Origin of the sequence: Mycolicibacterium komossense (genome assembly GCF_025822605.1) — a bacterium.
GTDB lineage: Bacteria > Actinomycetota > Actinomycetes > Mycobacteriales > Mycobacteriaceae > Mycobacterium > Mycobacterium komossense.
In genome coordinates this window covers 286191-398497 of record NZ_JACKTY010000049.1, presented here as the reverse complement: position 1 = coordinate 398497, position 112307 = coordinate 286191, and the positions used below count along the sequence as shown (strand labels likewise).

121 protein-coding genes and 1 tRNA gene (1 of these 122 only partly in view) are annotated in these 112307 nt (G+C 66.9%); 42 read left to right on the top strand and 80 right to left on the bottom strand.

The window, feature by feature from the left end:
- Positions 1 to 112: 112 nt before the first annotated feature.
- Positions 113 to 301, bottom strand: coding sequence for a HigA family addiction module antitoxin (locus H7J73_RS31020; RefSeq protein WP_264071645.1), 189 nt, complete (start codon positions 299 to 301; stop codon positions 113 to 115).
- Positions 302 to 524: 223 nt separating this feature from the next.
- Here H7J73_RS31020 and H7J73_RS33900 point away from each other — a divergent pair, with 223 nt between their 5' ends.
- Both H7J73_RS33900 and H7J73_RS31015 read left to right on the top strand, forming a co-directional pair.
- Positions 525 to 782: a helix-turn-helix domain-containing protein gene (locus H7J73_RS33900; protein ID WP_353962013.1), complete on the top strand. Its 258-nt coding sequence runs from the start codon at positions 525 to 527 to the stop codon at positions 780 to 782.
- Positions 775 to 1965: a tyrosine-type recombinase/integrase gene (locus tag H7J73_RS31015; RefSeq protein WP_264071644.1), complete on the top strand. Its 1191-nt coding sequence runs from the start codon at positions 775 to 777 to the stop codon at positions 1963 to 1965. The genes H7J73_RS33900 and H7J73_RS31015 overlap by 8 nt, the downstream gene beginning before the upstream one ends.
- Positions 1966 to 2013: 48 nt before the next feature.
- On the opposite strand, the gene H7J73_RS31010 is transcribed toward H7J73_RS31015, so the two are convergent.
- The 3 genes from H7J73_RS31010 to H7J73_RS31000 all read right to left on the bottom strand — a co-directional run bounded on the left by H7J73_RS31010 (position 2014) and on the right by H7J73_RS31000 (position 3311).
- Positions 2014 to 2643: a Fic family protein gene (locus H7J73_RS31010; RefSeq protein WP_264071643.1), complete on the bottom strand. Its 630-nt coding sequence runs from the start codon at positions 2641 to 2643 to the stop codon at positions 2014 to 2016.
- Positions 2643 to 2816: a hypothetical protein gene (locus tag H7J73_RS31005; RefSeq protein ID WP_264071642.1), complete on the bottom strand. Its 174-nt coding sequence runs from the start codon at positions 2814 to 2816 to the stop codon at positions 2643 to 2645. The genes H7J73_RS31010 and H7J73_RS31005 overlap by 1 nt, the downstream gene beginning before the upstream one ends.
- 412 nt (positions 2817 to 3228) lie before the next feature.
- Positions 3229 to 3311 (bottom strand) — tRNA-Tyr (locus H7J73_RS31000).
- Positions 3312 to 3430: 119 nt separating this feature from the next.
- Between H7J73_RS31000 and H7J73_RS30995 the strand changes: the two genes are divergently transcribed.
- On the top strand, positions 3431 to 3922 hold the full coding sequence (locus tag H7J73_RS30995) for a YajQ family cyclic di-GMP-binding protein (protein ID WP_264071641.1): 492 nt from the start codon (positions 3431 to 3433) through the stop codon (positions 3920 to 3922).
- Positions 3923 to 3999: 77 nt separating this feature from the next.
- Positions 4000 to 5517: a flavin-containing monooxygenase gene (locus H7J73_RS30990; RefSeq protein ID WP_264071640.1), complete on the top strand. Its 1518-nt coding sequence runs from the start codon at positions 4000 to 4002 to the stop codon at positions 5515 to 5517.
- Between the two features lie 21 nt (positions 5518 to 5538).
- Here H7J73_RS30990 and ilvD read toward each other — a convergent pair whose 3' ends face one another.
- A complete protein-coding gene (gene ilvD / locus H7J73_RS30985; protein ID WP_435405608.1) occupies positions 5539 to 7398 on the bottom strand; it encodes a dihydroxy-acid dehydratase in 1860 nt (619 codons plus the stop codon).
- A 76-nt stretch (positions 7399 to 7474) separates the two neighbouring features.
- Here ilvD and H7J73_RS30980 point away from each other — a divergent pair, with 76 nt between their 5' ends.
- Positions 7475 to 8284 (top strand): helix-turn-helix transcriptional regulator, encoded by an 810-nt coding sequence (locus H7J73_RS30980; protein ID WP_264071639.1) that lies wholly within the window; start codon positions 7475 to 7477, stop codon positions 8282 to 8284.
- A 29-nt stretch (positions 8285 to 8313) separates the two neighbouring features.
- On the opposite strand, the gene H7J73_RS30975 is transcribed toward H7J73_RS30980, so the two are convergent.
- Complete coding sequence (locus tag H7J73_RS30975; protein ID WP_264071638.1) at positions 8314 to 8649, bottom strand: ArsR/SmtB family transcription factor; 336 nt, start codon at positions 8647 to 8649, stop codon at positions 8314 to 8316.
- Positions 8650 to 8679: 30 nt separating this feature from the next.
- On the opposite strand from H7J73_RS30975, the gene H7J73_RS30970 reads away from it, so the two are divergent.
- Both H7J73_RS30970 and H7J73_RS30965 read left to right on the top strand, forming a co-directional pair.
- On the top strand, positions 8680 to 9897 hold the full coding sequence (locus H7J73_RS30970) for an MFS transporter (RefSeq protein ID WP_264071636.1): 1218 nt from the start codon (positions 8680 to 8682) through the stop codon (positions 9895 to 9897).
- A gap of 33 nt (positions 9898 to 9930) precedes the next feature.
- Positions 9931 to 10956: an NAD(P)H-dependent glycerol-3-phosphate dehydrogenase gene (locus H7J73_RS30965; protein WP_264071635.1), complete on the top strand. Its 1026-nt coding sequence runs from the start codon at positions 9931 to 9933 to the stop codon at positions 10954 to 10956.
- Between the two features lie 74 nt (positions 10957 to 11030).
- Here H7J73_RS30965 and H7J73_RS30960 read toward each other — a convergent pair whose 3' ends face one another.
- The 3 genes from H7J73_RS30960 to grcC1 all read right to left on the bottom strand — a co-directional run bounded on the left by H7J73_RS30960 (position 11031) and on the right by grcC1 (position 13615).
- Positions 11031 to 11573 carry a hypothetical protein gene (locus H7J73_RS30960; RefSeq protein ID WP_264071634.1) on the bottom strand — a complete coding sequence of 181 codons (543 nt, stop codon included), beginning with the start codon at positions 11571 to 11573 and terminating at the stop codon, positions 11031 to 11033.
- A 48-nt stretch (positions 11574 to 11621) separates the two neighbouring features.
- Positions 11622 to 12521, bottom strand: a complete 900-nt coding sequence (gene htpX / locus H7J73_RS30955; RefSeq protein ID WP_264071633.1) for a zinc metalloprotease HtpX — start codon at positions 12519 to 12521, stop codon at positions 11622 to 11624.
- 86 nt (positions 12522 to 12607) lie between these two features.
- Positions 12608 to 13615: a nonaprenyl/(2E,6E)-farnesyl/geranylgeranyl diphosphat synthase gene (gene grcC1 / locus H7J73_RS30950; RefSeq protein WP_264071632.1), complete on the bottom strand. Its 1008-nt coding sequence runs from the start codon at positions 13613 to 13615 to the stop codon at positions 12608 to 12610.
- A gap of 42 nt (positions 13616 to 13657) precedes the next feature.
- Between grcC1 and menJ the strand changes: the two genes are divergently transcribed.
- Entirely contained in the window at positions 13658 to 14896 is a 1239-nt protein-coding gene (menJ, locus tag H7J73_RS30945; protein WP_264071694.1) for a menaquinone reductase MenJ, read from the top strand.
- A 77-nt stretch (positions 14897 to 14973) separates the two neighbouring features.
- Positions 14974 to 15567, top strand: coding sequence for a hypothetical protein (locus H7J73_RS30940; protein WP_264071631.1), 594 nt, complete (start codon positions 14974 to 14976; stop codon positions 15565 to 15567).
- A gap of 79 nt (positions 15568 to 15646) precedes the next feature.
- Here H7J73_RS30940 and H7J73_RS30935 read toward each other — a convergent pair whose 3' ends face one another.
- Positions 15647 to 16339 (bottom strand): demethylmenaquinone methyltransferase, encoded by a 693-nt coding sequence (locus tag H7J73_RS30935; protein WP_264071630.1) that lies wholly within the window; start codon positions 16337 to 16339, stop codon positions 15647 to 15649.
- A gap of 69 nt (positions 16340 to 16408) precedes the next feature.
- Here H7J73_RS30935 and H7J73_RS30930 point away from each other — a divergent pair, with 69 nt between their 5' ends.
- Positions 16409 to 17233, top strand: coding sequence for an SDR family oxidoreductase (locus H7J73_RS30930; protein ID WP_264071629.1), 825 nt, complete (start codon positions 16409 to 16411; stop codon positions 17231 to 17233).
- A 74-nt stretch (positions 17234 to 17307) separates the two neighbouring features.
- Here the strand turns inward: H7J73_RS30930 and H7J73_RS30925 are convergent, their stop codons facing one another.
- The gene (locus tag H7J73_RS30925; RefSeq protein WP_264071628.1) at positions 17308 to 18165 is read right to left on the bottom strand and encodes an endonuclease domain-containing protein; all 858 of its coding nucleotides are present in this window, start codon (positions 18163 to 18165) and stop codon (positions 17308 to 17310) included.
- 119 nt (positions 18166 to 18284) lie between these two features.
- The gene (locus H7J73_RS30920; RefSeq protein WP_264071627.1) at positions 18285 to 19415 is read right to left on the bottom strand and encodes a glycosyltransferase family 4 protein; all 1131 of its coding nucleotides are present in this window, start codon (positions 19413 to 19415) and stop codon (positions 18285 to 18287) included.
- Positions 19416 to 19570: 155 nt separating this feature from the next.
- On the opposite strand from H7J73_RS30920, the gene H7J73_RS30915 reads away from it, so the two are divergent.
- A complete protein-coding gene (locus tag H7J73_RS30915) occupies positions 19571 to 20248 on the top strand; it encodes a DsbA family protein (RefSeq protein WP_264071626.1) in 678 nt (225 codons plus the stop codon).
- On the opposite strand, the gene H7J73_RS30910 is transcribed toward H7J73_RS30915, so the two are convergent.
- The 6 genes from H7J73_RS30910 to H7J73_RS30885 are packed head-to-tail and all read right to left on the bottom strand — an operon-like array spanning position 20249 to position 25988.
- Complete coding sequence (locus tag H7J73_RS30910; protein ID WP_264071625.1) at positions 20249 to 20773, bottom strand: DUF3592 domain-containing protein; 525 nt, start codon at positions 20771 to 20773, stop codon at positions 20249 to 20251.
- 3 nt (positions 20774 to 20776) lie between these two features.
- Positions 20777 to 22417: a 2-succinyl-5-enolpyruvyl-6-hydroxy-3-cyclohexene-1-carboxylic-acid synthase gene (gene menD / locus H7J73_RS30905; RefSeq protein WP_264071624.1), complete on the bottom strand. Its 1641-nt coding sequence runs from the start codon at positions 22415 to 22417 to the stop codon at positions 20777 to 20779.
- A 12-nt stretch (positions 22418 to 22429) separates the two neighbouring features.
- On the bottom strand, positions 22430 to 23218 hold the full coding sequence (locus H7J73_RS30900; protein ID WP_264071623.1) for an alpha/beta fold hydrolase: 789 nt from the start codon (positions 23216 to 23218) through the stop codon (positions 22430 to 22432).
- A 47-nt stretch (positions 23219 to 23265) separates the two neighbouring features.
- Positions 23266 to 23997, bottom strand: a complete 732-nt coding sequence (locus tag H7J73_RS30895) for a DJ-1/PfpI family protein (protein WP_264071622.1) — start codon at positions 23995 to 23997, stop codon at positions 23266 to 23268.
- 8 nt (positions 23998 to 24005) lie between these two features.
- Entirely contained in the window at positions 24006 to 24974 is a 969-nt protein-coding gene (locus tag H7J73_RS30890; protein WP_264071621.1) for a GlxA family transcriptional regulator, read from the bottom strand.
- Between the two features lie 54 nt (positions 24975 to 25028).
- A complete protein-coding gene (locus tag H7J73_RS30885; RefSeq protein ID WP_264071620.1) occupies positions 25029 to 25988 on the bottom strand; it encodes an o-succinylbenzoate synthase in 960 nt (319 codons plus the stop codon).
- A 329-nt stretch (positions 25989 to 26317) separates the two neighbouring features.
- Here H7J73_RS30885 and H7J73_RS30880 point away from each other — a divergent pair, with 329 nt between their 5' ends.
- The 8 genes from H7J73_RS30880 to fadD8 all read left to right on the top strand — a co-directional run bounded on the left by H7J73_RS30880 (position 26318) and on the right by fadD8 (position 35197).
- Positions 26318 to 27070, top strand: a complete 753-nt coding sequence (locus H7J73_RS30880; protein ID WP_264071619.1) for a GntR family transcriptional regulator — start codon at positions 26318 to 26320, stop codon at positions 27068 to 27070.
- Entirely contained in the window at positions 27067 to 27294 is a 228-nt protein-coding gene (locus tag H7J73_RS30875; RefSeq protein WP_264071618.1) for a 4Fe-4S dicluster domain-containing protein, read from the top strand. The genes H7J73_RS30880 and H7J73_RS30875 overlap by 4 nt, the downstream gene beginning before the upstream one ends.
- Positions 27295 to 27319: 25 nt before the next feature.
- A complete protein-coding gene (locus tag H7J73_RS30870; protein ID WP_264071617.1) occupies positions 27320 to 28750 on the top strand; it encodes an ABC transporter substrate-binding protein in 1431 nt (476 codons plus the stop codon).
- On the top strand, positions 28747 to 29613 hold the full coding sequence (locus H7J73_RS30865) for an ABC transporter permease (RefSeq protein ID WP_264071616.1): 867 nt from the start codon (positions 28747 to 28749) through the stop codon (positions 29611 to 29613). Before H7J73_RS30870 ends, H7J73_RS30865 begins: the two co-directional genes overlap by 4 nt.
- A complete protein-coding gene (locus tag H7J73_RS30860; protein ID WP_264071615.1) occupies positions 29610 to 30356 on the top strand; it encodes an ABC transporter ATP-binding protein in 747 nt (248 codons plus the stop codon). The genes H7J73_RS30865 and H7J73_RS30860 overlap by 4 nt, the downstream gene beginning before the upstream one ends.
- Entirely contained in the window at positions 30356 to 33040 is a 2685-nt protein-coding gene (locus H7J73_RS30855; RefSeq protein WP_264071614.1) for a fumarate reductase/succinate dehydrogenase flavoprotein subunit, read from the top strand. Before H7J73_RS30860 ends, H7J73_RS30855 begins: the two co-directional genes overlap by 1 nt.
- Positions 33041 to 33094: 54 nt before the next feature.
- Positions 33095 to 33511, top strand: a complete 417-nt coding sequence (locus tag H7J73_RS30850) for a YciI family protein (RefSeq protein WP_264071693.1) — start codon at positions 33095 to 33097, stop codon at positions 33509 to 33511.
- A 63-nt stretch (positions 33512 to 33574) separates the two neighbouring features.
- The gene (gene fadD8, locus H7J73_RS30845; protein ID WP_264071613.1) at positions 33575 to 35197 is read left to right on the top strand and encodes a fatty-acid--CoA ligase FadD8; all 1623 of its coding nucleotides are present in this window, start codon (positions 33575 to 33577) and stop codon (positions 35195 to 35197) included.
- A gap of 281 nt (positions 35198 to 35478) precedes the next feature.
- Here the strand turns inward: fadD8 and H7J73_RS30840 are convergent, their stop codons facing one another.
- The 4 genes from H7J73_RS30840 to H7J73_RS30825 are packed head-to-tail and all read right to left on the bottom strand — an operon-like array spanning position 35479 to position 38535.
- A complete protein-coding gene (locus H7J73_RS30840; protein WP_264071612.1) occupies positions 35479 to 36099 on the bottom strand; it encodes an SAM-dependent methyltransferase in 621 nt (206 codons plus the stop codon).
- The gene (locus tag H7J73_RS30835; protein ID WP_435405607.1) at positions 36096 to 36857 is read right to left on the bottom strand and encodes a PIG-L deacetylase family protein; all 762 of its coding nucleotides are present in this window, start codon (positions 36855 to 36857) and stop codon (positions 36096 to 36098) included. The genes H7J73_RS30840 and H7J73_RS30835 overlap by 4 nt, the downstream gene beginning before the upstream one ends.
- Complete coding sequence (locus H7J73_RS30830; RefSeq protein WP_264071610.1) at positions 36854 to 37795, bottom strand: acyl-CoA dehydrogenase family protein; 942 nt, start codon at positions 37793 to 37795, stop codon at positions 36854 to 36856. The genes H7J73_RS30835 and H7J73_RS30830 overlap by 4 nt, the downstream gene beginning before the upstream one ends.
- Complete coding sequence (locus H7J73_RS30825; RefSeq protein WP_264071609.1) at positions 37792 to 38535, bottom strand: glycosyltransferase family 2 protein; 744 nt, start codon at positions 38533 to 38535, stop codon at positions 37792 to 37794. Before H7J73_RS30825 ends, H7J73_RS30830 begins: the two co-directional genes overlap by 4 nt.
- A gap of 72 nt (positions 38536 to 38607) precedes the next feature.
- Between H7J73_RS30825 and H7J73_RS30820 the strand changes: the two genes are divergently transcribed.
- From H7J73_RS30820 to H7J73_RS30805, 4 genes are all read left to right on the top strand, one after another.
- Positions 38608 to 39318, top strand: coding sequence for an HAD family hydrolase (locus H7J73_RS30820; protein WP_264071608.1), 711 nt, complete (start codon positions 38608 to 38610; stop codon positions 39316 to 39318).
- Positions 39319 to 39375: 57 nt separating this feature from the next.
- Complete coding sequence (locus tag H7J73_RS30815; protein ID WP_264071607.1) at positions 39376 to 40296, top strand: 1,4-dihydroxy-2-naphthoyl-CoA synthase; 921 nt, start codon at positions 39376 to 39378, stop codon at positions 40294 to 40296.
- Positions 40297 to 40367: 71 nt separating this feature from the next.
- Positions 40368 to 41225: an SDR family oxidoreductase gene (locus H7J73_RS30810; protein WP_264071606.1), complete on the top strand. Its 858-nt coding sequence runs from the start codon at positions 40368 to 40370 to the stop codon at positions 41223 to 41225.
- Between the two features lie 90 nt (positions 41226 to 41315).
- Positions 41316 to 41687, top strand: a complete 372-nt coding sequence (locus H7J73_RS30805; RefSeq protein ID WP_264071605.1) for a VOC family protein — start codon at positions 41316 to 41318, stop codon at positions 41685 to 41687.
- 14 nt (positions 41688 to 41701) lie between these two features.
- Here the strand turns inward: H7J73_RS30805 and H7J73_RS30800 are convergent, their stop codons facing one another.
- From H7J73_RS30800 to H7J73_RS30790, 3 genes are read right to left on the bottom strand one after another with little or no spacing between them, the layout of a single operon-like run.
- The gene (locus tag H7J73_RS30800) at positions 41702 to 42025 is read right to left on the bottom strand and encodes a DUF3349 domain-containing protein (RefSeq protein ID WP_264071604.1); all 324 of its coding nucleotides are present in this window, start codon (positions 42023 to 42025) and stop codon (positions 41702 to 41704) included.
- A gap of 15 nt (positions 42026 to 42040) precedes the next feature.
- Positions 42041 to 42319, bottom strand: coding sequence for a hypothetical protein (locus H7J73_RS30795; protein ID WP_264071603.1), 279 nt, complete (start codon positions 42317 to 42319; stop codon positions 42041 to 42043).
- A 42-nt stretch (positions 42320 to 42361) separates the two neighbouring features.
- Positions 42362 to 43606: an inorganic phosphate transporter gene (locus tag H7J73_RS30790; protein WP_264071602.1), complete on the bottom strand. Its 1245-nt coding sequence runs from the start codon at positions 43604 to 43606 to the stop codon at positions 42362 to 42364.
- 257 nt (positions 43607 to 43863) lie between these two features.
- Here H7J73_RS30790 and H7J73_RS30785 point away from each other — a divergent pair, with 257 nt between their 5' ends.
- The 4 genes from H7J73_RS30785 to H7J73_RS30770 all read left to right on the top strand — a co-directional run bounded on the left by H7J73_RS30785 (position 43864) and on the right by H7J73_RS30770 (position 47534).
- On the top strand, positions 43864 to 44184 hold the full coding sequence (locus H7J73_RS30785; RefSeq protein WP_264071601.1) for a DUF3349 domain-containing protein: 321 nt from the start codon (positions 43864 to 43866) through the stop codon (positions 44182 to 44184).
- A gap of 47 nt (positions 44185 to 44231) precedes the next feature.
- The gene (gene menE / locus H7J73_RS30780; RefSeq protein ID WP_264071600.1) at positions 44232 to 45335 is read left to right on the top strand and encodes an o-succinylbenzoate--CoA ligase; all 1104 of its coding nucleotides are present in this window, start codon (positions 44232 to 44234) and stop codon (positions 45333 to 45335) included.
- A gap of 43 nt (positions 45336 to 45378) precedes the next feature.
- Complete coding sequence (locus tag H7J73_RS30775; RefSeq protein WP_264071599.1) at positions 45379 to 46053, top strand: DsbA family protein; 675 nt, start codon at positions 45379 to 45381, stop codon at positions 46051 to 46053.
- Between the two features lie 116 nt (positions 46054 to 46169).
- The gene (locus H7J73_RS30770; protein WP_264071598.1) at positions 46170 to 47534 is read left to right on the top strand and encodes a hypothetical protein; all 1365 of its coding nucleotides are present in this window, start codon (positions 46170 to 46172) and stop codon (positions 47532 to 47534) included.
- On the opposite strand, the gene H7J73_RS30765 is transcribed toward H7J73_RS30770, so the two are convergent.
- The 6 genes from H7J73_RS30765 to H7J73_RS30740 all read right to left on the bottom strand — a co-directional run bounded on the left by H7J73_RS30765 (position 47460) and on the right by H7J73_RS30740 (position 51939).
- Positions 47460 to 47927, bottom strand: a complete 468-nt coding sequence (locus H7J73_RS30765) for a hypothetical protein (RefSeq protein ID WP_264071597.1) — start codon at positions 47925 to 47927, stop codon at positions 47460 to 47462. The genes H7J73_RS30770 and H7J73_RS30765 overlap by 75 nt on opposite strands.
- Positions 47924 to 49045 (bottom strand): molybdopterin-dependent oxidoreductase, encoded by a 1122-nt coding sequence (locus H7J73_RS30760; RefSeq protein ID WP_435405606.1) that lies wholly within the window; start codon positions 49043 to 49045, stop codon positions 47924 to 47926. The genes H7J73_RS30765 and H7J73_RS30760 overlap by 4 nt, the downstream gene beginning before the upstream one ends.
- A gap of 223 nt (positions 49046 to 49268) precedes the next feature.
- Positions 49269 to 49907, bottom strand: coding sequence for a TetR/AcrR family transcriptional regulator (locus tag H7J73_RS30755; protein ID WP_264071596.1), 639 nt, complete (start codon positions 49905 to 49907; stop codon positions 49269 to 49271).
- Positions 49908 to 49985: 78 nt separating this feature from the next.
- Complete coding sequence (locus tag H7J73_RS30750) at positions 49986 to 50615, bottom strand: methyltransferase domain-containing protein (RefSeq protein ID WP_264071595.1); 630 nt, start codon at positions 50613 to 50615, stop codon at positions 49986 to 49988.
- 2 nt (positions 50616 to 50617) lie between these two features.
- Positions 50618 to 51289 carry a TIGR04282 family arsenosugar biosynthesis glycosyltransferase gene (locus H7J73_RS30745; RefSeq protein ID WP_264071594.1) on the bottom strand — a complete coding sequence of 224 codons (672 nt, stop codon included), beginning with the start codon at positions 51287 to 51289 and terminating at the stop codon, positions 50618 to 50620.
- A complete protein-coding gene (locus H7J73_RS30740) occupies positions 51286 to 51939 on the bottom strand; it encodes a glycosyltransferase family 2 protein (RefSeq protein ID WP_264071593.1) in 654 nt (217 codons plus the stop codon). Before H7J73_RS30740 ends, H7J73_RS30745 begins: the two co-directional genes overlap by 4 nt.
- Before the next feature lie 106 nt (positions 51940 to 52045).
- On the opposite strand from H7J73_RS30740, the gene H7J73_RS30735 reads away from it, so the two are divergent.
- Together H7J73_RS30735 and H7J73_RS30730 are read left to right on the top strand one after the other, a co-directional pair.
- Positions 52046 to 52750 (top strand): response regulator transcription factor, encoded by a 705-nt coding sequence (locus H7J73_RS30735; RefSeq protein WP_264071592.1) that lies wholly within the window; start codon positions 52046 to 52048, stop codon positions 52748 to 52750.
- Entirely contained in the window at positions 52731 to 53765 is a 1035-nt protein-coding gene (locus H7J73_RS30730) for a sensor histidine kinase (RefSeq protein ID WP_264071591.1), read from the top strand. Before H7J73_RS30735 ends, H7J73_RS30730 begins: the two co-directional genes overlap by 20 nt.
- A gap of 32 nt (positions 53766 to 53797) precedes the next feature.
- On the opposite strand, the gene H7J73_RS30725 is transcribed toward H7J73_RS30730, so the two are convergent.
- Entirely contained in the window at positions 53798 to 55117 is a 1320-nt protein-coding gene (locus tag H7J73_RS30725; RefSeq protein WP_264071590.1) for an aspartate aminotransferase family protein, read from the bottom strand.
- Positions 55118 to 55183: 66 nt separating this feature from the next.
- Between H7J73_RS30725 and H7J73_RS30720 the strand changes: the two genes are divergently transcribed.
- Both H7J73_RS30720 and H7J73_RS30715 read left to right on the top strand, forming a co-directional pair.
- Positions 55184 to 56209 (top strand): phosphotransferase enzyme family protein, encoded by a 1026-nt coding sequence (locus tag H7J73_RS30720; RefSeq protein WP_264071589.1) that lies wholly within the window; start codon positions 55184 to 55186, stop codon positions 56207 to 56209.
- Positions 56210 to 56298: 89 nt separating this feature from the next.
- A complete protein-coding gene (locus H7J73_RS30715) occupies positions 56299 to 58014 on the top strand; it encodes an FUSC family protein (RefSeq protein WP_264071588.1) in 1716 nt (571 codons plus the stop codon).
- On the opposite strand, the gene H7J73_RS30710 is transcribed toward H7J73_RS30715, so the two are convergent.
- From H7J73_RS30710 to H7J73_RS30700, 3 genes are read right to left on the bottom strand one after another with little or no spacing between them, the layout of a single operon-like run.
- The gene (locus H7J73_RS30710; protein ID WP_264071587.1) at positions 57959 to 59077 is read right to left on the bottom strand and encodes an NAD(P)H-dependent flavin oxidoreductase; all 1119 of its coding nucleotides are present in this window, start codon (positions 59075 to 59077) and stop codon (positions 57959 to 57961) included. The genes H7J73_RS30715 and H7J73_RS30710 overlap by 56 nt on opposite strands.
- Positions 59078 to 59116: 39 nt before the next feature.
- A complete protein-coding gene (locus tag H7J73_RS30705; protein WP_264071586.1) occupies positions 59117 to 60151 on the bottom strand; it encodes an NAD-dependent epimerase/dehydratase family protein in 1035 nt (344 codons plus the stop codon).
- Positions 60148 to 60927 (bottom strand): S-methyl-5'-thioadenosine phosphorylase, encoded by a 780-nt coding sequence (locus tag H7J73_RS30700; protein WP_264071691.1) that lies wholly within the window; start codon positions 60925 to 60927, stop codon positions 60148 to 60150. The genes H7J73_RS30705 and H7J73_RS30700 overlap by 4 nt, the downstream gene beginning before the upstream one ends.
- A 331-nt stretch (positions 60928 to 61258) precedes the next feature.
- Between H7J73_RS30700 and H7J73_RS30695 the strand changes: the two genes are divergently transcribed.
- Together H7J73_RS30695 and H7J73_RS30690 are read left to right on the top strand one after the other, a co-directional pair.
- Entirely contained in the window at positions 61259 to 61915 is a 657-nt protein-coding gene (locus H7J73_RS30695; RefSeq protein ID WP_264071585.1) for a DUF1345 domain-containing protein, read from the top strand.
- Between the two features lie 36 nt (positions 61916 to 61951).
- Positions 61952 to 62821: a 1,4-dihydroxy-2-naphthoate polyprenyltransferase gene (locus H7J73_RS30690; protein WP_264071584.1), complete on the top strand. Its 870-nt coding sequence runs from the start codon at positions 61952 to 61954 to the stop codon at positions 62819 to 62821.
- Between the two features lie 60 nt (positions 62822 to 62881).
- On the opposite strand, the gene H7J73_RS30685 is transcribed toward H7J73_RS30690, so the two are convergent.
- Complete coding sequence (locus H7J73_RS30685) at positions 62882 to 63160, bottom strand: DUF4229 domain-containing protein (RefSeq protein WP_264071690.1); 279 nt, start codon at positions 63158 to 63160, stop codon at positions 62882 to 62884.
- A 75-nt stretch (positions 63161 to 63235) separates the two neighbouring features.
- On the opposite strand from H7J73_RS30685, the gene H7J73_RS30680 reads away from it, so the two are divergent.
- The gene (locus tag H7J73_RS30680) at positions 63236 to 63397 is read left to right on the top strand and encodes a hypothetical protein (protein WP_264071583.1); all 162 of its coding nucleotides are present in this window, start codon (positions 63236 to 63238) and stop codon (positions 63395 to 63397) included.
- A gap of 7 nt (positions 63398 to 63404) precedes the next feature.
- Here the strand turns inward: H7J73_RS30680 and H7J73_RS30675 are convergent, their stop codons facing one another.
- The 8 genes from H7J73_RS30675 to hemL all read right to left on the bottom strand — a co-directional run bounded on the left by H7J73_RS30675 (position 63405) and on the right by hemL (position 72425).
- Positions 63405 to 64520, bottom strand: a complete 1116-nt coding sequence (locus H7J73_RS30675; protein WP_276031985.1) for a MinD/ParA family ATP-binding protein — start codon at positions 64518 to 64520, stop codon at positions 63405 to 63407.
- 392 nt (positions 64521 to 64912) lie between these two features.
- Entirely contained in the window at positions 64913 to 66049 is a 1137-nt protein-coding gene (locus tag H7J73_RS30670) for a L,D-transpeptidase (RefSeq protein WP_264071688.1), read from the bottom strand.
- 331 nt (positions 66050 to 66380) lie between these two features.
- Positions 66381 to 67364, bottom strand: coding sequence for a c-type cytochrome biogenesis protein CcsB (gene ccsB / locus H7J73_RS30665; protein ID WP_264071582.1), 984 nt, complete (start codon positions 67362 to 67364; stop codon positions 66381 to 66383).
- Entirely contained in the window at positions 67364 to 68932 is a 1569-nt protein-coding gene (gene resB / locus H7J73_RS30660) for a cytochrome c biogenesis protein ResB (protein ID WP_264071687.1), read from the bottom strand. Before resB ends, ccsB begins: the two co-directional genes overlap by 1 nt.
- Positions 68933 to 69042: 110 nt before the next feature.
- Positions 69043 to 69819 (bottom strand): cytochrome c biogenesis CcdA family protein, encoded by a 777-nt coding sequence (locus tag H7J73_RS30655; protein WP_264071581.1) that lies wholly within the window; start codon positions 69817 to 69819, stop codon positions 69043 to 69045.
- Positions 69816 to 70424, bottom strand: coding sequence for a TlpA disulfide reductase family protein (locus H7J73_RS30650; RefSeq protein WP_264071580.1), 609 nt, complete (start codon positions 70422 to 70424; stop codon positions 69816 to 69818). The genes H7J73_RS30655 and H7J73_RS30650 overlap by 4 nt, the downstream gene beginning before the upstream one ends.
- A 3-nt stretch (positions 70425 to 70427) precedes the next feature.
- Positions 70428 to 71009, bottom strand: coding sequence for a histidine phosphatase family protein (locus tag H7J73_RS30645; RefSeq protein WP_264071686.1), 582 nt, complete (start codon positions 71007 to 71009; stop codon positions 70428 to 70430).
- Between the two features lie 48 nt (positions 71010 to 71057).
- Complete coding sequence (gene hemL / locus H7J73_RS30640) at positions 71058 to 72425, bottom strand: glutamate-1-semialdehyde 2,1-aminomutase (protein WP_435405611.1); 1368 nt, start codon at positions 72423 to 72425, stop codon at positions 71058 to 71060.
- 38 nt (positions 72426 to 72463) lie between these two features.
- Here hemL and H7J73_RS30635 point away from each other — a divergent pair, with 38 nt between their 5' ends.
- Complete coding sequence (locus H7J73_RS30635; RefSeq protein ID WP_264071578.1) at positions 72464 to 72832, top strand: SpoIIAA family protein; 369 nt, start codon at positions 72464 to 72466, stop codon at positions 72830 to 72832.
- Between the two features lie 72 nt (positions 72833 to 72904).
- On the opposite strand, the gene H7J73_RS30630 is transcribed toward H7J73_RS30635, so the two are convergent.
- Positions 72905 to 73297, bottom strand: coding sequence for a nitroreductase/quinone reductase family protein (locus H7J73_RS30630; protein ID WP_264071577.1), 393 nt, complete (start codon positions 73295 to 73297; stop codon positions 72905 to 72907).
- 160 nt (positions 73298 to 73457) lie between these two features.
- On the opposite strand from H7J73_RS30630, the gene H7J73_RS30625 reads away from it, so the two are divergent.
- Positions 73458 to 73625: a hypothetical protein gene (locus H7J73_RS30625; protein ID WP_264071576.1), complete on the top strand. Its 168-nt coding sequence runs from the start codon at positions 73458 to 73460 to the stop codon at positions 73623 to 73625.
- 2 nt (positions 73626 to 73627) lie between these two features.
- Here the strand turns inward: H7J73_RS30625 and H7J73_RS30620 are convergent, their stop codons facing one another.
- On the bottom strand, positions 73628 to 74233 hold the full coding sequence (locus H7J73_RS30620; RefSeq protein WP_264071575.1) for a TetR/AcrR family transcriptional regulator: 606 nt from the start codon (positions 74231 to 74233) through the stop codon (positions 73628 to 73630).
- Complete coding sequence (locus H7J73_RS30615) at positions 74220 to 75086, bottom strand: oxygenase MpaB family protein (protein ID WP_264071574.1); 867 nt, start codon at positions 75084 to 75086, stop codon at positions 74220 to 74222. Before H7J73_RS30615 ends, H7J73_RS30620 begins: the two co-directional genes overlap by 14 nt.
- Positions 75087 to 75211: 125 nt before the next feature.
- Between H7J73_RS30615 and H7J73_RS30610 the strand changes: the two genes are divergently transcribed.
- Complete coding sequence (locus H7J73_RS30610; RefSeq protein ID WP_264071573.1) at positions 75212 to 76492, top strand: PucR family transcriptional regulator; 1281 nt, start codon at positions 75212 to 75214, stop codon at positions 76490 to 76492.
- Here the strand turns inward: H7J73_RS30610 and H7J73_RS30605 are convergent.
- From H7J73_RS30605 to H7J73_RS30555, 11 genes are all read right to left on the bottom strand, one after another.
- On the bottom strand, positions 76489 to 77931 hold the full coding sequence (locus tag H7J73_RS30605; protein WP_264071572.1) for a carotenoid oxygenase family protein: 1443 nt from the start codon (positions 77929 to 77931) through the stop codon (positions 76489 to 76491). The genes H7J73_RS30610 and H7J73_RS30605 overlap by 4 nt on opposite strands.
- Positions 77932 to 78089: 158 nt before the next feature.
- Positions 78090 to 80261, bottom strand: coding sequence for a heavy metal translocating P-type ATPase (locus H7J73_RS30600; RefSeq protein ID WP_264071571.1), 2172 nt, complete (start codon positions 80259 to 80261; stop codon positions 78090 to 78092).
- A 49-nt stretch (positions 80262 to 80310) separates the two neighbouring features.
- Positions 80311 to 80583 carry a hypothetical protein gene (locus H7J73_RS30595; protein ID WP_264071570.1) on the bottom strand — a complete coding sequence of 91 codons (273 nt, stop codon included), beginning with the start codon at positions 80581 to 80583 and terminating at the stop codon, positions 80311 to 80313.
- Positions 80580 to 81173, bottom strand: a complete 594-nt coding sequence (gene mce1N, locus H7J73_RS30590) for a transport-regulating membrane protein Mce1N (RefSeq protein WP_264071569.1) — start codon at positions 81171 to 81173, stop codon at positions 80580 to 80582. The genes H7J73_RS30595 and mce1N overlap by 4 nt, the downstream gene beginning before the upstream one ends.
- Complete coding sequence (locus H7J73_RS30585) at positions 81166 to 81576, bottom strand: hypothetical protein (protein ID WP_264071568.1); 411 nt, start codon at positions 81574 to 81576, stop codon at positions 81166 to 81168. Before H7J73_RS30585 ends, mce1N begins: the two co-directional genes overlap by 8 nt.
- Positions 81577 to 81596: 20 nt before the next feature.
- Positions 81597 to 82043: a hypothetical protein gene (locus tag H7J73_RS30580; RefSeq protein ID WP_264071567.1), complete on the bottom strand. Its 447-nt coding sequence runs from the start codon at positions 82041 to 82043 to the stop codon at positions 81597 to 81599.
- Complete coding sequence (gene hemB / locus H7J73_RS30575) at positions 82040 to 83020, bottom strand: porphobilinogen synthase (RefSeq protein ID WP_264071566.1); 981 nt, start codon at positions 83018 to 83020, stop codon at positions 82040 to 82042. The genes H7J73_RS30580 and hemB overlap by 4 nt, the downstream gene beginning before the upstream one ends.
- Before the next feature lie 14 nt (positions 83021 to 83034).
- Positions 83035 to 84741, bottom strand: coding sequence for a bifunctional uroporphyrinogen-III C-methyltransferase/uroporphyrinogen-III synthase (locus H7J73_RS30570; RefSeq protein WP_264071565.1), 1707 nt, complete (start codon positions 84739 to 84741; stop codon positions 83035 to 83037).
- 16 nt (positions 84742 to 84757) lie between these two features.
- Entirely contained in the window at positions 84758 to 85708 is a 951-nt protein-coding gene (gene hemC, locus H7J73_RS30565) for a hydroxymethylbilane synthase (protein ID WP_264071564.1), read from the bottom strand.
- Between the two features lie 3 nt (positions 85709 to 85711).
- Positions 85712 to 87079 (bottom strand): glutamyl-tRNA reductase, encoded by a 1368-nt coding sequence (locus H7J73_RS30560; RefSeq protein WP_264071563.1) that lies wholly within the window; start codon positions 87077 to 87079, stop codon positions 85712 to 85714.
- Positions 87080 to 87198: 119 nt separating this feature from the next.
- On the bottom strand, positions 87199 to 87471 hold the full coding sequence (locus tag H7J73_RS30555) for a glutaredoxin family protein (RefSeq protein ID WP_264071561.1): 273 nt from the start codon (positions 87469 to 87471) through the stop codon (positions 87199 to 87201).
- Between the two features lie 105 nt (positions 87472 to 87576).
- On the opposite strand from H7J73_RS30555, the gene H7J73_RS30550 reads away from it, so the two are divergent.
- The 3 genes from H7J73_RS30550 to H7J73_RS30540 all read left to right on the top strand — a co-directional run bounded on the left by H7J73_RS30550 (position 87577) and on the right by H7J73_RS30540 (position 89994).
- Entirely contained in the window at positions 87577 to 88467 is an 891-nt protein-coding gene (locus tag H7J73_RS30550; protein WP_435405610.1) for an HAD family hydrolase, read from the top strand.
- 112 nt (positions 88468 to 88579) lie between these two features.
- Complete coding sequence (locus H7J73_RS30545) at positions 88580 to 89080, top strand: FAS1-like dehydratase domain-containing protein (RefSeq protein ID WP_264071559.1); 501 nt, start codon at positions 88580 to 88582, stop codon at positions 89078 to 89080.
- An 11-nt stretch (positions 89081 to 89091) separates the two neighbouring features.
- Positions 89092 to 89994: a cyclopropane mycolic acid synthase family methyltransferase gene (locus tag H7J73_RS30540; RefSeq protein WP_264071558.1), complete on the top strand. Its 903-nt coding sequence runs from the start codon at positions 89092 to 89094 to the stop codon at positions 89992 to 89994.
- 73 nt (positions 89995 to 90067) lie between these two features.
- Here H7J73_RS30540 and H7J73_RS30535 read toward each other — a convergent pair whose 3' ends face one another.
- From H7J73_RS30535 to H7J73_RS30495, 9 genes are all read right to left on the bottom strand, one after another.
- On the bottom strand, positions 90068 to 91135 hold the full coding sequence (locus H7J73_RS30535) for a lysophospholipid acyltransferase family protein (protein ID WP_264071557.1): 1068 nt from the start codon (positions 91133 to 91135) through the stop codon (positions 90068 to 90070).
- Between the two features lie 35 nt (positions 91136 to 91170).
- The gene (locus H7J73_RS30530) at positions 91171 to 92259 is read right to left on the bottom strand and encodes an SDR family oxidoreductase (RefSeq protein WP_264071556.1); all 1089 of its coding nucleotides are present in this window, start codon (positions 92257 to 92259) and stop codon (positions 91171 to 91173) included.
- A 158-nt stretch (positions 92260 to 92417) separates the two neighbouring features.
- Complete coding sequence (locus H7J73_RS30525) at positions 92418 to 92519, bottom strand: 30S ribosomal protein bS22 (protein WP_003402602.1); 102 nt, start codon at positions 92517 to 92519, stop codon at positions 92418 to 92420.
- Between the two features lie 235 nt (positions 92520 to 92754).
- On the bottom strand, positions 92755 to 93018 hold the full coding sequence (locus tag H7J73_RS30520; protein WP_264071555.1) for a helix-turn-helix domain-containing protein: 264 nt from the start codon (positions 93016 to 93018) through the stop codon (positions 92755 to 92757).
- 139 nt (positions 93019 to 93157) lie between these two features.
- Positions 93158 to 94036 (bottom strand): pyrroline-5-carboxylate reductase, encoded by an 879-nt coding sequence (proC, locus tag H7J73_RS30515; protein WP_264071554.1) that lies wholly within the window; start codon positions 94034 to 94036, stop codon positions 93158 to 93160.
- Between the two features lie 29 nt (positions 94037 to 94065).
- Positions 94066 to 94914: a thioesterase family protein gene (locus tag H7J73_RS30510; RefSeq protein WP_435405605.1), complete on the bottom strand. Its 849-nt coding sequence runs from the start codon at positions 94912 to 94914 to the stop codon at positions 94066 to 94068.
- An 8-nt stretch (positions 94915 to 94922) separates the two neighbouring features.
- On the bottom strand, positions 94923 to 95768 hold the full coding sequence (locus H7J73_RS30505) for a sugar phosphate isomerase/epimerase family protein (protein WP_264071553.1): 846 nt from the start codon (positions 95766 to 95768) through the stop codon (positions 94923 to 94925).
- 18 nt (positions 95769 to 95786) lie between these two features.
- Complete coding sequence (locus H7J73_RS30500) at positions 95787 to 96908, bottom strand: Rv0497 family membrane protein (protein WP_264071552.1); 1122 nt, start codon at positions 96906 to 96908, stop codon at positions 95787 to 95789.
- Positions 96905 to 97921: a Ppx/GppA family phosphatase gene (locus H7J73_RS30495; RefSeq protein ID WP_264071551.1), complete on the bottom strand. Its 1017-nt coding sequence runs from the start codon at positions 97919 to 97921 to the stop codon at positions 96905 to 96907. The genes H7J73_RS30500 and H7J73_RS30495 overlap by 4 nt, the downstream gene beginning before the upstream one ends.
- A 140-nt stretch (positions 97922 to 98061) precedes the next feature.
- Here H7J73_RS30495 and H7J73_RS30490 point away from each other — a divergent pair, with 140 nt between their 5' ends.
- The gene (locus tag H7J73_RS30490; RefSeq protein ID WP_264071550.1) at positions 98062 to 98838 is read left to right on the top strand and encodes a DUF3109 family protein; all 777 of its coding nucleotides are present in this window, start codon (positions 98062 to 98064) and stop codon (positions 98836 to 98838) included.
- 3 nt (positions 98839 to 98841) lie between these two features.
- Here H7J73_RS30490 and H7J73_RS30485 read toward each other — a convergent pair whose 3' ends face one another.
- Genes H7J73_RS30485 through H7J73_RS30475 form a run of 3 tightly spaced genes read right to left on the bottom strand, consistent with a single transcriptional unit; the run spans position 98842 to position 102190 of the window.
- Positions 98842 to 100191 carry a glutamate-1-semialdehyde 2,1-aminomutase gene (locus H7J73_RS30485; RefSeq protein WP_264071549.1) on the bottom strand — a complete coding sequence of 450 codons (1350 nt, stop codon included), beginning with the start codon at positions 100189 to 100191 and terminating at the stop codon, positions 98842 to 98844.
- The gene (locus H7J73_RS30480; RefSeq protein ID WP_264071548.1) at positions 100188 to 101069 is read right to left on the bottom strand and encodes a phytanoyl-CoA dioxygenase family protein; all 882 of its coding nucleotides are present in this window, start codon (positions 101067 to 101069) and stop codon (positions 100188 to 100190) included. The genes H7J73_RS30485 and H7J73_RS30480 overlap by 4 nt, the downstream gene beginning before the upstream one ends.
- Positions 101066 to 102190 (bottom strand): methyltransferase domain-containing protein, encoded by a 1125-nt coding sequence (locus H7J73_RS30475; RefSeq protein WP_264071547.1) that lies wholly within the window; start codon positions 102188 to 102190, stop codon positions 101066 to 101068. The genes H7J73_RS30480 and H7J73_RS30475 overlap by 4 nt, the downstream gene beginning before the upstream one ends.
- Before the next feature lie 14 nt (positions 102191 to 102204).
- Here H7J73_RS30475 and rfbC point away from each other — a divergent pair, with 14 nt between their 5' ends.
- Positions 102205 to 102759 (top strand): dTDP-4-dehydrorhamnose 3,5-epimerase, encoded by a 555-nt coding sequence (rfbC, locus tag H7J73_RS30470; protein ID WP_264071546.1) that lies wholly within the window; start codon positions 102205 to 102207, stop codon positions 102757 to 102759.
- Here the strand turns inward: rfbC and H7J73_RS30465 are convergent.
- From H7J73_RS30465 to H7J73_RS30420, 10 genes are all read right to left on the bottom strand, one after another.
- The gene (locus tag H7J73_RS30465; RefSeq protein ID WP_264071684.1) at positions 102743 to 103771 is read right to left on the bottom strand and encodes an NAD-dependent epimerase/dehydratase family protein; all 1029 of its coding nucleotides are present in this window, start codon (positions 103769 to 103771) and stop codon (positions 102743 to 102745) included. The genes rfbC and H7J73_RS30465 overlap by 17 nt on opposite strands.
- 16 nt (positions 103772 to 103787) lie before the next feature.
- The gene (locus H7J73_RS30460; protein ID WP_264071545.1) at positions 103788 to 104450 is read right to left on the bottom strand and encodes a PIG-L deacetylase family protein; all 663 of its coding nucleotides are present in this window, start codon (positions 104448 to 104450) and stop codon (positions 103788 to 103790) included.
- Positions 104447 to 105274, bottom strand: coding sequence for a sugar phosphate nucleotidyltransferase (locus tag H7J73_RS30455; protein ID WP_264071544.1), 828 nt, complete (start codon positions 105272 to 105274; stop codon positions 104447 to 104449). Before H7J73_RS30455 ends, H7J73_RS30460 begins: the two co-directional genes overlap by 4 nt.
- Entirely contained in the window at positions 105271 to 106533 is a 1263-nt protein-coding gene (locus H7J73_RS30450; protein ID WP_264071543.1) for a class I SAM-dependent methyltransferase, read from the bottom strand. The genes H7J73_RS30455 and H7J73_RS30450 overlap by 4 nt, the downstream gene beginning before the upstream one ends.
- A gap of 164 nt (positions 106534 to 106697) precedes the next feature.
- On the bottom strand, positions 106698 to 107384 hold the full coding sequence (gene regX, locus H7J73_RS30445; protein WP_264071542.1) for a two-component sensory transduction protein RegX: 687 nt from the start codon (positions 107382 to 107384) through the stop codon (positions 106698 to 106700).
- Positions 107385 to 108566 (bottom strand): sensor histidine kinase, encoded by a 1182-nt coding sequence (locus tag H7J73_RS30440; protein ID WP_264071541.1) that lies wholly within the window; start codon positions 108564 to 108566, stop codon positions 107385 to 107387.
- 140 nt (positions 108567 to 108706) lie between these two features.
- Positions 108707 to 109453: a phosphoglyceromutase gene (locus H7J73_RS30435; RefSeq protein ID WP_264071540.1), complete on the bottom strand. Its 747-nt coding sequence runs from the start codon at positions 109451 to 109453 to the stop codon at positions 108707 to 108709.
- Positions 109454 to 109484: 31 nt separating this feature from the next.
- Complete coding sequence (locus H7J73_RS30430) at positions 109485 to 110000, bottom strand: type III secretion system chaperone family protein (protein ID WP_264071539.1); 516 nt, start codon at positions 109998 to 110000, stop codon at positions 109485 to 109487.
- On the bottom strand, positions 109997 to 111295 hold the full coding sequence (gene mshA / locus H7J73_RS30425) for a D-inositol-3-phosphate glycosyltransferase (protein ID WP_264071538.1): 1299 nt from the start codon (positions 111293 to 111295) through the stop codon (positions 109997 to 109999). Before mshA ends, H7J73_RS30430 begins: the two co-directional genes overlap by 4 nt.
- 57 nt (positions 111296 to 111352) lie before the next feature.
- Positions 111353 to 112307, bottom strand: partial view of an ROK family protein gene (locus H7J73_RS30420; protein ID WP_264071537.1) — the 3' portion only. Its footprint extends 371 nt past the window's final position; the window shows 955 of its 1326 coding nt (coding positions 372–1326); its start codon lies off the right edge, out of view; its stop codon occupies positions 111353 to 111355.

The following is a 112307-nucleotide window of genomic DNA, read 5'->3' as shown; positions in this document are numbered from 1 at the left end:
GTGAGATGAGTGCAGGACTGTAGTCATGGTGCAGAGCTCGGAGATGTCCGTTAGGTAGGGCAAGTGGGAACGGGCAAACACTCTTGCGGGCAATGGAATTCGCGCGAGCGGCCTAACAGATGCGTTCGATAGCGTCGAGGTGTGCCGCTAGGCGCTCACGGGCAACCTCCGCGTCGTAACGGGCCTGCATGTTGATCAAGTACATGTCACTCATGCCGAGGGCACGAGAAAGCCGGAGTGCGATGTCTGCGCTTATCGCCCGCTTGCCGTGCACAATTTCGTTAATGCGGCGGGCTGACACGTTGATCGTCTGAGCAGTCCGATTCTGTGAGATCCCGTTCAGCTCCCGGAACTCAGTCGTCGGATCTAACCCGGGTGGGTCGGAGCAAAATCTCCCATCGGTTCCTCCTGCTAGGCGTTGTCTTGAAAATTGTGCACAGAGCAGTCAGTGGGCGGAATTACTCTGGTGGAATCCCTATAACACGAGGCGGAGCACATGATTCGCACCTATTACAGAGCACACGATGGCCGGCAACGACGCGGGTGAGGCCCGGGGCCGACCTGCTAAGCGGCTGCTAACGATTGTGGAAGCGGCTGAGGCACTAAGTGTCTCACGCTCCTCGATCTATCGGCTGTTCGATGCAGGCCAGCTTGCATGGGTCCAGATCGGCAGTTGTCGACGAGTGACGGCTACAGAGATTGACCGATTCATCGCAGCCCACACCGAGGGCTTCCCGACCGACGTGTCACGGCCGGTCGCAGTCGGGTACGGCAATGGCTGAGCGCCGCCAACTGCCCCCGCAGATCAAGCGGATCGAACTGGCGGACCGTGCCAGTGGTCGCCCGGTCATCCGCTATCAGCTGACCGTCGACGTGGGCCTGGTCGACGGGAAGCGCAAGCAACTCCGTAAGCGATTTGCCACCGAGCGAGAGGCACGGGATGCACTTGATGCTGTCCGTGGCGACGTAGCCAAAGGCACGTACGTGCACCCGTCCAAGGTCACCCTCGCCGACGCCTGCGAGAGCTGGCTTGCCGCTAAGCATGGCCTCAAACCTTCTACGCTGCATGGACATCGAGTGAACTTGGCTGCAGCCGTGGCGAAGCTTGGCGAAGTTGAAGTGCAGAAATTGACCAAGCGGCACATTGATGACCTCGTCATCGCGCTGCGCACCGGCGGCTTGCCGTCTCCGACTGGCAAGAGCCGCAAACCGTGGTCACCGCGATCGGTGAACTACATGCTGGGTCTACTGACCGCGGTCCTCCGCGATCAGATGCGACAGGGCCACGTTGTCCGCAACGTCGCAGAACTCGTCGATCGGATACCCGCAGACGCCAAACCGGCGGAGACGTTCACCCCAGCCGAACTACAGAGGGTCCTCACGCACATCGACGGTGATCGGTATGCAATTGCCTGGCAGCTCGCACTTACCGGGCTGCGTCGCGGTGAGGTGGCGGGCTTGCGGTGGCGCGATATAGATCTCGACGCACGGACGTTGCAAATCTCATCGACGCGACTCCGATTCGGCAAGCATCTGATCGAGGACACCCCGAAGTCGCGGGCCGGTCGTCGAACCCTGCCGATTCCAGACCACCTCGCTGCCACGCTGCGGACCACGCGGGCGATCCAAGCCGCCGATCGACTGGCGCTTGGCGAAGATTACGAGGCGTCCGGCTTCGTGGTTGTCGATGAAGCAGGTGCTGAGCTGAGCCCGCACGCATTGACGTCGCGGTGGGCGCGAATGCTCAAAGCGGCTGGTGTCCGGCACATCCGGTTTCACGATGCGCGGCATACGTGCGGAACGTTGATGCATCTGCAGGCCGTTCCTATCGCGGTGATCTCTGCTTGGCTTGGGCACGCATCGAAGGCGTTCACGATGGCAACGTATGTGCACTCGCAACCCGACGCATTGAGCATTGCAGCACAGAGCTTTAACACATCCATGACTGAATCAGGGCGTTCGTGAGAGTGCCTGTTCTGCAGACGAATTGGCGGTGATCAGCCCCACCGTGTCTCAGTCAATGGCTTCGATCGGCACCCTCTTGACGAACGCTGCAAGCGCGGTGACATCTCGTTGCCCGTCGTAGGCGCGGAGCAACTCAATGTATCGAGGCTTGTCCAGATCCCAGTCGTACCGTGACTCGGTCGGATCCTGAGCCGCGGCGAAAACCAGGTCGGCGAGAAACCTTGTTGTACGACCATTTCCGTCGACGAACGGATGGATCCGCACCGTCTCTGCGTGCGTCGCAATCCCCAACTCGTGCGCCGACCAATCATCGGTGTGCTCCCACCGATAGGCGATGGTGTCCAGCGATTCCTGAATTTCGACAGCGATCCTCTCCGGCGCGATCCCGATGTTGAGTTCCAACCGGCGCCATCTCCCTGCCCAGTCCCAGATTGGGCCGTACAAGCGAGTGTGAAGGTCGCGGAGGAAGTGGTCAGTCAACAACTCGGCAAGTGGCAGCGCCCCTTCGATCGCCGCGGGCATCAACTCGTCTTCCAACTGGCCTTGTAAGGCCTGCTCCAAGTCGTAGACGTCCGCACGCATCACCGGCTCACCCAGGACCTCGACAACCTCGGGCAGCAGCGCAGTCAGTTCGTCATGTGGAAGTGGTGTCTGACCGTAACCAGGGTTAAGCGGCATCAGCGCTTCGGTGGCTGCTGCTTCGCAAGGTAGGCCTTCACCGCGGCGGACCGCTTGTGGCCCGCGGGAACGACTCGACCTTCCAACCTGGCCGACGCCTTCACCGCGAGCAGCCCGGAGCGCTTCACCGCAGCCTTCGACACCACGACCTTCTTGGGCGTTTTGCGTTCCACGGCGACACCTCCTCAACGACTAGACCAGCGGGTTCGATGCTACCGCTCCTGCGGCGGCGTGGTCGCCCCCCGCGGAATGTTCCCGCGACAGGCCAACGACGACGAGCTTCTGCGAACAAAGGATGTGGGATCAGCAATCCAGGTGAAGGCGGTCATCATCAGCGAGGCGACGGATTTGCTAGTGGCGCCGATGAGAAAGAGGAGGCGCCCCTGCGCCTCCCTTGACGTCTGGCCTACCCCGGCCATGCGGCCGGCTGAGCCAGCAAGTCGATTATCTCACGCCCTAATCACAGCGACGACATTCCTTTACTTGCACGCCTGTGCGACGAGTTTCACGCGACTTGTGACAATCCGTGACAATTCGAGGTCGCCAAACGCAAGCAGGCCCCCTCGAAAGGGGGCCTGACCAGCGTGGCAGGTACAGGATTCGAACCTGTGTAGGCGTTAGCCGACGGATTTACAGTCCGCTCCCATTGGCCGCTCGGGCAACCTGCCGGATCGCTCCTCACCCGGGACCCGGGTTTGGTGCGAAGAGAAGGGTACAACGAGGATGTACCGAAGACGAAAACGGCCAAGTGGCCCCAGTGGGCCCGAGATCAGGAGAGGCGGATCCAATGGCGGATTCATCATTCGACGTTGTGAGCAAGGCCGACCGCCAGGAGGTCGACAATGCGCTCAACCAGGCGGCCAAGGAGTTGAGCACCCGGTTCGACTTTCGCGGCACCGACACCACTATCGAGTGGAAGGGCGAAGAGACCATCGAGCTGGTCAGCTCCACCGAGGAGCGGCTCAAGGCCGCGGTCGACGTGTTCAAGGAGAAGCTGATCCGGCGCGACATCTCCATGAAGGCCTTCGATGCCGGCGAGCCGCAGGCCAGCGGCAAGACGTACCGCCTGACGGGCACCATCAAGCAGGGTATCGACAGCGAGAACGCCAAGAAGATCACCAAGATCATCCGCGACGAGGGCCCCAAGGGCGTCAAGGCCCAGGTCCAGGGCGAGGAGATCCGCGTCAGCTCCAAGAAGCGTGACGACCTGCAGGCGGTCCAGGCACTGCTGCGCGGCGCCGACCTCGACGTCGCGCTGCAGTTCGTGAACTACCGGTAGGGCGAACCGCCCCAACCAACCGGTGGATGCCTAGGCTGGAGTGACAAGCACCACACCCGCGACGAAGCGAGCAACACATGAGCGTCAGTCCCCAGGCCCCCGAGTTGCTCGACGTCGTCATCGTCGGGGCCGGGATCTCGGGGATCGGCGCGGCCTATCGGCTCCGGGAACGTAACCCGCGGTCGACCTACGCGATCCTCGAACAGCGCGCCCGCATCGGCGGCACCTGGGACCTGTTCCGCTATCCAGGCGTTCGCTCCGACAGCGACATCTTCAGCCTCAGCTTCCCGTGGGCGCCCTGGCCGCGGGAGGAGACCATTGCCGAGGGCGCTGACATCCGTCAATACGTCACCGACGCCGCACACAAGTACGGCATCGACCGCCATATCCGGTTCAACACCCACGTGAATTCAGCGGACTGGGATTCGACCACCAGCTGCTGGACTGTCACCGTCACGGACAACGGCATCGAGCGCACGGTCCGCGCCCGCTTCCTGTTCTTCGGCTCCGGCTACTACAACTACGCCGAGCCCTACAACCCTGAGATCCCCGGTATCGCCCACTTCGGCGGAACCGTGATCCATCCGCAGTTCTGGCCCGAGGATCTCGACTACGCGGATAAGAACGTCGTCGTCATCGGCAGCGGCGCCACCGCGATCAGCCTCATCCCGGCGCTGGCACAGACCGCCGCGAAAGTCACCATGCTGCAGCGCTCCCCCACCTACGTCGGCTCGGTGCCCCGCGCGCATCGCAGCACCAAGATGCTGCGCCGGCTGCTGCCGTTCGGAACCGCCCACACCGTGGCCCGCTGGTATCACGCGCTCTACACGGCCGCGATGGTCCATCTGTCACGGAAGGCGCCGGCGTTGGTCAAGCGGATGGTGCGCAAGATGGCCGAAGACAATCTGCCCGCGGGATACGACATCGACACCCACTTCACGCCGAGCTACAACCCGTGGGACCAGCGGATGTGCGCCATCCCCGAGGCCGACCTGTTCGTCGCGATCAGCGAGAACCGCGCCGACGTCGTCACCGACCACATCGATCACGTCGATGCCACCGGGATCGCGCTGGCTTCTGGGGCGCACCTCGACGCCGACATCATCGTGACCGCGACAGGGCTGCAGCTGCAGGCGCTCGGCGGTGTGACGATCAGCCTCGACGGCGCCGAGATCAAGCCCCAGGACCGATTCGCGTACAAGGCCTTCCTCCTCGAGGACGTACCCAATTTGGCCTGGTGCGTCGGCTATACCAACGCGTCGTGGACGTTGCGCGCCGACATGACGGCCCGATCAGTGGCAAAACTGTTGCAGTACATGGATTCTCGTGGTTACACCTACGCCTATCCGCATCTCGGCGGCAGGCCGATGCCGGAGAAGCCGGCGTGGGATCTGCAAGCCGGCTACGTGCTGCGCGCGCCACATGCGCTCCCCCGCTCGGGCACCAAACGGCCGTGGAATGTCCGCCAGAATTTCGTCGCCGACGCCATCGATCACCGCTTCGACGACGTCGACGAGTGCATGGTGTTCGGCCGCACGGCGGGCGGTGTTCCCGCCCGCTCCACGCTGGGAGCCGTTGCCGCGCGGGACCACTAACCGGGTCGCCCGCCGAGAACGCTAGCCGGCAGCGCCGACGTCACGGACCGCTCCGCGATCCGCGGAGGTCACCAACAGCGCGTAAGCACGCAATGCCGCCGAGACCGGCCGGTAGCGCTCGCGCGGCCGGTACCCGCCATGGGTCTCCAACTCGGTGCGCCGCCGGGCGAGTTCGTCGTCCCTGACGTCGAGAGTGACTGTACGCGAAGGGATGTCGATGACGATCCGGTCCCCGTCGCGCACCAGCGCGATGGGGCCACCGGCTGCCGCCTCCGGTGACACGTGCCCGATCGACAGTCCGGAGGTACCACCGGAGAACCGGCCGTCGGTGATCAACGCGCATGCCTTACCCAGCCCCCGGCCCTTCAAAAATGAAGTGGGGTAGAGCATTTCCTGCATCCCCGGCCCACCGCGCGGTCCTTCGTAACGGACCACCACGACATCGCCGGCCGTGACGCGGCCACCGAGAATGGCGTCGACGGCCTGCTCCTGCGACTCGACCACGACGGCCGGACCGGAGAAGGTCAGCAGGTTCTCGTCGACACCGGCGGTCTTGACGACGCCGCCGTCGGGCGCGAGGTTTCCGGTCAGGACAGCCAGCCCGCCGTCGGCCGAATAAGCATGGTCGACATCGCGGATACACCCCTGCGCCGCATCGAGATCCAGGCTCTCCCACCGTTCGGACTGCGAGAACGCGGTGGCGCTGCGCCGTCCGCCGGGGGCGGCATGAAACAACTCGACAGCTTCTGCTGACGGGTCAAGGCCGCGGACATCCCAAGCGGCCAGCCAATCATCGAGATTCGGTGCGTGGATGGCGTGCACATCCTTGGCGAGCAGCCCAGCCCGGTGCAGTTCGCCGAGGATCGCGGGGATACCGCCGGCGCGGTGCACATCCTCCATCAGATACGCGCCGTTGGGAGCGACCTTGCACAGGCACGGGACCCGTCGGGAGATCTCGTCGATCTCACCGAGCACGAAGTCCAGTTCGGCCTCATGGGCGGCGGCCATCAAGTGCAGGATCGTGTTGGTGGACCCACCCATCGCGACGTCCATCGCCATGGCGTTCTCGAATGCCGCCCGGGAGGCGATGGCTCGCGGCAGCACCGAGACCTCACCCCGGCCGTAGTAGCGGGTGGCCAGCTCGACGACGGCGGCCCCGGCGTTCTCATACAGCGCGCGCCGGGCGGTGTGGGTGGCCAGCACCGACCCGTTACCCGGCAGAGCCAGGCCGAGCGCCTCGACCAGGCAGTTCATCGAGTTGGCGGTGAACATGCCCGAGCAGGAGCCGCACGTCGGACACGCTGCCTCCTCGATCCGGGCCAGGTCCTCGTCCGAGATGTTCGGATCGGCGGCCCCGGCCATCGGGTCGATCAGGTGCAGTCCGGTACGCACCCGGCCGTCGACCAACGTGGCGCGGCCACCCTCCATCGGGCCGCCGGAGACGAACACCGTCGGGATGTTCAGCCGCAGCGCGGCCATCAGCATGCCCGGAGTGATCTTGTCGCAGTTGGAGATACACACCAGCGCGTCGGCTTTGTGCGCCTCGACCATGTATTCCACCGAGTCGGCGATCAGGTCCCGCGACGGCAGCGAGTAGAGCATGCCGGAGTGCCCCATCGCGATACCGTCGTCGACGGCGATGGTGTTGAACTCGCGCGGGATGCCGCCGGCGCCCTGGATGGCCTCGGAGACGATCCGGCCGACGGGCTGCAAGTGGGTGTGCCCCGGCACGAACTCGGTGAAGCTGTTGGCCACCGCGATGATGGGCTTGCCGAAGTCCTCGCGGGCGACTCCGGCGGCGCGCAGCAGGGCACGGGCGCCGGCCATGTTCCGGCCGTGGGTGACGGTGCGGGACCGCAAGGGGATCTCAGAGGTAGCCACCCCATCACTGTCGTTCTTCGCTACCATCTGCGGAAGACGCCGTCACTACTAGTAGTGGCAGTACTAGTCTTGGCGGGTGGCCACCGACGAGGACCGCCGGGCCGAACTCGGCGCCTTCCTGCGCTCCAGCCGTGAACGGCTGGTCCGCACGGACTTCGGCCTGCCGCCTGCCGGGCGCGGCCGCACTGTCGGGCTGCGCCGCGAGGAAGTCTCCTATCTGTCCGGGGTGAGCGTCACCTGGTACACGTGGCTGGAGCAGGGCCGCGATATCAACCCGTCGCGCCAGGTGCTCGACGCTGTCAGCCGCACGCTGCGCCTCGGGGTCCCCGAACATCGCTACGTCTTAGGCCTGGCCGGTTTCGCTCCATTGCCTGCGGCCTCAGCCGACGAGGTGACGACCGTGCCGCCGCACCTGCAACGCTTCCTCGACGCCATCGGCGACAACCCCGCCTATGCACTGACCCCGGAGTGGGGTATCGCCGGCTGGAACACCGCCTACCAACGGCTCTACCCCAATGTCGCGACCACCCCGGCCACCCAGCGCAACCTGCTGTGGATGGTGTTCACCGACCCGGCGGTGCGTTCGCTGCTCGACGACTGGCAGGTCACAAGTTCGCGGTTCCTCGCCGAGTTCCGGGCCGAAATCGGTTCGCGCCTGGGCGATCCCGCGCTGCTGGACCTGGTCGCGCGCCTGTCCGAGGCCAGCCCGGAATTCCGAACAGGGTGGGAGCGCCACGATATCCGCGGCTTCGAATCGCGCGAGCGGATCTTCCATCACCCGGAGTTCGGCACCGTCCGCTACGAGCACCATCAACTGCGACCGTCGGATCAACCCGAGTTCCAGGTCGTCGTATACACACCCGCAGACACACCCGCGGAAGGGTGACGACCGAAAGAAGGCCGGGCCGACCCGCTCTACTCCTGCCCGACCTCGCGGTTGGCAACGCCGACAATCGAATCCAACAGACCTGGCATCGCGGCGTCGACCTCAAGGGCTCGCAGCCGCTGGAACGTCAGTCCGTCGGCGATGATCCGTTCGGTCAGACCCGCTTCGCGCAGGATCTTGAAGTGATGCGTGGCCGTCGACTTGTTGATGCCGTCATACAGGGCGGAACACTTCAGGGGTGCGCCGTTGTTCTTGAGGCGTCGAACCATCTCGAGCCGGACCGGATCATGCAGCGCCGCCAGCACCTGCTGAACCGACCCCACTGGGAACACGGAGCTTGACGTAAGCTCAGTCCGGTACGACATCCATCAAACTTACCTGATGAGGAGCATGCCTTGACGCTCGCCGCGGCCGGGACCTCGACCGGCCAGGACACCCAGCGTTGGGCCTATCCGCTACTGCTCGTCCTCAGCGGTGTCGCCCTGGGTGTCTCCGGGCTGCCGGCCCCGCTGTACGGCATCTACGAGAGGACGTGGCACCTCACACCCCTGTCGACCACCATCGTCTTCGCCGTCTACGCCGTCGCCGCACTGGCCGCCGTCCTGGTTTCGGGGCGCGTCTCCGACGTCGTGGGCCGCAAACCGGTGCTGATCGGAGCGCTGATTGCACTGCTCGTCGGGCTCGGCGTCTTCCTACTCGCCGACAACATGGCCATGCTGCTGGTGGCTCGCACGATCCACGGCGCGGCGGTCGGCTCGATCGTCGTCGCCAGCGCAGCAGCGCTACTGGACCTGCGCCCCCTGCACGGCACGCGCTCCGGGCAGCACAGCGGGATCGCCTTCAACATCGGCATGACAGTGGCGATCGTCGGTTCGGCACTGCTGGCGCAATACGCCCCGCACCCGCTGCGCACTCCCTACGCGGTGGTGGCCGTGGTCTGTGTCGTCGTCGGCGTCGCGGTGCTGGCGCTCCGCGAGCCGCACACCGCCCGGTCCGCGGGCCCCATCCGGATCTCCAAACCCGCCGTCCCCGCCGAGATCCGCTCTGAATTCTGGTTCGCGGCACTAGGAGCCATGGCCTCCTGGTCGGTGCTGGGCGTGCTGCTGTCGCTGTACCCGTCGCTGGCCGCGCATGAGACTCATATCGACAACCTGGTGTTCGCCGGCGGCGTCGTCGGCGTCACCGCTTTCGCTGCGGCGATGGCACAACTGGCCGCCACCCGAGTGCCCGCCCGCACCGCCGCGATCGTCGGCGACATCGGGATGGCGATCGCACTGGCGGTGACGGTGCCGTTCCTGATGACACATTCGTGGCCGCTGGTGTTCGTGGCCGCGGCACTGCTCGGGGCCACTTTCGGGCTCGGATTCGGCGGCTCGCTGCGACACTTGTCGACGATCGTGCCCGCGGGGCGACGCGGCGAGACGATGTCGGCGTTCTATCTGCTCGCCTACACCGCCATGGCAGTCCCGACGATCGCCGCCGGATGGGCCGCCACCCGCTGGCCGCTCGACGTGGTCTTCCCGTGGTTTGCCGCGTCCGTCGCGCTGGCGTGCCTGACGGCCGCGGCCGTCGGGCTGATCACCACCCGCCGGCGAGTTCACCGAGTTCACTGAAATCGAGCCACCCCCGGCAATACGCTGGGCGGCATGGCACCTGCTCAACGCGAACCCAAAGTCGTTGTCCTCGGTGGTGGCTCCTGGGGCACCACCGTCGCATCCATCTGCGCCCGCCGAAGCCCGACGCTGCAATGGGTCCGCTCCGAGGACACCGCCGCGGATATCAACGACAACCACCGCAACAGCCAGTACCTGGGCAACGATGTCGCCCTGCCCGATTCGCTGCGCGCCACCAACGATTTCTCAGAGGCCGCCAACTGCGCCGATGTCATCGTCATGGGCGTGCCGTCGCACGGATTCCGCGGTGTACTCACCGAACTGGCGAAGGAACTACGTCCCTGGGTACCGGTGGTATCCCTGGTGAAGGGCTTGGAGCAGGGCACCAACTACCGGATGTCGCAGATCGTCGACGAGGTACTGCCCGGACACCCCGCCGGGATCCTGGCCGGGCCGAACATCGCGCGTGAGGTCGCCGACGGCTACGCCGCCGCCGCGGTGCTGGCGATGCCGGATCAGCATCTGGCCGCCAACCTCGGTGATCTGTTTCGCACCAAGCGTTTCCGCACCTACACCACCGACGACGTGGTCGGCGTCGAGATGGCCGGCGCGCTGAAGAACGTCTACGCGATCGCGGTCGGCATGGGGTACTCGCTGGGCATCGGAGAGAACACCCGCGCGATGGTGATGGCGCGTGCGCTGCGCGAGATGTCCAAGCTGGGCGAGGCGATGGGCGGGCACCGCGACACCTTTGCCGGGGTGGCAGGTATGGGCGATCTGATCGTCACCTGCACCAGCCAGCGCAGCCGCAATCGCCACGTCGGCGAGCAGTTGGGGGCGGGCAAGCCGATCGACGAGATCATCGCGTCGATGAATCAGGTGGCCGAGGGTGTCAAGGCCGCGAGCGTCATCATGGAATTCGCCAAGACCTACAACCTGAACATGCCGATCGCCCGCGAGGTCGACAGCGTCGTCAATCACGGCGCCACCGTCGAGCAGGCCTACCAGGGTCTGATGGCCGAGAAGCCGGGCCACGAAGTGCACGGCTCAGGCTTCTGAATCTCGCCGAGCAGACGCATAGTGGTACCCGAACGGCCTAAATGTGTACCCCTTTGCGTCTGCTCGCGGGGAGATCAGTTGGCGAACGGATTGGTGCCCTGCGGGCGGTCCACCAACGGGTTGACCGCGCCGAAGGTGTAGCTGCCGGCCGGAGTCAGCACAAATCCGGACTGATCGGCGGAGTTGGCACAGGTAGTGGTCCCGGCGCCGTCGACGCCACAGCTGACGTTGCGATAGCTCAGCCGAGAGTTGGGCGGCAGCGGCTTGACAGGCCCCAGCGACCCGAAGATCGGCGTCGCGGCGCTGGCGAAACCGGGTTCACCCCACGGTCCGCCACTGACCACGTTCGCGCCGTTGGGCGCGGCAGGGATGGGTCCACTGCAGCCGTACCCACCGTTGGCCCGCTCGAAGGCGCAGGTCAGGCCGTCAGGCGTACTGAAAGCGTAGTAGCGGTCACCCAACACCGAATAGTCCACCGGACTGATCGGAGGCAGCGCGTTGACGTTCGGGGGCGGAGGTGGCGGCGCCGGTTCAGGATCGGCCCAGGCTGCACCCGGGAATCCGATCGTCGCTGCCCCCGCAACGCTGACCGCGCCGATCAGAATTCTGTTCAGCACGGCAACAGACTAGGGGCTGTCCCCGCTTCGCGCATCAAGTACCTGCGCTCAGTAGTGACCGGGACCCCGGCCGGCCATATCCTCCAGCCGCGCGATCCGCTCGGCGATCGGCGGGTGCGTCGAGAACAACTTGCCGATCTTCTCGCCGGCGCGGAACGGGCTGGCGATCATCAGGTGCGCCTGATCGGCGAGCTTGGGATCCGGCGGCAGCGGAGCCGCCTCGACTCCGCCGGAGATCTTGCGCAGCGCCGACGCCAAAGCCAAAGGATCACCGGACAATTCGGCCCCGGACTGGTCGGCCTGGTACTCCCGGGACCGCGAGACGGCGAGTCGCACCACAGTCGCGGCGATCGGCCCCAGCATCTGGATCAACAGCAGCGCGAAGACGTTGCCGCCACCGCCCTCACGGTTGTTGCCCCCGAACATGCTCGCGAAAAACGCGATGTTGGCCAGCGCGGTGATCACCGACGCCATCGCCCCGGCCACACAAGAGATCAGGATGTCGCGGTTGTAGACATGGGAAAGTTCGTGCGCCAGCACCGCCCGCAGTTCGCGCTCACTGAGGATGTTGAGGATCCCGGTGGTGCAGCACACCGCGGCGTTGCGGGGATTTCGGCCGGTGGCAAACGCGTTCGGATTGGCGGTATCAGAGATGTAGAGCCGCGGCATCGGCTGGTGTGCGGTGGTGGCCAACTCGCGGACGATCCGATACATCACCGGCGCCTGGACCTCGGTGACGGGCTGCGCGTGCATGGCGCGCAGGGCCAGCTTGTCGCTGTTGAAGTAGGTGTAGAAGTTCATGCCCAGCGCGAAGATCAGCGCGCCCCAGATCCAGAACGTCCGGCCCGTCGCCTGCGCGAACAGCGCGCCGATGAACATGATCAGCCCGGTGAAAGCGATCAGCAGAACGAAGGTCTTGATCCGGTTACCCGCCGGGTGCCAGGTCATCAGGTTCCTCCTACGAAGTACATGTGTCAGCTAATTTAACGACACAGCACCACGATTCGGTTCCGCAACCTCGATTGGTCACCGCGCTAGCCGTGGCGGTTCACCGTGTAGTCAACCAATGACGCCATCGCCCGCCGGCCGGCCACGTCGGGTAACTGGTCCAGCTCCTGGCGCGCCTGCTCGGCATATCCGCGCACCGTCTCCTTGGCCCTGACCATGCCTGGAGAGGCCCGGAGCAGGGCCAACGCCTCCGCAACGAGGTCGTCATCCTCGACCGGACCGGCCAGCAGCACACGCAGCCGGTCGGCGTCGCTGCCCGTCTCGCGCAGTGCGTACAGCACCGGCAGGGTGTGCACGCCCTCCCGTAGATCGGTGCCGGGCAGCTTGCCGGACTCGTCGGGATCGCTGTCGATATCGATGATGTCGTCGGAAATCTGGAACGCTGTCCCGACGATGCCGCCGAGACGCGAGAGGCGCTCGATCTGGGCTTCGTCCGCCCCGGAGAACGTTGCGCCGAATCGGCCGGAGGCCGCGATCAGGCACGCCGTCTTCTCGTAGACGACCTTGAGGTAGTGCTCGATGGAATCGACACCCTCGGCACCGCCACGGGTCTCGCGCATCTGCCCCGTCACCAGTTGGGCGAAGGTGTCCGCGATCACCAGAACCGCTTCCGGCCCCAGCCGGGACACCAGCCGCGACGCAGTCGCAAACAGGTAGTCACCGGCGAGGATGGCGATGTTGTTGCTCCACCGCGCGTTCGCGCTCGGCGCACCGCGGCGCACCTGGGCCTCGTCCATCACGTCGTCGTGATACAGCGTCGCCAGATGCACCATCTCGATGACGGCGCCGGCGACGGAGACCTGCCAGGCGTCCGGCTCGGGCCCCATGGACGCCGACAGCACCGTGAACAGCGGCCGGAAACGCTTGCCACCGGCCAGGAACAGGTGCTGCACCGCCTCGGCCATCAGCTCATCGGCCTTGCCCAGCTCGTCTTCCATCAACGCTTCGATACGCGCCACCCCGTCGCGAACGTTCTGGGCCAATTCGGCATCACCGAAATCCACCCCCGCGACCACGCTCGCCGGTGTCCTCATTGGTCCAACATACTGGGAGCCGTGACAAGCGACTCCACGACCATGGGCGGGCGACTGGAGGGGCCCAGCACCGACATCGTCGTCGTCGGGGCCGGCCCTGCCGGATCGGCCGCGGCGGCGTGGGCTGCCCGCGCGGGTCGCGAGGTGCTGGTCATCGACTCGGCCGCCTTCCCGCGAGACAAAGCGTGCGGCGATGGGCTGACTCCGCGCGCGATCGCCGAACTGCAGTTGCTCGGCCTCGGGCCCTGGCTCGACGGTCACATCCGCCACCACGGGCTGCGGATGACCGGGTTCGGCTCTGCGGTCGAGGTGCCCTGGCCAGGGCCGTCATTCCCCGCCACCAGCTCCGCGGTACCGCGCACCGAGCTCGACGACCGCATCCGCCAGGTCGCCGAGGACTCCGGGGCCGTCATGCGACTGGGCATCAAAGCTGTTGGCGTCGAACATGATTCACGAGGACGTGTGGCAGCGGTACTGCTCGCCGACGGAACCCGGGTGTCGTGCCGGGCGCTGATCGTAGCCGACGGTGCCCGCTCCCCGCTGGGCCGCGAGCTCGGCAGACAGTGGCACCAGGAGACGGTGTACGGCGTGGCCGCCCGGGCATACCTGGCCTCCCCCCGCAGTGCCGAGCCGTGGATCAGCTCGGACCTGGAATTGCGGTCGGTCGACGGTGCGGTGTTACCCGGCTACGGCTGGATCTTCCCGCTCGGCAACGGCGAGGTGAACATCGGCGTCGGCGCGCTCGCGACGGCCAAGCGGCCCGCCGATGCCGCGCTGCGCCCGCTGATCAGGCACTACACCGATCTGCGCCGCGCGGACTGGGAGTTCGAGGGCGAGCCGCGGGCCGTGTCTTCGGCCCTGCTGCCGATGGGTGGCGCCGTCTCGGGAGTCGCCGGGCCGAACTGGATGCTGATCGGCGACGCCGCGGCCTGCGTCAATCCGCTCAACGGTGAGGGCATCGATTACGGGCTGGAAACCGGCCGGCTGGCTGCGGAGCTGCTGGGCAGTGACGCTGATTTGTCTCAGGCCTGGCCGTTATTGCTCCAAACGCACTACGCCCGCGGCTTCTCGGTGGCCCGTCGGCTGGCGCTGTTGCTGACCATCCCGCGGTTCCTGCCCGCGACCGGTCCGCTGGCGATGCGCTCACATCTGTTGATGGGCATCGCGGTTCGGGTGATGGGCAATCTGGTCACCGACGACGACGCCGACTGGATCGCCAGGGTCTGGCGCAGCGCCGGAGCCGGCTCACGATTGATTGACCGACGCAAACCGTTCCAGTGACGTACGCTGCTTTCCGCGCGCGGGCAGCAAGTGGGCAGGATGCGGCCAAATTCGTCGTGCGGGCTTACAGTCAAGGAATGACCTCGACCGAAACGAAGACTCCCGTTGTTGTTAAACCTGCCGCATGGACGGCGGATGGCACGGAAGTCTCGTTCGCGGACGCCAGGGTCGAATGGGCGAAAGCGGCCTACGACGTGCTCCGCGAGACGGCCGGGCGCTATGGCGACTACATCACCTACAGCGCGCTTGCGGAGAAGGTCCAGGCACAATCCGGGATCTCGACGCGCCTGCTGACCCGCAACTGGGTCGGCAAGGTGCTCGACACCGTCGCCGAGCGCTGCCAGGCCGAGGACGAGCGTCAGCTGACCTCGCTGTGCGTCAAGACCGCCGACGAGACGGTCGGCGACGGGTACGGCTACGTCTTCGAGCTGGCCGGCACGCCGGTTCCCGAAGATCTCCAGCTGCACGCCGCCCAGGCACGGCTCGAGTGCTACGAGTTCTACGGCGCGACGCTGCCGCGTGGCGGCGGGCGCCCCGCGCTGACCAAGAAGGTCGCCCGGGTGCGCGATGTCGCCGCCGCCAAGCGCCGCGAAGAGATCCCGCCGGTGCTGTGTGTGACCTGCAATGTCCAGGTGCCCAAGAGCGGGCGCTGCGACGAGTGCGAGAACTGATTCTTTTCCGTCGCTGCTGGTAGCGGCGTTCGACTCTGGGGCGTCATCACATGATGACGGCCCAGATTTGTGTCTGGCTTCAGCCAGCTTTCTTCGTTGCCGCGTGGAGCGCGACGATCCCGCCGGTCAAGTTGCGCCAGCGCACTTCCGACCAGCCCGCGGCGCCGATCTGGCGGGCCAGCGTCGGCTGGTCCGGCCAGGCCCGAATGGACTCGGCCAAATAGACGTAGGCCTCGGGGTCGCTGGACACGGCGCGCGCCACGGTCGGTAGCGCCCGCATCAGGTACTCCTTGTAGACGGTTCTGAACACCGGCACCGTCGGCGTGGAGAACTCGCACACCACCAACCTGCCACCGGGTTTCGTCACCCGGGCCATCTCTCGCAGGCCCTCGCTGTGGTCGACGACATTGCGTAGCCCGAAGCTGATCGTGACCGCGTCGAACACCTCGTCGTCGAATGGCAGCTTCGTAGCGTCACCGGCCACCTTGGGAACCGGCCGGTCGGCACCCGCGGACAACATCCCCACCGAGAAATCGCAGGCCACACACCACGCACCGGATCGACCGAGTTCAACGGTCGAGACGGCGGTACCGGCGGCCAGGTCGAGCACTGCGTCGCCGGACTTGATCTGCAACGCCGCCCGCGTGGCTCGGCGCCAGGACCGGTCCTGGCCCAACGACAGCACGGTGTTGCTCAGGTCGTAGCGGCGGGCGACGGCGTCGAACATCGACGCCACCTCATGGGGGTCCTTGTCCAGCGTCGCGCGACTCACGGTTGCGACGGTACCTGTGAAGTTGGGCAATCCGGGAATGTGCAGCACCTGACGACGTTGCTTAGGCCCATGACTGAAAAAGTGTGGTTCATCACCGGCGCCTCCCGAGGTTTCGGTCGCGAGTGGACGATCGCGGCTCTGGAACGTGGCGACAAGGTGGCCGCCACCGCACGGGATACCTCCACGCTGGACGACCTGGCGGCCAAATACGGGGACGCCCTGCTCCCGCTGCAACTCGACGTCAACGACCGCGCGGCAGACTTCGCTGCCGTTCAGGCCGCTCACGATCAATTCGGGCGCCTGGACGTCGTAGTGAACAACGCGGGCTACGGCCAGTTCGGCTTCATCGAGGAGCTGTCCGAGGCCGAGGCCAGGGGTCAGATCGAAACCAACGTCTTCGGGGCGCTCTGGGTCACTCAGGCCGCGTTGCCGTACCTGCGTGAGCAGCTCAGCGGCCACATCATCCAGGTGTCGTCGATCGGCGGCATCAGCGCGTTCGCGAACGTCGGCATCTACAACGCCTCCAAGTGGGCGCTCGAAGGCTTCTCTCAGGCGCTGGCCACCGAGGTCGAATCCTTCGGTATCCACGTGACGCTGGTCGAACCGGGCGGCTTCTCGACCGACTGGAGCGGCTCATCAGCCAAGCGCGCCACCGAATTGCCCGCCTACGCCGATGCGAAGGCAGCAGCGGCCGAGGCCCGTAACCAACGCTTCTCGAAGCCGGGTGATCCGCAGGCGTCGGCGTCAGCTCTGCTGAAGGTGGTCGACGCCGAGAAGCCCCCGCTGCGGGTGTTCTTCGGTGAACTACCGCTGAAGATCGCCAAGGCCGACTACGAACGCCGGCTGGCGACGTGGGAAGAGTGGCAGCCGGTCGCGCTGGAAGCCCAGGGCTGACTCTGCGATCGGCGAGTGTGCAGGTTGTCGTTGACGGATCGCCGAAATCTCGACGTCTTCCTACACAGTCGGTGTCAGATCGGGCAGCCCACAGCCCGCAGCTTGGCCCGTACTCGCTCGACGATGGCGAGTGGCCGCGACATCATCCGGGCACTCACCCGGATGACGACCCATCCCATCGCCTCGAGCAGGGTGATCCGCTCGATGTCCCACGCTCGCTGCTGGGGATCGGCCCAATGCTGGATGCCGTCGTACTCAACGGCCACCTGCCACTGTCGCCAGCCCATATCGACCCGGATGAACGCCTCCCCGAAGTCGTCGAAGAACTCGATCTGGGTCTCTGGTTTCGGCAACCCCGCACCGACCAGCAGAAGACGTAACCGGCTCTCCTGCGGTGACTCCGCTCCACCGTCCACCAACTCGAGCGCATCGCGCAGCCGTCGCACGCCCCGAACGCCCCGCTTGGTCGACGCCACGGCCATCACGTCCGAAGGCTTGATACCGGTGGCCTGGACCAGCGCGTCCAGAATCGGAATGCCTTGACGCGCAGGCAGTGTCCTGCCGATATCGAACGCGGTGCGCGGCGGTGTGGTCACGTGCATACCGCGGCGGCGGCACGTTTCGTCAGCGGTGAGGCCATAGGAGCGCACGACGATGCCCGGCGGGCTGTGGCGGTTGACCCGGACCAACTCGGCGGGACGATCATCGTCGAGCCATTTCGTCCCGAGCACGGCGGCGGCCGAAATCCCGGTCAGTATGCAGTCGCCGGCCGCCCACAGCCACGCTGCCCTGGCGCGATCAGCCGCGGTGAGCTTCGCATCGTTGGGTACGTACACGTCCCGGTACACCGCCCGGTAGCGGTTTCGCAGCTGGTAGTTGGTGAGTACACCAGCGCGCAGCGCCTGTCCGCCGCGGAAAGGGTGGTTGTCCACAACCGAACAGTGCCAACGCCGGCGCGCTGGCCGCTTCCGTCATCCACAGCCACGCCGACTGTGCAGGTTCTCGTCGCCGTTTCGCCGATTCTTCGACAACTTCCTGCACAGTCGGCGAACTAGGCAGCCCGGAATTGGGCGTAGCGGGGCAGGACGGCGTCATAATGCCCCAGGAGCTCCTGGCAGATCGACGGCCAGGTGCGGGTCAAGACGCTGCGACGGGCCAGCTGGGCGTAACGGGGCCGTTCGGCGAGCAGATGATCGACGGCCGCACCGAGGCGCGTCTCGAATTCGGGGACATCGAGCAGCAGACCGGTACGCCACGGCACCACCAGGTCACGCGGTCCACCAGCGTTCGGCGCAATGACCGGAACGCCCGAGGCCATCGCCTCCTGCACCGTCTGACAGAACGTCTCGTGCTCACCGGGATGGACGAACACATCCATGCTGGCGTAGGCGGCGGCCAGCTCGGCACCGTAGAGCGCACCGGTGAAAACCGCCGAGGGAAGCGCACTCTGGAGCTTCTGGCGGTCCACACCGTCACCGACGATGACGAGTTGCAGATCATCTCGCGCGGCCAGCGCAGCGAACCGCTCGACGTGCTTCTCCGGTGCCAGCCGGCCGACGAATCCGATGATCGGCTTGCCCGTCGGCGACCACCGACTGCGCAGCCCCGCACTGCGGGCTGACGGCACGAAACCGGCGACATCCACCCCGCGCGCCCATTTGTGTACGCGGGGAATGCGATGCGCGGCTAGGTCTTCCATAGCCGCTGACGACGGGGCCAGGGTTCGATCGGCACGGGAGTGCAGGTGTCGGGTCCACGCCCACGCAGCGCGGGATGCCATGCCCATCCCGTAGCTGGCCGCGAAACCGGCGACATCGGTCTGGAAGACGGCCACCGTCGGCACATTCAGAACACGGGCCGCCTGCAGTCCGCCGTAGCCGAGCAGAGCAGGCGACGCCAGATGGACCACATCGGGATCGAACCCGCGGAGCACACCCACGATTCGCGGCATCGGCAGCCCCAAAGGTAGTGACGTGACCTTCGGGAAGAGGTGCGAGGGCACCCGGTGCACCCGGATCCCGTCATGCACCCGGACCGCGGCAGGTTCACCGCGCGGCGTATCGGGGGCGATCACCAACGCTTCATGACCGGTGCAGCGAAGATGCTCCAGCACCCGCAGCACCGAGTTGGTGACTCCGTTGACATTGGGCAGGAAGCTCTCTGCGACGACTGCAACGCGCACGCCACCAGGTTGTCAGCAACGCCTTTCCGACAGGTTGCGAGAATGCAGATGACACGCGAAAAGCCGGTGGGTTCTTTCAGCCGGGCGACTGCAGCACAGCCGGATTGCCATAGCCGGATTGCAGAGTACCGTTCTCACAATCGAAGGGGGCTGCCATGCGGTACTTGAGGAAGGCCATTGCACTCACGGCCGCGGCGGCATTGACCCTGACCGGTTGCTCACGCGAGGTCGACGGCGTCGCCCGACCCGATCCCCATCAGCCCGGGGTCGCGGCAACCTCTGACGGGTTCGGGATCGTCGCCGGGTTCGCCGATGCGCCGGTGCAGTTGGAGATCTTCACCGAACCACAGTGCTCGCACTGCGCCCACCTGCAGGCCACTTTCGGCGAAGACATCAAGCGCCACATCGAATCCGGCGAGCTCTCGGTGACCTATCGGCCGATGACGTTCCTCGACGACCAGTACGAAATCGACTACTCCGCCGTCGTCACCAATGCCCTGTTCCTGGCGGTCGAGCCGTCGACCACGGCAGCGACCTTCCAGAACTTCGTCGAGGACCTATGGGCGAATCAGCAGCTGTCGTCCGTGGACTACACCAATGAGGACTTCGCCGGCATCGCGCGCGAGAGCGGACTGTCCGACCACGTCGTAGCCCGCATCGGCGACGGCGACTCGGCCGTGGACACCGACGAGCTGGCGGCGCAGAACGAAACCCTGTTGTCCGACGAGAGCCCGGAAAGCCCTGGCACCCCAGTGGTTTACAACCTCAAGCAGCACCAAACCGTCGATATCAGCGACGACGCCTGGCTGGATCATCTGCTACAGACCACGTGATCAGCGTGGGCGCTCCAGGCGCTTCTCCAGGAGCGCCAACCCGATCAGGGCCGCGGCCGCAATCAGCCACCCGACCACCGCGATCGACCCCGCGGGCACGATGGCCAGGGCGGCGTTGCGGTGCTGCACCCGGACCAGGTCCGGGTTGGTGGTGTCGTACTCGACGTAGATCCGCATGCCGGTGGCCAATTCGGACGGGTACAGCACCCCGAGTTCGGGCCGGTAGGTCACCCGGTCCGGCGTGACGAACTCGACGGTCGAACGCCGCGGGCCCGCACTGAGCACCTCCGCCGGGGCCACCCCCATGTTGGCTTCGATGGCCAGGTCGTTGCGCCAGGCGCCGGCGACCAGCAGCACCGACTGCAGCGTGACCAGTGTGACCAGAATCAGCACCCCGATGCGGGCCCAGCGGATCAGCCGGCCGGCCTTGGTATGCGAGGTTTCTCCGCCCGGCCCGTGAATCAGCGTGCGCCACAATGCTTTCAGTGAGACAAGCAGGGGTTTCTTCGGTGCGACAGTAGCCATGCGTCAGAGGGCGGCTTTGATCGACGCGTGCAGCCGCCGCAGCGTGGAGCGGTCGGCCTTGACCTCGAGCACCCGCATACCGGTGAACGGTTCGTCAAGCGCCGCCACCAGATCGGCGGCCTCGATCTGCCTGCTTTCGACGTGATAGGCCCGGCACAGGGCGCCGACATCGACGTCGTGCGGAGTGCCGAACACCCGCGCCGAAACATCGGAGAACCGCGGATCGCCCTGCTCGAGCAGTTCGAAGATGCCTCCACCGTTGTCGTTGGACACCACGATCGTCAACTGCTGCGGAATCGGTTCCGTCGGCCCGATCAGCAGACCGGAACTGTCGTGCACGAACGTCATATCCCCGATCAGCGCCACCGTCCGCCCGCCGGACCGCTCATGCGCCAGTGCCGCCCCGATGATCGTGGATACCGTGCCGTCGATACCGGCCACACCGCGGTTGGAGCGGACCTTCACACCAGGCGGCGTCAGGCCCACCAGCGCGATATCGCGGACGGGGTTGGACGCGCCGAGCACCAGCTGATCGCCGTCGCGCAGCGCCCCGGCCACCGCCGCCGCGACGTGCAACCCGGTGGTCAACGGGTGGGCATCGAGTTGGGTGTGCACCGCACGCAGCGCCGCCCGGTTGACCTCGGCGCAGCGGTGCAGCCACGCCGCGTCGGGTGTGCCTGTCGTCACCGCTCTGGTACCGGTGGCCTGGGAGTTACCCGACACATCGGGCCAGCGCGGCCCGGTCGTCAACGCCAGCACCGGCACCGACGGGTCGGCCAGCAGCGCCGACACCGGCCGGTGCAACGTCGGCCTGCCGACCATGATCACCTGCTGCGGATGCAACAACGGCAACGCCAGCGGGTGCAGCGGGTTGGCGGCCACCGGCGCCGTCGGCTCGGCGACGGTGGGCAGCGCGGCCAGGTTCGGGTGCACGCCGGCGCCATGGCCGGCCACGACGACGGTGTCCGGTGTCAGGTCGATATCGACGGGCTGGTCGAAGGTCACCGGCGGAGTGAAGGTCCACGGCCGCTCATTCGGGCGTCCCGGCGGCAGCGAGTTGTCGTGGTTCTGGTCGCGATCGGGTACCAGCGGCTCGCGCAGCGGGATGTCGAACTGCACCGGCCCGGCGTTCGCGGTGCGGGCACCCGTCGCGGCGACCAGAACCCGGCACGTCGCCGACCGCCACTGCGCGGCCAGGGCGTCCATCCGCTCCGGTGATCCCTCGGCCAACCCGAGGCTGATCGTCTCGCGGACCTGGGTGCCGAAAAAGCCGAGCTGTTCCATCGTCTGGTTGGCGCCGGTGCCGAGCAGCTCATACGGCCGGTTGGCGCTGAGCACGATCAACGGCACGCGGGCGTAGTTCGCTTCCACGACCGCGGGCCCGAGGTTCGCCACGGCGGTGCCCGAGGTCATCGCGATGCAGACCGGGCGCATGTCGTCCCCGGTGGACAGGCCGATGGCCAGGTAGCCGGCGGTGCGCTCGTCGATCCGCACATGCAGGCGCACCCGGCCGGCGCGGTCGGCATCGGCCAGCGCGAACGCCAGCGGCGCGTTACGCGAGCCGGGGCACAGGACGACGTCGTGGACGCCGCCACGGATCAGTTCGTCGACGACGATGCGTGCCTGTGCCGTCGATGGGTTCATGTTTCCAGGGTGTCATACCGCAGGAGCACGGAAGAATTTCACGATCTCGGCGTTGACGACATCGGGCCGCTCGATGAAACCGAGGTGTCCGGTATCGGGAATCTCCAGGTAGCGCGCGTTCGGGATGGCTTTGGCGACCTCGGCACCCAGATACGGCGGCGTCACCACGTCGTCGGCGAACCCGATCACCAGCACGTCGGTGGTGATGCGCCGGTAAGCGGCCAGCCGGTCGGTGAACGGGGCGACGCCAAGTTGTGCGCGCGCCCCGGGGGTGGTCTTGATCGGGAACATGGTGAACATCTCCAGCCACTCCCCCGCGACGCGGTCGTCGTTGAGGGTCTTCGGTGAAAAGCTCTCCAACATGCGGACCTTGGCGTGGTACTCCGGCGGCAACTGCACCCCTGAGTCGAGCCGGACGGAGTCGGCCTGGTTGAAGAACGCGCGAGTGCGGTCGAGGCGGCCCCGGGTAGCCAATAGCACCGCCTGACTGACCAATTCGGGTCGGGCGAGCATCAACTCCTGGGCGATGAAGGAGCCCATCGACACCGACACCAGACGCACCGGCCCGCCGACGAGTTCCTCGATCAGGGTGGCAGTGTCGGCGACCATCGTCGCGGTGTCGAAACCGGTTTCGTTCTCGGTGGCGCCGATACCGCGGTTGTCGAAGGTGATCACCCGGTAGCCGGCCTTCTGCAGCGCCGGGACCTGGTGTAGTTGCCAGGTGCGGCCGGCCCCTCCGGCGCCCGCGATGAACAGGATTGGGGCGCCACGGCCACGGTCGTCATAGGCCAGATCTGTCACCCAAAGAAGGTACTTCACGCTTTGGGCGTGCCCGGTCGCGCTGAGCGCTACTTCACACGCCGAAGTCGCGACTTGGTGATGGCCTGGTCCCACAGCAGCAGGGTGGTGGCCTTCAGCGCCATCGCTGTCAACTGTTCCTTGCCGAGCAGCGCGGTGGCGGCCGCCTTGGTCGCGACGGACGCCTTCGACAGATGCCCGGAATCGAACGGCGGCTGGGGGTCGTATTCGATGACGAGCTGGATGACTTTCGCCTTGGCCTCGCCGCCGATCTGCCCGGCCAACCACAACCCCAGGTCGATACCGGCCGACACCCCTGCCGCTGTCACCAGCCCGTTCGGCGGGTGCTCGGCGACGACGATGCGTTCGTCGCCGACCGGTGTGACGCCAAAGGCCTTGAGCGTGGGCACGGCCATCCAGTGCGAGGTCGCGCGCTTGCCCTTGAGCAGGCCGGCGGCGGCCAGGATCACCGAGCCCGAGCAGACCGACGCCGTCCACAGCGCGCTCTCGTGGGCCGCGCACACCCAGTCGAGCAGGGTCTCGTCGCGGGCATGCTCGAAGGTGGTCATCCCACCGGGCACCAGCAGTAGATCCGGGTCGGGCGTCTCGTCGAACGAATGGGTGGCGCCGACGATCAGTGCACCGGAATCGGCGGTGATCGGGCCGGGTTCATGCCAGACGAATCGGATTTCGGTGTTGGGGAGGTTGCGTAGCACCTCGTAGGGCCCGATGAAGTCGAGCGCGGTGAATCCCGGATACACGACGATGGCGATCTGGGTCATGTGGGCTCCTAAGCAAAAGCGGTGCGGTAGCGGTCGGGCGGGACCCCGACCCGACGAATAAAGTTGCGGCGCATGGTTTCCGCGGTCCCGAACCCGCAGCGGGCGGCTATCGCCGCGACGGTGTCGTCGGTCTCTTCGAGTTGCCTGCGCGCGGCCTCGGTGCGGATGCGTTCGACGTACGCCCCCGGTGCCTCGCCGACCTCTTCGGTGAAGACCCGGGTGAAATGTCGCGGGCTCATTGCCGCGCGGCTGGCCAGGTCCGAAATACAGTGCGCGGCACCGGGTTCGGCTTCGATCGCTTCCTGCACCTGACGGATCGGGGCGCGTTTGGCCCGCGGCATCCAGACCGGGGCAGCGAACTGTGTCTGACCGCCGGGCCTGCGCAGGTACAGCACCAGCCAGCGGGCGACGGACTGGGCGAGCTCGTGGCCGTGGTCATCCTCGACGAGCGCCAGCGACACATCGATACCGGAGGTGACACCGGCGGCGGTCCACACGTGTTCCGAACTGCGCAGGAAGATCGGATCGGGATCGACGTCTACTGCCGGGTACTCGCGGGCCAGCCGATCGGTGTAGGCCCAGTGCGTGGTGGCGCGGCAGCCGTCGAGCAGCCCCGCCTCGGCGGCGAGGAAGGCGCCGGTGCACACGCTGACCACCCGTCGCGCATTCGCGCTCATGGTCCGGATCCAGGCCATCAGGTCGGCGTCGGCTCGGACGTCGTCCTGCCCGCGGCCACCCGGTAGCACGAGGGTGTCGACCGGCACGGTCGGAGCAGGCAGCGGTTGCGCGGCGAACGCCAGGCCAGTGCCCGTATCGAACGGCGCGCCGCCCGACGAGACGACGATGACGTCGTAGCCGGATTCGTCCTTACCTTCGGCTGCCAACTTCAGCGTCGCGGCCGCGAACACCTCCGCCGGACCGACCAGGTCGAGCGCCTGGATTCCCGGGAACCCCAGCAGCAGCACGGAGCGCTTCATGCCTGTCATCGTGGTCCCTGAAGCGGGTGTCGTCTACGCCGCGTACCCCACAGATCAGGACAGGACGGCGTAGCAGGCGCGGATGCGGTCGATCCACCAGTCGCGGCGGTCTGAGGGTGCCCGCAACGCCGCCAGCCGCGCCGGGTCGGGGACGACGGGTCCGACCGGGAGGTGGCCGTCGACTGGGGTGGCCCGCTCGGCGACGTCCTCGACGAACAGCCCACCCGTGCCGAGCCCGCAGGCGTGCCGCAGCGTCGGGAGCGCGCCGGCGGCCGTCAGCCCGACGCCGATGCCGACCGCAGAATCCAGCGCGCTGGATACCACGATCGGCAGATCGATCTGGGCGGCGATCGCCAGCATCTTCGAAATTCCACCCAGTGGTGCAACTTTCAGCACCGCAACGTCGGCGGCCCCGGCCTTCACCACACGCAGCGGATCTTCGGCCTTGCGGATGCTCTCGTCGGCGGCAACCGGGACGTCGACGCGGCGCCGTACCTCGGCGAGCTCGGCCACTGTCGCGCATGGCTGTTCCAGGTATTCCAGCCGGCCGTCGGCGGTCAGCGCACGCGCGGCCGCGACGGCCTCGTCCACGCTCCAGCCGCCGTTGGCATCGACGCGGACGGTCGGGATCAGGGCGCGCACGGCCCCCACACGCGCGACGTCGTCGGTCAGGCTCTGCCCGGGCTCGGCAACCTTCACTTTGGCGGTACGGGTGCCGGGGAAGCGGGCCAGCACGTCGGGCACCTGGTCCGCGCGGACGGCGGGCACGGTCGCGTTGATCGGAACGCTGTTGCGCAGCGTCGGTGGCGCTGGCGCATAAGCGGATTCGAGGGCCGACGCGAGCCAGTGCGCGGCTTCGGTGTGGTCGTACTCCAGGAAGGCGCCGAACTCACCCCAGCCGGCGGGACCGTCGATCAGGGCGACCTCGCGGACGGTGATCCCGCGGAACCGCACCCGCATCGGCAGTGAGACGACGTGGACACGGTCCAGGATGTCGTCGAGCGAGGGCCGCATGGCCCCAATGGTAGGCGCACGACCGATGCAGAACGAGGAACGAGCGATGAGGAGGAGTGCGCCAAATCCCGATAGCGCACGACCGATGCAGAACGAGGAACGAGCGATGAGGAGGAGTGCTGCGGCGACCGGGGCCGCCCGCATTTCGGCTCACCGGGATCGCAATTCGCGACGGCGTCCTGGTGGTGGCGCAATAACACACTCCGCGCCGGTTTGGGCAGGTACATCGCCGGTGTGCGGCGGTGGCCGGCGGCGCAATCCCCGACGTCGTGCACGACGGTTTTCCACGCTTCTGGAACGCCGCCAACCAGCCTTTAGCGTGATTGACCGTGGAGTTAGAGAACCTCGCCGAGCCGACTCCTATTCGGCGCGCACGTGCCGATCAGGCCCGTCTGGTCGCCGATGTGCTGCGCCATCAGATCCACGCCGGTGGATATCCCGACGGCCTGCCACCCGAGGCGACGCTGGCCGCCGACTTCTTCGTCTCCCGCAACACCGTCCGTGAGGCACTGACGACGCTCAAAGACGAGGGCATCATCGAGCGCGGCACCAAGGTGGGCACCCACGTCGCGATCCGCAAATACGACCACGGCCTCGACGCGCTCGTCGGGCTGAAGGAAACCTTCAAGGGTTACGGCGATATCCGCAACGAAGTGCGCGCCGCGATGACGGTGGCCGCGCCGCCCTCGGTCGCCAGCCGCCTGCAGCTGCCCGCCGGTGAGCGCGTTGTCTTCGTCGAGCGCCTGCGTTATCTCGGCGATCTGCCGCTGAGCCTCGACATGACCTACCTGGCCCGCGATATCGGCGAGGCGGTGCTGGAGCATTCGCTGGAAACCAATGACATCTTCGCGCTGATCGAGCGGGTGATCGGCGGTCCGCTGGGGTCGGCATCGCTGGCGGTAGAGGCGGTCCCGGCCGACGCGCATTCCGCGGCCATCCTGGCTGTGCCCGACGGTGCCGCCACGCTGCTGCTTGAGCGCCTGACCCACCTGGACGGCGGCCGGCCCGTCGACCTCGAATACATCCGCATGCGTGGTGACCGAATCACTCTGCGGGGCAATCTATTAAGGGGAAGTACATGACCTTGGTCAACCAACGGACCGACGTTCCGGTGACGATCGACGAGTCACTGTGTATCGACGGCTGCACGTTGTGTGTGGATATCTGTCCGCTCGACTCGTTGGCGATCAATCCCGAAAACGGCAAGGCGTTCATGCACGTCGACGAGTGCTGGTACTGCGGCCCGTGCGCCGCCCGCTGCCCCACCGGCGCCGTCACCGTCAACATGCCCTACCTCATTCGCTGACTTCCTTTACGCAGAAGGACCTTTCATGAAACGTATCGTTGCGATGCTCGCTGCCCTGACGACGGTGCTCGCCGGCTGCTCCCTGGACTCCGCGACACCATCGGCAGACGAGGTCACCGTGGTCATCGGCTACCAGTCCAAGACCATCAACACGGTCACCGCCGGCGCCCTGTTGCGCGCCAAGGGCTTTCTGGAGAAACGCCTGGACGACATCGCCAAACGCACAAACGTCAAGTACACCGTGCAATGGCAGGACTACGACACCGGCGCCCCGATCACCGCCCAGATGCTGGCCGAGAAGATCGATATCGGGTCGATGGGTGACTACCCGCTGCTGATCAACGGCTCCAAGACCCAGGCAGGAGAGCGCGCCAAGACCGAACTGGTATCGGTCACCGGCTATAACGCCAAGGGCGCGCTGAACATGGTTGTGGTCGACCCGACTTCACCCGCCAAGACGCTGACCGATCTGCGCGGTCAGAAGGTCTCGGCCAGCGTCGGCTCCGCCGGCCACGGCACGTTGGTGCGGGCGCTGACCAAGGCGGGCATCGATCCGAAGACCGGCGTGGAGGTGCTGAACCAGCAGCCACAGGTCGGCGCGTCGGCACTGGAATCCGGTCAGGTCGCCGCCCTTGCGCAGTTCGTCGCGTGGCCGGGGCTGCTGGCCTTCCAGAACAAGGCCCGGTTGCTGTTCGACGGCGCCGAGCTGGGTGTGCCCACCTTCCACGGCGTGGTGGTCCGACGCGATTACGCCGCCCAGCATCCCGAGGTACTCGACGCGTTCCTGCAGGCGCAGCTCGACGCCACCGAGTTCCTGCACGACAAGCCGCTGGAATCGGCCCAACTCGTCGCACAGGGCAGCGGGTTGCCGCAGGAAGTGGTGTATCTCTACAACGGGCCAGGGGGCGCGGTGTCGTTCGACGCCACCCTCAAGCCGTCACTGATCGACGCGCTGAAAAGCGATGTGCCGTACCTGAAGTCGATCGGGGACTTCGCTGACCTGGATATCGACAAGTTCGTCGTCGACGGCCCGCTGCGCAAGGCGTTCGCCGACCGCAACCAGAACTACGACACCGCACTGGCGGACACGGCCAATCCGACGCCGATCACCGGCCAGGATCCGGTCTGCAACGTCCCCGTCACCGACCCGGCGCTGGCCGGGGAGCTGTGGATCGACGGACACGACACCACCCAGCCCGCCGCGAACCCAGGCTGCCTGCTCAAGGCGGTCCGCGACGCGAACGCCAAGGGCGAGAAGGTGATCGCCGCGTACGTCCCCGACACCGAGTTGGGCACCCGGTGGTTCGCCGACCGCTCGGTCTGGGTGCAGAGCCCCGACAAGAGCACCGGGGCCTACCTTCCGTTCGATACCGATGCGGGCGCCCAGCGCTATATCGCGACCCACCCGGGTACCGCGGTCGTCGACTACCAACAGGCGTTGGCAGGCGCGGTATGACCACGCAACCGGCGGTTCTCGCCGGCCCGGTCGCCGCCGGGGTCGCCACTTCGAGGGTGGCAGCGGGACCGCGGGGGCGGTGGCGGCCGTGGCGCGCCTGGACGGTGCGGCTCACGTCCGTCGCGGCGGCCATCGCGTTGTGGCAGGTGCTGACCGCAAACCATGTCCGGCTGTGGCTGCGATTCGACACGCTGCCGACGGTGACCGAGATCGCGGGTGCGTTCGGTAGACGTGTTGGCGCCCAGGAGTATTGGCTCGACCTCGGGCAGTCGCTGATCCGGATCCTGACCGGCTTCGCGCTGGCGGCGGTCATCGGGGTGGTGACAGGCATCCTGCTCGGCCGCTCGACAGCGTTCGCCACTGTGCTCGGCCCGCTGACCGAGCTGACGCGGCCCATCCCGGCGATCGCCATCGTCCCGGTGGCGATCCTGCTGTTCCCCAGCGACGAAGCGGGCATCGTCTTCATCACGTTCCTGGCCGCGTACTTCCCGATCATGGTCAGCACTCGCCACGCCGTGCGCGCGCTGCCCACCATCTGGGAGGACTCGGTGCGCACGCTCGGCGGCTCACGCTGGGACGTCCTGATCCGCGTGGTGCTGCCCGGAATTCAGCCCGGTGTGTTCGGCGGGTTGTCGGTGGGGATCGGGGTGGCGTGGATCTGCGTGATCTCCGCCGAGATGATCTCGGGCCGCTTGGGCGTCGGCTACCGCACCTGGCAGGCCTACACCGTGCTGGCCTACCCGGAGGTGTTCGTCGGCATCATCACCATCGGGGTGCTGGGTTTCGCGACGTCGGCGGCCGTCGAAGTCATCGGCAGACGCGCGACCCGCTGGCTGCCCCGCGGTGGGGAGAACGCCCGATGACCGCCGGAATGAGTCTGACCGTCAGCGATCTGGTGCTCAGTTATGGCGGTGCACCGGTGGTGAACCGGCTCGACCTCACGGTGCGGCCCGGCGAAATCATGGTGCTCACCGGGCCGTCAGGCTGCGGAAAGTCGACGGTGCTGCGAGCGCTGGCCGGACTGCTGCGCCAGGATTCCGGGCAGATCCTGGCCGACGGTGATCCGGTCACGACGACCTCGCGCGACCGCGCCATGGTGTTCCAGGACAGCGCGCTGTTGCCCTGGCGCACAGTGCGTTCCAATGTGGAATTGGCCCTGAAGCTGGCCGGTCTGCCGCGAGCGGGCCGGCGCGCCGAGGCGCTGCGCTGGATCGCCGATGTCGGGCTGACCGGGTTTGAGGACTATCTGCCCAAGAGCCTGTCCGGCGGGATGCGGCAGCGCGTGCAACTAGCCCGGGGGCTGGCGGGTAATCCCCGCGCGGTGATGATGGACGAACCGTTCGGGGCCCTGGACGCCCAGACCCGCACCAGCATGCAGCGCCTGCTCATCGAGACCTGGCGCACCCATCCGACGACGATCGTGTTCGTCACCCACGACGTCGACGAGGCGCTGCGGCTCGGCGACCGCGTGGCGGTCCTCGGCCGGGCCGGGCAGCCGCTGCGGGCCCTCGTCGACGTGCCCACCCCGCGCTCCCCCGATAGCGAGCGCACCGCACTGCGGGCAGAAATCCTTGCTGCCCTTGATAATACGGAGCTGATCAGCTGATGGAGATTCCCGAACGCGGCGCCGCGATCCGGCTGGACTGCGACGTGCTGGTGATCGGCGGAGGCACCGCGGGGACGATGGCCGCGCTGTCCGCGGCCGAACAGGGCGCCCAGGTGCTGCTGCTGGAGAAGGCCCACGTGCGGCACTCCGGCGCACTGGCAATGGGTATGGACGGTGTCAACAATGCCGTCATCCCCGGTAAGGCCGAACCCGAGGATTACGTCGCCGAGATCACCCGCGCCAACGACGGAATCGTCAACCAGCGCACCATCTATCAGACCGCCACTCGCGGCTTCGCGATGGTGCAGCGGTTGGAGCGTTACGGCGTCAAGTTCGAAAAGGACGAGCACGGCGACTACGCGGTGCGCCGGGTGCACCGTTCGGGTTCCTATGTGCTGCCCATGCCCGAGGGCAAGGACGTCAAGAAGGCGCTCTACCGGGTGCTGCGCCAGCGCTCGATGCGCGAGAAGATCCAGATCGAGAACCGGCTGATGCCGGTGCGCGTCCTCACCGAAGACGGCCGGGCGGTCGGAGCGGCCGCGCTCAACAGCCGCACCGGGGAGTTCGTCGTCGTCGGGGCGAAGGCCGTGATCCTCGCCACCGGGCCGTGCGGCCGCCTCGGTCTGCCCGCATCCGGCTACCTGTACGGCACCTACGAAAACCCGACCAATGCCGGTGACGGCTATTCGATGGCCTATCACGCAGGCGCCGAACTGTCCGGTATCGAATGCTTCCAGATCAACCCGCTGATCAAGGACTACAACGGGCCGGCCTGCGCCTATGTGGCCAACCCCTTTGGTGGATACCAGGTCAACGCCAAGGGCGAACGCTTCGTCGACTCCGACTACTGGTCGGGTGCGATGATGACCGAGGTCAAGAACGAGATCGAATCGGCCCGCGGACCCATCTACCTCAAGGTCAGCCATCTGCCCGACGAGACGCTGACCGCGTTGGAGAACATCCTGCACACCACCGAGCGCCCGACCCGCGGCACCTTCCATGCCAACCGCGGGCACGACTACCGGACTCACGATATCGAGATGCACATCTCCGAAATCGGTTTGTGTAGTGGGCATTCCGCGTCCGGTGTCTGGGTCGACGAGAACGCCCGCACGACGGTGCCCGGGTTGTACGCCGCCGGCGATCTGGCCTGCGTGCCGCACAACTACATGATCGGCGCGTTCGTCTACGGTGATCTCGCAGGTAGCCACGCTGCCTCCACTTTGGCCGAAGTCACAGCCCCGCAACATCTTCCCGAGGATCAGATCGCGGAGGCCCACGAGCTCATCTACCGTCCGCTGCGTCAGCCGGATGGCCCGCCGCAACCGCAGGTCGAGTACAAGCTGCGCAGGTTCGTCAACGACTACGTGGCGCCACCGAAGACCGCGGCCAAGTTGTCGCTGGCGGTCCAGACCTTCGAGCGGATGCGTGACGAGGTCGCCGGGATCGGTGCCCGCACACCACATGAGTTGATGCGTGCACTCGAGGTGACGTTCATCCGGGACTGCGCCGAGATGGCGGCACGGTCGTCGCTCACCCGCACCGAATCACGGTGGGGGCTCTACCACGAACGGTCCGATCTGCCCCAGCGCGACGACGTGAACTGGCGCTATCACCTCAACCTGCGCAAGACCTCAGCCGGCGGCATGGAATTCCTGAAGCGCCCGGTCGCACCGTATTTCGTGCCGGTGCCGGGGCTCGACGACCTGCCGTCGGCCGATGACACCGTCATCCCGGTGACGGAACCCGCCGCGGTCGCCGGAAAGGCGCCGGCCACCGCCTCATCGCGCGTCACGGCGGCCGCGGTCACCGAACCGCCGTCCCCCCGGATCGCGGCCGTCTTGGCGCTCGAGGCGCCCACTATCGAGCAGCTCGCCGAGTTTCTGTCCGACCCGAATGCCGGGGTGCGGCGCACCGCAGTCGATGCCCTCACCGAATCACTCTGCGACGGTTGGGGTCCCGCTCTGATCGCGGCGCTGTCCGATGAGGACGGCTCGGTGCGGCGGGTCGCGGCCGACGGTATCCGGGAACTCGTCGAAGTGCTGCCCGACCCCGCGTCGGCGACCGCGCTGCTCGAGTCCCCCGATCCCGTGGTGCGCGGGGGCGTCGTCTACCTCCTCAGCGCGCGCAAGGTGGGTGAGGCCGGGCTGTACCGGACCGCGCTGCGCGACCGCGACCATCGGGTGCGGATCGAGGCCGTGCGGGCGCTGGTCTCAGTCGATGACGGCGTCGGTGTTGCGGCCGCGGTGTCCGACGACAACCGGGAGGTCCGGATCGCCGTGGCCAACGGGCTCGGCACCCTGCGCGACGGGATCGAGGTGGTCCGCAAGCTGGTCGCCGATCCGGATCCGCTGGTACGCGCGGCCGCCCTGGCGGCGCTGGGCGACGTCGGCTGCGGTGAGCCCGACCTCGGTGCCGTCGAGCAGGCGTTGACCGAGTCGGCGTGGCAGGTACGCCAGGGCGCCGTTCGCGCCCTGGCCGGTGCGACGCCGTCGGCCGCAGTGCCGTCGCTGTCACGTGCATTGGCCGATCCGCACCTGGACGTCCGCAAGGCCGCGGTACTGACGTTGACCCGGTGGGCGGCATCGGAGAGCGCCGCCCGCGACACGCTGACCGGCGCGCTGGACGACGGTGACGCCGATGTCCGCGCCTATGCCCGACGAGCGTTGAGCAGCCAGCGATGAGTTAACGGCCGGCCCGGTGTCTGTATGAGCGAGACCCGACCTGAGGAGACACCGATGCGCTACATGATGATCATGCGGACCACCGACGCAGCCGAGGAAGCGTCCAAGGACATCCCGTTCGACGAGATGCTCACCACGATGGGCCGCTACAACGACGAGCTGATCGCCGCCGGCGCAATGGTCTCCGGCGAGGGTCTGGCGCCGCCCGAGGACGGCGGCTTCGTCCTCGATTTCGACACCGACCCGCCGACCGTGACCGACGGCGCCTACGGCGAGAAGGCCGCACTGTTCAACGGGTTCTGGATCATCGACGTCGCCTCCAGGGAAGACGCCGCGAGGTGGGCCACGAAGTGCCCACTCGGCCCCGGCGTGAAGCTCGAAGTGCGCCGGATCCCGACGATCGAGGAGTTTCCGCAGGACAACGAGTATGTGCAGAAGGAGAGGAAGTGGCGTAACGAGCAGGAGAAGTAACCGTCGCCGCTGAGTTTGGGCCGCTTGCTGACTAAAACTGCAACACGTTCTAGTGTGGCTGTCATGAGTGATGACCTGCTGCGCCACCCCGTCCACTCCGGCCACCTGCTGATCGGTGCTCTCAAACGGCACAAGGACAAGCCGGTCCTGCATCTGGGCGAGACGACGCTGACCGGCGGACAGCTGGCCGCCAAGATCAGCCAGTACATCCAGGCCTTCGAGGGGCTCGGAGCCGGTTCGGGCGAGACGTCGGGGTTACTCTCGCTCAACCGACCCGAGGTGCTGATGATCACCAGCGCCGGCCAGACCCAGGGTTACCGCCGACTGGCGCTGCACCCACTGGGCTCGCTGGACGATCACGCGTATGTGCTGTCGGACTCGGGGTCGACCACGCTGATCATCGATCCCAATCCGATGTTCGTCGAGCGGGCCATCGGCTTGCTGGACAAGGTGGACACCCTCAAGCAGGTGCTCACGATCGGACCGGTTCCTGCCGAACTCGCCAGCGCGGCAGCGGCCGCGGGATCAGAGGTCGTCGACCTGACCGCCGAGGCGGAGAAGTACGAGCCGAAGCCGTTGACCGCGGCCAATCTCTCGCCCGACCACGTCAACGGGCTGTCCTACACCGGGGGCACCACCGGCAAGCCCAAGGGCGTCATGATGACGAGCCAGGCCACCACCACCATGACGACGATCCAGCTCGCCGAATGGGAGTGGCCCGAGAGCCCGAAGTTCCTGATGCTCACCCCGCTCTCGCACGCGGGCGCCGCCTACTTCCTCCCCACCCTGATCAAGGGCGGCGAGATGCACGTGATGGCGAAGTTCGACCCGGGCGCCGCGCTGGCCTACATCGAGGAGAACAAGATCACCGCGACGTTCGTGGTGCCCGCGATGCTGTACGCCCTGATGGATCACCCGGATTCGCGGACCCGGGACCTGTCGTCGCTGGAGACGGTCTACTACGGGGCCTCCGCAATCAACCCGGTGCGGCTGGCCGAGGCCATCGACCGGTTCGGCCAGATCTTCGCGCAGAACTACGGCCAGTCCGAGGCGCCGATGGCGATCTCGTACCTGGGCAAGAAGGACCACGACGAGAAACGGTTGACCTCGTGTGGGCGTCCGACGCTGTTCGCCCGTTGCGAACTGCTCGATGCCGAGGGCAACGCCGTGCCGCAGGGTGAGGTCGGCGAGGTGTGCGTCTCGGGCCCCTTGCTCTCCGGCGGCTACTGGCAGTTGCCGCAACAGACCGCCGAGACGTTCAAAGACGGGTGGCTGCGGACCGGGGATATGGCCCGCGAGGACGAGGACGGCTACTGGTTCATCGTCGACCGGGTCAAGGACATGATCGTCACCGGCGGCTTCAATGTCTACCCGCGTGAGGTCGAAGACGTTGTTGCCGAACACCCTTCGGTGGCGCAGGTCTGCGTCGTCGGCACCCCCGACGACAAGTGGGGCGAAACCGTCACCGCCGTCGTGGTGCTGCGCGGGGATGCCGCAAGTGACGAGGCTGCCGTCGCGACGCTGACCGCCGAGATCCAGGCATCGGTCAAGGAACGCAAGGGTTCGGTGCAGGTCCCGAAACAGGTCTTCATCGTCGATGCGCTGCCGGTGACCGGGCTCGGGAAACCCGACAAGAAAGCGGTGCGGGCAAGGTTCTGGGAAGGTGCCGGGCGAGCCGTCGGCTGACCGATGCGCGGCCGAGGGACGAGGCCGGGCTGAGGAAGCCGACAAACTAAACGCCGTCGGCTGACCGATGCGCCGCCGAGGGACGAGGCCGGGCTGAGGAAGCCGACAAACTAAACGCCGTCGGCTGACCGATGCGCGGCCGCCGGGGGGACACTACTGACCGTTCTGCCCGCCTCTGAGCGAATTGCCCATCTACCAGCGAATTGCGCGTGAGTCTCTGATGATTCGCTCAGAGGCGGGCACATGTCACGGTGCTCCCTGCGCGTTCCGTCTGACTGTCATCACCGAGCGCCGGGCACACCCTCGCGGGCAGCCACCGAGGCGCCGTCGGCGCTGAAGACTTCGACAACGACGTCGTCGTCGCGATAGCGGCCCAGTGACACCAAACCCGGCGTCGCGGCGATGATGTCGTGAACCTCGTCACCGGTGAGTGGATAGTCGGCCACGTCGTGCCGCCAGTGCGCCGCGACGAGAGTCACCCCGGGCAGCCGGGCACATTCCCGGCGTAGCACCTCGGCCAGCAACTCGGCATCGAGGTAGTAGCCGACCTCGCTGAGCACCACCAGGTCGAACGGTTCCGCGGGCCATGGCGCATCCAGCGCTGAACGGCTCAGCGTCACCTGGCCGCGGCACCCCGCAGCGTCAAGGCGGTCCGCCGCACTGGCCAGTGCGGCCTCGGCGATATCGATCGCGGTCACGTGATCGCAGCGCTGCACCAGCAGTTCGGTCAGGGTACCGATCGAACAGCCCGGTTCAAATGCGTGCCGGTAACGCCGGTCAGGAAGCAATGCCAACGTGATCGCGTACTTGCGCTGCTCGTACCAGCGGGTCGCCAAATCCCAAGGATCGGCGCGGTCGGCATATATCTGGTCGAAGTACGTGTCGGGCAGGCGGGCGGTCACCGGAACACCACCTCGCCCACTGCCAACAACCTGCGCAACACAAACGGCGGCAGAGGTGCCGGCTGCGTCGCCGTCGACTCGAACTGGCTCCGAAAGCACTGCGCCGCATGCTGCTTGCGGCCGAGAGCAGAACGGTCCAGGTGCACCGCGTAGGCCCGGTCCCACGGTACGTCGGGATCACCGGGAGTGGCCCAATGCCACATCCACACCGGGTACTCCAGCAGTGTCGCGCCGCTGTGGGTGACGGCCGCGGCGGCGGCCCGCCCGACGGCCTCGTGATCAGGGTGCCCGTCGCCGCGCCAAGTGGCCGCCAGCCAGGTATCACTGGCCGCTCCGTCGAGGATCTCCACCAGCTGATCGGTCAGGGTGTCTTCGTGCTCGTTCACCGCACCGTCGGGCAAGCCGAGGAAGATCGGTGCGCTGAGCCCGAGACTGCTTGTCGCCTTGATCAATTCGCTGCGACGAGTGCGCTCCAGGCGGATCCGGTCGAACACCGACATCCGCGGGTAGGCGGCGCCTCCGTCGGTGGCCGAAACCACCTGGACCTCGACTCCCGCGGCCGCGAACTGGGCTGACGTCCCCCCGAAGCCGAGGGTCTCGTCGTCGGGGTGGGCACCGACGACGATCAGACGGCGACAGCCAGTGGTGTCCAACGGCGGCGGCCGGTCACCCGCCAGCCACTCCCCGACCGTGGTGCCACCACCGTCGAGCGGCACAGCCGCGAAGCGCGGCCCGTTACCACCCTGCGCACTCATCACGGGCGCGAACCTGCCAGGCGCCCAAGAGCTTCCAGGTCCCGCTCGGCATGGCTCTGCCGGATATAGACCGTCAGATCGGCGACTCGGCGAGCGTGCGGGGCATCCTGGACCAGCGGTCCGGGCCCCAACGCGCGACCAGTCCTGGTGATCGCCTCGTCGACCGCGCTCTCGACGACCGCACGGGCGCGCCGAGCGACCAGTTCCGCGTCACCGGACTGGTTGAACGGATCGAGGTCGATCCGCGAGGCGGACACCACCAGTGTCGCGGCGGCCGCAGCGAGGGCAGCGTCCACCGCACCGAGGTGCGCGAGTGTGTGTGCATCGGCGGATTCACGCCCCGCTCGCAGATACAGCGGCGCGGCCACCGCTCTGGCACCCCCGAGCCAGCAGGCGGCGACTCCGATGGCACCGTGCCAGAAACCGGGCCGGTTCAGATAGTCACCGGGATCGCCGACCGGCACCGCCGCAGCACTGGTGAATTGCACTGAGCGCGTATCGCTTCCGGCCATCCCAGCGTTCCACCAGGTGCTCGGCAAAGCCCGCACCGCCGGGTCGGCGGTCCGGACGGCGAACAGTCCACGCTTACCGTCCTCCAACCGCGCTGTCACCAGTGCGTTGGTACACAAGCCGGCACCGGAACACCACGCCTTGGTGCCGCTGAGAGCCACAGCTTCCCCGCGCGTCGAGGCAGTGAGCACGGCATCGGGGGCTTCGGCGGCCCACACCGCCCACAGCTCGCCGGCACGCGGGGCCGGCCCACCGAGCTCGGCCAGGATCGCGACGGCGTCAGCGTGCGCTTCGGCCAGTCGGCCCGCGACGATATCGCTCTCGGTCAGGTCGGCCAACCGCTGCCAGCGCTCGACGGTCTGCCCGGCGGCGGGCAGCGGAAGGTCAAGCCGGCCGGATTCCAACCACTGCCGAACCAAACCGGCTGTCATACCAAATCTTCTGCCACAGAGGGCTTCACGGATTCCGACAGGCCACGGAGGTGCTGCGCGAACCCACCGGGCGCGCGCCCTTTGGCACGCGCGGACGTGGTCACCGAGAGTCCGGCATCCCAGTGAGTGCGATAGCCGGCCGCCTCGAACCGGTCCACCAGTTCGACATCCTCGCCGGTCGACAACGCCCGGAACCCGCCCACGGCCCAGTAGACATCGGCACGGAAACCCATGTTGGCGCCGTGGATGTGGTTGTGGCGGCCCGCGGAAACGTCGGCGTGATACGCCTTCAGATAGCGCCGGATCGCTGCCGGGGAGAGTGTGCGCCAGTCACTGACCCGCACCACGCCCAACACCATGTCGGCGTCGGCGCTCATCTGACGCAGCAACCAATCCGGATCCACCTTGCTGTCCGCGTCCGTCGTCGCGTACCAGGTGGTGGCGTCCTGCGACTCCCCCCACAACGAACGGGCAAAGCAGAATCCGGCGGCGCGGGCCGCGCCGACATTGCCCGCCTCGACGGTCACGAAATGCACGTCCGGCCCATAGCGGCCGGCCAGCCGGGTGCTGCTGTCCGAACAGCTGTCGAGCACGACCACCACGGCGACCGGCACAGGCGCGCCGACGGCCGCTGTGAGGACCGCGCGCAGAGTCCGAGGCAGGTTTCTGGCCTCATCGTGGGCAGGGACGACAACGGCAGCCTGATGAAAGCCGGTTGCAACCGAGGCAGGGTCTGGCACGCCAGGTGGATAGCCGTTTTCCGCGATTTCAATCCATGCCGAGCAAAGTTGGCAGCATGGCACGATCAAGGGGTGCAAGCGACTCAGACGCCCCGCCGAGCGCCCCGGGCAGCCGCTCTCTTCGATTTCTCGGGCACTCTGTTCCGACTCGAGGAGGACGACAGCTGGTTCGACGGCATGGCGGGCGACGATCAGCAGGTAGACGGTCATCTGCAGGCCGAGCTGATGCGTCGACTCACCGCACCGACCGGTCGCTCTGTGGAGATGGGCCCCGCGGAGTACCACGCCTGGGTCAACCGCGACCTGGCTCCGCACCTGCACCGGGAGGCCTACCTGCACGTATTGCGCGAATCCGGGGTGGCCGACCACCACGCCGAGTCGCTGTACCAGCGGGTCATCACCCCGGCGAGCTGGACGCCCTATCCAGATACCGTCGCGAGCCTCAAAGGACTGACCGAGCAGGGCGTCCGCACCGCGGTGGTGTCGAATATCGCCTTCGACGTCCGGCCGGCGTTCGCGGCCGTCGGGGCGGACCGCTACGTCGACCAGTTCGTGCTGTCGTTTGAAGTCGGCGCCGTCAAACCCGACCCCAAGATCTTCACGGCCGCCCTGGAACGGCTCGGCGTCGCGGCCGGCGACGCGGTCATGGTCGGCGACAGCGAAGAGGCCGACGGCGGCGCGCGCCAGGTCGGCTGCGACTTCATCCTGGTCGATCCGCTGCCGACGTCGCAACGGCGCGACGGCCTGCTCACCGCACTCCGGGAATACGGTTTCGAGCTCTGATGAAAACCGCCGACGGTGCGGCACAGCCGCAGTGATCCGACGTCCTAGAGTCGACGGGTGAGCGATAGCAACCCGTTCGATCCCAGCGCCTGGCAGTCGGTGGCGGGGTTCGAGGATCTGACCGATATCACCTACCACCGCCACGTCGATTCGAGCGGGGTACCGCATCCGACGGTGCGGGTGGCCTTCGACCGGCCCGAGGTGCGGAATGCGTTTCGACCGCACACCGTCGACGAACTCTACCGGGTGCTCGATCACGCCCGGATGGACCCGCAGGTCGGGGTGGTCCTGCTGACCGGCAACGGGCCCTCGGCCAAAGACGGCGGCTGGGCGTTCTGCTCCGGCGGCGATCAGCGCATCAGAGGCCGCTCGGGGTATCAGTACGCCGCCGGGGAATCGGCGGAGACCGTCGACCCGGCCAGGGCGGGGCGACTGCACATCCTGGAGGTGCAGCGGCTGATCCGGTTCATGCCCAAAGTGGTGATCTGTCTGGTCAACGGGTGGGCGGCCGGCGGTGGGCACTCATTGCATGTGGTCTGTGACCTGACGCTGGCCAGCCGCGAGCATGCCCGGTTCAAGCAGACCGACGCCGACGTGGGCAGTTTCGACGGCGGCTACGGCAGCGCATATCTGGCCAAGATGGTCGGGCAGAAGTTCGCCCGCGAGATCTTCTTCTTGGGCAAGCCGTATACCGCTGAGCAGATGCATCAGATGGGGGCGGTCAACGAGGTCGTCGACCACGCCGATCTGGAGAAGGTCGCCCTGGAGTGGGCGGGCATGATCAACGGCAAATCCCCGCAGGCGCAGCGGATGCTCAAGTATGCGTTCAACCTGCTCGACGACGGTCTGGTTGGCCAGCAGCTGTTCGCCGGGGAAGCCACCCGGTTGGCGTATATGACGGACGAAGCCGTCGAGGGCCGTGATGCGTTCCTGGAAAAGCGGGACCCCGACTGGAGCCCGTACCCCCGCTACTTCTAGCGATTTCGGCGTGCCCGTCGCCACCCAGCGGTCACGAGCACGCCGAAACCACGGCCTTAGACTGCTGAGCCGTGAGTAGAAACCCTTTGCGCCGGAAGCTGACCGAGGCTATCGCGCTGACCGGGATGCGGCCGCCGTTCACGCTGCCGACCGGCACCAACATCGACCTGACCGGCAAGCGGATCCTGGTGACGGGCGCGTCGTCGGGAATCGGTGAAGCCGGCGCAGAACAGCTGGCGGCAGCCGGCGCGACGGTGATCGCCGTCGCCCGACGGGCCGATCTGCTGGACGCCGTCGTCGAGCGCATCAGCGCAGCGGGTGGCACTGCCGAGGCGATCCCGTGCGACCTCGCCGACCTGGACGCCATCGACAATCTGGTGGAAACCGTTGGGGCGATAGATATTCTGATCAACAACGCCGGCCGGTCGATCCGCAGGCCGGCCGCCGAGTCATTGGACCGCTGGCACGACGTCGAACGCACCATGACCCTGAACTACTACTCGCCGCTACGGCTGATCCGCGGGTTCGCGCCCAGCATGATCGAACGCGGCGACGGGCACATCATCAACGTCGCGACCTGGGGCGTGCTGACGGAGGCCACCCCGCTGTTCGCCGCGTACAACTCGTCCAAGGCCGCGCTGTCGGCCTTCAGCCGCGTCATCGAGACCGAGTGGGCGCGCTACGGGGTGCATTCGACGACGCTGTACTACCCGCTGGTCGCCACGCCGATGATCGCCCCGACAAAAGCGTATGACGGCATGCCCGCGCTGAGTCCGGCCGAAGCGGGTGAATGGATGGTGACGGCGGCCCGCACCCGACCGGTCCGGATCGCCCCGCGCATCGCCGTCAGCGCCCGCGCGCTCGACGTCGTCGCGCCCGGTTGGCTCAACGGCATCATGAAACGCCAGAGCATCCAGCCGAACCACTGACGAAGCGCCGGGATCAACGAAATAGTGCAATTCACTCACACTTTCGCACAGGTTTGTGGGTTTGGGCGCCAACAGTGATACACACAGCAGATGGAGATTCTGGCCAGTCGCGTGCTGCTCCGGCCGGCCGACTACGGGCGTTCGCTGACTTTCTATCGCGACCAGATCGGACTGGCCATCGCTCGGGAATACACCGGGGGCACCGTCTTCTACGCGGGCCAGTCGCTGATCGAATTGACCTCGCACGGCGAGGCACAGGCAGGCGGATCGCTGTGGCTACAGGTCCGCGACGTCTACGGCACGCAGTCTGAACTGGAAGGACGTGGCGTCGCCATCACCAGAGGCGCCCAAAAAGAACCGTGGGGCCTGCACGAATTGCACGTGACAGACCCCGACGGTGTCGTATTGATTTTTGTCGAAATCCCCGGCGACCATCCGCTTCGCCGGGATACTCGCGACTGAGCTAGGGCCCGATTTCAGCGAACCCCGGCATCCAACGGCCAGCCGACCGACGCCAGCCGTGCCGCAACCTGTTGGACCTCTTCGGGATTCGGTTCCTTTTCGATGACCTGGTGGATCGCCGCGTGGATCTCCTGAGCGGTGACCGCGGTTTCCCCATCGCCCGCTTTGAGGATGGACTGCGCCGCCTGGATGATCTCGTCCTCGGTCAGCGACCGCTTGAGCAGCGCCAGCAGAGCGAAGTAATCCTTCGGCGGTACGCCTTCGGGGTAGCCCTCGTGCAGCCAGCCCAGAACGTTGTCCATCCTGTTCGAGTGCTCGGTGTTCGGATGCTCCGTCATGTGATGGCCGTTTCTCTACGGGAGGAAGGGGACGGGGTTGAAACCGAAGTGGTGCTTGATGGTGCCCTTGGTGATGTAGAGAATGGCGATCACGATCACGGCGGCAACAAGGGTGAACAGCAAGAGCCCGAGGAACTTCAGCGCCGGGTTCGGCGCCACGGTCGCACCTTCGCCGTCGGCGCCGCCCGCACCCGCCGAGAAGGCGGCCAGGCCGATCGCGAAGACGGCGGGCAGGCCGGCGCCGAGCACGAGCCCAACGACCAAGACCTTGAGAATGGCTTCCAGATACGTCATCAGAATGTCCTTTTGTCAGCAGGTATGCGAGGAGCGACCGGATCAGACCGATGCCGTGGGCGTGATGCTCTTGGCCTTGCGCTCGTCGGCCGGGACCACCGAGTTGGTGGACGAATCCCAATCGGCGTTGACGTTGCTGCTGTCGACCTTCTGCTTCTGGGCGCGCCAGTACATGTACCCGGACAGCCCGACCAGGAGGACGAAGATGACACCGTCGCCGACCAGCTGCGAACCGGTCGCGGACTTGAGCGCCGCCGACAACCAGTAGGACAGCGCGCCAACCAGAGCAGCCGAAGGCAAGGTGATCAGCCAGGCGACTGCCATCCGGCCCGCGACGGCCCAGCGCACCTCGGCGCCGGGCTTACCGACGCCGCTGCCCAGGATCGAGCCGGTGGCGACGTGCGTGGTGGACAGCGCCATTCCGGCGGCGCTGGAGCTGAGGATGATCGCGGCCGAGGATGCTTCCGCCGCAAGGCCCTGCGGAGACTCGATCTCGACGAGGCCCTTGCCCAGGGTGCGGATGACACGCCAGCCACCGATGTAGGTGCCCAGGCCGATCGCCAGCGCACAGCTGAAGATGATCCAGAACGGCAGGCCGTCTTTCTTCACATCGCCGGTGAGGTGGCCCGTCGTGATGAGTGCGAGAGCGATGACACCCATCGTCTTCTGAGCGTCGTTGGTGCCGTGTGACAGCGCGACGAGCGAGGCGGTCGCGATCTGGCCCCAGCGGAAGCCGTCTTCACGACGCTTCTTCACCACGTTGCGGGTGAGCCGGTAGACCAGCCAGGTGCCACAGGCAGCGACCAGGCCGGCAATGAAGGGAGCGGCGAGCGCGGGCAGGATCACCTTCGAGAAGACGCCGGGCCAATTGACCCCGGACAACCCCAGAGCGGCCAGGCCGGCACCGATCAGTCCGCCGAAGAGCGCATGCGACGAGCTGGACGGGATGCCGAACAGCCAGGTCAGCAGGTTCCACAGGATGCCGCCGATCAGGCCCGAGAAGATGATCGTCAGGCCCATCGAGGCATCGATACCCGAGAGCAGATGCCCGGTCTTGGCATCCTGCACCTTCAGCACCGAAGTGGTCACCGTGATCGCCACCTCGACCGAGAGGAAGGCACCCACCAGGTTGAGGACGCCCGCCAGCAGCACGGCAACTTTGGGCTTCAGGGCGCCGGTGGCGATCGACGTCGCCATCGCATTACCGGTGTCGTGGAATCCGTTGGTGAAGTCGAATGCCAGTGCTGTGCCTATCAACAGCACCAGGATGATCATCTCTGCGCTCATGGGTGCTAATTCTGGGGGTACGGCTGTCAATTTGGAAAGTTGCGCCGCCTCGAAATAGTGGTGTTCACCAGGCATTTTGCCCGCTCCGCGGAGGTGTTCACCCAGTGTTCACCCTTGGTCTGCCGGCAGTTGGCCGCCACCCGGGGAATCCGGTGGTGTCCGGTGCGACACTGCCCCAACAGTGCCGGGTGACCGGCACTACCATCGACACGGTCTCGGCAGCCGCCGAAGCGGACATGGAGAGAGGTTGGCGCTGCATGAACGGATTCATCAGCAAGATCGTCTCGTGGGTCACCGCCGGCTATCCCGAGGGCGTGCCCGGTCCCGACCGCGTGCCACTGTTCGCCCTGCTATCGCGGCGACTCAGCAACGACGAGATCGAACTCGTGGTGGAGGAGTTGATCTTTCGGCACGAGATCGAGGACGTCGACATCGGTGTGCTGATCACGCAGCTGACCGATGAACTGCCCACCCCGGACGACATCGAGCGGGTGCGCGCGCATCTGGCGGCCAACGGTTGGCCGCTGGACGACCCCCGCGATGACGAGTCCATCGACGACACCGGGGACAGGACATAACCGCTCTGCGCGCGCTCGTCGTCCCGCCGGGCCCGTCGGCGCTGTCCATGCTCGCCGCGCTGGACGGCGCATTGAACGGACGTGCGGCCGCGGTGCTTCCGGTGCCGGGGGCCGACCCCCGTCAATCCGACCTGCTGACAACTGCTTTGCGGGCCGGCGAGGAGATCGACGACGACGTCGCGCTGGTCGTGTCGACGTCGGGGACGACCGGAACACCCAAGGGCGCCATGCTCACCGCGGCCGCCCTGATCGCAAGCGCCTCGGCCACTCACGACCGCCTGGGCGGACCGGGAACCTGGCTGTTGGCCCTGCCCGCGTATCACGTTGCGGGAGTACAGGTGTTGATCCGCAGCGTACTGGCCGGGACCGTCCCCGTCGAGCTCGACGTCTCGGCCGGATTCAGCGTCGACACACTGCCGGCCGCCGTCAACGCGATGGGATCAGGGCGTCGCTACGCCTCACTGGTGGCCGCCCAGGTCGCCAAGGCGCTCGCCGATCCCGCCGCCACCGCGGCGCTGGCCGAGCTCGACGCCATCCTGCTCGGTGGCGGTCCCGCTCCCCTGCCGATCCTGGAAGGTGCTGCCGCTGCCGGCATTACGGTCGTCCGCACCTACGGGATGAGCGAGACCGCGGGCGGATGCGTCTACGACGGATCACCGCTCGACGGTGTCGAGGTACGGATCGAGGCCGACGGCCGGATCGTCCTCGGCGGGACCACCCTGGCGAAGGGGTATCGCAATCGGACAGATCCGGATCCATTCGCCGAAGCAGGCTGGTTCCGCACCGATGATGCTGGTGCCCTTGATGATTCGGGTGCGTTGCGGGTGCTCGGCCGGATCGACGAGGCGATCAGTACCGGTGGCCTGACCGTGCTGCCCCAACCTGTGGAGGCCGTGCTGGCCGCCCACCCCGCGATCGCGGACTGCGCGATCTTCGGCCTGCCCGATGACCGGCTGGGCCAGCGGGTGGTCGCCGCGATCACCGTCGCACCGGGCGCGCAGGCACCGACGCTGGCAGAACTTCGCGAACACGTCGGCGCCTCATTCGATCGCACGGCCGCCCCCCGCGAGCTCCATATTCTCGACGAACTCCCCCGCCGTGGGATCGGCAAGCTGGACCGCCGCGCGCTGGTGCAGCGGTTCGGAACCTGAAGTTCGCCGGAGTCGCAATTCGCCGGGGTCGTAACCTGGCTGCGTGAACCGTAAGCCAGCGCTGGCCGTCCAGATCGGGTTGACCGTGGCGGTGATTGTCTGTGCCGTCGCCCTGGTGCTCTACTTCGTCACCTCCGGCCAAAACAACGCCCAGAAGCCGAGGGAAGCCAAGGGCATCCGGGTCACCTCCGGTGCGCTGATCAAGAAGCCGGGCAGCACCGAACCCAAAGTGGTGCTGTCGATGTACGAGGACTTCCTGTGCCCGTACTGCCGCGCCTTCGAGGAGCAGTTCGGGCCCACCGTCAACCAGCTGGTCGACTCCGGGGCGATCGCCGCCGATTACTACATGGTCGCCATCCTGGACCGACCGCAGAACCAGAACTACTCGTCACGTGCCGGTGGCGCCGCCTACTGTGTCGCCGCGGGCTCGACCGACGCCTTCCGCCGGTTCCACACCGCGTTGTACGCCGACCAGCCCAGCGAGGCAGGCCCCACCTTTCCGGCCGATGCGCAACTGGCCGAAGTCGCGCGGGAGGCGGGCGCCAAGGGTGATGTAGCCGACTGCATCACCAGCGGCCGCTACGCCGAACAAGTGCGTGAGCTGGCCAAAGCCACCGGCGTACACGCCACGCCGACGGTGCGGATCAACGGCGAGGACTACGACATCAGCACACCGGCCGCGCTGGAGAGCCGGGTCAACGAGATCCTCGGGCGATGACGCGATAAGCAGTGAGTTCGGCGTGCTCAGTAGCGCTGGGCGCAACCGGGCACGCCCAAATCACGTCATCGAAACGTCAGCGAGCCCGCAGCGCACGGGCAATAGGGTGGAAAGGCGTGACACCCCGCAAAGCGCACCGCCGTGATCTGATCGCCGTGTCGCTGGCCGTGCTTCTGGTGGTGGCAGCGTTCGTAGTCCCCCATCTGCACCTGGGGATCGTCACCCCGCTGATCAACATGACACCCCAGCAGGTCCACGACTTCGCCGATACCGCGCCGATCTTCGGCTGGTGGAACGCCCACGTCGGATGGGGCACCGGGCCCGCAATTCTGATCGGCGTCGCCGCAGTGCTGTGGGGGCCCGCGGTGGCGCAACGGCTGCGCTGGCGGACTTTGGCCCTGCTCACCTGGGCGACCTCGGCCGCCTGGGCGTTCTCGCTGGCGATGGTCGACGGCTGGCAGCTCGGCTTCGCGGGCCGGCTCACCGCCCGGCACGAATACCTGCGCCAGGTGCCGACCATCACCGACATCCCGGAGGCCTTGCGCACGTTCGCCCGCCGGATCCCCGATTTCCAGCCGGACTCCTGGATCACCCACGTGTCCGGGCATCCGCCCGGTGCGTTGTTGACGTTCGTCTGGCTGGACCGCATCGGGCTCGGGGGCGGCGCCTGGGCCGGCGCATTCGTCGTACTGATCGGATCGAGTGCGGCCGCCGCGATCATCGTCGCGGTCCGCGCCCTGACCGACGAGGAGACCGCCCGCCGCGCCGCGCCCTTCGTGGCGGTGGCGCCGACGGCCATCTGGATCGCCGTGTCCGCCGACGGCTACTTCGCCGGGGTGGCCGCGTGGGGTCTGGCCCTGCTGGCGCTGGCGGTCAGCCGAACCGTCCGGTTTCCCGCGCTGGCAGCGACTGGCGCGGGCCTGGTGCTGGGCTGGGCGGTGTTCCTCAACTACGGCCTCGGGCTGATCGGACTGCTGGCCGCGGCGATCCTGGCGTGCGCGCCGAACTGGCGGGCAGCACTGCGGGTGCTGGCGGTCGCGGTGCCCGCCGCGCTGGCGGTGGTGGCCGTATTCGCGTTCGCCGGGTTCTGGTGGTTCGACGGCTACCACGCCGTCCAGCACCGCTATTGGCAGGGCATTGCGCTGAACCGCCCGTTCCAGTACTGGAGCTGGGCGAATCTGGCGTCGGTGGTGTGCGCCATCGGGCTCGGCAGCGTCGCCGGTGTCGGGCGGGCCTTCGATCTCACCGCGATCCGGCAGCGAGCCGGGCTGAACCTCATCGTGCTGGCTGCACTGGCAGCCATCCTCTGCGCGGACATGTCCATGCTGAGCAAGGCCGAGACCGAACGGATCTGGCTGCCGTTCATGATCTGGTTGACCGCGGCCCCGGCGTTGCTCCCGCCGTGCTCACACCGTTGGTGGCTGGCCGTCAACGTGCTTGGCGCCCTGACGCTGAACCATTTCATCCTGACGAACTGGTAGAAACCGCGTCACGACGAGATAGACCGGCACACACGCCCACACCAGAGCCAACGAAATCCACAGCCCCAGTGGGTAATTGCGGTCGACTACCGTCAGATTGTCGGCGTGGGCCCCCGGCCGACTGAACACCGGAATCGCCAACAGGACCAGCACGACGCTGCACAACCCGGCCACGGCGACAGGTGGCCACCACGATCGTGGAATCACCCGGCGGCCCGCGAAGCCGATCGCCGCACTCAGCGGCGCGAACACGAAATCGTGCAAGGCCACACCGGCGGCGGCCCAGATCACGATGCGGATGAGGACCTCGAGGGGGTTCTCCCACAGCAGCGACACCCCGTAGAGCCCGGAGGCCACACCGGCCAGCAGCAGGACCACCCGGATCGCGATCACGTCACCACCTCGATACGGGTAAGCCATTTCGTCTGCAGCACACCGGGTCTCGTCGGGGCGATCAAGCGGCAGGGATAGCCGTGGTCGATGTCGAGCGTTTCGCCGTTGAGCTTGAGGGCGATCAGCGTCTGCGAATCCCTGGCATGCCGGGCGGGCAGCGTCGTGCGGGAGTAGGGTCCCGGCGGCTCCAGTGAGATCATCCTGACGTCGGCACCGGAGGTGCCACCGACCGCTGCCACCAGATCGGCGAGCACGATGCCGGTCCACTGGGCGTTCACACTCCACCCCTCGACACAGGAGATCGGCAACGACCGGGTGGTCTGCGGCAGCGCGGCCAACTCGGCCACGGTGAACGACTTGGCCGTCGGACCGTTCACCACGGTCAACCGGTAATCCGGCGAACGGGCGCTCCGCAGCACGCCCGCGGCGATGGCAGACCTGTTGATCGGCACGCCCTGCGGACCGTCACCGGAGCGTGGAGCCAGGACCGATATCTTGCGTAGCCACGGAATCGTCTGCCCCGCAGTCACAACCGTAGCCAGCCCGACGGCCAGCCAGGTTCCTCGCAACACTGTGCGCCGACTCGGACCGGTGACCGCATCGGTCGTCGCCTCTTCCAACGGTTCGCCCAGTGCCCGGCGGATGACCGGCAGTTTCACCGCGATGTGCACGACGACCGCACCGACGACGATGTAGGCCATCGCGTAGTGGACGGTGGTGAAGAAAAACCGGAAGGCGTACCACTGCGCGATGTTCATCAGACCGGTCGACAACTGGAAGATCATCGCCGCGACGAGCACCAGGATCGAACCGCGTTCCAGCAGGCGGGTGATACCGCCGATGACGGGGCGATCAAACAGCTTGGGCCACACCGACCACAGCTTCACGACGAGCAGGGGGATCGCCGCGATGCCGGAGATGACGTGCAGCCCCTGGGTGACGCGATACAACCAGACCGGTCGAGTCGGCCACACCGCCAGGAACCACGGTTGCGGGTGTTGGCTGAAGTGGCTGATCAGCCCGGTGAGGAAGCAGACGGTAATCGCCACACCGAGCCAGACGCCGACGCGTGCGGTGACAGCGGTGCCGCGCAGGCGCGAGAACGACGATGTTGTCACAGTAATTCCGTTGGACCGCAACGATAGTCGCGTTTCGTGAATCCGGACACAATCCTCCTTCACGCTTTCACGTGCCAGACGGTGGTCCTGATAGCCGGGACGTTTGAGCCAAGTGTGTTCCCCTAAAAAAGGTCTGTCAAGTCCTTTTTTGGGCCGTAAGACTTACGTCACCAGACCTTGGACAGCTCGCAGCGTCACGAAACCACCACCAGGAAAGGGCAATTCAGCCGGTCGGTTGGGTCGCGTGGGCGCGGACGTGGTCGATCGCCATCGAGATCGCCACCTCCATGGGCGCGGAGTCATGGGCAGTCTGGGCCAACAGGTAGCCGCCCTGAACTGCGGCCATCACCCCCATCGCCAACCTCATCGAGTCGACATCGTCGCGCAGCACGCCTCGGTCGCGCATCCGGTCGAAGGCTTGGGACAACAGCTCCTCCCACTCCAGGAAGTGCTGGGCGAGCCGGGCCCGCGAATACTCGTCGACGTCGGCGAGCTCGGCGGACAGTGACCCCAGCTCGCAACCCCAGGCACCTCGGCGCAAAGCGCTGCGCTGCACAAAAGCATCACCCCATTGCCGAAGCCCGCGAAACGAATCGAGACCACGCAGGCGCTCGGTCTGCTTGGCCATCGTCTCCTCGGCGCGCAGCGCGATCACCGCGTGCACCAAGTCGGTCTTATCGTCGAAATGTCGGTAGAACTGCGACTTGCTCACCGCAGCCGCCGTCAGCACTTCCTCCAGGCTGGTCGCCGCAACCCCGTTGACATGCATCAGTTCGGCCGCGGCGCGGATGATCGCCGAGCGAGTGGCAGCCCCACGTCGGGTGAGCTTGACCGCCGGTCGCTCGTCCGTCCCATCCAGCACGCCTCGACATTACCGTTGTCCACACCCAGCCCGAGCCAAAAAGGACCCACAGGTCCATTTAAAAGTGACTCCCGGCGCTCAGGACGGAGCCAGCGTCGCGATGACGCGCCCGGCGATGGGCTGGATGTCCACCACGGTCAGGCCGACCTCGCGGGCCAGTTCCGCGGCGGCGTCGACGCCCACCGTCGCCCAGCGGAACCACGGCCCGATGGTCTTCTTGGACTCCAGCCGAACCCAGTCCACGCTCACACCCGTTACGGCCGTGTCGAACTCGGCCAAACAGTGACCGCCCTCGCGTAACAGTTCGGCGGCCCGGCGCAGCACCCGCCATGGGTCGCCGCCAAGCCCCACATTGCCGTCGGCGAGCAACACGGCGTGCCAACGCCCCATGCCGGGCAGCGGGCCGAACAGGTCACGGTGCAGCGCGGGAGCGCCGCTGTCGCGGGCCAGCCCGACCGCGGTCGGCGACAGGTCGACGCCGAGGGCCGGGACACCGCGATGCACCAGGCTGGCCACCAGACGCCCAGGGCCGCAGCCCAGGTCGATCGTCGGGCCGCTGCACATGCCGACCAGGGCGTCGTCGAACACAGTGTCTGCCCACCGCCCGCCCAACCAGCTGTGCACGGGCAGGCGTTGCACACTGCCGTCGCGGTGCCGCAACGAACATCGTTCACCGGTCAGCGCGCGCTCGTAGAGATTGCCGAACATGGTTACACCCCAGCCATTCTCGTGGTGTGGACGAACCGGCTACCCGGTGCGCACACGTCGCGCACGGTATCGACATCCTCGATGGTGTCCACGTCGTGCAGATCAACAAGCAGTGTCACATCGAAACCGTTGTGCTGTAACGCCATATGCGTCAACGCACCTGTCTCCGAGGTGGACATCGGAACGCCACGCAGACACTGGGCCATCCCGGCCTTTCGGACCCCGAGCACCCACCAACCACCGTCGCGAGCCATCCCCAGGACAGCGGGCGCGCCGAGCAACGTCTGGGAACAAGCGCCCAGCAGTTCCGCCGAGACCTGCGGGGTGTCCATCCCGATCTGCAGCACCGGCCGATCACCCACCGCGGCAGCGGCATCGGCATGCGCGTTGACCAGGCGCTCGGCGAAACCGTCACCACGCTGGTCGAGCACCGTGAACGCGGCGAGCCGGCGGCGGATCTCCGGCCCAGCGCTGGCCCGGTCCAGCTCACCCGTCATCGCGACCACCCGGGCCGCGACCGGCGTGGCCGCCACCGCGTCCAGCGTGTCGAGCAGCGCCGCCGCCGCGATATCGGCCGCCGCCTGATCACCGACGGTGGCTGCGAGTCGGGTCTTGGCCAAACCGGGTACCGGCGCCTTCGCCACCACCAGCACCGTCACGTCGTATCGGCTCATGAGATCGCCTTCCAGAAGTCGACGGCCGCGACGACGCTGCCACGGACGGAACCACTGACCTTGGACTTGCCTCCGGTCCGCGGGCCGTAGTCGATGTCGAGTTCGACCACCCGCCAACCGGCAGCGGCGGCGCGGACCAGCAGTTCCAGCGGGTACCCCGATCGACGATCGGTAACCCCCAGGGCCAGCAAATCCGCCCGGCGCGCCACCCGCATCGGCGCGATGTCGTGCACCGGCAGGTGGTGTTTGGTGCGCAGGCGCCAGCACACCGCGGCGTTTCCGAGGCGGGCATGCCACGGCCAGCGCAGGCCGGCCACCGCCCGACGGCGGCCCGCCACCAGGTCAGCGCGATCGAGTGCGGCTACCAGTCGGGGCAGCTCCCGGGGGTCCATGGACCCGTCCCCGTCGATGACAGCCACGATCGGGGTCGTCGCCGCCAGCACCCCGGCGTGCACTGCCGAGCCATACCCGGGCACCGACTCGGCAACCACCTCGGCGCCCCAGCGCTTGGCGACCAACGCCGTCTCGTCGGTGCTGTTGTTGTCGACCACCAGAGCCCGATATCCCGGTGGCATGGCTTCCAGCACACCGGGAAGCGCGTCTGCCTCGTTGAGACAGGGCAGCACCACCGTGACGGGACACTCGGGCATGCCACCCGACGCTATCAGCGGACGATTCGGGCAAGCGTGACGATTCAATGACATCTCTGCTGGTAGCGACGTTTCGAACCGGGGTGACGCGGCTACTGTGGGTGTCGTGGCTGCCCGCGTGCTGATCGCCGATGACGACGTTGTCGTGCGCGATGTCGTGCGCCGATACCTGGAACGCGACGGGATGGACGTCTCGGTGGCCGATGACGGTACCGAGGCGCTGCGACTGCTGGGCAGCGAACGCATCGACGTGGCGGTGCTGGACGTGATGATGCCGGGTCCGAATGGCCTGGCGCTGTGCCGCAGCCTGCGCCAGGCCGGTGACTTCAGCGTGCCGGTCATTCTGCTGACCGCCCTCGGTGAGGAAGACGATCGCATCGCCGGCCTGGAGGCGGGCGCGGACGACTATCTGACCAAACCGTTCAGTCCGCGCGAGCTGGCGCTGCGGGTGCGATCGGTACTGCGGCGCTCCCCGACGCCGCTGGGGGCATTACCGCTGGAGATCAGCGTCGGCGACCTCAGCGTCTCCACCGCGGCGCGGACCGTGTACGTCCACGGCAAGCCCGTCGGGCTGACTAACCGCGAATTCGATCTGCTGCTGTTCTTCCTCACGCACGCCGATACCGTGTTCACCCGTGAGGAACTCCTACAACACGTGTGGCGCTGGGACTTCGGCGATATGTCGACGGTGACCGTGCACGTCAAGCGATTGCGGTCCAAGCTCGGCGAGAGTCACCGAGTGCAGACCGTGTGGGGCCGGGGCTACCTGTGGCGCGGGGCGAACGGTGGCGATGACCGTGCCACCGACTGATCTCGCCGAGATCATCGGCTGGGCGTTGGTGTGTTCGGTGCCCGTGGTCGCGGCCGGTGCCGTCATCATCCGATTGGCGCGGTCCTGGTCGCTGGCCGTCAGCATGGTGGTGCTCGCGCTCATCCCCGTCGTCGCCACCTTCACCGGGGTACTCGGGGCCAGTGGCTTCATGATCACCGAGACATTCGAGAAAACCGCCGTGGTGCTGGTCATCGTGTCCGTGGTGACCATCCCTGCCGCCATCATGCTGGGCCGCTACCAGGCCAGGCGCACGGTGTGGGAGCAGCAGATCCGCGACTCCGAACAGGCCGCCGAGCAGTCCCGGCGCAGACTGGTCGCGTTCGTCAGCCATGACCTGCGCACCCCGCTGGCCGGCATCCGGGCGGTATCCGAGGCCATCGGCGACGGGGTGCTCAGCGAAAACGAGATCCGTGAGCACGCCAAACACATTGAACAGGAATCGATCCGACTCTCGGAGATGGTCGATGACCTGTTCGAGATGTCGAAGATCAACGCGGGCGCGATCATCCCGGTCTACGACAAGGTCGCCCTCGACGAGGTCGTCGATGATGTGGTGGCCGCGCATCGGATCGCCGCCGAACGCGCCGGGGTGCGCCTGCATGCCACGCTGCCGGCCCAGCCGGTGCAGGTGATCGGCAGCGACCGGGCACTGGTGCGGGCGCTGTCGAATCTGGTGGCCAACGCGATCGCCCACACCCCGACCGGCGGCACGGTCAAACTGGCGCTGGGCGCCGACGAGAACGGAGCCTGGGCGCGGGTGGACGATACGGGTGTCGGTATCGACGAGGCGGACCTGCCTCGGGTCTTCGACGTCGCCTACCGCGGCTCCAACGGCCGAGTGCCGCGGTCGGATTCGTCGTTGCCCAGCGGATCGGGACTGGGGTTGGCGATCGCCGCGGGGCTGGTACAGGCTCACCGTGGGACGCTCTCGGCGCACAACCTTGACACCGGCGCGCGCTTCGAGGTCCGACTTCCATTGGCGTCCGAGGACTGACTCCCCCAACGTCCCGTAGTCGGCCGCGGCGGCTAGAAGTCGCCCAGGACGGCGGCGAACTCGGTGCAGAACCAGTCCACATCGGAGCGCGAAAACACCAGCGGCGGGCGGATTTTCAGTACGTGCCCGGCAGCCCCGCAGACCGAGAGCAGCACCCGCCGTTCGCGCAGCGCGTTCACCAGCCAACGGGCACCGGCCCGGTCCGGAGTCTTGGTATCCGGGTCGGCGACCACCTCGACGCCGATATAGAGCCCAGCCCCGCGGATATCGCCGATCCGCGGGTGCCCGGCGGCGACGTGCGCCAGATCCCGGCGTAGGGCGGCGCCGACACTGGCCGCGTTGAGCAGCAGCCGCTCGCCCTCGATCACGTCCAGCACCGCCGCGGCGGCGGCCATCGACACCGCATTACCGGCGAAGGTGTTGAAGTACGGCACCCCGACCGCGAACGGCTTCAGCACATCCGAGCGCGCCGCCATCGCCGCGACCGGTAACCCGTTGCCCATCGGCTTACCCATCGTGATGAGTTCCGGGATCACGTGATGGCGGGTGAAGCCCCACATCGACTCTCCGGTTCTGGCGAAACCGGGCTGAACCTCGTCGGCGATGAACACTCCCCCGGCGGCCCGCACGACGTCGACCGCGGGCTTCAGCACCGACGGATCGGGGTAGATCCCGTCGGAGCTGAAGATGGTGTCGGCGACCAGCGCGCTCACCCCGAATCCGGCGCCCCGCAGGTCATCGACGGCACCGGCGACGTCGGCGGCGAACCGGGCGGCCAGCTCCGCCCGTGGGATCCGGTAGCTGTCCGGAGCCGGCACCGTCCGCACGTTCTTGCCCAGCGTCGTCGCCGCACCGAGAGCGGGCGAGATGGCGGTCACCGCCGTCGTGTTGCCGTGATAGGCATCCGCGGTGACGATGACTCCGCTTGCACCGGTGTACATTTCGGCGACCCGCAAGGCCAGGTCGTTGGCTTCCGAGCCGGTGCAGGCGTACATCACCTGGTCGATCTCAGCGGGCATCGAAGCGAGCAGCCGCTCGGAATAGTCCAGGATTCCGCCGTGCAGATAGCGAGTGTGCGTGTTCAGCGTCGCGAGCTGCTGTGACACCGCATCAACCACATGCGGGTGGCCGTGCCCGACGCTGGCGACATTGTTGTACGCGTCGAGGAAGCTGGCCCCGTCGGCATCGAACAGGTGGCTGCCCTGACCGCGGACCAGGTGCACGGGCCGGTCATAGAACAGACGGCTGGCCGGGCCGAGCATGCGGGCGCGCGCCGCGATAAGCGGCCCTACTCCGGCCTGGGAGGAGTCACCCTGGTAACTGTTCGAGTCCATAATGTTCGAGAACGTCATCGCCGACAACGATGCCACCGATCGCCTCGCCCTGCCGTGTCAGGCGTCCTGGTCCAGACTGGGCACATGTCAGGTGTTCCGCCCAACCACGAGTCACTCGCCCGCGCCGCGCTACCGGCGTACGGGCGTGACCCCGGCACCGGAGTGCGGCTGCTCAGCCTCTCGGAGAACGCCACCTACCTCGTGGAGGGCTCGGACGATCAAGAAGACCCGATGGTGCTGCGGGTGCACCGGTCCGGCTATCACTCGTTGGACGCGATCCGCTCCGAGCTGGCCTGGATGTCCGCGCTGCGCAGCGAAACACAGGTGGTGACACCGCATTTGATCCCAGCTTCGGACGGCAGTGAGGTGGTCACCGCGACAGCGGACGGAACGACGGTCCACGTCGATGCGGTGACGTTCGTGCCGGGGTGCACCGCCGAGGAGGCCCCACACGCGGTCGGCTTCGACGAACTCGGCCGGCTGACGGCGATGATGCACGAACATGTCCAGAGCTGGGCGGCTCCGGAGTATTTCACCCGGTTTCGCTGGGATCTCGACACGATGCTGCGTCCCCAGGCCCGCTGGGGCGACTGGCGAGACGCCCCCGGCCTGACCGAGGACGGCGCGACGGCGATCACCAAGGCGGCCGAGGAGATCGATCGCCGGCTCACCGAATTCGGTAGCGGCCCAGATCGTTTCGGGCTGGTGCATGCCGACCTGCGGATGGCGAACCTGATGGTCGACCCCGACTCTCCCGGGTCCCCGCTGACTGTCATCGATTTCGACGATTCCGGATGGTCCTGGTATTTGACCGATGTCGGCGCGGTGGTGTCGTTCATCGAGGACACCCCGGCGGCCGAACAGATCATCGCCGACTGGCTGCGGGGGTATCTGCAGGTCCGGGAGCTGCCTGAGGAACACCTCGAGTTGATCCCGACGATGGTGATGTTGCGCCGCATCATGCTCTCGGCGTGGATCGGGACCCATTATGACGCGGGGCAGGCGATCTCCGTCGCAGGCAGCTTTGCCGCCGGAACCGCCGAGCTGGCCCAGCGCTACCTGCAGGACGGGTCCTGGCTGCGCGAAGCCATCTGGGATTTACGGGGCTGATCCGGCCCGCGAGCAGACGGAAGCTGCCCGCTTTTTCGATGTTTTGCTGGAACTTTGCGTCTGCTCGCGAGAAGAAAATAGGGTGGCTCATGCCGCCAGTGCAACACCGTTGGCCGTTCGGGCTCAGGGCGGGCCTCGGCTCGGGGATCATGGTCGCCGCCGGTCTGGCGGCGGGCAATGTGGGCGCCGGGCTGATCGGCACCATCGGCACGTTCACGTCTCGCTACGGCAACAGCCGGCCCTACCTCAACCGGGCAGCGCAGCTGGCGGTCATCGCCGTCGCGCTGGCCGCAGCGGTCACGGTCGGCGTCTGGGCCGCGCCGATCGCCTGGGCGGGTGTGCTGACGGTCACCATCGTGTCAGTGGCCGCGGTATGGCTCTGCAACGCATTGTCGGTCGGGCCCCCCGGCGCCTACATGTTCGTCGTCGCCTGCGCGGCCGGGATCGGGGTGTCCGCCTCGGGCCTGCCCCCATGGCAGATCGGCCTGCTCGTCCTCGCCGGCGGAGTGGTCGCCTGGCTGCTGCAGATGGTTGTCATCGTGCGGGGATTCCGCCGGCCGGAACGGACCGCGGTGGCCGCCTCGGGTACCGCCGTCGCCCAGTTCATCGAGTCGGTGGGCACCCCGGCGATGGGAGCGGCCCGCCACCACGCCGCCGCCGCCCTGCACGACACGTGGCAGGTACTGGTGAACTACCAGCCGGTCAACCCGCCGCCGGCCAGCGAACTGAACCGACTGCGAGCCGCCAACCATGCGCTGCACGTGCTGTTCGCCGAGGCCATCACCAACGCAGCGAAACACCAGCCGCAGACCCCGGATGCCGCAGACCAGGCCCGCCGGCTGGGCGCGCTGGAGCTGCCGCCGGAAGCCGTCGCCACCCGCGATATCGACCGGATCCCGCTGGGCCGGCCCCCCGCCAAGGAACTGCTGCGCGCGGCCGTCACCCCGGGGTCCCAGATCCGGTATGTGATGCTGCGGATCGCAATCGCGGTGCCGATCGCCGGCACGGTGGCGGCGGTGCTCGGCATCGGGCGCGCCTACTGGGCAATGGCCGCCGCGGTGCTGGTGCTGCATCAGGGCGCCGACAGGATCCGTACCGTCCAGCGCGGCACCGAACGGCTGCTCGGCACCTGGATCGGGCTGGGGCTGGCGGGGCTGATCATGGTGCTGCACCCGCAGGGGATGTGGCTGGTGCTGGTCGTCGCGCTGCTGCAGTTCACCATCGAGCTGCTGGTCGTTCGCAAGTACACCCTGGCCGTCGTCTTCATCACCGCAACGGCGCTGACCATCAGCTCGGGTGCGCACCGGGTGAACATCGGCGAAGTGCTACTGACCCGTGGCGTCGACACCGCGATCGGCTGCGCGGTGGCGATCGCGGTGTACCTGCTCGCCGTGCGGCACCAGGAGGCCAACCGCCTCACCGACGCGATCACCCGCACGCTCGACGCCGCCGCAGTGGCGGCGACTCATCTGGCCCGCGGCGACGCCGCAGACCTGCCCGCCCGGATGGCACGCCGAGACCTGCAGCTGGCGACCATCGCCATGGTCGACGCCTACGACGCCGCGACGGGCGGCTCAGCGGGACAACGCAAATCGGCGGAGCCGCAGTGGGACCTGGTGGCCGGAACCGAGCACCTCGCCTACCGCGTCATCGCGGACTGCTGGGCGATGGATAGGGACGGCGACGGGCGCCCCACCGCCGGCATCGACATCTCCGGCATCCAGGCCGAAGCGGCCGGGTTGCGGGCGGCTAGTCAAGCAGTGACCCGCCCAGGCGTTCGGCCGCGGCAACGTAGTCCTCGATGAACTCCAGTACCACCTCGCGAGCCGGCTTGACCTTGTTCATCAGGCCCACGCCCTGCCCCACCCAGTAGGTGGCCAACTTCTGCGCACCGGCGTGACCGGTCGCGGCGAGCTTGTCGATCCGGCGCAGCGCCGGCTCACTGATCATCCCCTGCAGCGGCAACGGCAGCGGCGGTTGACCGCCCTGATGCGGCAACCACGCATCGGTCCAGTCCGAAACCAGTTGTCGCGACGGCTTTCCCGTGCGGCCGGCGGAACGGACGGTGTCGCGGGAAGTGGCTGCCAGCATCTTCTGCACGGTGTACGGCGCGGTCTCGGCCTCCTCCGTCGTCAACCACACCGAGCCAGTCCAGGCACCGGCGGCACCCATCGCGACGCACGCCGCCATCTGCCTGCCGGTGACGATGCCGCCCGCCGCCAGGACGGGGACGGCACCATCGATGGCCTCCAACACCTCCGGCACCAGCACCAGCGTCGACACCTCGCCGCAGTGCCCACCCGCCTCGGTGCCCTGGGCGACGATCAGATCCACGCCCGCGGCCACCTGTTTGACGGCATGCTCGCGGGCACCGACCAGCGCCGCGACCGGAATCCCGCGTTCGCGGCCTTCCTCGATCATGTAATCCGGCGGAACCCCGAGTGCGTTGGCCATCAAGGCAATCGGATGCTTCAGTGCGACGTCGAGCAGCTTCTGCGCGCCGTCGCCGGACAGCGCCGGCGCGCCCAGAGGGCCCCGCGCGTCGGGCTCGATATCGTGGGCGGCCAACAGCTCGGCGACGAACTCCCGGTATTCGGCCGGGACGCGCTCGGCCAGTGCCGCCTTGGACAGCTTTTCGCCCTTGCCTTCGTATTTGGCCGGAACGATGATGTCGACACCGTACGGTTTACCGTGCACCTGGCTGTCGATCCAGGCCAGTTCCTGTTCGAGCTGGTCGGGGGTGAAGGCGACACCGCCGAACACTCCCATCCCGCCCGCGTTGGTGACTGCGGCGACGACGTCGCGGCAGTGGCTGAAGGCGAAAAGCGGGAAGTCGATGCCGTACTGATCACAGATCGGGGTTTTCACCCGACCAGTATTACTTGACGGGTGTCAAGAACAAAAGAGTCAGGTCCGCAGCGGGGCGAATGCGAATTCCCGCAGACCGTCCGCCGGGCCGATCGCGGCCCGGAAACCCAGCAGGTCAGCGGCCAGGGCCGGGTCGGCGACGATGTGCCGGACATCGCCGCTGCGATACTGGCCGGTGACCTGCGGCGGTAGTCCGCCACGCGCATCGCACACCATGGTGGCCACGTCCAGGATCGAGACCGGCCGACCGGAGCAGACGTTGGCGGCATGGAACCCGGTCATGTCCGCGGCCTCGATCGCGGCGACATTCGCGGCGGCGATGTCGTCGACGTGCACGAAGTCACGCATCTGCCCGCCGTCTTCGTAAACCTTTGGCGCCTCACCCCTTTCGATCGCCGAGCGGAAGATCGCCGCGACACCGGAGTACGGCGTGTCCCGCGGCATGCCAGGGCCGTAGACGTTGTGGTAGCGCAGTGCCACAACGGAACCGCCGGTGGCCTCACTCCACGCCAGCGCGTAATGCTCCTGGGCGGTCTTGCTGGCCGCGTACAGGCTGCGCGGCCGCAGCGGCGCATCCTCGCCCACCAGACGCCACGTGACCTCTTCGCCGCCGACCGGGCAGCGATGCTCGAAAACCCCGGCATCGAGATCCTCCGTGCGCCGCGGCTGTGGCTCGACGGATCCGTGCACCGGACAATCGAATCCGCCCTGGCCGTAGACCACCATCGACGATGCCAGCACCAGCCGCCGGACGCCGGCGGCATACATGCCCGCCAGCAACACCGTGGTCCCGTAGTCGTTGTGACTGCCGTAGGCCGGAGCGTCGGCCGCGTTCACCCCGGCGCCGACCATCGCCGCCTGGTGGCACACCACGTCGATCCCCGAGAGCAGCGGCGCCAGGCGATCGGCATCGCGCACATCGACCCACCGCACCCCGGCAGGCAGTTCCGCCCCGGCCCCGTGCGCGGCATCGAGCATGGCGTCGATCCCGACCACCTCGTGGCCGCGCGCCAGCAGGGCCACGCCGATCCTGGCACCGATGAAACCGGCGGCACCGGTGACCAGGACTCTCACGGCAGGTCGATCGGCAGCGTGACCCCGGCGTGCGGCAGGCAGTGCGTGCAGGTGCGCTCGCTGGGGGTGTTGTCCAGCGCCTCCAGGACCAGCTGCTTGAACGGCACCAGGTTCTTCTCGAATTCGGCGAACACGTCGACGGCTGTCACACCAGTCCCCGATTCAATACCGGCATCCAGATCGGTAACCAAAGCAATTGCGGCATAACACATCTCAAGTTCACGGGCGAGCACAGACTCTGGATAGCCGGTCATGTTGATCAGGGTGAACCCGGCGCTCGCGTACCAGCGACTCTCTGCCCTGGTGGAAAAGCGCGGCCCCTCGATGACCACCATGGTGCCACCGTCGACCACCCCGGGCAGGCCGGTCGCCGTCGCGCGCAGTTCGGGACAGTAGGGATCGGCGAACCCGACGTGGATACCGCCGTTGTCGAAGTACGTGGCCGCCCGGCCACTGGTGCGGTCCACCAATTGATCGGGCACCACCATCGCGCCAGGCCCCAGCTCGGGCGTCAGACTGCCGACGGCGCACGGCCCGAAGATGCGCCGCACGCCCAGCGCCCGCAACGCCCACATGTTCGCCCGGTACGGCACGGTATGCGGGGAGTAGGTGTGGTTGAGTCCGTGCCTGGGCAGGAACGCCACCTCATGGGCGCCCACTTTGCCGACCGTGATCGCCGCGCTGGGCGCGCCGTAAGGGGTGTCCAGGCTGACACTGCGGGCGTCGGATCCGAAGAACGAGTAGAAACCACTGCCACCGATGACTCCGAGCATCAGACCATTCTGCGGTATCCCCCCGAACCGCCGCGGAGCGGGACGAATCGTGTCATTGCCATGACATCGACCCGCGTCGGCCCGCCGCGGGCTCGGCGGGCATGCGCCCCGTCACCGTGCCGGCCGACGGGATCCTCACGTGGCGACGATTCCGGCTGGGCCACATTGCATTTCAGTAAGCCGGACCGACGGGCGAGCGGTCGCCCTGGCCGGTGAACCCGAGATGCCCATCCGCGCAGAATAATTCACATCCCGCACAGCGGATCCGACCCGATCGGCCACGCCGCCCGAACGCTGGCGGCCAATCCCAGGTTGGCAGTGTTTACTCGTTTGCGTGAAGGTCTTCGGTCCGGGCGCCCCCGCTGCCGTGCGTCTCACCGTCGCGCTGGCCGTCGGGGTCGTCGCAGTCGCGGTGGTGGCGACGACAGCGGGTTGGCCCTACGCGCCGGCGGCGGGCTGGATCGCGACGGCCGGCGTCTATCTCGCATGGACCTGGCGGCTGGTCGGCCCGATGGACGATGCGCAAGCCAAATATCACGCCACCAAAGCCCATGAGGAGGACGCCACCCGGCGCGTCTCGCAGGTGGTGGTGTTGCTGGCCGCGATCGGCAGCCTCGCCGGGGTGGGATATCTCCTGGCCGCCGAATCCGCCAAGGGCGGCAACGTCTGGGCGGCCACGGTCGGGGTTCTCAGCGTCACGGCGTCCTGGTTCTCGGTGCACACCATCTACGCGTTGCGCTATGCCCGGTTGTACTACACCGACGACAGCGGCGGTGTCGATTTCAATCAGGACGAGGAACCGAACTACGTCGACTTCGCGTATCTGGCGTTCACCATCGGGATGACCTACCAGGTTTCCGACACCAATCTGAAGACCCGCGCCATCCGCGCGACCGCGCTGAGCCAGGCGATGCTCTCATTTCTGCTCGGAGCGATCATCCTGGCCATCACGATCAACCTGGTCGCCGGACTGGTGAACCTCGGCGGCTGACGACCCCGGTTGTGAAGACCATGGCACGATTCTCTGATGGCAACTGTCGCGCAGTGGATCGAGGGGGCACGTCCGCGCACCCTGCCCAACGCGGTGGCACCCGTCGTCGCCGGCACCGGAGCGGCAGCATGGCTGGACGGCGCGGTGTGGTGGCGCGGTGTATTGGCGCTGGTCGTCGCGGTCGCGTTGATCATCGGGGTGAATTACGCCAACGACTACTCCGACGGGATCCGCGGCACCGACGACGTCCGGGCCGGCCCGCTGCGACTGGTCGGTTCCAGAGTCGCCAGCCCGCGCGCGGTGCTGACCGCCGCGATCATCAGCCTGGCGATCGGCGCGGTCGCCGGCCTGGCGCTGGCGCTGTTCAGCAATCCCTGGCTGATCGTGGTGGGCGTCGCGTGTATCGCCGGCGCCTGGCTGTACACCGGCGGCTCAAACCCCTACGGCTATCAGGGGTTCGGCGAAATCGCGGTCTTCGTCTTCTTCGGTCTCGTCGCGGTGCTCGGCACGCAGTACACGCAGGCGTTACGGGTGGACTGGGTGGGGCTCGCGACGGCGATCGTGATGGGCTGCCTGTCGTCGGCGGTGCTGGTGGCCAACAATCTGCGCGATATCCCCACCGATACAGATTCCGGCAAGATCACGCTGGCCGTCAGACTCGGCGACGCTCGCACGCGGCGGCTGTTCATCGGGCTGCTGGCGGTCGCTCTGGCGCTCACGCTGACGCTGTCCTTGGCGACGCCCTGGTGCTTGGCAGGTCTGGTCGCCACCCCGCTGGCCGTGCGGGCCGCGGCCCCGGTGCGACGTGGTCTCGGCGGGCCCTTACTCATCCCGGTGTTGCGCGACACCGGCCTGACGATGCTCGTATGGGCGATCGTGGTAGCAGCGGCGCTGACGCTGGGTTGAGAACGAGCTGAACGCGACGGCTACTCGCACTTCTTCGCGGTGAGCTCAGACACAACCGGGTTACTCCGGCGGGACGTCACCGTGCAGGCGAGAACGCAACTGCTCTCGGTCGGCCCGGCGCCGCTCGTCGACCGCAGCGATGCTGGCAGTCGCCTTGAGGCGCAGCGGCTTGAAAACCCAGATCCCCAGCGGCAGGGCGATCACGATCGCGAACAAGACGGCGAGCACCAACGGGAACTCGTCGATCCCGAGCAGGTGCGCCCCGAAGAAGATCACCACGCTGAGCGCGGCGACCAATAACAGCCGCGCTAGCAGGTAGGTCACTACGTCGACCATCATCCGGCCGGTGGGACGCTCATCAGGCACCGCCTGAGCCTACCGACGCGCGTATATTTGCACCAAGGAGGTTAACCCGTGCTTTACCTGCTCCTCATCTTGGCGTTAGCCGGCCTTGTCTATGCCGGTTGGCGGATGACGAAGGCTTATGCCGAACGTCCGAAGACACGCGTGATCGGTCCCGACGACGACCCCGATTTTTTGTGGCGACTCGGTCGCGACGACAACACCCCGCGCTGACGCTCCTTTAACGGAACCTGTCGTGGGTGTCGGCGGCCGGAAAGCCGTCGGCGACGACCGCGGCCAATTCCAGCAGCGCTTCTCGTGTTTCGCGCTTGAGCCGGTCGAGGTTGATCTCGGCGCCCTCTTCCAGATGTGGATCGAACGGCACCAACCGCACCGCCCGGCAGCGCCGCGAGAAGTGATCCACCACCTTCTGTAGATCGACCTTGCCCGAGCGCGGCCGCACCGCATTGATGACGGCGACCGAATTACGCACCAAGTTCTCGTGCCCATGAGCGTCGAGCCAGTCCAGCGTCGCCGAGGCACTGCGCGCGCCGTCGACGGACCCGGAGCTGATCACGATGAGGCTGTCGGTATGGGACAGCACCGCCGACATCGCCGAGTGCATCAGCCCGGTGCCGCAGTCGGTCAGCACGAGGCTGTAGAAGCGGTCAAGCACGTCCAAGGCCCGCAGATAGTCATCGGAGCTGAACGCCTCCGAAACCGCTGGATCACTCTCGGAGGCCAACACCTCCAACCGGCTCGGGCCCTGGGAGGTGTAATTGCGGATATCGCTGTAGCGCTCGATGGTCTCCGCGTCGCGCAGCAGGTGCCGCACCGTGGCGGGCGTCTCCAGCGGCACCTTCTGGCTCAGCGTCCCGCGGTCGGGGTTGGCGTCGACGGCGACGACGCGATCGCCGCGGACCTGCGCGAACGTCGCACCCAGCGTCGCCGTGATCGTCGTTTTACCGACTCCGCCCTTGAGGCTCAGCAACGCGATCCGGTAGCAGCCCTGCACGGGCTGGTTGACGTGGGCGATCAGATTGTTTCGGTGGTTGGCCCGTGGGCTCTCCCCCACGTTGATCAACTTCCCGGACAGCAGGTAGAGCCACCGTCGCCAGCCGTCCGACGGCGGTGGCTTCACCTCACGCAGTAGCGAGCTCGTCGACAGATCCGGGTAGGGCGACTGCGGCACCGTCGGCCGGTAGGACGACGATAACGAGCCGGTGGCGTTGCCGGGCGGATAGGGGTCCACCGTGGGGATGCCGATCGGCGGGGTCGGCTCTCCCCACTCGGGTTGGTGTATCGGGCCGAAACCTGTGGGGTCGGTGAACCGTTGCTCGGAACGGAACCCGCGCAGCGGCCGCGGGGAGCTACTGCTGGGTATCGGTGTGCCGTAGCCGGGGGTATGAAACTCCGTGTACTCGGTGTACTCCGGGTACTCCGCGCGGGAGGCGACCGGCTCATTGCGCTCCGATGCGGGGGCATCGGAGCGTTCATGGGCGGCCGGCTTGGCCTCAGCAGTCGGCTCGGACCCCTCACGATCTGTCAACCACGTTGGCAGATCTGCATTTTCGCGGCCATGTCGAGCCTCGGCGCCGTGCGCCGGTTGGTCAGACAACTTGTGCGCTCCCTTGACGACATCGACGACAATCAAGCTTGCGCCACCCTATCGCAGCTGCAGCGGCACCCCGCAGACGTCAGCTCGCGAGTTGGGCGTGCGGGTTGGGCGCGCCCCCGTGCCCGCGTGGGTCAGACACCGGCATTGCCCGCCCGCCACTGCTCCCACGGAATGTTCCAATCACCGAGACCGTCGGTGCCCGACAGGGTCGGCCCGACGGTGTTGGTCACCACGACGACATCGCCGCGCCGGGTGTTGTCGTAGAACCAGCGCGCGTTGGCCGGGCTCGCGTTGAGGCACCCGTGGCTCACGTTGGTGCGGCCCTGACTGCCCAACGACCAGGGAGCCGAGTGGACATAGATGCCGCTGTAGGACATCTGGGTGGCCCATTCGACTTCCGTGCGGTATCCGTCTGCCGAATTCACCGGCACCCCGTACGTCGAGGAATCCATCACCAGCGACGGGTACCGATCGCCGATGATGTAGGTGCCGTTGTCGGTCGGAGTCTTGTTCTTGCCCATCGAGATCGGCATGGTCTTGACGACCGCACCGTTGACCCGAACCGTCAGTGTCTTGGTGGCGTCGTCGGCGGTGGCGATCACCTCGTCACCGATCGTGAACCGGGTGTCGACGTCGTCGCGGCCGAACAGACCGTCACCGAAATCGGTGCCGTAGGCCTTGACCGACACCGCGACTTTCGTGCCCGGCTTCCAGAACTTCTCGGGTCGCCAGCGAACCTCGCGGCTGCTGAGCCAGTAGAACGCGCCCGCCACCGGCGGATCGGTGGTCACGGTGATGGCGCGTTGCGCCGCAAGACGATCCGAGATGTTCTCGTCGAACCGTACCGACAGCGGCTGCCCGACGCCGACCACGTCACCGTTGGTCGGCGACACGTAGGGCATGGTCATGTTGTCCGGCGAATGGGTCTGGAATGTCATCCGGCTGCGAGTGGCCCCGCTGAGCCCCAGCGCCTCGGCTTCGAGGGTGTACTGCTTGTTGTAACCGAGCGGCTCGGTGGTCGACCACGCGCGCCCATCGGAGCTCAGTTCGCCGATGACCGCTCTGCCCTGGGCGTTCACCAGCGCGACCGCGCCGAGCACTCCGTCGTCGGCGGTCACCGTGACGGGCCGGTTGACCGGCACCCCGACCGCACCGTCGACCACCGAGGCGCTGAGCTTGGGCACCAGCAGGTCGGTATACGGCGTGCCCTTGTCGGTGACGGTCGACTCGGCCGGCACGGTCGGCTGCCTGGCCACACACGCCGTCATGCTCAGCACCAGACCGAACGCCACCACCAGCAGCACCGGCCACGACCGTTTCCGCACGAACTCACCTCACCGCGCCATGACCATCATTTACGTAAATAGTACGTAGATGATCACGATGTTGCCATTGCGCTGAAAGTCAGGTTCTGGCAAGCATTCTCACGATGGAAGCCGCCTACTGTTCATCTCGCGCTGCTACGTTGCTAGGTAGATCGACAGTGGATCCGGTCCGCGCGATCGCCAAGCTCGCCCTGTCCCCCAGATAGGGCTTTCCCGGCTGGGGCGGGTGTTGACACGCCACACCTGCCCCAGCCACACCAACGCCAGAGTGTGCTCAGCCCACCCCGGCGTACGAGTGCAGACCGACCGTCACCAGATTGATGAAGAACAGGTTGAACACCATCGCGACGAACCCGACGACGTTGATCCAGGCGGCCTTGCGGTCGCGCCAGCCTGCCGTCGAGCGGGCGTGCAGGTAGGCGGCGTACACCACCCAGGCGATGAAGGCGACCGTCTCCTTGGGGTCCCAGCCCCAATACCGGCCCCAGGCCTCCTCGGCCCAGATCGCGCCGAAGATCACCCCGAACCCGAAAACCGGGAACGCGAAAATAGTGGTGCGGTAGGCAATGCGATCCAGCGTCTGGGCGTCGGGCAGTCGTTGGACGACGCGCGCCAGCGTCCCCTCGCGGCCGGGATCCCCGAGGGGCGACATCTTCAGCAGGAACAGGATGCTGGCGACGCCGGCAACCAGGAATACTCCCGAACCCAGGCTGACCACCGACACGTGGATGGGCAGCCAGTAGGACTGCAGGGCCGGCATCACCGGGGCAGCGTTGGTGTAAAGCCATTTGACGGAGACGGCCAGCAGGATCAGCACCGGCAGCAGCACGAACACCCACAGGCTGCGGTACTGCGGCTTGCGCAGCACGATGGCCGCGGCGACCAGGCCGCAGAAACACGTCAGGTTGATGAACTCGTACATGTTGCCCCAAGGCACCCGCGCGGTGGCCAGGCCGCGCAGCACGATGCACACCAGCAGCAGGCCGATCCCGAGGTAGACCATGGCCAGACCGGCCTTGCCGACACGTTCGTCGGCGGATCGCCGAGGAGTGTCGGCGACGATGCCGGGAGTGGCGCTGTCCTGCGCAACGCCCCCGCCGCCTGCGGCGACCAGTTCTCGGGCGTCGCTGCGACGACCGCGGGAGTAGGCCAGTTCCACCGCCAGCAGCACCAGGGCGACTACCAGCACCACCAGCGTCGAGGTGAAAGCCCAATCGGAGTAGCGGGCCAACCCGACGTCGACGTGCTCGGTGTTCATCAGACCTTCTCTCTCGACGCCTCGGCTGCGGCAGCGGTTCCCGCGGCCGGGCTTTCCAGCCCTGCCAGCAGCCTGCCGGTCAGCCGCTCGAACTCATCTCCCCAGCCCGAGTTGTCGGTACGGGCCAAGCCGCCGAGTTCGACATTCACGGTACCGTCGCCGTCGCCGTTTGCGCTGGCCGGGGAGATCCGCACCCAGATCCGACGGCGCCGGATCAGCAGAGACACCACCAGTCCGCCCATCATCGTCAGCGCGAAGAGCAACACCCACACCTGGCCGGGGTCATGCGAGACCTGCAGGTTGACGAACGGCGTCGCGCCATCGAAGCGCACGACCATGCCATCGTCGAGGCGGACCTGCTCACCCGCCTTGAGGTTCACCCGGCTGAGCTTGGTGAGCCGCTTCTGGTCGATGAGCCGCGGGTCGAGGGTGAACAGCGACTGCGGTCTCCCGGTGTCCAGACCGGCGTCGCCGCGGTAGATGTCGATGGCGACGGCCGGGTCGTTCATCGCCGGGAAGCTCGACGAGAGCAGCTTGCCGTCGAGCTGTTCGGTCGGGGCGAACAGCCCCTGGATGGCGATCTGATGTTTGCGCCGCTCGTCGGCGTCGGGATAGGTGCCCCCGGGCGGATCGAAGCGCACGACGCCCGACGACAACAGTGTCAGTGCTTCATCGGGCCGGAACTGGACGGTCTGGGTGCGGGTCTGCCCGTCGGGGAACGTCACGGTGAACGTCGGGGCGTAGCCGTGGCCCTGCAGGTAGACCCGGTCCCCGCCGACCCGCAACGGATGGTTGACCTCGAGGCGGTAGGGCTGCCAGGCGCCGGTCTGCAGGTCGTCACCGGCTTGGTAGTCGATATTCGCGGCGAATGACCGGGCCTGCCCACTCGGCAGGTACTCGGCCTGGAAGTCGTTGACCCGGATACACATCGGGTACAGCGAGGTCCCGTCGACGGTGTTGCCGGCCCGGAACGAGTCGAACGCCGCAGGCGATGCCGAACAGAAGCCCGGCCCGCTGTCGGCGATCACGATGACGTTGCCCTCGTAGCCGAACATCTTGCCTGCGGCCACCGCCACCAGCAGGCCGAGCAGGGAGAAGTGGAACACCAGGTTGCCGAACTCGCGCAGATAGCCCTTCTCGGCGGAAATTTCCGTCGCACCTGAGTTTTCGGTATCGGTGCGCACCACCTTGCGCCAGCCGCGCAGCCGCTCGACCATCGCCGCAGCGGTGGCGTCGGGGTCCCCGGCCACCTGTGCTTCAGCGTGTTTGGGCAGCCGGGCGAGGTTACGCGGTGCGGGCACGGGCACCGCCCGCATACTGCGGGCGTGCTCGATGATGCGTGGCGTCAGACACCCGACCAGCGAGATGAACAGCAACACATAGATGGACGTGAACCAGAAGCTGGAGAAGACGTCGAAGAACTGGAACCGATCCAGCCACGGCCCGATCAGCGAATGGTCGGCGATGTATTGGTCGACCTTGGCGGCGTTGAGGCTGCGCTGCGGCAGCATCGCTCCGGGGACCGCGCCCAACGCGAGCAGGAACAGCAGCACCAGCGCGGTGCCCATCGAGGTGAGCGTGCGCCACGCGTTGCGCAGTTTCTCGCCGAGCAGACGCAAAGGTCCTCTTTTTCCGCCGTTGCGCGGGGCCTTTGCGTCTGCTCGCGGGGAGGAGCTGGTCACAGTGGAAGCCTCACATCGCTGACGAATGCATCGCGCACCCAGGAGACGAATTCGTTCCACGCCCCGGTCACCAGCGCGATGCCGACCAGGATGAGCAACACCCCACCGAAGATCTGGATGGCGCGGGTGTGCCTGCGCAGCCAGCCCAATCCGCCGACAGCCCAGGACGACCCGAAGGCGAGCAGGATGAAGGGGATACCCAGCCCGAGGCAGTAAGCGATGACCAGCACCACCCCGCGCGCGACGCTGGCCCCGTCGGTGGCCGACGTGACGGTGATCACACCGGCCAGCGTCGGGCCCAGGCACGGCGTCCAGCCCAGCCCGAAGACGGCACCGAGCAGCGGCGCACCCGCGACGGTCGAGACTTGCCGCGGCGTGAAACGGGCCTGGCGTTGCAGCGCCGGGATGAACCCGACGAACACCAAGCCCATGATGATCGTGATGACGCCGCCGACCCGTTGCAGCAGCAGCTGATTGGTGATCAGCGATGTCGTCATACCGAGCACCGCGACCGTGCCCAGGATGAAGACGACGGTGAAGCCCGCGACGAACAGCAGCGCCGAGCCGGTGACGCGCAGGCGGGTTCGGGTCCCGGTCTGCACCGCGGTCGCCGGGTCGTCCTGCACACCGACAACCGCGGCCAGGTAGGACAGGTAACCGGGCACCAACGGGACCACGCACGGCGACGCGAACGACACCAGCCCGGCCAGCACGCACGCACCGAGGGCGAACAGCAGCGGGCCCGAGGCGGCCAGTTCGGTGACGCCACTCATGATTTCGGCCCGGGTTCGGCGGCCAGGCGGGCCACCACGGGTTGCAGATCCTCGGCCAGCAGTTCGCGCAGGAAGACCGCCGCCACCCGGTGTTCGCGGTCCAGCACGATGGTCGACGGGATGACGGTGGTCGGGTACTTGCCGCCGAAGGCGATCATCGTGCGCATCGACGGGTCGTAGATCGACGGGTAGGTCACCTTGCGGTCAACGATGAAATCGTGGGCGGCCTCGCGATTGTTGTCGCGGACGTCGATACCCAGGAACGCCACGCCGTCGCCTTTGGTGGCGTCATACACCTGCTGCAGCTGGCCGATCTCGGAGCGGCACGGCGCACACCACTGACCCCAGACGTTGATCACCACCACCTTGCCCGCGAAGTCGTCGAGGGACAGCTTCTGATCGGGGTTCATCAGGTCGGGACCGGTCAACGCCCCTGGGCGGCCGCGACTTTCGGGAGGATCGTAGAAGATATCCGTCTTGCCGCCCGGGGCCACGAATTCGAACGATCCACCCTGGGCGACGGCGTCGTCACCGGTGGAGCAGCCGGTCAGCAGTGCAGCCACCGCGATGGTGGCCGCCACTGCGGCGATGACCTTGCTCCGCATCGGCTATCGGCCCGCGGGCTCGGAGTACGAGACGTCGATCAGCTCATCACCGTCATAGGTGAGCGTGGTCAGTGACGCCAGCTGCGTCTGGCGTTTACGCGGATCATGCGGCAGGCTTTTGCCGGCCAGCGACCGCCACAGCGTTTCGACCGGCAACTGGTGGCTGACACACACCACCTCGCGGCCTTCCCCCTTGACCCGGGCGCGGTCGATCGCCGCTGTCATCCGGGCGGCAATCTCCTTGTACGGCTCGCCCCACGACGGTGTCAGGGGGTTGCGTAGCTGCCACCACACCCTGGGGTGACGCCAGACTCCGTCACCGGGCGACATGCGTTTGCCCTCAAAGTAATTCGCCGATTCGATGAGCTCGTCATCGGTGTCGACGGGCAGACGGTGCGCCGCGGCGATCGGCGCCGCCGTCTCCTGCGCGCGCTGCAGCGGGGACGCGATGACGGCGACGATGTCGTTGTTGACCAGGGAATCTGCGACCGCCTGAGCTTGCGCTTTGCCCCGTTCGGAGAGATGGTAGCCCGGGAGCCGCCCGTATAGGATGCCTTCGGGGTTGTGCACTTCGCCGTGGCGCATCACGTGGACCTTGGTGATCAACCCGGGACGCACACCGTTTTTCGCCACTCAGGCTCCTGGCTGTTCGGCATCGGCGGCGGCCTTGGCGGCGGCCGGAAGCGCCGCGGCGATCCGGTCGAACGCCTCGTCGTCGAGAGCGGCGGAGACGAACCATGCCTCGAACGCGCTCGGCGGCGGGTACACGCCCGCGTCCAGCAAGGCATGGAAGAACGGCGGGAAGCGCCAGGTCTGACTGGCCTTGGCCGAGGCGAAATCGGTGACCGGGGTATCGGAGAAGAAGACACTGAGCATATTGCCGGCCCGCTGAACCTGGTGTGCCACACCGGCTCCGGTGAGTGCGTCGCCGAACAGGCCGGCCAGCCGGTCGGCGTTGGCATCGAGTGCCGCGTACACCGCGTCGTCGGCGGCGCGCAGGGTGGCCAGCCCGGCGGCCACCGCCACCGGGTTACCCGACAGGGTGCCTGCCTGATAAACCGGGCCCAGCGGAGACAATCGCTCCATCACCTCGACCCGGCCGCCGAAGGCCGCCGCGGGCAGCCCACCACTCATCACCTTGCCGAAGGTGAACAGGTCGGCCTCCACCGGATCGATTCCGTACCAACCACTTCGACTGACCCGGAAGCCGGTCATCACCTCGTCCATGATCAGCAGCGCGCCGTATGCGGCGGTGATCCGGCGCAGCGCGGCATTGTAGCCGGGAAGCGGCGGGACGGTGCCCATGTTGCCGGGACTCGCCTCGGTGATGACGGCGGCGATCTGATCGCCGAACTTCGCGAAGGTCTCTTCGACTGCGGCGACATCGTTGTAGGGCAAGACAATGGTGTCGGCGGCCGTCGCACCCGTGACACCGGGCGAGGACGGCAGCCCCAACGTCGCCACGCCGGAACCCGCGTCGGCCAATAGCGCGTCGACGTGGCCGTGATAACAGCCGGAGAACTTCACCACCTTGGTGCGGCCGGTGAACCCGCGGGCCAGCCGGACCGCACTCATGGTGGCCTCGGTGCCGGAGTTCACCAGCCGGATGCGCTCGACCGGCGCCACCCGGTTGATGATCTCGGCGGCCAGCTCGGATTCGGTCGGAGTGGGGGCGCCGAAGGACAACCCGTGCCCGGCGGCCGTGATGACCGCGTCGACGACGGCCGGGTGCGCGTGCCCGAGGATCATCGGGCCCCACGAGCAGACCAGGTCGACGTAGCGGTTGCCATCGGCGTCGGTCAGCCAGTAGCCAGTGCCGGAGGTGATGAAGCGCGGCGTGCCGCCAACGGAGTTGAAGGCCCGCACCGGTGAGTTCACGCCGCCGGGGATGACCGTGCAGGCGTCGGCGAAAAGCTTGGCGGACAGCTCGGTACTGCTCATGTTGACCAGTGTCCCAGGTCTGCCTGAAGTTCGACTACAGGGTGTAGTTGTCAGACCGATCACGCCCGCTTCCCAGGTTGGTGCGCGAGGATCGGACGATGATCGAAGTTCTTTCCGACCTGCCCGCAGGAGTGTCCGGCATCCGAGTGTCGGGACGACTGAACCGCGAGGACATGCGCGGGTTCAAGCCCACGATGGACGAACTGCTGCGCACCGACGAGATCAGGTTCGTCGAGGTCATCGCCGATGATTACCAAGGCTTCGGCCCAGGCGGGCTGGCCGAAGATCTCAAGCTGGGCTTCGGTGCGCTCTTTCGACACCACGCGGCCTTCAAACGGATTGCCGTCGTCTCCGACAAGGAATGGGTGGCCCACACCTTGCACGCGCTGGCCTGGATGGTGCCCGGCGAGCTCTCGCTGTTCAGACTCGGCGACCTGGACCAAGCCAAGACGTGGGCCGCGGGCTGATCAAGGGCGGGGGCATCGCTGTGGGGGTCATCGCTGCGGGAATCGCTGTGCCGATCCCCGCGGACCGACAGATCAGGCCGGGGTCAGCGTGAAGACGGGGTGATCGGCGGGGTTGGGCAGCTTGCGGAAATATCCCTCGACGGTCTTCCCCGCCTTGCTCCGATAGGCCGCCAAGACCGGCTCGCGCTGGTCCACGGGCACCTCTGCGGACAGGTACGGGACCGCGCCGACCTGTGTGGTCAGAATCACCGTGGGCGTCGCCCGGACATTCTTGACCCACTGCGATTCGCCGCGAGTGGAGACCAGATACTTGGTACCGCCCACGTCGACGGTGATCACCGGGATCTGCTGATGCGCCCCGGAGCGCCGGGTCACCGTCAACGTCTCGCAGCCTGAAACCCCGGTGGCCATCGCGACCTTGTTGAAGATCTTGGCGGTGAACCACGGCGGCTTGAGGTAGGCCATCTGTCGAGTGTGCTCAGTCGCAGCCCTGAAGGCAACGGCCACCGGCGCATGATCACCAAGGCCGTGGCCGCCGTCCAGCTCAGTCGCAACAGCTGACCGCAGCGTTTGGCTCCGGCGGAGAAGGGAACCCATCAAGACCAGCGCCAAGGGAGGCAGTCCGATGTCCTACACAGGAGCCAAAGACCAGGCCGACAGGGCCGTGACCAAAGCGGCCGAGGCCGGCCACAAGACCGACGACGAAGCACAGCGGCTGCTCGCCGAGGCCGTCGGGCACCTCGGCATGGCGTTGTCGGCGATGGCCTTGGAACTGCACCAGCAGAGCGCCTGAGCTCAGACGGGCACGCCCACCTTCGCCGCGCGGAGAGCGGTGGGCAGGCTCGGGAGGAACTGCGTGACGGCGAACGCGCGGATGTCGTCCGCGGTCTCCAGCGGGGCGGGCCCCGGCAGCAGTAACGCCATCATGGCGTACCGCAGGATTGCGTCGGCCAGATCCGTGACGGCGGCCGGCCCGATCCGTTCGGCGAACCCCGGCGGGAAGATCACTTCCAGCGCGTCGACGATGCGCTGGACGGCGGCCGGATAGTGCTGACGGGCCAGCTCGAGCGCGAGTGCGGGCTCATCGATGATCAGCTGGTTGAGCACCCGATGCGCGCGGAACCGCAGGATCGCCGCGGTGAAGGCCTCGACATAGTAGTTCGATTGTGGACCAGCATGTTTGAGCTCGTCGGCGATATCGGCGCACAGTGCCGCGTTCTCGCGGTCCATGACAGCGGCAACCAGCTCGTCGCGCCCCTTGAATTTGCGGTAGATGGTGGTACGACTGACTTTCGCCCGGCGCGCCACGTCGTCGAGCGCCACTTTTCGGAAACCGAACCGCTCGAACTCGATGATGGCGGCGTCGAGAATCGCGGTGGTGGCCGGATCAGGACCTGGCATAGCCGACCTGCGCAAAGGTGTTGTAGCGCAAGCGCATCGGTAGCCGGTCCCAGATCCAGTTGACCGGCCGCGAGCGCCACAGCGCGGCGAACCGTTGGTAGCGCCGCTCTTGGCGATCACTCCACGGCAGGCCGAGCATCGGCCGCGTCGAGGGTGGCATCCCGCCGGTGGTGAGGAAGGCGGCCACAGGGTTGAACACCGGGGCGATCAACCGCCAGGCCAGGGGTGAGACACCCTTGGGTCGGGGGAAGCCTTTGGTCACGTAGCCGACGCCGTATTTCGCGGTCGGGTGTGCCACCACGACACGATCCAACATGTCGTCCCAATACTTTTGGAACGCGGCGTAGTCCTGAGGCATGGGCCGGTCACTGACGCCGTACCGGCGATACCACGTCTTGGACTCTGCGTAGATCTGTTCCTTCTCCGCCTCGGTGAGCCGTTTGACGAAGGTGTCGGCGAAGTACAACACCTGTTCGACGAAAGTGGCGTGCGCCCAGAAGTACGTGTCGGGATCCAGCGCGTGATAGCGAGAAACTGTTCCGTCGGGATGGGCTATCTCGCCTTTGATGTTGGTGTGAAAGTCGCGGACGCGGGTCCCGGGGTTGTCGTCATCGGAACCGTAGACCGTCATCATGATCGGCGGGATCGAACGCTTGACCCGGGCGGCGGTATCGGCGAAGAAGACCGAATGGTCCAGCACGCCCTGGCCGAGTTCGGCGAGCATGTTCTGCAACACCGCGGGCCGCGGGCCGATCAGGTACATCCGGTTGTCGCCGAAGTACTTCCACACCAGCGACTGCGGTCCCAGCGGGAGTGCATCCGTCGCCGATTCGGGCTTGGCCAATTCCGTCATGGGTACAGTGTTACAGATCTTGAATCTCTGTACCAACTTGGCGGTGTTAAGCTCGCGCTCAATACGACAGCGGAGTGACGCTATGCCCTGCCGAAAGACGTCGACCGGTTCACCCATGTGTCCAGATGAGCGATAAACACAGTGCCGAACTGGCAGCTATCGTCGCCGCGCTCGCGCCGACAGGGCCCGACCCCGGCACCGGGTCTGCGACGGCGGCCCGACTGCGTGCCGAAGAGCTCCTAGGACCGGACGTGGTGGCCTGGGCCGCGCAGGTGGCCGGCGAGGTGGCTGCGGGTACACAGGCCAGACCCCTCGGCCACGCGGCGCCGACAGGCGATATCGCGGTTCAAGCCGAGATCCTGATCCTGGGCATCTTGTTCACACTCACCAATGCAGAGGATGCCGGCGGCGCGGCAGAGCTGGCCACCAGGACAGAAAGCTCGATCAGACAGCTGATCGCCACCGGAGTCCCCTTCGAGCGGGTCGCCGAAACCATAAGATTTGCAAACGAACTCGCGATACGGGCGCTACTCAGCGTGGCTATCGCCCACCAAGCCTCAGCTGCAACACTGACCACTATCACCCTTACGGTGACAACGTCGGCCGACGCCATGCTCGATACCATGGCGACTCAGTATCTGACTGAGAGGCAACGCTTCTCGTCCTCCGGGGTGCACGCGCAGCAGGAATTGATCGAGAGGCTGATCGCCGGCAGTCCCGTCGACCCGCGTCTGACCAAAAGTGTCCTGAATATCTCCGTGGCCGACTATCACCTGGGGTTCGTCGTCTCGGGAACCGATTCGTCACCCCTAAGCCTTCCCGTGCTTCGACGCTCAGTCCAGATCATCAACGACCAGCTGCGCGTATCCACCGTCGTCGTTCGGGAACACCCCGACTCACTCTGGATGTGGGCCACCTTCCCGCGGCCGGCCCGCCTCGACACAATGCAGCTTGCCGCCGAACTCGATCCCGCAGTGCGGGTGGGCGTCGGAACGGCACAATCGGGGGCCTCGGGATTTCGCCGAACGCATCTCGAAGCTCTGGCCGCCAACCAGTTCGGACGGACGCGTGCGAGCCACGTCATCGACTATCACCGGCACGGGTTGCCCATCCTGCTCAGCAGCGACACCGAGAAGGCCGACTGGTTCGTGACATCGGAACTCGGTGAACTGGCGACGCCGAATCCGCGCAACCGGGACTTGGTGCTGACGCTGCGGTGCTATTTCGACTCGAAGCTGCGGATCGCCGTCGCCGCCGAACGCCTGCACGTCCACCGAAATACCGCGATCAGCCGGTTGGCCACGCTGGAAACGATCCTCGGCCATCCCGTGACCGAAAGAATGGCCGAAGTCCAGGCCGCGCTGGCGATTCTGGACTTCGGCCATCTCGACGACGATCAATCTTAGGCAGTCTGCGAGGACAGGGCGGCTTCGATCACGCTGCCGTCAACCCAGTTGCCGTGGAAACCCATCGGAACACGCTGATTGAGCTTCACCCGGGCGACCGGTTCGGCGCCGAAGTGCAGCGCATCGTGGATCAGTAGCTCCGAGAGCCGAGTGAACGGGTTCCACCACAACGACATCATCCAACCGTCATCCTCACCGGTGGCCGACTCACGCGGTACGAATACCGGCTCCGACGGCGAGATGAGTTCACCGGTTGGAATTATCGTGGTCTGGTTACCGCGGTAGTCGTGCTTGGCCAGACCGTCGGTGAGCCACCCGTCGACACCCCGGGTCGTCGCGTAGTAGCCGAAGCGGTGCTCCCGAAGCGCATAGTCGTCGTTGATTCTCGGGAATTCACCCACCACATCGGTGATCTGGCGATCAGTCATCCGACCGGTACCCAGGTCGAGCACCCACCGCCACGGGGTGGCGACCATCGTGTCGAACCATTTGTTGAAATCCTGGCCCGGCCGGATATTTTCGGCCTCCTCCGGGAGCCGTCCCCACCGCTGCGTACGGTGACCGTCGACGACGATCCGGTCACCATCGGAGTAGGCGTTGTAGAAGTGAGTGGCGGAATACGCCCCGCCACCGTCGATCCAGGTGACTACGTGGGTGTGGCGGTTGAGCACCGCAAATCGAGTTCCATTGGACGCCTGTGGATCCCAGACGACACCTGGCGTCCCCGCCATGATGGCTTCCGGGCGGTACACGGTGGGATTGATGACGAATACGGCATAGTCGTCGGTGGCGGCAAAATCGTGCATGAAGCAGGACACCCCCATATCGAACTTATAGCTGTCCAGCAGCTTGCCGTGGGAATTAGCTTGATACCACGTCATTTCCGATCCACTGACGCCGTAGAACAACATGTCCCCGTTGCGGGGGTCCGTCTTCCAGTGCGCGGTAACAGGTCCAGCGACACAACCGTGGTAGTCGTACTGGCCGCGGGTCTCCAAGTTCGTGGGATGCAGTTCGTGCGGAAGGCCGACCTCGGTGAAGACCAGCAGTCGGTCATCGAACAAGGTGACATTGGTATTGGCCGGGTTCTTCATCGGCGGATCAATCGAAAAATCAGGCACTACACCACCATTGAAGACGCTGCCATAGACGGCCTTGCCGTTCTCCTCCTCGATCTTGAACCCAGCGGTCTTGACCCACCGGTTCGCTGCATGAGCCCGTCCGTCGCGGAGGAAGACCCCGTAGACCATCCCGTCACCATCGAACCAGTGATAGCGGTCTGGATTGATCGGGCGCACATGCGGATTGGAACTGGTCCGGTACAACGCCCCGTTGAGTTCACGCGGGATCTCGCCCACCACCTCCAGATCAAAGGTGTTGGCCTCCTGGTGCCACGGTTCGAACGGTCCGTTCAATGACCTGTTGTTGTCGTCCCACATGGGGTTCTCCTGATCTGGTCAGCGAGCCTGGGCGGGTCTGCCCGGCTCCCGCATCCAGCGTGGCGGACGATGAGATGACGATCATCGGTCAGAGCGCACACCCTTTGGCGCACACGATAGGCACTCTGCCCCGCAGGGGCGATGAGCAGCCGCAACCCCTAACGGAACCGGCGCAGACGCAAGCTGTTGAGCACGACGAGCACCGAAGAACAGGCCATCGCGGCACCGGCGATCATCGGATTGAGCAGCCCCAAGGCGGCCAACGGGATCGCCGCGGTGTTGTAGGCGAACGCCCAGAACAGGTTCACCCGGATGGTGTGCAGGGTGCGCGCCGATAGCCGCAGTGCGGTCGGCACCGTTCGCAGGTCACCGCGGACCAGCGTGACGTCGCCGGCCTCGATCGCGGCATCGGTGCCGGTACCCATCGCCATCCCGATATCGGCCGTAGCCAGCGCGACCGAATCGTTGACGCCGTCGCCGACCATCGCGACCCGCTTACCCTCGGCCTGCAGCCGCTTGATCACCTCGGCCTTGTCGCTGGGCAGCACACCGGCGATCACGTCGGCGCGGGCGATGCCGACCTCGTCGGCCACCTGCTCCGCGACGGCCGCGGTGTCGCCGGTCAACAGGACCGGCGTGATGCCCATCCCGATGAGCTCGGCAATGGCCGCAGCGCTGGCGGGTTTGACGGTGTCGGTCAACCGGATCACACCGCGCACCTCTCCGTCCCAGACCACCGCGACTCCGGTACCGACCGGCGACGGCGCCGGCAGGTCGACACCGTGGACGGAACCTTCCCGCGTGACCGTCACACGAGTGCCATCGACGACACCAGACACCCCGACGCCGGGTTCGTTGACAAAGTCGGTGACCTCGGCGACTGTCAGGGCCCTCGCCCGGGCGGCGGCGACGATCGCAGCGGCCACGGGATGCTCCGAAGCGGCCTCTACCGCGGCCGCCCTGGCGAGCACCTCCGCGGTATCCACGGCTCCGACAGTGCTGATACCGGCGACGCTCATCAACCCGGTGGTGACGGTGCCGGTCTTGTCCAGCACCACTGTGTCGATTCCGGTGACTGTCTCCAACACCTGCGGGTCTTTGATCAGGATGCCCAGCTGCGCACCGCGGCCGGTCCCGACCAGGATCGCTGTCGGCGTGGCCAGGCCGAGGGCACACGGGCACGCGATGATCAGCACGGCGACGGCCGCCGTGAACGCGGCCGAGGCGGGGGCGCCCGCGACCAGCCAGCCGACCACCGTCAGCGCGGCAATCGCCAGTACCGCGGGCACGAAGACCGCCGACACTCGGTCCGCCAGCCGCTGGATCGAGGCCTTGCCGTTCTGAGCTTCGGTGACCATCCGGCCCATCCGCGCCAGCTGGGTGTCGGCGCCGACCTGCGTCGCCCGGATCTGCAGGCGGCCGTAGGTGTTCACTGCACCGCCGAGGACGCTGTCGCCGGCCCGGACATCGGCCGGGACGGATTCGCCCGTCATCGTTGACGTGTCGAGCGCCGAGGCGCCGTCGACGACCACACCGTCGGTGGCGATCCGCTCCCCCGGCCGCACCACGAACACGTCACCCACTCGCAGATCCTCGACAGGAATCCGAATTTCCACCCCGTCGCGCAGCACCGCCGCATCCTTGGCGCCCAACGACAGCAGCGCCTGCAGCGCCGAACCCGCCGAGCGCTTCGCGCCGGATTCGGCATACCTGCCGGCGAGCAAGAACACCGTCACGGCCGCGGCGACCTCGAAGTACAGGTGTCCGTGAGCGTGGCTGCCCTCGCGCACCACCGCAACGGTGGACCACAGATACGCCGCCAGGGTGCCGATGGAGACCAGCGTGTCCATCGTGGACGCCCCATGGCGGGCACTGCGCAGCGCGGCGCGATGGAACGGCAAGCCTCCCCACGCCACGATCGGCGTCGTCAGAGCCAGCACCAGCCACTGCCAGCCGGTGAACTGCCAGGCCATCACCATCGACAGTGCGACGACGGGAACGGCGAGGACCGCCGAGACGATCAGACGGGTCCGCAAGTCGGCATCGTCGGCGGCATCGTCGTCCTTACCTCGGGCATCCGGCCCGTTGAGTACCGCGGCCTGATACCCGGCGGCCTGCACCGCATCGATCAACTCGGCGGTCGAGACCGTGGTGTCGTGTTCGACGTGGGCGCGCTCCACGGCGAAGTTCACCGTGGCCTGCACACCAGGAAGGCCGTTGAGCCCGCGTTCGATCCGGGCCGCGCACGAAGCGCACGTCATCCCACGCAGTTCGAGATCGGTTGCAGTGCGGTCGGCAGACGAAGCGCGGCCAGAAACAGAAGTAGCCATCCCGCCATGGTACCCCCAGGGGGTATCTTGGCAAGGCCGTTCAGAAGCGCTAGGCCGAGACGACCTCGACGGCGCTCCCACTGCGGCGCCACCTGGCCACCGCAAGGATGGTCAGCACCGCCGATCCCGTGATCAACAACAACGTCAACACCAGCATCGGCGGGTCGTAAGCGATCGAGGTGGTGGCCCGCTCACCGTCGATGATCGGCGCGACATCGACCACCGAGCGCACGTCGAGCGCACTCCACACCGCACCCGCGAGCGCCAGGGCCGCCAGCACCAATTCGATCGCCGCGCGACGTCGTTGCGCAGATGCCGTCACTGACCGCCCGCCTTCGCCACTCCACGCTCCTCGAGAAGCCGAGTCAGTACGGCCCGCAGTTCTGCATGGTTACGGGCCCAGGCCTGCACGGTGCGGCCCCGGTCGAGCCTCAGCCCGATCCCGGTGCGCCCGCGCGGAACGCCGGTCAGCTCGCCGAGCGCATGCGCCGACTGCCACTTCTCCAGCTCCTTCTTTTCTTCTTCGTCGACCGAGCCCAGGTACTTCCGCTCGAAATAACTGCCCGGACCCGACGAGGTCTGCGGGGCTGGATAGATCTTGTTGATCTCGTCGACGCGGATCGTCTCGGTCCCTTCCCGCAGGTAGTCCCGGGTCAGTTCGACAGAGGTGTGGATGCGCGCAGCTTTGACCTGCAATGTGACGAACCCGGAGACCAGGACCAGGAACGCCAGCGGGACGATGACCTGAACTCCGACGTGGCTGGTGATCTGGATCAGCAGCATGGCCAGCGCCGCGGCCGGGCCGGCAAGAACCCAGATCCAGCTCGCGCCCTTCTCTACGAACAACAGCTCAGGGACGTCGTCGGACGCCACCGGCGTGCCGGTCTCGGTGCCCCTGTCCCGATCAGGCATCTGATTTGTCTCCCGCGCCCTGCGGGTTGAACCAGGCCAGCGCGGTCGCGGAGCGGGTGACCAGCCCCGACGCGATGATCAGGAACAGAACTACCGGCGCCAGGATCAGGCCCAGCGTCTTGGTCACCAGCATCGCGCAGATGAAGACGATCAGGGCGAACGACAGGGCGACCCCTGCCCGCGCGAACCGCCAGTCACCGGCGCGGCTCTTTCCCGCCAAATACCCGAGCACGACGCCGGCAGCGACCAAGATGCCGCCGCTGATCCGCGGGAAGAGGGCAGGCACCGTGTAGTCGAACGTCAACACGACCAGCCCGTCGAACACCATCACCACCACCGAGACCAGCCACAACCAGAAGGCGGCGGTGACTGATCTGGGCCGGGTGACGGGAGTCTCTGTCATATCCGGGCCAGCCTAACCGGTCACCTGGTGAAGAACGCCTGGGCGTCCTTGCGGTGCAGCAGGAAGATCCCACCGGCGATGAGCACCGCGCCGATGATGCCGGTGACGGCGAAAATCACCGCGGCGACCGCCGGGCGTTCGGTGTCGAACACGCCGCTGCAGACCGAGACGATCCCGCCGATACCGCCGCCGGTCAGCAGTGTCCGCGCCCACCGGTAGCCGTGCCGCATCAGGATCAGGAACGTCACGACGACGGCGGAGAGTACACAGACGAACACGATGGTCACCGCCAGGACGACGACCGAACCATGCCCCGACGGCAAGGTCACGGCGTCGGCGATGTACCCGGTCACCAGCAGCGGCAGCGCGATCACCCAGAGCCAGAACCCCAGGTCCACATCGGGCGGCCGCGGCGGCGGCGTCCCGGTGGGAGTCAGTGGCGACTGGCTGTTTTCGGGGGAACTCACGTCAGCCAGCCTGCGACATCGGCCGCCCAATAGGTCAGCACGATATCGGCGCCGGCCCGCCGGATGCTGGTCAGCGATTCCAGTGCGGCCGCCCGACCGTCGATCCAGCCGTTGGCCGCGGCGGCCGAGATCATCGCGTATTCACCGGAGACCTGATAGGCCGCCACCGGCACCGGAGAGATGTCCGCGGCGGCCCTGACCACGTCGAGGTAAGCCATCGCGGGTTTGACCATGATGATGTCGGCGCCCTCGGCGAGATCCAGTTCGATCTCCCGCAGCGCCTCGCGCGCATTGCCGCTGTCCTGCTGATAGGTACGCCGATCGCCCTGCAGACTCGACCCGACAGCGTCCCGGAACGGTCCGTAGAACGCCGACGAGAACTTCGCCGCGTACGCCAGGATGATGACGTCGGTGTGTCCGGCGGCATCCAGTCCGTCGCGGATGGCCGCCACCTGGCCGTCCATCATGCCGCTCGGGCCGACCACGTGGGCACCTGATTCCGCTTGTGCCACAGCGAGTTTGACGTACTGCGCGTTGGTTACGTCATTATCGACGCGGCCGCGCTCGTCCAGCACGCCGCAGTGCCCGTGGTCGGTGAACTCGTCGAGGCAGGTATCGGCCATCAGCACGGTGTCCGTACCGAGGTCCTTGGACAGGTCCCGTAGCGCGGTGTTCAAGATGCCACCGGGATCTACCCCCGTCGAGCCCACGTGATCCTTGTCCTCGTCGCGCGGAACACCGAACAGCATCAGACCGCCGACTCCGGCGGTCACCGCATCGGCAGCGGCGCGGCGCAGCGACTCCCTGGTGTGCTGGACGACGCCCGGCATCGAGGGGATCTCACGTGGCTCGTCGATGCCGTCGGCGACGAACATCGGCAGTACGAGATGCCTTGGCTGCAAAGAAGTCTCGGCTACGAGACGGCGCACCGCGGGCGTCGACCGCAATCGGCGCGGACGATGGTGGGGAAAAGGCACCGGAAAGACCCCTTCTAGCGCCGCCGGCTCTTCTTGCGCGGCGGCGGCAGCGCCCCCTCGGCACGCAACCGGGCGGCATGCTCGGCCAGCGCCTCGACCAACGGGGCGATGGCGGCCGTCTCCGGCTGGACGTCGACCCGCAACCCGAATTCGGCTGCGGTCTCTGCCGTCTTGGGACCGATGCAGGCGACGATGGTGCGCGCGTGCGGCTTTCCGGCGATCCCCACCAGGTTGCGCACAGTCGAGCTGGAGGTGAAGCAAACCGCGTCGAACCCACCGGTCTTGATCATCTCGCGGGTCTGCGCCGGTGGTGGAGCGGCCCGCACCGTGCGGTAGGCGGTCACGTCTTCGATCTCCCAACCGCGTTCACGCAGCCCCTCGGCCAGCGTCTCGGTGGCGATATCGGCGCGCGGCAACAGCACCCGGTTGACCGGATCGAAAATCTCGTCGTAGTCCGGGAATTCGTCGAGCAGGCCCAGCGAAGACTGCTCGCCCGACGGCACCAGCTCGGGGCTGATCCCGAAAGCGCGCACCCGATCCGCGGTGGCCTCGCCGACACAGGCGATCTTCACGCCCGAGAAGGCCCGGGCGTCCAGGCCGAACTCACCGAACTTCTCCCAGACCGCGCGGACCGCGTTGGTCGAAGTGAAAACCACCCACTGGTAGCGGCCGTCGACCAGACCCTTGACGGCACGTTCCATCTGGGCCGGGCTGCGCGGCGGTTCGACGGCGATCGTCGGGACCTCGATCGGCAGTGCGCCGTGGCTGACCAGCTTGTCGCTCATCTCGCCGGCCTGGTCCTTGGTACGCGGCACCAGCACGGTCCAGCCGTACAGAGCGCGACTCTCCCACCAGTTCAGCTTCGCGCGGTGCGCAACTGTCTTGCCGATCGTGACAACCAGTGGCCCGGTCATCGGGCCGGCCGGATCGGACGCCCCGATCGCAGCCCGGTCGGTGAGCTCGTGCAGGGACGCCTCGATACTGCGCTGCGCGCAGGTGGTGCCCTGCGAGGTCACCACACACGGAGTCGACTCGGCCAGGCCGAACTCGATGAGCGTGCGGGCCGACTCAGCCAGATGCGACGCCGTCGCGTGCAGGATCAGCGGGCCGGGGGCGGCGGCCAGCGCCGCCCAGTCCACATCGCCGCGGACGTCCGCCACGGTGTGCGACGAGCCAAGCGGCAGGCCGGCGTACGTAGGTACGGCCGTGGTGGCGGGCAGTCCCGGGACGATCTCGAATGCCAGCTGCGTCTTGGCGACCGCATTGACCTCGGCGAGCACCGAATCCACCGACAGCGGGTCACCGGCGACGAGCCGGACTACGTCCACCCCGAGGCGAGCTTCGTGTGCCAGCGTCTTGGCCACTTCGGCCGGATCACCCAGCGCGGGCCGGATATCAGGACCGAGACAGACCACCGGTGGGGCAATCTCGTCTGCGACCGGGCCGTCAGTGCTGTTCGCATCATCGATCGGCCGCACCGTTTCGCTTGCAGCGGCACGTGTCTCGGGGGCGGGTGCGGGCCCGGACGCCGGCGGTAGCTCCGACCCGACCAGACCGAGCACCTGTTCGGGCACATCGGGGTCGGTGAACACCAGCGCGGCATTGGCGAGTACAGCCCGCGCTCTTGTCGTCAGCAGACCCGGGTCACCCGGACCTGAACCGACGAACATGATGCGGCCCGGCTTCGGCTTGCGTCCTCGCACACCAGCTTGGGGGGTCATCTCTTGACTCCTGCTCTCATCGCGCGTCCGATATGAGCTCGCGCGCACCCAGTTCGAACAACTCCCCGGCCACGGAGAGGCCTAGCTCCCGTGCCTTGCCGGGGGTACCGATCCCGGACGCGCGGATCACGTCAGATCCGTCCACCGCCGCCACGCAGCCGCGCAACGACAGCTCTTCGAAGAGGCGTCCATCCTCATCGATCGACTCGACCACCTCCGCGATCGCGCCCACCGGTGCGGAGCAACCCGCCTCCAGTTCGGCAAGCAGGGCACGCTCTGCGGTGACTGCCTCACGGCTGTCGGCGTCATCGAACTCCGCCAACAACTCGGTGAGCCAGGTATCGCCGGTTCGGCACTCGACCGCCAACGCTCCCTGGGCCGGCGCCGGCAACATCTGGACCGGCTCCAACGTCTCTGTGACTTCACCGAGGCGACCGATGCGGGCCAGACCCGCCCGGGCTACCACGATGCCGTCGAAATCACCACTGCTTACCCTGTTCAACCTGGTATCTAGGTTGCCTCGTAGGGGGCGAATTTCCAAACCGAGACCCAGTGCTCTAAGCTGCGCCGCCCGCCGCACGGACGATGTGCCGATCACCGAGCCCGCTGGCAACTCCCCCAGCACCAACCCGTCACGGGCCACCAGGGCGTCCCTGGCGTCCTCCCGGCGGGGTATGGCAGCGATGACAAACCTCGGGTCTTCGGCGGTGGGCAAATCCTTGTAGGAGTGCACGGCCATATCCACCCGGCCGTCGTGGATCGCCTCACGCAGCGCCGCGGTGAACACCCCGACGCCGATGTCGGCTACCGGGGCCGCGGACCGGTCCCCGTCGGTGGAGATGATCACCAGCTCCGCGGCGTGCCCACGCGCGCGCAGGCCGTCTCTGATGGTGCCGGCCTGCGTGGTGGCCAGCAGGCTGCCCCGGGTGCCGATCCGGATAACTCGGCTATCGTCGGTGTCAGGCAAGTGCTACTCGGGACTATCGGCGATGACGTCGAAATCTGTTGGCACCTGCGGCAATTCACCTGCGGTGGCAACTGCGTCGACGGCAGTCGGATCGAGTTCGAAAAGTTCACGAAGCGCTTCGGCATAGGTATCCCCACCCGGGGCGCTGGCGAGCTGTTTGACGCGCACTGTCGGTGCGTGCAGCAGCTTGTCGACCACCCGGCGGACCGTACGGGCGACCTCGTCGCGCTGGGCGAGGTCCAGACCCGGCAACCGATTGTCCAGACGCAGCAACTCCGCCTCGACGACGTCGGCGGCCCGTTGCCGCAGGGCGGTGACCGTCGGGGTGACCTCGGCCATCCGCTGGCCGGCCAGGTAGGTGGCAACTTCTCCTGCCACCATCTGACGGGCCGCCTCAGCGTCGGCGGCCGCCGCACGGGCTGACGGTTCACGCTGGATTCGGTCCATGTCGACAACCCAGACGCCCGGCAGACCGGCCACCGCCGGGTCCACATCGCGGGGCATGCCGAGGTCGCAGACGACCAGTTGCCGTTCATCGGAGCCGCTACCGCGCTGAGCCAGCGCATGGTGCACATCGGCCAGCGAGACCACCGGGCGGACCGCGCCGGTGCTGCTGATCACCACATCGACGTCGGCCAGGGCTACCGCGACGTCCTCGAGGGTGTGGGCATGGGCGGTCACCCCCTGCTCACGGAGGTTCGCCGCCAGGCGCTCCGCGCGCGCCAGGGACCTGTTGACCACCTGCACCGAGCTGATCCCGGCCCGCACCAGATGGGCCGCGGACAAGGCGCCCATCGCACCTGCGCCCACGACGGCAGCCGAGCGGCCGGCCAGACCGTCGAGCCTGATCTCGGCCATCCCGAGGGCCACCGATACCACCGACGCCCCGGCGGCGTCGATACCGGTCTCGGAGTGCACGCGCTTGCCGACCGACAGCGCGCGTTGCGACAGTTCGTGCAGGGTGCGGCCGACGGTGTGGTTGGCCTCGGCCGTCGCATACGCACGACGCACCTGGCCCAGCACCTGCGCTTCACCGATGACCGCCGAATCCAGGCCCGCGGTGACGGCGAACAGATGCTCGACGGCGGCCTCGGCGTACCGGACGTAGGCGTATTTGGTCAGATCACCCAGCGGCAGACCGCAGTGGTCGGAAAGGACCTGTCCGATGACGGAGAGACCGCCGTGGAAGGCCTCGACGACGGCATAGACCTCGACGCGGTTGCACGTGGACAACACCATGGCCTCGGTCACGAGAGGAGACTGCAACACCTGGTCGACGATCTTGGCTTGATCGGACTCGTCGGTGGACAGTTGCTCCAGTACGGAGACCGGCGCACTGCGGTGCGACACCCCGAACAGCAGGACACTCACAGCGCCATCACCTAGCCCGCTCCCTTGCTGCTACGGGTGAAGAATCTCCTTTTCACGGTAGCCGTTCACCAGCAACGCCACCAAATCTGATCCCTATCGACCGGTCGGATCCGACACATTCAGCCCGCGTCGGGTCGCATGGCCAGATCGGCGCGCAGCCGCGGTTCGTCGACCTCCCAGTAGCTGTGCTCGACTCCGTCGAGCAGCACCACCGGCAACCGGTCGCCGAACTCGGCCCGCAGGGCGCTGTCACCGGCGGCCGCAGCCGCGTCCACATCGGTCAGCGTCAACGCGAAGTCCAACTCCCCGGCCAGGTCGGCCAGCCGCTGGTGAGCCCGCAGGCAGATGCTGCAACCGTCGCGTGTCAGCAACTCCACCTGTGCCCGGCTCACCGGAAAGAGTCTGGCACCTCGTTCAGGACGCTCGCTCTTGGCTAGGGTTGGTGCGCAACAGCACTGCGCCCAAGCCGAAACGGAAGGGGGTCCGCGATGTCGGCGATGTTCGGCAGCAATACCGATGACGTGCACGGACTCGCGGGCGAGGCAAGCGCACAACGCGCGATGGAAGTACTGGCCGCCGATTCCGAGGCCGACCGCGATGGTGCACTGGAGGCCCCGCCCGCCGACCTGACCGCCGCGGCCTTTTTCGACGTGGACAACACCCTGGTGCACGGTTCGTCGATGGTGCATTTCGCCCGCGGGCTGGCCGCCAGGAAGTACTTCACCTACCGCGACGTGCTCGGTTTCGTCTACGCGCAGGCCAAATTCCAGCTGACCGGCCGGGAGAACAGCGACGACGTCGCCGAAGGCAGGCAGAAAGCGCTGGCGTTCATCGAGGGCCGGCCCACCGCAGAGTTGGTGGCGCTCGGCGAGGAGATCTACGACGAGATCATCGCGGACAAGATCTGGCCCGGTACCCGCGACCTGGCGCAGATGCATCTCGACGCGGGTCAGCAAGTGTGGTTGGTCACCGCGACCCCCTATGAGCTGGCGGCGACGATCGCCAGGCGGCTCGGGCTGACGGGTGCGCTGGGCACCATCGCCGAATCCGTCGACGGGGTGTTCACCGGCCGGCTGGTCGGCGAGATCCTGCACGGCCCAGGTAAGGCCCACGCCGTGCGGGCGCTGGCCATCCGGGAAGGACTCAATCTGCGTCGCTGCGCGGCCTATTCGGACAGCTACAACGACGTGCCGATGCTCACGCTCGTCGGCACCGCGGTGGCCATCAATCCGGACGCCGACCTGCGCGACCTAGCCAGACAGCGCGGCTGGGAGATCAGGGACTTCCGGACCGCACGTAAGGCCGCCCGGATCGGGGTCCCGTCAGCACTGGCGCTGGGCGCCGCCGGTGGCGCACTGGCCGCGATCGCCTCGCGGCGTCACGACTGATCCCGACGCGACCGACCCGCCGTGTTCTCCGGTCCTTGATAAGCTGCCGCGCTGAGTGCTCTCGCGATTCGACCGCGGGAGCACATGCAATCAAAGGGACCACACCAGCAGCATGGCTATTGCCCAAGAGATCATCGGGACGCATTTCCGCCTCGACGACTATTTCCTCGTCGGCCGGGAAAAGATCCGCGAATTCGCCAGAGCGCTCCAAGACGACAACCCGATCCACCACGACGAGGCGGTGGCGTCCGACGCGGGTTACGACGGCGTCGTCGCGTCGCTGACGTTCATCGCGGTCGCCGGACGCCGGGTGCAGCTGGAGATGTTCAAGAACTTCGACGTCGGGATCAATCTGGCGCGCGTCATCCACCGCGACCAGAAGCTCAAATTCCACCGGCCGATCGTCGCCGGCGACAAGCTGTTCTTCGATTCCTACCTGGATTCGGTGACACAGTCACACGGAGCCGTCATCGCCGAACTTCGCAGCGAAGTGACAGATGCCGAGGGCAAGCCCGTACTGACCACGGTGGTCACGATGCTCGGCGAGGCGATCAGCGACGAGCACACCGACGCACAGGTTGCGGCAATTGCATCCAGGATCGGTGGAGCATAGTGTCGGCGCCTATGACCCAGGCCAACGAGCAACCTAACGACCGCGATATGACGCCGCGGTTCGAGGATGTTCAGACGCACTATGACCTGTCTGACGACTTCTTCCGGCTATTTCTGGATCCCACGCAAACCTACAGCTGCGCGTACTTCGAGCATGACGATTACACGCTGGAGCAAGCCCAGTACGCGAAAATGGATCTCTCCCTGGGTAAATGCGACCTGAGCCCAGGACAGACGCTGTTGGACATCGGCTGCGGATGGGGCGCCACGATCCACCGGGCGGTCGAAAAGTACGACGTCAACGTCATCGGCCTGACGCTGTCCGAGAACCAGGCCGAACACGTCCAGAAGAAACTGGCAAATTCCGATCTGGTACGCAACTCGGGTAGGACCGCCGAGGTGCGGCTGCAGGGCTGGGAAGAGTTCAGCGAACAGGTCGACCGGATCGTGTCGATCGGTGCGTTCGAGCACTTCGGCGACGATCGCTATGACGCCTTCTTCGAGATGGCCTACAACGCGCTGCCAGCAGACGGCGTGATGTTGCTGCACACCATCGTCAAGCCCAGCAACGAAGAGTTCAAGGCGCGCGGGCTGCCGCTGACGATGACGAAGCTGAAGTTCTTCAAGTTCATCATGGACGAGATCTTCCCGGGCGGCCGGTTGCCGTTCGTCTCCGACGTCGAAGAGCACGCCCGCAAGGCCGGCTTTCGCGTCGAGCGGGTGCAACCACTACGGCTGCACTACGCGCGCACGCTCAAGACCTGGGCCGCCGCTCTGGAAGCCCACAAGGACGAGGCGATCGCGATCCAGTCGCAAGAGGTCTACGACCGGTACATGCGGTACCTGACCGGTTGCGAGGAACTCTTCACCGAGGGCTACACCGACGTCTGCCAGTTCACGCTCAAAAAGGGTTGAGCCTCCAACGTCCAGCTAGTGCACGTCTTTTCGCCATCTGCGTGACGTAAGTGGCCGTTCGCCCGCGCGAACCTCAGCCAAAGAACATGTTTCTGCGATTGGCCAGCAGCTGATACAGCGTCTGCTGGATGGTCTCGCGAACATGGTCGGTCAGCTCGAAGGTGACCATCGGATCGTCGGCGGCGGAGTCGTCGTAATCCGCGGTCTCGATGGGAGTGCCGAAGGCGATGTGCCACTTGGACGGCAAAGGCACCAGCCCGGCAGGTCCGGCCAGCGGGAACAGCGGCGTGATCGGGAAGTACGGCAGCCCGAACAGTCGCGCCAGCAATTTCACGTCGGCGATCATCGGGTAGATCTCTTCAGAGCCGACGATCGAGCATGGCACGATCGGCGCCTTGGTCCGCAACGCCGCAGAGACGAAGCCCCCGCGGCCGAACCGCTGCAATTTGTAGCGATCCGTGAAGTGCTTGCCGAGGCCTTTGTAACCCTCTGGGAAGACCGCCGTGAGCTCACCGCCGGCCAGCAGCCGATGGGCGTCGGAGGTGCAGGCCATGGTGTGCCCGGCCTTGCGCGCGGCCTGACCCATCACCGGCATGTCGAACACCATGTCGGCGGCCAGCAGACGTAGGTCGCGGTTGGTCGGATGGTGGTCGTGCACGGCCACCGAGGCCATCAGGCCGTCCCACGGCAGCACCCCGGCGTGATTGGCCACCACCAGTGCCGCACCGGCCTCGGGCAGGTTCTCGATTCCGCTGACCTCGACCCGGAACCATGAGTTGAAGAAGAATCTCAGCAAAGGCAGGAAGACCGCGTTGTTGAGGTGTTGGTCGAAGCCGAATTCGTCGACGACGTAGTCGCCGGTGAGGCGCTTGCGGACGAACTCAGCTACCGCGGCGATACCGAGAGCGAGCTCGTTGGGGGTGGCGTCTTCCGGCGCCGCCAGGCTCGCCGCGGTGCGGTGCTGATCGATCTCGCGAACCACCGCGGCGATCTGGTCGGCCGAGGCCCGAACGTCGGAATCGGTGAGCAGGGACGGATGTCTACGGGCCGCGTCGGCTCGCTGGCCGGCGCGGCGAGCAGCCGCCGCTCGCCCTGAATTACCATGCAGCGGAATAACTTTCGCCTTCGACTCACCCGCCACGATAGCTTCTTTCTTCCCACCCGTTTAAATACATGTCACCCACCCCAGCGCTGGGCTGCCGACACTGCACGACGCTCCAGCGAGCGTACCCACCGTGGATCGACAATCGGTGTCAAACCACGACCGCGCACGTAATCGTCGAACGCCTCCATCGTCGTCCACTTCGGCACATAACCCAACTCGGTTCGCATGCGCGAGGTGTCCATCACCCGCCCGTAACTCATGTAGGCGAGCTGGTCGCTGTTGAGGTCCGTTCCCCGTGCGGTCCTCGTCAGCGAATTTACGATATTGACGCCCAGTGTGGGCAATGGAAGTGCCAACCGGCCCGCCCGCCGGATCGCCTGGGACATCATCAGGATGCCGGCGGCGCCCACGTTGAACGTGCCTGGCCTGCCCGCCATCGTGGCACGCTCCAGCACCCCGAGGGCGTCTTGCTCGTGCAGGAGTTGCAGGCGGGCATCGCGGCCCGCCACCGTCGGCACCAGGGGGCCGGCCAAGTAGCGCGACAACGCGGTGTCCATCGCGGGCCCGATCATGTTGGCCAGCCGCAGGATGGTGACCGCGATATCGGGGCGGCGCCGGCCGAGACCGCGGGCGTAGCCCTCGATATCGATACTGTCGCGAGCGAAACCCTCTCCAGGCGGTTTCCGACTGCTGCTGTCCTCGGTGAACATCACCGGATCGAACGCATCGGAACCGTAGACCTCCGACGTGGACTTCAGGATGACCCGGCGCACGGTCGGTGCCTTCTGACAGGCCGCGAACAACTGCATCGCGCCCATCACATTGATTTCTTTGAGCGTGGCCCGGCCGCCGGAGCGCGGCGCATACGAGGCCGCCGCCGCGTGCACCACCGTGTCGACTTCGCCGTTGCGAATCACCTTGGCAATGAACGGGTTACGAATGTCGGCGCGCACAAACTCGGCGCGCCCCATCCGGCGGAGCAGATCCTTGCTCGGTGCCACCGCATCCACCGCGATGACTCTGTCGATCGCCGGGTTAGCCGCCAGCCGCGCGGTGAGATACCCGCCGAGGAATCGGCAGGCACCCGTGACCAACACGACCTTCGGGTGACGCAGAGGGCTTCCAGGATCGCCGCCGTCTGCGTCGCGCCCAGAATCCATCTCGATAGGTTACCGGTCGGCGCACACGCAGGCGTTACGAGAAAGAAACGACCGCATGGCGCCGCGCCGACACCGCCTCCTCGGCCAACGAAGGGCGAGCTTGGATTACCCGGCCACTCAGCCGGCCGTCCCTCGCCGCATCGGTCGCCGAGCGGGGCCTACTTACCGAGTTTTCTGCGCTGCACCCGGGTACGACGAAGCAGTTTCCGGTGCTTCTTCTTCGACATGCGCTTGCGACGCTTCTTGATGACTGAACCCATGGACTTCGATGCCTACCTACCGCTAATCACACGAATGAACCCGGCCACCCTACCCAAGAGATGGCCGCAAACCGAAAACAGGCCTCCGAAAGCGCCTGGCAGCCGCATCGGTCGACTCGACTACTTAGACTGTCTCGCTCCTCAGCGGCTCGTTCCTCGCCGCATCGGTCGACTCGACTACCTACTACTGTCTCGCTCCTCAGCGGCTCGTTCCTCGCCGCATCGGTCGACTCGACTAGCCAGCGTCGAAGTACGACGTCTCCAGCAGATCGTGGACAGCTTTGGCGTGCACCCGGAATGAGCGCCCAACCCGAACCGCAGGCAGTTCGCCGTTGTGCACCAGCCGGTAGACGGTCATCTTGCTGACTCGCATGAGACCCGCAACTTCGGCGACGGTGAGGAACTGCGTTCGGGCGGCCGACTGGCCGTCCGAGCCCCCACTATCCCGCGAGTTCTTACCAGCCGAGTCCCGCGCCGATGGCCCGTTCATAGACGTCATCGCAACCCAATCGATCAGGCACGGTCAGTTCCAGCGGCTTCCCCACCGTTGGCACGAACGCGTGCATACAACGAGGAGAATAGCGGGGCAGATGGGGTTACTGCGACGGGTGTGGGGTAATCCGTTGAAATTAGATGAACTACTCTGATGTGATTCCGAGCTGCTCAGAGCGCCTCTTCGCGGCATCGACCGCTTCGGCAACCGCGGCCCGCAAACCGCCCCGCTCCAGCTCTCTCAGACCGGCCGCCGTGGTCCCGCCCGGCGACGTCACGGTGGCGCGGAGCTGGGCAGCAGTGGTGTCGACACCGGCTCCCAAACCCGCGCCGGCCGCCCCTTCACCGCCCTGATCAAGCCGCTCCAGCAACATTGCCGCGGAGCCTGCCATCGTCTGCACAGCGAGGTCGGTGGCGATCGGGCGCGGCAGCCCCACCGCGACCGCCGCATCGACCAAAGCCTCGACCAGAAGGAAGAAATAGGCCGGGCCGGACCCCGATACGGCAGTCACCGCATCCAGCTGGCCCTCCGGCACGGTGATGACGCTGCCCACACAATCGAAGAGGGCTGCGACTTCCTTGAGTTGTTCTCCGGTGGCGAACCGGCCCTTGGCGAGCGCGCTGACGCCTGCGCCGACCAAAGCGGGCGCATTCGGCATCACCCGGATCACCGGGGCGCCAGCGGGCAGCTTGGCCTCGTAGAACGACGTCGTGACGCCGGCCGCGACGGTCACGAAGACCTGCTCGACGCTGTCGGTGTCTGAATTCGCCGTAGCCTCGGCGATCGCACTGACCACCGATTCCACATCGGACGGTTTGACCGCGACAATCACATAGTTCGCGTTCTCGGCCGCGTCCACCACCGACGAGGTCACCTGAACCGAATAGGTCTCCGACAGGTACTTGGCCCGGGTGGGCATCCGCTCGGAAACGACCATGTCCTTGGCCTGTCGATCCGATCGGAGCAGGCCCGCCAACAGAGCCTCGCCCATACTTCCGCCACCGATAATCGCGATTCTGGCCATGCCGAAACCCTATCGGTCGCCGAGGCCGGTTACGGCGCGGGCACGAGCGCGAGTTGGCGGCTCTGAGCGACGATGCGGCCCTCGCAGTCGACGACGATGTGGTCCTCGTCGAACCAGTCCTGACCGATCTGCGTCGTCGTGCAGAGCACCCGCAACCAGCCATCGGCGGGCTGACCGCGCAGATACGCGGTGAGCTGGACGGTCGGCGCCCAGCCCCGGCGCTGCACCGCGAAGGTGACAGGCATCGAGATATCGCTACACGTCAGCGCGAACAGCGCGTCAGGGGCCTCGTCGCGCGGGCGCACCCAGATCCGTGAGGTCGGCGCCTCTCCGCGGTCGGAGCGAAGGCCGGACAGATCAGGACGGATGTCACACCCGGCGGCCAGGTGGTTGATCTCGGCCAGTGGATGGCCGGGCCCGATCGGTTCGACCTCCGGCGGCGGCTCGACGCTCATCCCCTGCACCGGGTTCACCGACAGCAGCGGCGGAACGTGATGTTCGGGGGTGCCCAGCGTGATGGCGGCCCGGACCGCTGTCCTCTTGGTGTCGCCCACACCCTGCCGCAGTTCGACGTCGACGAGGCTGACCTGACGGCCGCGTTTACGCACGGCCGTGACCAGCTCCACCGGACCGGGATCGGGTGCCCACAGGAAGTTCGCCGACACCGCGATCGGCTCGGCGGTGCCTGTGTCACCGGTCACGGCCTGATGCGCTGCCTTAGCGCACAGCGACAGCATCACCCCGCCGTGAATTTTCGGGCCGATCGTCCAGTGCGGGCTCAAGTCACCGGTGAAGACCGGGCCGCCGGAGCCGTCCGAACCGTCGGTGGCGCGCTGCAGGGTCATGGCATGGGTGAACGACGGGCTCGTCGGGGTCATCGGATCCTTCAGCGCAGCAGGTGAGTGCGGGCAAAGTGCAGCGATTCGGTCAACAAGGCCTCACGCTCGGCCACAGACCGTGCATCGGACGTGGTGACCTCCAGGATCACATGTCCGGCGAAATCGCTCCCAGCGAGCATCTGGCACACCTCAACGGTGGGCTGGGTGCCGCGCCCGGGCACCAGGTGCTCGTCGGTGGACGAACCATTGCCGTCGCACAGGTGCAGATGCACCAGGCCGGCCCCCATCCGTTCGGCCATCTCCACCGCGTCGGTACCCGCCGTAGCGGTGTGCGAGAGGTCGAGGGTGAAGTGGGCGTGTTCACCGTCGATCGGGTCATACGACGGCGCGAACGCCGAGATCCCCACCCCGGGCCCACCGCCGCGCCGGCGCATCCGCTCGATCGACGACTGGCCGGCGCCGAAGAACCGGTCAGCCCGGAACGGGAACATGTTCTCGACGGCGACGAGGACGTCGCTGGCGGCTTCGAGCTCGGCGACCTGTTCGGAGAATCCCTCGGCATAGCGCCGCTGCCACCGGAACGGCGGATGCACGACGACGGTCTGCGCGCCGAGTTGTTCGGCCGCACGCACGCTGCGTTCCAATTTGGGAATCGGGTTGGCTCCCCAGACCCGCTGCGAGATCAGCAGACACGGCGCGTGCACGGACAGCACGGGCATCTCGTAGCGCTTCGACAACTTCTCGACCGCGTCGATATCCTGGCTGACCGCTTCGGCCCACACCATCAGTTCGACGCCGTCGTAGCCCAGCCTGGCGGCGTACTCGAAGGCCGCCTCGGTCCGGAGCGGATAGACAGAGGCAGTCGAGAGACCGACCTTGATGGCGGGACGCACGGGCAGGTGTTCGGCCGGCTAGTTCGACTGCAGCAGGGCCAACGGTCCGAGGGTGACCAGCGCACCGACGGCAACGGCGATCAGCGTGCTGGCGATGTCCTCGGTCTTGCGGACCACCCGCACACCCACGACCAGACCGAGGATCACCAGTACCGACAGGACCAGCGCGACGATGTTGTTCCACTTCCACAGCTGGTCGAAGGCGATGAAGAGGCCGGCACCGAAGACCACCGCGATGATCGACTGCAGCGCGATCAAGGCCCCCCGCAGCACCATCTGGCCGCGGGACAGCTCTCCGGTCTCGTCGACCGCAGCGTCGTCGTCGTGTTCCTCGAGCGCCTCCGCGACCTCGGCCTCTTCACCAACCAGGTCACCGGTGAGCAGCTCGGCATCGTCGGGGCTGCGACGGGCCAGGTCGTCGGCGACAGTCTGGCCGCCGTACAGCGGTCCGCTGGTGGAGCGCAGGTACGACTGCAGGTATGAGGCATCACCGATGCCCAGTTCGTCGGGTTGAGCGTCCAGCTCGTCGGCCACCCCATCAACAGAGGTGTCGTCGCGGGCGTCGAGATCCGACTCAAGCTCCGGATCGAGGGTGTCCTCGTCGGCCTCGTCGACCGCCCCGATCGGGTCCGGGCTCATCTGCTCGGCGTCGACAACCGGTTCGATCCGGGGGAAACCACCTGGACGGGGGTAATTGCTGCGTTCCAGGGCGGCGTCGCGACCCCGCCGCGGCGTCGGTTCCGGTGCCAGCTCGGGAGGACTCGGCGGTCTGCTCGGCGATTTCGGCGAGGCATCGTGGGGGGCGTCCACCGTGGCGCGGCCGTTGGTGTGGGCGGTATCGGCGGCACGTGCTGCAGCCGCGGGAGATTCGGGCGAGGCCTCGACCGTCGCTTCGGTGGCTGCCGGAGGCGCCGCCTCGACGTCGTCCTCCTGGGTGATGATCGGTATCGCACCGGTCCGGTAGATCGGGATTTCGCCGGTCAGTTCGGCAACGGTCACCGCATCGCTGTTGCCTTTACGACGTCGGCGCCTGCCGCCACTGGGTGGCGCCGCGCCGATCGTGCCGTTCTTGGCCAGGAGCTCGGCCACCGAAATGGGCCGGGTGACCCCGCCGTCGTCGCCCTCGTTAGGTCCAGTCATCGTCTGTTGCCTCTCGACCGGTTTTCGCGCCGATCCGCTAGCCGGCTTCCAGCATCCCCCACCAGCGTCTCCACCAACGCGGTTCCATCGGCTTCGCTGTCGAGTTTGCGCAGGATGAGTCCTTCCCGCAGCGCCCACGGGCAGATGTCCACAGAATCCAACGACAGCGCTCGCATACTTGCCTCCGCCACCAGCGCGCCTGCCACGATCTGCGGCGCGCGTTCGGCGCTCACCCCTTCCAACTCTGCACGGTCAGCAGCGGTCATCCTAGAGATGAAGGCTATGAGCTGTCTGAGACCGTTAGCGGTCAGCGTTCTCTTCACCCGTGGGCCCGCGCCGGACGGTGCCGCGCCCGTCAGACGGGCCAGCGACCGGAATGTCTTGGAGCTCGCGACAGCAAGGTCGGGGCTGCCCGCCTCCAGCACGACGGCGCGCGCGTCGGCCAGTTCGTTGTCCAGCCAGTCCCGAAGCATAGCCACCCGCCGGCGCCCCGGCGGATCGTCGGGCAGCCACTCGCGGGTCAGCCGCCCGGCGCCCAGCGGCAGCGACATCGCCACTTCTGGTTCCTCGTCGACGCCGTTGGACAGTTCGAGGGAACCCCCGCCGATGTCGATGTTGATGATGCGCCCCGCGCTCCACCCGTACCAGCGCCGGACGGCGAGGAAGGTCAGCCGCGATTCGTCTTTACCCGAGAGCACCTGCAGGGCGACACCGGTCTCGTTGTGCACCCGGGCCAGCACGTCTTCGGAGTTCGTCGCGTCGCGGACCGCCGAGGTGGCGAACGCCATCAACTCCACGCACCCTGAACTCGCGGCGATCTTCGCGAACTCGTCAACGGTCGAGACCAGCATGTCGGCACCCTTGCGGGTGAGCTTGCCGGAGCTGTCGATGGCCTCGGCCAACCGCAGAGCGGCCTTCGTCGAGCTCATCGGAGTTGGATGCCCGCCGCGGCGGGCATCCACAACCAACAGGTGAACCGTGTTGCTGCCCACGTCGAGCACGCCCAATCGCACGAATGCCAACCCTACTTGGCGAGGGGACGCGACCCACCACGTGGCAGTGTCCGCGCCTGGTCGCCGAGCCGGGGCCGGTCGTCTACCGTTAAGACCCCAATGGCAGCGTCCGCGACAATCGGCTGCGCGAAAGGTAATTCATGACGCCCACGCATCCCGGTGAGGTCGGGCTGGACTTTCCGCGGGAGTGGGTGGAGTTCAACGACCCGGACAACGTCGAGCACGTGATCGCCGCCGACCTGACCTGGTTACTGTCCCGCTGGACTTGTGTATTCGGCACGCCCGCCTGTCAGGGCACCGTGGTGGACCGACCCGATGATGGCTGCTGCAGTCACGGCGCCTTCCTCTCCGACGACGACGACCGCGCCAAACTCGACGATGCTGCCGCCCAGCTGACCGACGAGGACTGGCAGTTCCGGGACAAAGGCCTGGGCCGCAAGGGCTATCTCGAGATGGACGAATATGACGACAAGCCCAATCTGCGGACCCGAAAGTACAAGGGCGCCTGCATCTTTCTGAATCGCCCGGGTTTCGCCGGCGGTATCGGCTGCGCTTTGCACAGCAAGGCACTCAAGCTCGGCCGCGAGCCGCTGACCATGAAACCCGAGGTCTGCTGGCAGCTCCCGATCAGGCGCAGCCAGGAGTGGGTCACCCGACCGGACGGGGTGGAGATCCTCAGAACCACCATCACCGAATACGACCGGCGCGGTTGGGGTTCGGGCGGCGAGGATCTGCATTGGTACTGCACCGGCGACCCGGCTGCACACGTCGGGGCCAAACCGGTCTACCAGTCCTACGCCCCGGAGCTGACCGAACTGCTCGGCGAGAAGGCCTACGCCGAACTGGCGGCGATGTGCAAGCGGCGCAGCCAGTTAGGGCTCATCGCGATCCATCCTGCGACCCGCGCGGCGGAATAGGTCTCAGACCCCGCGCGGGTGGGCGCTGCGGCGGATCGCCGGTGCGACCGGCCGCCCCTGCAGCAGACCAGCCACCGAACCGGCGTCGATCGCTTGCCGATAGACCGGCAACGCGTCGCGCACCGCGGCGACGGTCAGATCGATATCGGCATCGGTGTGTGCGGCGGAGGTGACGAACGACTGGCCGAGGACACCCCGTCGCAGCAGTTCCTGCAGGAACAGCGTCCGGTAGGCCTGCGACGGCGCTCCCCCTCTGTCGCCGGTGACGAACACCAGACACGACGGCCGCCCGATGACCCGGAGGTGGCCGTCGAGGCCGGCGGCGGAGACTGCCGCGGTGACGCCGTCGGCCAGCCGGCGACCCGCGTGCTCCATCCGGCCGACGGGATCACCAGACCGGTACTCGTCGACCACTGCCCGAAATGCTGCCAGCGAGGCCGTCTCCGGGCCGTGCGTGGTGGACAGCAGGAACACTCGCGGCCGGTCGGTCCGTAACCCGCCGAGCTCCATGTATTCGCGCCGGCCGGCCAGCGCCGACAGCGGAAACCCGTTGGCCATCGCCTTGCCCCAGGTGGACAGGTCGGGCCGGACACCGTAGACATGCTGCGCGCCGTGGGCCGACCAGCGGAAGCCGGTGATCATCTCGTCGAAGATCAGCAGGGTGCCGTGCCGGTCGCAGAGTTCGCGGACACCGGCCAGGAAACCCGGTGCGGGTTCGGCGGTGGCGGTCGCGGCCTCCATGATCACCGCGGCCACGTCGTCGCCGGCCAGTGCGGCAGCCACCGAGTCCAGGTCGTTGTAACCGAAGCGGACGGTGCCGGCGCCGGCAGAGTCGGGGATGCCGCCGTTCATCGGTGTCGTCCCGATGAACCAGTCGTCGGTGGAGAAGAAGGGCTGCTCGCAGAGCGCTACCCTGATCCGGCCGGTCACCGCCCGGGCCAGCTTGATCGCAGCGGTCGTGGCGTCCGAGCCGTTCTTGGCGAATTTGACCATGTCGGCGCCGGGCACCAAGTCGAGAAAGTCCTCCGCGGCGGCCAATTCGAGCTCGGTCGGCCGGCTGAAGTTGACGCCGTCGGCAATGGTGGCGGCCACCGCATCGACCACCGGCGCAAAGCCGTGCCCGAGGGTGACCGATCGCAGTCCCATGCCGTACTCGACGTACTCGTTACCGTCGACGTCCCAGACCCTGGCACCGGCGCCGCGGGTCAGGATCGGAGTGATGAATTCGGGGTACTGATCCGATCCGCGGGCGTAGGTGTGCGCGCCGCCGGGAACGAGATCGTGCAACCGGGCCTGCAGTTTGGCGGACTGTTCGAATTGCGCTGCCGCCCAGACTTTCTCGGCAGGTCTCACAATGCACTCTCGTACGCCAGTGCGATGTCCTCGTCCATCCGCTGCAGGTCGCTCACCCGCAGGAAATCACGCAGTGTCGTGCCGGTGCACTCGGAGTCGAAGTTGGGCGCCCCGCGCCGGGCGACGACATCGTCGACGTTGACCGTCCGGAAGTCGATACTGAACCGGGTGCGGCCAGACGTGTTCGGCACGGTGGAGTGCAACTGGTTGCCGGAGAACAACATCAGCCCGCCCGGCTCGGGCACCAGGCGGACCTGAGGATCAAGCGTCACCGGCTCCTCGGGCTTGGGCTGATCGCGGGTGTCGGTCTTGATGTGCTTGGCGGCGGTCTGGCGGCTGGTGCGGTTCCACTCGTAGTAGTCGTAGCGCCGCGACCCGTTCTTCACTGGCACGCCCCAGTATTGAGGGTGAAAGGCCATCACGTTGTCGGCGACCACCGGATAGATCGGGATCCACCAGTTGATCTGGCTGAACGGTGCCGAGTACCAGGTATCGCGGTGGGGATGGAACGCATACGAGATGCCCGAGGTCAGATAGTCGTTCGACGTCGACGTGCGCAGCCGAGGCACATCGAAATAGGTTGTCTCGCTGTCGCATCCACGCTCGGTCAGCAGGGCCCGCAGGCATGCCTTCGACGTCGGGTGGTGGATGAATCGGGGTTTGAGCTCCGCCAGTAACGCCGCGAACTCCTCGACGGGCAGCTCGTGTTGGGCGGTCTGCGGGTTCAGTGCCCCGAACGCCTCGGCGATCAGGGCACGAGCATGCTCGATCAGTGCCAGCGACGCGGGGCTGGCCGCATAGGTGATGACGCGACCGTCGTAGAGCTGGGCACGGCGCTGCTCGTCGGTGCAGTCCGGGTTGGCGATCACGATGGTCATCGCGGTCCTCTCTCGGTTGAGTCCGGCCGATCGGTGCACAGTCGGCCGGCCAGTGTTGGATGACGTCGACTCACTTCGTCGAACAGGTCGGGCACCGTCAGCAGGACCAGATCAGGGTCTGCCGCGACGAGCTCGGACGGGCTGATGATCGGGATGTCGGTGCCGGGCATTCGCCGGCCCTGCTTGGCATCTGAGGCATCGGCGACACCCTTGAGTAGCGCGGTGTCCAGGCCCGCCCGGGCGAACAGCGCGACGGCCCGCGAGGCGGCCGCATACCCGTAGACATCGCGCCCCGCCGCGCTTTCGGCCCGCAGCCACGCCTGCAGCTCGACCATGTCGACATCGGCGGCGCCCTGCAGCGGGTGAAACGCTTCCGGGGTGAGGACGCCCAGCTCATGCTCGTCGGCCAACAGCTCTGCGACGGTGCTCTCGGCCGGCCGGCCGGCCGAATGCACGGCGGCCAACAGCACGGTGCCGCCGTAGAGGTCGAACTCCCAGGCGGCCACGACTGCCATATCCACCGCGGCCAGCTGACGAACCAGCGTGGTCAGCGAATAATAGGCGAAATGACCGTGCCGCAACGCATTCCACTGCCCGTCGCGGATGATCGTGGCGATCGAGTGGTATTGCAGCAGCAGCACACCGTCGGGTGCGGTGGCCTGTGCGCGCTGACGGAACGCCGCCCGCTGGTCGGGTTCGTGCATAATCCCGAAGCAGTCCAGCACGACATCGGCGGGCCCGGAATCCCCCGATCGATCGGTATATCCCCGCTGCGTCAACAGCGGCTCCCAGGTGCCGCCGTGCGGGCTGCCGAATTCGCGGACCGTGCCGCCCGGCAGCAACCCGGCCGCGGCGACCACGTCGACCGCGGCAGCGGCCTGGTCCCGCAATGCCTGCGGTTCGACGCCGCGGGGTTCGTCGGTGACCGTGTCGTCCTCGGCGAGCTGAGCCAGGCCGCAGGCCGGGCACAGCTCCATCGCCAGCCGGTGCGCACATTCGTCAGCACCGACGGGATCGCCGACCAGCGGAAAATGGTCGGCGGCCGGAACCGAGCCGAGGTCGAGGACCCGGTGCAGACCCAGCTGGCCGCACGCCCTGCAGGTGGTGTTGCGATCCGTCATGGCAGCATGACCTGGTGCGCATCGAGCAGACCGGGTTGGCGGACGTGCTGGTGTTGGCGCCTCAGCCGTTCCACGACGACCGCGGCCTGTTCACCCGGACCTTCGACGCCGAGATCTTCGACGAGTACCTGGGTGCGCCGGGCACGGCGGCCTCGTTCGTGCAGGATTCGCAGTCCCGTTCGGCACTCGGGGTGATTCGCGGTATGCACGGACGGTCGGGCCGCGGTGAGGCCAAACTGGTCCGCTGTGCCCACGGTGCCGTGCACGATGTGCTGGTAGACATCCGGCCCGCGTCGCCGACGTTCGGCCGCCAGCAGGGTTTTCTGCTCGACGACAACGACTTTCGGCACCTGTACGTACCGCCGGGCTTCCTGCACGGGTTTCAGGCATTGACCCCCACCGCGGACGTCTGTTACCGAATCGACCGGCCGCACGATCCACATGAGGACCTCGCAGTGGCTTACGACGATCCGGAGCTGGCGGTCGGCTGGCCGCTGCCCGTCTCGGTGGTCTCGGCGCGGGATGCCGCGGCCGGCAGCTGGCGCGAACTGCTCACACGGCTGCGCTGACACGGCGCATCGTCTCGTCGAGTTCGCCGCAGCCGCGCAACTGTTCCAGCCGCGACAGCCGCACGAACCTGTTGGCGAAGTCGTGGGCGGTCAGCCCGTTCGCCGTGTACTCGCCGTACAGCTCGGCTGCACCGTCGGCCACCGACCAGGTGGCCTCGTAGCCGAGTTCGGCACGAGCCCTGGCGAAGTCGACCCGATAGGAGCGCGGATCGGCGCCGGTCTCACCGGTGATCAACAGCTCCGACCCCGGTACCACATCCACGACCGCCGCTGCGATCTGCGCGACGGTGAGGTTGTTCATGTCGGAGCCGACGTTGTATGCGCGACAGTTGATCACCTCGGTGGGCGCGGTCAGGCACACCGCGAAGGCTCTGGCGATATCGCGGGCGTGTACCAGCGGACGCCACGGGGTGCCGTCGGACAGCACCCGGACCAACCCGGTCAGCACCGCATGTCCCACCAGGTTGTTCAGCACAATATCGGCACGCAACCGCGGAGAGAACCCGAAAGCCGTTGCATTGCGCAGGAATACGGGCGTGAAGCTGGAGTCGGCGAGGGCTACCAGATCGTCCTCGACCCGCACCTTGCTGATTGCATACGGCGTCAGCGGATGCAGCGGGGCGTCCTCGTTGACCAGTCCGTCACCCGCGGCGCCGTACACCGAGCACGTCGACGCATACAGAAAGCGCGACACCCCGGCCTCTTTGGCCAACCGGGCCAGTCGGACCGACGCGTGGTGGTTGATGTCATAGGTGATATCGGGGGCGAGTGCCCCGAGCGGGTCGTTGGACAGCGCCGCGAGATGAACCACCGCGTCGAAGCCCTGCAACTGCTCGACAGTGACATCACGCAGATCGACCGCGAGGGTCGGCGGGTCGACGGGTGGCTGCCCCAGGACACAGTCGCGGAAGTACCCGTTGTCCAGACCGACGACGTCGCAACCCGCATCCTGCAGCACGGGCACCATCACGCTGCCCAGATAACCCTGGTGTCCCGTGACCAGAACCTTGATGGTCATTCCCCTCATCTCACTCTCTGCCGGCGAGTGCCGCGAAATCCAGCACCGCCTTTTCCAGTACGAACGCCTCGGCATGCGGGGCACGGCACTGCACACCGCGCAGCCGCGACAGGCCGAGGAAGGACATCTCGTCGAACCAGTCCCTGGCGATCTGACTCGGATAGTGCTTGTGCAGCAACCGGACCTTTTCCTCGGCGATCAGCGTGTCCAGTGGCTGATAGACCGTCGGCGTCGGGGTATCTGTTTCCCATTTCAGGATCTCGTAACCCAGGGTCAACTGGTCACGGAACTCGGTCGGCACCAGTTCGGCAAGCAGCCGATGATCCTGGTGTGCATCACGGCGTTGGGTGCAGAACACCACCTGCGGGTCGCACGACCGGTGAAAGTCGGCCAGCGCGTTCTTGATCCGGTCCCAGTGCGCCGGAGCCCGGCCGTCAGGCACGTCGTGCAGCGTCAGCCGCACCGCCGCGCCGGGGCAGAAGGCCTGCAGCGCAGCACGTTCCTCGGCTTCCCGCTCGGTACCGGCGCCGGACAGCACCAACGCGTGCACCCGCAGACCAGGATTCGCCCGGGCGAGTGTCAGCAGGGTGCCGCCCATGCCGATCGCGATGTCGTCGCAATGCGCTCCGAGGACGGCGATTTCGCTGACCGGCCCCGCGTGCAGCCCGATCACCGGGATGGCGTTGCTGCCGCCGCGAGCGGAGCCGGCGGCGATTCGGGATCCGCTTTCTCCCACAGCATCCACGGCCGGTCGCCCCGCAGATAGCCGGCCTCCAGCTCGGCACGTTCCTTGAAGGTGTCTGCCGGCTTCCAGAAACCCACGTGTTTGTATCCGTAGAGCCTGTCCTCGCTGGCCAGCTTGCCGCACACGTCCTCGACCAGATCGCAGTTCTCGGTGAGCAGCTCCAGCACGTCGGCAGAGAGCACGAAGAACCCGCCGTTCTCCCAGATCGGCAGTTGGGCAACCGGAGTGATCCCGGTGACCGAGCCGGCGTCGTTGACCTCGACGCAGTGGAACGACGACTGCGGCGGGACGATCATCATCGACGCGGCGGCACCTGCGGCTTTCACCTCGTCGATCATGTCGTTGAGCGGTGCGTCGGTCAGCACGTCGGCGTAGTTGGCCAGGAAGTAGTCATCGCCCTCGACGAATTGGCGGACACGCCGCAACCTTTCGCCGATCGCCGATTCCGGTCCGGTGTCGACGAACGTGATGGACCAGTCGCTGATGTCGGACTGGATCAATTCGACCTGGCCGTCGCGGATAATGAAATCGTTGGAGATCGCCTCCTGGTAGGTCAGGAAGTAGTTCTTGATGTGCGCGGCGCCGTAGCCCAGGCACAGGATGAAATCCTTGTGCCCGAAGTGCGCGTAGTAGCGCATCACATGCCAGATCAGTGGACGCGGACCGACCATCTGCATCGGCTTGGGAATCATGTCCTCCGAACCGTTGCGCATCCGCATGCCGTAGCCCCCGCAGAACAAGACGACCTTCATTCCCCAACCTCCACTTTTTCCTGCGCCCGACTGCCGGCGTTACCTCCGAAATGCAAAGTGGGCAGCGGATATACGAGTTGCGCACCCCACTCGGCGGTGTACGCAAGCTGCTCGGTGATCTCGGCCTCAAGGTTCCACGGCAAGACGACGATCACGTCCGGGCGGTCCTTGTCGATCCGCTCGACGGGATGGATCGGGATGCGGGTGCCCGGCGTGAAGCGGCCGTGTTTGTACGGGTTGCGGTCGACCGTGTACTCCAGCAGATCGGCCCGAATACCACAGTAGTTCAGCAGGGTGTTGCCCTTACCGGGCGCGCCGTAGCCGACGACCCGTTGCCCGGCGGCGTGCGCATCCAGCAGGAAACGCAGCAGTTCATGACGCACGGCCTCGGCCCGGGGCCGCAGCGCGACATAACCGGTCACGTCGTGCAGACCAGCCTCTTGTTCGGTGCGCAGCACCTCGGCGACCCGCCCGGTCGGGGTGCCGATCCCGTCGGGCCTGGCCCAGATCCGGATCGAGCCGCCGTGGGTGTCGAGAGTCTCCACATCGACTATCGCCAGGCCGGCGGTCTGCAACGCCGCCGCGGCCGAGCGCACCGTGTAGTACTGGAAATGTTCGTGGTAGATAGTGTCGAACTGGCCGAGCTGCACCAGGTTGAGGGCGTGGTGCACTTCGATGGACAGCCAGCCATCGTCGGCCAGCAGTATCCGCAGGGCCTTGGTGAAGCCGAGCAGATCCGGGATGTGCGCGTAGACGTTGTTGGCGACGACAAGGTCGGCCGGACCGTGCTCGGCGCGCACCGCCGTTGCTGTGGCTTCGTCGAGGAACGCCGTCACGGTCGGAACCCCGCGGGCGACAGCCGCCGCACCGACATTCACGGATGGCTCGATCCCCAGGCAGCGCACGCCGGCGTCCAGCACGTGCTGCAGCAGGTAACCGTCATTGCTGGCAGCCTCGATGACAAAGGAGTTCGCGGCCAGGCCCAGCCGCTCGACCGCCCCGGCGACGAACCGCTGGGCGTGGTCGACCCAACTGTCGGAGTAGGACGAGAAGTAGGCGTACTCGGTGAAGGTGTCCTCGGGCGTGATCAGCGCGGGAATCTGCAGCAACAGACAGTTCTCGCACAGCCGAAGATGCAATGGGTATGTTTGTTCCGGCTGGTCCAGGTCGTTTTCGGCGAGGAACTTCTCGCACGGCGGCGTGGCGCCCAGGTCCAGGACACTGACCAGACGATCCGATTCACACAGACGGCACTGCACGGCTTGTTCTTCACTTCTCTCGACACTCGGCCCCCGCTGATATGCCAGACAAAGACCCGATCGAAGAGCATCGCGCGTTCGTCAGAAATGCCAGCTTAGCAATGTTCTGGCAAATTGCACATTGGTAGCTAGAACCAAAGCATCGTCCGAGAAGTGAAGAGCTGTCAGCCTTCGAGTTTGTAGCCAAGCCCCCGGACAGTCACCAGGTGCACCGGATTGGCCGGGTCGGCCTCGATCTTCGACCGCAGGCGCTTGACGTGGACGTCGAGGGTCTTGGTGTCACCGACGTAGTCCGCCCCCCAGACGCGGTCGATCAACTGGCCGCGGGTCAGTACCCGGCCACTGTTGCGCATCAGGTACTCCAGCAAGTCGAACTCCTTGAGCGGCAACGTGATCGGCTCGCCGTTGACGCTGACCACGTGCCGCTCGACATCCATGCGGACGGGTCCGGCCTCCAATACACCGTCACCGATACCGCTGTCGTCGGCATCGCCACCGCGGCGCAACACCGCCCGGATCCTGGCGATCAACTCCCGCGCGGAGTACGGCTTGGTGACGTAATCGTCGGCCCCGAGTTCCAGGCCGACGACCTTGTCGATTTCACTGTCACGCGCAGTGACCATGATCACTGGTACCGACGACCGCGAACGTAGCTGTTTGCAGACATCGGTACCGGTCATGCCGGGCAGCATCAGGTCGAGCAGCACGATATCGGCGCCAGCCCGGTCGAACTCCGCGAGCGCACTGGGCCCGTCGCCCACAACGGTGGCCTCGAAACCCTCTTTGCGCAGCAGAAACGCCAGCGGGTCGGCCAGCGACTCCTCATCTTCCACGATCAACACACTGGTCACTTAGAAGTTCCTCTCATCGTCCGACTCCACGTCGGTCTCCAGGTAGGCCGGGATCGACAGGGTGAATGTCGACCCGGTGCCCGGCTGACTCCACAGCCGGATTGATCCGTTGTGATTGGCGGCGACATGTTTGACGATCGCCAATCCGAGCCCGGTGCCGCCGGTCGCGCGCGAGCGCGCCTTATCGACCCGGAAAAATCGTTCGAAGACCCGCTCCTGATCCGCGCGGGCGATACCGATCCCCCGATCGGTCACGGCGATCTCGATGTTGTCCGCGCGGCGGCGCTTGCTGATCGACACCGTCGAACCATGCGGCGAATAGGCGATGGCGTTCGACACCAGGTTGGCGAGCGCAGTCACCAGCAGCGCCTGGTCCCCCAGCACCCGAAAGCCGCTCGGAGCGTCGGTGGCAACTTCGATATCGGCGTTGTCCGCGGCCACTTTATAACGCGAAATTGCCTCGGCGACAACGGTATCCACGTCAACAGAGTCAAGGTCGGGGAGCCGCTCGGCGCCCTGGAGCCGAGACAGCTCGATCAGCTCGCCGACCATATTGCCCAGTCGCCTGGACTCGGCCAGCACCTTGGTTCCGAACCGGCGCACCATCTCCGGATCGTCGACCGATTCCAGCAGCGCCTCGGCGAGGACCCCCATCGCCCCGACGGGCGTCTTGAGCTCGTGGCTGACGTTGGCAACAAAGTCCCTGCGGGTCGCCTCCATCCGGGCGTGCTCGGACTGGTCGTCGACGTAGACCACCGCGAACCGGCTGTCCTCCTCGGTCAGCAGTCGGACGTGGCCGCGGACGGACAACCCCTCGCGCCCCGCCGTCGCGCGTTTGCGCGGTGACAGGTCCACCTCGCCGTCCTCGCCGGTGGCAAGGGTGCGCTGAGCGGCCAACCAAGCCCGGTCGTCGAGTAACCGGTCATGCACCAGACCGAGTTCTTTGGCCCGGTCGTTGATGTAGACGACGTCGCGATAGGTGTCAACGACCACGATGCCCACCGGCGACAGCGACACAATGTGGGCCAGCATCTGCGAGACCGTGATCCCCGCCTGCTCGGCGGCGGCGCGCTGCCTGCGCGCTTCCAGGTGCCGCGATAGCCAGACGCCGACGCCGATCCCCACCGAGACCGCCACCAGGGCGACAATCCCGGCCAGCACCAGCGCCGACATCACACTCACGCGAAAAGCGTACGCATTGAGTGAACGTCATCCCAGCAGCGTGCGGCCAAAACGGGACAAGTCACAGACTCACATGCAGGAGTTCGGGCGCCGTTCACCTGGGTTCACCCGGTGTTCGCCCCGGGCTTGCCGGATGCGGCTTATTTAGCACCCTGACTCGCAACCGCGGCGGCGCCTGCCGCCGCGGCCTCGGGATCCAAATAGGTGCCACCGGCGATCCGCGGGTTCAAATTCTCGTCGAGGTCGTACCGCAACGGGATGCCGGTCGGGATGTTCAACCCGACGACGTCGTCGTCGGACATTCCGTCGAGGTGTTTGACCAGCGCCCGCAGCGAGTTGCCGTGCGCCACCATCAGCACCGTCTTGCCCGCCTGGAGGTCGGGCACGATCGTCTCGGTGAAATAGGGCACGAACCGGGCCACCACATCGGCCAGGCATTCGGTGAGCGGGCCCCCGCCGATGTCGGCGTAGCGAGGGTCGGCATCCTGGCTGAACTCACTGCCCTTCTCGATGGGTGGCGGCGGGGTGTCGTAGCTGCGGCGCCACTTCATGAACTGCTCTTCGCCGTATTTGGCTTTGGTCTCGGCCTTGTCCAGGCCCTGCAGCGCGCCGTAGTGCCGCTCGTTGAGCCGCCAGTCGCGCGTGACCGGGATCCACAGCCGATCGGCGGCGTCGAGAGCGAGGTGCGCGGTGGTGATGGCGCGCCGCAACAGCGAGGTGTAGAGCACATCGGGCAGGACACCCTGTTCGGCCATCAGCGTGCCGCCGCGGACGGCTTCGGCCCGGCCTTTGTCGGTGAGGTTGACATCCACCCAGCCGGTGAACAGGTTCAGCGCATTCCATTCACTCTCGCCGTGGCGGAGCAGAATCAGGGTGGAGTCAGCCATGGAGAAATCCTCTCACGGAGTCACGAGGGCGTCAGTCGAGATCGGATCCGGGTATCAGATGCTCGAAGGCCGCGAGATTCTTCAACGACTCGCCGCGCGACACCCGCCATGCCCACTCTTTCTGGATGGACGAGCGAAAACCCAACTCCAACAACGTGTTGAAGTCCGCATCGACGGCTTCGAGCACCTGCCCGAGCACCCGGTCGATTTCGTCGGGGGTCACCGAGTCCAATGCCATCCGGCCGACCAGGTAGATGTCGCCGAGGTTGTCCAGTGTGTAGGCCACCCCGTAGAGCCTGCGGTTGCGTTTGAGCAGGAAGCGGTAGACGCCTTCGAAGTTCTCGTCGGGCCGACGGCAGACGAACGCCTCCACCCGCACCGAGTGCTCCCCGATGCTCAGGATGGTGTTCGTCTTGAGCTTGCGTTCGCCGGGCAGTTCGACGATCAGGCCGGGCAGGCCGCCGTGCGCACCCTCGTGCCGGGTGTAGACCAGGTCGCTCTCGTCCAGCGAAGCCTCGATCTGCTGTTGCAGCGCGGTGACGCTCATGCCCGCACACCCCGGCGCCGACTCCACCGTCGGCCGGTCCGGCGGGCGGAAACCTCCCGCGCAGGCTCTCGCTGATGGGTGCGACGGTAGTCGTCGATCGCCCGTTCGTAGGCCGTCAGCAGGGCATCGACGGTGTGGTCCCAGGAGAACGTCGCCGCATGCTCGATCGCGGCCCGGCCCATCGCCGCGAAGGTGTCGGGATCCGTCGTGAACAGTCGGTCGATCTCGGCGGCCCAGCGGTCCGGATCGTGTCCGTCGACCAGTGCGCCGGTCACGCCGTCACGGACGGCGACGGGCAACCCCCCGACGGCGGCCGCCACGACCGGCGTGCCGCAGGCCTGCGCTTCCACCGCCACCAGGCCGAACGATTCGGAGTAACTCGGCACGGCGACCAGGTCGGCGGCGCGGTAGACGTCGACGAGCTGTTCGCGCGACTGCGGCGGTAAGAAGATCACCCGATCGGCCATACCCAGTTCATCGGCGAGCCGAACCAGCGTGTCCGGTGCGGCCAGGCCGCTGCCGGACGGACCGCCGGCGATCAGCACGCGCACGCCGGGAAGTTTGGCCGCCGCCCGAAGTAGCACGTCGGGCGCTTTCAGCGGCTGGATGCGGCCGACGAACGCGACCGTCGGGGTGTCGCCCGCGATGCCCAGCACCGCCCGCGCGGCCTGCTTGTCACCGGGGGTGAAAGTCTGCAGATCGACACCGGGATGCACCACGTCGATCCGGGACGGGTCCGCGTTGTGTAGCGAAACCAGTTGGTGTGCTTCGTCTTCGGTGTTCACGATGAGCCGGTCCGCTTCGTCGACCACCTGCTGTTCGCCGACCGCGCGCAGCGGTGGCTCCGGGGCGTCACCGTCAGCCAGGGCGGCGTTCTTGACGGCGGCCAGGGTGTGGGCGGTGTGCACCAGCGGCACTGCCCAGCGGTCGCGGGCCAACCAGCCGACCTGGCCGGACAACCAGTAATGCGAATGGACGATGTCGTAGTAGCCGGGCTCGTGGTTGGCCTCGGCCCGTAACACCCCGGCGGTGAAGGCGCACAGCTGCGTCGGCAGATCGTATTTGACGAGCCCCTCGAACGGGCCGGCCACCACATTGCGCACCAGCACACCGGGGGCCACCCGCACGACGGGTGGATCCGCCGATGACGTGGCCCTGGTGAAGATCTCGACCTCGACTCCGCGGCGGGCCATGTGTAGCGCGCTCTGCAGGACGTAGACGTTCATTCCACCGGCGTCGCCGGTTCCTGGTTGCGCCAACGGCGAGGTATGGACCGACAACACGGCTACACGCACACCTCAATACTTACACTGTGTGCTTTCGCGGCTCACGTTGCCGCCGGACGCACCCGCTCAGGCGGTGGCTTCGGAGCGGGTGGCGCGGCGCATCGCCGACAGCGGGTCGGCGTACAGACCGCCCAGCGAGACGATGCCCGCGCCCGCTTCCTGGACCCGATTACCGAATGCGGTGATTCGGATATCGCGCGCGGGCAGTTCGCAGCGCCGCTCGAAGGCGGCCTGCACGAGCTCCATGCCCTCGGGGTACTCGGTGAACGCCTGACCCCCGACCACCAGGTCGTCCGGGTTGAGCAGATCCCGCAGCAGGGCAACGGCCTCACCAAGCACACGGGCCCGCTCGGCGAGCAGGTCACGGGCGCGAACGTCGCCGGCCCTGGCGGCGCGCAACACGGTGGTCACGGTCGCGCCGGAACTGTCATTAGGGATGATGTTGAGCCGGCGCGCGGCTGCCAGCACCGCCTCGTCACTCACCGTGGACTCCAATCGTCCTGAGCCGCCGAGCAATTCCGATGCCGCGGGCAGGTTGGCGATGGTGCCGGGCCCGCTGACGGGGCTGTGTACCCGGCCACCGATGACCAGGGCGTACCCCACGGTTTCCCGGGCGTAGACGTAAAGACTGCTGCCTGGCGAGTTGGAGTTGGAAGAGAGCGCGAATCGGCGCATACCGAGCAGCAACTCGGCGCCGGCCATGGCGTCGACGTGGGCCGCCACCGAAACCGGCAGCCCGAGCGTCTCCGCCAGCACCGGGCCGACCGGGGCCTGCGTCCAGCCCAGACGGTTGTGGTCGACGTAGCCGGTGCCTCCGTCGACCGCGCCGCCGAGCGCCACCCCGACCCACAGCGCGCGGCGCCGGTGCCAGCGGCTCAGGTAGCGCTGGGCGCTGCCGGCCAGCGAGGCCAGGGCGGGGCCCTGCGGGCCGCGCGGGGTCGGGGTCTCGACCACGTCGAGGGTGCGGCCGAACAGGTCGGCGGCCACGATGCTGGTGGTCCTGGCACCGATGTGCACGCCG

What these genes read in the sequence shown, in the direction of transcription:
- H7J73_RS33900 (WP_353962013.1), top strand. Translation starts at nt 525, where the DNA reads ATGGCCGGCAACGACGCGGGTGAGGCCCGGGGCCGACCTGCTAAGCGG.
- H7J73_RS31015 (WP_264071644.1), top strand. Translation starts at nt 775, where the DNA reads ATGGCTGAGCGCCGCCAACTGCCCCCGCAGATCAAGCGGATCGAACTG.
- H7J73_RS31010 (WP_264071643.1), bottom strand. Translation starts at nt 2,643, where the DNA reads ATGCCGCTTAACCCTGGTTACGGTCAGACACCACTTCCACATGACGAA.
- H7J73_RS30995 (WP_264071641.1), top strand. Translation starts at nt 3,431, where the DNA reads ATGGCGGATTCATCATTCGACGTTGTGAGCAAGGCCGACCGCCAGGAG.
- H7J73_RS30990 (WP_264071640.1), top strand. Translation starts at nt 4,000, where the DNA reads ATGAGCGTCAGTCCCCAGGCCCCCGAGTTGCTCGACGTCGTCATCGTC.
- H7J73_RS30975 (WP_264071638.1), bottom strand. Translation starts at nt 8,649, where the DNA reads ATGTCGTACCGGACTGAGCTTACGTCAAGCTCCGTGTTCCCAGTGGGG.
- H7J73_RS30965 (WP_264071635.1), top strand. Translation starts at nt 9,931, where the DNA reads ATGGCACCTGCTCAACGCGAACCCAAAGTCGTTGTCCTCGGTGGTGGC.
- htpX (WP_264071633.1), bottom strand. Translation starts at nt 12,521, where the DNA reads ATGACCTGGCACCCGGCGGGTAACCGGATCAAGACCTTCGTTCTGCTG.
- grcC1 (WP_264071632.1), bottom strand. Translation starts at nt 13,615, where the DNA reads ATGAGGACACCGGCGAGCGTGGTCGCGGGGGTGGATTTCGGTGATGCC.
- menJ (WP_264071694.1), top strand. Translation starts at nt 13,658, where the DNA reads ATGGGCGGGCGACTGGAGGGGCCCAGCACCGACATCGTCGTCGTCGGG.
- H7J73_RS30940 (WP_264071631.1), top strand. Translation starts at nt 14,974, where the DNA reads ATGACCTCGACCGAAACGAAGACTCCCGTTGTTGTTAAACCTGCCGCA.
- H7J73_RS30930 (WP_264071629.1), top strand. Translation starts at nt 16,409, where the DNA reads ATGACTGAAAAAGTGTGGTTCATCACCGGCGCCTCCCGAGGTTTCGGT.
- H7J73_RS30915 (WP_264071626.1), top strand. Translation starts at nt 19,571, where the DNA reads ATGCGGTACTTGAGGAAGGCCATTGCACTCACGGCCGCGGCGGCATTG.
- H7J73_RS30910 (WP_264071625.1), bottom strand. Translation starts at nt 20,773, where the DNA reads ATGGCTACTGTCGCACCGAAGAAACCCCTGCTTGTCTCACTGAAAGCA.
- menD (WP_264071624.1), bottom strand. Translation starts at nt 22,417, where the DNA reads ATGAACCCATCGACGGCACAGGCACGCATCGTCGTCGACGAACTGATC.
- H7J73_RS30895 (WP_264071622.1), bottom strand. Translation starts at nt 23,997, where the DNA reads ATGACCCAGATCGCCATCGTCGTGTATCCGGGATTCACCGCGCTCGAC.
- H7J73_RS30890 (WP_264071621.1), bottom strand. Translation starts at nt 24,974, where the DNA reads ATGAAGCGCTCCGTGCTGCTGCTGGGGTTCCCGGGAATCCAGGCGCTC.
- H7J73_RS30885 (WP_264071620.1), bottom strand. Translation starts at nt 25,988, where the DNA reads ATGCGGCCCTCGCTCGACGACATCCTGGACCGTGTCCACGTCGTCTCA.
- H7J73_RS30875 (WP_264071618.1), top strand. Translation starts at nt 27,067, where the DNA reads ATGACCTTGGTCAACCAACGGACCGACGTTCCGGTGACGATCGACGAG.
- H7J73_RS30870 (WP_264071617.1), top strand. Translation starts at nt 27,320, where the DNA reads ATGAAACGTATCGTTGCGATGCTCGCTGCCCTGACGACGGTGCTCGCC.
- H7J73_RS30865 (WP_264071616.1), top strand. Translation starts at nt 28,747, where the DNA reads ATGACCACGCAACCGGCGGTTCTCGCCGGCCCGGTCGCCGCCGGGGTC.
- H7J73_RS30860 (WP_264071615.1), top strand. Translation starts at nt 29,610, where the DNA reads ATGACCGCCGGAATGAGTCTGACCGTCAGCGATCTGGTGCTCAGTTAT.
- H7J73_RS30855 (WP_264071614.1), top strand. Translation starts at nt 30,356, where the DNA reads ATGGAGATTCCCGAACGCGGCGCCGCGATCCGGCTGGACTGCGACGTG.
- H7J73_RS30850 (WP_264071693.1), top strand. Translation starts at nt 33,095, where the DNA reads ATGCGCTACATGATGATCATGCGGACCACCGACGCAGCCGAGGAAGCG.
- fadD8 (WP_264071613.1), top strand. Translation starts at nt 33,575, where the DNA reads ATGAGTGATGACCTGCTGCGCCACCCCGTCCACTCCGGCCACCTGCTG.
- H7J73_RS30830 (WP_264071610.1), bottom strand. Translation starts at nt 37,795, where the DNA reads ATGACAGCCGGTTTGGTTCGGCAGTGGTTGGAATCCGGCCGGCTTGAC.
- H7J73_RS30805 (WP_264071605.1), top strand. Translation starts at nt 41,316, where the DNA reads ATGGAGATTCTGGCCAGTCGCGTGCTGCTCCGGCCGGCCGACTACGGG.
- H7J73_RS30800 (WP_264071604.1), bottom strand. Translation starts at nt 42,025, where the DNA reads ATGACGGAGCATCCGAACACCGAGCACTCGAACAGGATGGACAACGTT.
- H7J73_RS30795 (WP_264071603.1), bottom strand. Translation starts at nt 42,319, where the DNA reads ATGACGTATCTGGAAGCCATTCTCAAGGTCTTGGTCGTTGGGCTCGTG.
- H7J73_RS30790 (WP_264071602.1), bottom strand. Translation starts at nt 43,606, where the DNA reads ATGAGCGCAGAGATGATCATCCTGGTGCTGTTGATAGGCACAGCACTG.
- H7J73_RS30785 (WP_264071601.1), top strand. Translation starts at nt 43,864, where the DNA reads ATGAACGGATTCATCAGCAAGATCGTCTCGTGGGTCACCGCCGGCTAT.
- menE (WP_264071600.1), top strand. Translation starts at nt 44,232, where the DNA reads ATGCTCGCCGCGCTGGACGGCGCATTGAACGGACGTGCGGCCGCGGTG.
- H7J73_RS30750 (WP_264071595.1), bottom strand. Translation starts at nt 50,615, where the DNA reads ATGTTCGGCAATCTCTACGAGCGCGCGCTGACCGGTGAACGATGTTCG.
- H7J73_RS30745 (WP_264071594.1), bottom strand. Translation starts at nt 51,289, where the DNA reads ATGAGCCGATACGACGTGACGGTGCTGGTGGTGGCGAAGGCGCCGGTA.
- H7J73_RS30740 (WP_264071593.1), bottom strand. Translation starts at nt 51,939, where the DNA reads ATGCCCGAGTGTCCCGTCACGGTGGTGCTGCCCTGTCTCAACGAGGCA.
- H7J73_RS30730 (WP_264071591.1), top strand. Translation starts at nt 52,731, where the DNA reads ATGACCGTGCCACCGACTGATCTCGCCGAGATCATCGGCTGGGCGTTG.
- H7J73_RS30725 (WP_264071590.1), bottom strand. Translation starts at nt 55,117, where the DNA reads ATGACGTTCTCGAACATTATGGACTCGAACAGTTACCAGGGTGACTCC.
- H7J73_RS30720 (WP_264071589.1), top strand. Translation starts at nt 55,184, where the DNA reads ATGTCAGGTGTTCCGCCCAACCACGAGTCACTCGCCCGCGCCGCGCTA.
- H7J73_RS30715 (WP_264071588.1), top strand. Translation starts at nt 56,299, where the DNA reads ATGCCGCCAGTGCAACACCGTTGGCCGTTCGGGCTCAGGGCGGGCCTC.
- H7J73_RS30690 (WP_264071584.1), top strand. Translation starts at nt 61,952, where the DNA reads ATGGCAACTGTCGCGCAGTGGATCGAGGGGGCACGTCCGCGCACCCTG.
- H7J73_RS30685 (WP_264071690.1), bottom strand. Translation starts at nt 63,160, where the DNA reads ATGATGGTCGACGTAGTGACCTACCTGCTAGCGCGGCTGTTATTGGTC.
- H7J73_RS30670 (WP_264071688.1), bottom strand. Translation starts at nt 66,049, where the DNA reads ATGACGGCGTGTGTGGCCAGGCAGCCGACCGTGCCGGCCGAGTCGACC.
- ccsB (WP_264071582.1), bottom strand. Translation starts at nt 67,364, where the DNA reads ATGAACACCGAGCACGTCGACGTCGGGTTGGCCCGCTACTCCGATTGG.
- resB (WP_264071687.1), bottom strand. Translation starts at nt 68,932, where the DNA reads ATGGGCACCGCGCTGGTGCTGCTGTTCCTGCTCGCGTTGGGCGCGGTC.
- H7J73_RS30655 (WP_264071581.1), bottom strand. Translation starts at nt 69,819, where the DNA reads ATGAGTGGCGTCACCGAACTGGCCGCCTCGGGCCCGCTGCTGTTCGCC.
- H7J73_RS30650 (WP_264071580.1), bottom strand. Translation starts at nt 70,424, where the DNA reads ATGCGGAGCAAGGTCATCGCCGCAGTGGCGGCCACCATCGCGGTGGCT.
- H7J73_RS30645 (WP_264071686.1), bottom strand. Translation starts at nt 71,009, where the DNA reads ATGCGCCACGGCGAAGTGCACAACCCCGAAGGCATCCTATACGGGCGG.
- H7J73_RS30635 (WP_264071578.1), top strand. Translation starts at nt 72,464, where the DNA reads ATGATCGAAGTTCTTTCCGACCTGCCCGCAGGAGTGTCCGGCATCCGA.
- H7J73_RS30630 (WP_264071577.1), bottom strand. Translation starts at nt 73,297, where the DNA reads ATGGCCTACCTCAAGCCGCCGTGGTTCACCGCCAAGATCTTCAACAAG.
- H7J73_RS30625 (WP_264071576.1), top strand. Translation starts at nt 73,458, where the DNA reads ATGTCCTACACAGGAGCCAAAGACCAGGCCGACAGGGCCGTGACCAAA.
- H7J73_RS30620 (WP_264071575.1), bottom strand. Translation starts at nt 74,233, where the DNA reads ATGCCAGGTCCTGATCCGGCCACCACCGCGATTCTCGACGCCGCCATC.
- H7J73_RS30615 (WP_264071574.1), bottom strand. Translation starts at nt 75,086, where the DNA reads ATGACGGAATTGGCCAAGCCCGAATCGGCGACGGATGCACTCCCGCTG.
- H7J73_RS30610 (WP_264071573.1), top strand. Translation starts at nt 75,212, where the DNA reads ATGAGCGATAAACACAGTGCCGAACTGGCAGCTATCGTCGCCGCGCTC.
- H7J73_RS30605 (WP_264071572.1), bottom strand. Translation starts at nt 77,931, where the DNA reads ATGTGGGACGACAACAACAGGTCATTGAACGGACCGTTCGAACCGTGG.
- H7J73_RS30600 (WP_264071571.1), bottom strand. Translation starts at nt 80,261, where the DNA reads ATGGCTACTTCTGTTTCTGGCCGCGCTTCGTCTGCCGACCGCACTGCA.
- mce1N (WP_264071569.1), bottom strand. Translation starts at nt 81,173, where the DNA reads ATGCCTGATCGGGACAGGGGCACCGAGACCGGCACGCCGGTGGCGTCC.
- H7J73_RS30585 (WP_264071568.1), bottom strand. Translation starts at nt 81,576, where the DNA reads ATGACAGAGACTCCCGTCACCCGGCCCAGATCAGTCACCGCCGCCTTC.
- H7J73_RS30570 (WP_264071565.1), bottom strand. Translation starts at nt 84,741, where the DNA reads ATGACCCCCCAAGCTGGTGTGCGAGGACGCAAGCCGAAGCCGGGCCGC.
- H7J73_RS30550 (WP_435405610.1), top strand. Translation starts at nt 87,577, where the DNA reads ATGTTCGGCAGCAATACCGATGACGTGCACGGACTCGCGGGCGAGGCA.
- H7J73_RS30545 (WP_264071559.1), top strand. Translation starts at nt 88,580, where the DNA reads ATGGCTATTGCCCAAGAGATCATCGGGACGCATTTCCGCCTCGACGAC.
- H7J73_RS30540 (WP_264071558.1), top strand. Translation starts at nt 89,092, where the DNA reads ATGACCCAGGCCAACGAGCAACCTAACGACCGCGATATGACGCCGCGG.
- H7J73_RS30530 (WP_264071556.1), bottom strand. Translation starts at nt 92,259, where the DNA reads ATGGATTCTGGGCGCGACGCAGACGGCGGCGATCCTGGAAGCCCTCTG.
- H7J73_RS30525 (WP_003402602.1), bottom strand. Translation starts at nt 92,519, where the DNA reads ATGGGTTCAGTCATCAAGAAGCGTCGCAAGCGCATGTCGAAGAAGAAG.
- H7J73_RS30520 (WP_264071555.1), bottom strand. Translation starts at nt 93,018, where the DNA reads ATGACGTCTATGAACGGGCCATCGGCGCGGGACTCGGCTGGTAAGAAC.
- proC (WP_264071554.1), bottom strand. Translation starts at nt 94,036, where the DNA reads ATGGCCAGAATCGCGATTATCGGTGGCGGAAGTATGGGCGAGGCTCTG.
- H7J73_RS30510 (WP_435405605.1), bottom strand. Translation starts at nt 94,914, where the DNA reads ATGACCCCGACGAGCCCGTCGTTCACCCATGCCATGACCCTGCAGCGC.
- H7J73_RS30500 (WP_264071552.1), bottom strand. Translation starts at nt 96,908, where the DNA reads ATGACTGGACCTAACGAGGGCGACGACGGCGGGGTCACCCGGCCCATT.
- H7J73_RS30490 (WP_264071550.1), top strand. Translation starts at nt 98,062, where the DNA reads ATGACGCCCACGCATCCCGGTGAGGTCGGGCTGGACTTTCCGCGGGAG.
- H7J73_RS30480 (WP_264071548.1), bottom strand. Translation starts at nt 101,069, where the DNA reads ATGACCATCGTGATCGCCAACCCGGACTGCACCGACGAGCAGCGCCGT.
- H7J73_RS30475 (WP_264071547.1), bottom strand. Translation starts at nt 102,190, where the DNA reads ATGACGGATCGCAACACCACCTGCAGGGCGTGCGGCCAGCTGGGTCTG.
- H7J73_RS30455 (WP_264071544.1), bottom strand. Translation starts at nt 105,274, where the DNA reads ATGAAGGTCGTCTTGTTCTGCGGGGGCTACGGCATGCGGATGCGCAAC.
- H7J73_RS30435 (WP_264071540.1), bottom strand. Translation starts at nt 109,453, where the DNA reads ATGGCTGACTCCACCCTGATTCTGCTCCGCCACGGCGAGAGTGAATGG.
- H7J73_RS30430 (WP_264071539.1), bottom strand. Translation starts at nt 110,000, where the DNA reads ATGAGCGTCACCGCGCTGCAACAGCAGATCGAGGCTTCGCTGGACGAG.